Source organism: Aminobacter sp. MET-1 (assembly GCF_026521175.1).
Lineage (GTDB): Bacteria > Pseudomonadota > Alphaproteobacteria > Rhizobiales > Rhizobiaceae > Aminobacter.
The window spans coordinates 1-111,593 of the sequence record NZ_JAMSHL010000016.1; the positions used below are offsets into that span (position 1 = coordinate 1).

The 111,593-nt window shown below is 64.6% G+C and carries 112 protein-coding genes, 1 tRNA gene and 2 pseudogenes (1 of these 115 running past the window's edge); 43 read left to right on the top strand and 72 right to left on the bottom strand.

The genetic code is table 11. The annotated features are described in order from the left end of the window. The 4 genes and pseudogenes from NDO48_RS20455 to NDO48_RS20470 all read right to left on the bottom strand — a co-directional run. A pseudogene (locus tag NDO48_RS20455) lies at window positions 1–625 on the bottom strand (malate synthase G); the annotation flags it as partial. Between the two features lie 150 nt (window positions 626–775). Beyond that, entirely contained in the window at window positions 776–2,800 is a 2,025-nt protein-coding gene (locus NDO48_RS20460; RefSeq protein ID WP_018426177.1) for a hydantoinase/oxoprolinase N-terminal domain-containing protein, read from the bottom strand. Window positions 2,801–2,947: 147 nt separating this feature from the next. Further along, window positions 2,948–3,577 carry a CDGSH iron-sulfur domain-containing protein gene (locus NDO48_RS20465; RefSeq protein ID WP_018426176.1) on the bottom strand — a complete coding sequence of 210 codons (630 nt, stop codon included), beginning with the start codon at window positions 3,575–3,577 and terminating at the stop codon, window positions 2,948–2,950. Between the two features lie 205 nt (window positions 3,578–3,782). After that, window positions 3,783–3,950: a hypothetical protein gene (locus tag NDO48_RS20470; protein WP_018426175.1), complete on the bottom strand. Its 168-nt coding sequence runs from the start codon at window positions 3,948–3,950 to the stop codon at window positions 3,783–3,785. A 145-nt stretch (window positions 3,951–4,095) separates the two neighbouring features. Here NDO48_RS20470 and NDO48_RS20475 point away from each other — a divergent pair, with 145 nt between their 5' ends. Both NDO48_RS20475 and NDO48_RS20480 read left to right on the top strand, forming a co-directional pair. After that, window positions 4,096–4,575, top strand: a complete 480-nt coding sequence (locus NDO48_RS20475) for a hypothetical protein (protein ID WP_267322267.1) — start codon at window positions 4,096–4,098, stop codon at window positions 4,573–4,575. A gap of 182 nt (window positions 4,576–4,757) precedes the next feature. Beyond that, window positions 4,758–5,171, top strand: coding sequence for a hypothetical protein (locus NDO48_RS20480; RefSeq protein ID WP_026226823.1), 414 nt, complete (start codon window positions 4,758–4,760; stop codon window positions 5,169–5,171). Window positions 5,172–5,403: 232 nt separating this feature from the next. On the opposite strand, the gene lepA is transcribed toward NDO48_RS20480, so the two are convergent. From lepA to NDO48_RS20495, 3 genes are all read right to left on the bottom strand, one after another. After that, window positions 5,404–7,212, bottom strand: a complete 1,809-nt coding sequence (lepA, locus tag NDO48_RS20485; protein WP_018426172.1) for a translation elongation factor 4 — start codon at window positions 7,210–7,212, stop codon at window positions 5,404–5,406. 67 nt (window positions 7,213–7,279) lie between these two features. Then, window positions 7,280–7,618 (bottom strand): hypothetical protein, encoded by a 339-nt coding sequence (locus NDO48_RS20490; protein WP_245262112.1) that lies wholly within the window; start codon window positions 7,616–7,618, stop codon window positions 7,280–7,282. Further along, window positions 7,615–7,917, bottom strand: a complete 303-nt coding sequence (locus NDO48_RS20495; RefSeq protein WP_018426170.1) for a hypothetical protein — start codon at window positions 7,915–7,917, stop codon at window positions 7,615–7,617. Before NDO48_RS20495 ends, NDO48_RS20490 begins: the two co-directional genes overlap by 4 nt. 202 nt (window positions 7,918–8,119) lie before the next feature. On the opposite strand from NDO48_RS20495, the gene NDO48_RS20500 reads away from it, so the two are divergent. The 3 genes from NDO48_RS20500 (at window position 8,120) to NDO48_RS20510 (ending at window position 10,141) form a co-directional block, all read left to right on the top strand. Next, window positions 8,120–8,716 (top strand): GNAT family N-acetyltransferase, encoded by a 597-nt coding sequence (locus tag NDO48_RS20500; RefSeq protein WP_157632680.1) that lies wholly within the window; start codon window positions 8,120–8,122, stop codon window positions 8,714–8,716. Window positions 8,717–8,792: 76 nt separating this feature from the next. Beyond that, complete coding sequence (locus NDO48_RS20505; RefSeq protein ID WP_157632679.1) at window positions 8,793–9,524, top strand: hypothetical protein; 732 nt, start codon at window positions 8,793–8,795, stop codon at window positions 9,522–9,524. Between the two features lie 278 nt (window positions 9,525–9,802). Then, window positions 9,803–10,141 carry a hypothetical protein gene (locus NDO48_RS20510; RefSeq protein ID WP_018426167.1) on the top strand — a complete coding sequence of 113 codons (339 nt, stop codon included), beginning with the start codon at window positions 9,803–9,805 and terminating at the stop codon, window positions 10,139–10,141. Between the two features lie 283 nt (window positions 10,142–10,424). Here the strand turns inward: NDO48_RS20510 and NDO48_RS20515 are convergent, their stop codons facing one another. Further along, window positions 10,425–12,410 (bottom strand): PhoX family protein, encoded by a 1,986-nt coding sequence (locus tag NDO48_RS20515; protein ID WP_018426166.1) that lies wholly within the window; start codon window positions 12,408–12,410, stop codon window positions 10,425–10,427. A 304-nt stretch (window positions 12,411–12,714) separates the two neighbouring features. On the opposite strand from NDO48_RS20515, the gene NDO48_RS20520 reads away from it, so the two are divergent. The 3 genes from NDO48_RS20520 to NDO48_RS20530 all read left to right on the top strand — a co-directional run bounded on the left by NDO48_RS20520 (window position 12,715) and on the right by NDO48_RS20530 (window position 15,567). Beyond that, complete coding sequence (locus NDO48_RS20520) at window positions 12,715–13,401, top strand: phosphatase PAP2 family protein (RefSeq protein WP_018426165.1); 687 nt, start codon at window positions 12,715–12,717, stop codon at window positions 13,399–13,401. Between the two features lie 89 nt (window positions 13,402–13,490). After that, window positions 13,491–13,733 (top strand): helix-turn-helix domain-containing protein, encoded by a 243-nt coding sequence (locus tag NDO48_RS20525; RefSeq protein WP_026226821.1) that lies wholly within the window; start codon window positions 13,491–13,493, stop codon window positions 13,731–13,733. A gap of 85 nt (window positions 13,734–13,818) precedes the next feature. Further along, complete coding sequence (locus NDO48_RS20530; protein WP_018426163.1) at window positions 13,819–15,567, top strand: SulP family inorganic anion transporter; 1,749 nt, start codon at window positions 13,819–13,821, stop codon at window positions 15,565–15,567. Window positions 15,568–15,693: 126 nt separating this feature from the next. Here NDO48_RS20530 and NDO48_RS20535 read toward each other — a convergent pair whose 3' ends face one another. Then, entirely contained in the window at window positions 15,694–16,950 is a 1,257-nt protein-coding gene (locus NDO48_RS20535; protein ID WP_026226819.1) for an Hsp70 family protein, read from the bottom strand. Between the two features lie 211 nt (window positions 16,951–17,161). Between NDO48_RS20535 and NDO48_RS20540 the strand changes: the two genes are divergently transcribed. Both NDO48_RS20540 and cysK read left to right on the top strand, forming a co-directional pair. Further along, window positions 17,162–17,779 (top strand): LysE family translocator, encoded by a 618-nt coding sequence (locus tag NDO48_RS20540; RefSeq protein WP_018426161.1) that lies wholly within the window; start codon window positions 17,162–17,164, stop codon window positions 17,777–17,779. Between the two features lie 155 nt (window positions 17,780–17,934). Continuing rightward, window positions 17,935–18,915 (top strand): cysteine synthase A, encoded by a 981-nt coding sequence (gene cysK / locus NDO48_RS20545; protein ID WP_018426160.1) that lies wholly within the window; start codon window positions 17,935–17,937, stop codon window positions 18,913–18,915. Between the two features lie 192 nt (window positions 18,916–19,107). On the opposite strand, the gene NDO48_RS20550 is transcribed toward cysK, so the two are convergent. Then, window positions 19,108–20,352, bottom strand: coding sequence for an RNA polymerase sigma factor (locus NDO48_RS20550; protein WP_267322268.1), 1,245 nt, complete (start codon window positions 20,350–20,352; stop codon window positions 19,108–19,110). A gap of 2 nt (window positions 20,353–20,354) precedes the next feature. Then, window positions 20,355–20,705: a YciI family protein gene (locus NDO48_RS20555; RefSeq protein ID WP_026226818.1), complete on the bottom strand. Its 351-nt coding sequence runs from the start codon at window positions 20,703–20,705 to the stop codon at window positions 20,355–20,357. Window positions 20,706–21,034: 329 nt separating this feature from the next. On the opposite strand from NDO48_RS20555, the gene NDO48_RS20560 reads away from it, so the two are divergent. Next, window positions 21,035–21,655 carry a glutathione S-transferase family protein gene (locus NDO48_RS20560; protein ID WP_018426157.1) on the top strand — a complete coding sequence of 207 codons (621 nt, stop codon included), beginning with the start codon at window positions 21,035–21,037 and terminating at the stop codon, window positions 21,653–21,655. A 296-nt stretch (window positions 21,656–21,951) separates the two neighbouring features. Here the strand turns inward: NDO48_RS20560 and NDO48_RS20565 are convergent, their stop codons facing one another. Continuing rightward, the gene (locus NDO48_RS20565; protein ID WP_085941109.1) at window positions 21,952–22,104 is read right to left on the bottom strand and encodes a hypothetical protein; all 153 of its coding nucleotides are present in this window, start codon (window positions 22,102–22,104) and stop codon (window positions 21,952–21,954) included. Between the two features lie 286 nt (window positions 22,105–22,390). Beyond that, the gene (locus NDO48_RS20570) at window positions 22,391–23,071 is read right to left on the bottom strand and encodes an ArsR/SmtB family transcription factor (RefSeq protein ID WP_018426154.1); all 681 of its coding nucleotides are present in this window, start codon (window positions 23,069–23,071) and stop codon (window positions 22,391–22,393) included. 85 nt (window positions 23,072–23,156) lie between these two features. Here NDO48_RS20570 and NDO48_RS20575 point away from each other — a divergent pair, with 85 nt between their 5' ends. From NDO48_RS20575 to NDO48_RS20585, 3 genes and pseudogenes are all read left to right on the top strand, one after another. Next, window positions 23,157–23,360 carry a DUF1127 domain-containing protein gene (locus tag NDO48_RS20575; RefSeq protein WP_018426153.1) on the top strand — a complete coding sequence of 68 codons (204 nt, stop codon included), beginning with the start codon at window positions 23,157–23,159 and terminating at the stop codon, window positions 23,358–23,360. A 64-nt stretch (window positions 23,361–23,424) separates the two neighbouring features. Then, window positions 23,425–23,745, top strand: a pseudogene (locus NDO48_RS20580) (NIPSNAP family protein); the annotation flags it as partial. Window positions 23,746–23,810: 65 nt separating this feature from the next. Further along, window positions 23,811–24,155 (top strand): antibiotic biosynthesis monooxygenase family protein, encoded by a 345-nt coding sequence (locus tag NDO48_RS20585; RefSeq protein ID WP_018426151.1) that lies wholly within the window; start codon window positions 23,811–23,813, stop codon window positions 24,153–24,155. A 196-nt stretch (window positions 24,156–24,351) separates the two neighbouring features. Here the strand turns inward: NDO48_RS20585 and mbfA are convergent, their stop codons facing one another. Further along, window positions 24,352–25,335 carry an iron exporter MbfA gene (gene mbfA / locus NDO48_RS20590; RefSeq protein ID WP_018426150.1) on the bottom strand — a complete coding sequence of 328 codons (984 nt, stop codon included), beginning with the start codon at window positions 25,333–25,335 and terminating at the stop codon, window positions 24,352–24,354. Between the two features lie 171 nt (window positions 25,336–25,506). Here mbfA and NDO48_RS20595 point away from each other — a divergent pair, with 171 nt between their 5' ends. Continuing rightward, entirely contained in the window at window positions 25,507–25,830 is a 324-nt protein-coding gene (locus NDO48_RS20595; protein WP_267322269.1) for a hypothetical protein, read from the top strand. A gap of 229 nt (window positions 25,831–26,059) precedes the next feature. On the opposite strand, the gene NDO48_RS20600 is transcribed toward NDO48_RS20595, so the two are convergent. From NDO48_RS20600 to NDO48_RS20620, 5 genes are all read right to left on the bottom strand, one after another. Beyond that, on the bottom strand, window positions 26,060–26,881 hold the full coding sequence (locus NDO48_RS20600; RefSeq protein WP_040455947.1) for a DUF2066 domain-containing protein: 822 nt from the start codon (window positions 26,879–26,881) through the stop codon (window positions 26,060–26,062). A 156-nt stretch (window positions 26,882–27,037) separates the two neighbouring features. Continuing rightward, window positions 27,038–28,186 (bottom strand): ABC transporter permease, encoded by a 1,149-nt coding sequence (locus tag NDO48_RS20605; protein ID WP_018426147.1) that lies wholly within the window; start codon window positions 28,184–28,186, stop codon window positions 27,038–27,040. Further along, the gene (locus NDO48_RS20610; RefSeq protein ID WP_018426146.1) at window positions 28,183–29,100 is read right to left on the bottom strand and encodes an ABC transporter ATP-binding protein; all 918 of its coding nucleotides are present in this window, start codon (window positions 29,098–29,100) and stop codon (window positions 28,183–28,185) included. Before NDO48_RS20610 ends, NDO48_RS20605 begins: the two co-directional genes overlap by 4 nt. A gap of 110 nt (window positions 29,101–29,210) precedes the next feature. Further along, a complete protein-coding gene (locus NDO48_RS20615) occupies window positions 29,211–30,161 on the bottom strand; it encodes an HlyD family secretion protein (protein WP_018426145.1) in 951 nt (316 codons plus the stop codon). Beyond that, on the bottom strand, window positions 30,158–30,847 hold the full coding sequence (locus NDO48_RS20620) for a CerR family C-terminal domain-containing protein (protein WP_018426144.1): 690 nt from the start codon (window positions 30,845–30,847) through the stop codon (window positions 30,158–30,160). Before NDO48_RS20620 ends, NDO48_RS20615 begins: the two co-directional genes overlap by 4 nt. A gap of 80 nt (window positions 30,848–30,927) precedes the next feature. On the opposite strand from NDO48_RS20620, the gene NDO48_RS20625 reads away from it, so the two are divergent. From NDO48_RS20625 to NDO48_RS20635, 3 genes are all read left to right on the top strand, one after another. Next, window positions 30,928–31,401, top strand: a complete 474-nt coding sequence (locus NDO48_RS20625; protein WP_018426143.1) for a CYTH domain-containing protein — start codon at window positions 30,928–30,930, stop codon at window positions 31,399–31,401. Continuing rightward, window positions 31,398–32,348 carry a CHAD domain-containing protein gene (locus tag NDO48_RS20630; protein ID WP_267322270.1) on the top strand — a complete coding sequence of 317 codons (951 nt, stop codon included), beginning with the start codon at window positions 31,398–31,400 and terminating at the stop codon, window positions 32,346–32,348. The genes NDO48_RS20625 and NDO48_RS20630 overlap by 4 nt, the downstream gene beginning before the upstream one ends. A gap of 66 nt (window positions 32,349–32,414) precedes the next feature. Continuing rightward, the gene (locus tag NDO48_RS20635; RefSeq protein ID WP_018426141.1) at window positions 32,415–33,230 is read left to right on the top strand and encodes a YiiX/YebB-like N1pC/P60 family cysteine hydrolase; all 816 of its coding nucleotides are present in this window, start codon (window positions 32,415–32,417) and stop codon (window positions 33,228–33,230) included. A 3-nt stretch (window positions 33,231–33,233) separates the two neighbouring features. Here NDO48_RS20635 and NDO48_RS20640 read toward each other — a convergent pair whose 3' ends face one another. Then, entirely contained in the window at window positions 33,234–33,425 is a 192-nt protein-coding gene (locus NDO48_RS20640) for a hypothetical protein (RefSeq protein ID WP_018426140.1), read from the bottom strand. A gap of 98 nt (window positions 33,426–33,523) precedes the next feature. Beyond that, window positions 33,524–34,594 carry a heat-inducible transcriptional repressor HrcA gene (gene hrcA, locus NDO48_RS20645; RefSeq protein WP_018426139.1) on the bottom strand — a complete coding sequence of 357 codons (1,071 nt, stop codon included), beginning with the start codon at window positions 34,592–34,594 and terminating at the stop codon, window positions 33,524–33,526. Window positions 34,595–34,742: 148 nt separating this feature from the next. Here hrcA and rph point away from each other — a divergent pair, with 148 nt between their 5' ends. The 5 genes from rph (at window position 34,743) to NDO48_RS20670 (ending at window position 38,270) form a co-directional block, all read left to right on the top strand. Beyond that, window positions 34,743–35,459, top strand: a complete 717-nt coding sequence (rph, locus tag NDO48_RS20650; protein ID WP_018426138.1) for a ribonuclease PH — start codon at window positions 34,743–34,745, stop codon at window positions 35,457–35,459. 56 nt (window positions 35,460–35,515) lie between these two features. Beyond that, a complete protein-coding gene (locus NDO48_RS20655; protein WP_018426137.1) occupies window positions 35,516–35,926 on the top strand; it encodes a VOC family protein in 411 nt (136 codons plus the stop codon). Further along, window positions 35,926–36,573 (top strand): RdgB/HAM1 family non-canonical purine NTP pyrophosphatase, encoded by a 648-nt coding sequence (gene rdgB / locus NDO48_RS20660; RefSeq protein WP_018426136.1) that lies wholly within the window; start codon window positions 35,926–35,928, stop codon window positions 36,571–36,573. Before NDO48_RS20655 ends, rdgB begins: the two co-directional genes overlap by 1 nt. 206 nt (window positions 36,574–36,779) lie before the next feature. Further along, window positions 36,780–37,937 carry a radical SAM family heme chaperone HemW gene (gene hemW / locus NDO48_RS20665; RefSeq protein WP_018426135.1) on the top strand — a complete coding sequence of 386 codons (1,158 nt, stop codon included), beginning with the start codon at window positions 36,780–36,782 and terminating at the stop codon, window positions 37,935–37,937. A gap of 12 nt (window positions 37,938–37,949) precedes the next feature. After that, window positions 37,950–38,270, top strand: a complete 321-nt coding sequence (locus NDO48_RS20670; RefSeq protein ID WP_018426134.1) for a low molecular weight protein tyrosine phosphatase family protein — start codon at window positions 37,950–37,952, stop codon at window positions 38,268–38,270. Here NDO48_RS20670 and NDO48_RS20675 read toward each other — a convergent pair whose 3' ends face one another. Continuing rightward, a complete protein-coding gene (locus NDO48_RS20675) occupies window positions 38,271–38,753 on the bottom strand; it encodes a GNAT family N-acetyltransferase (protein ID WP_018426133.1) in 483 nt (160 codons plus the stop codon). It abuts the gene before it with no gap. A gap of 99 nt (window positions 38,754–38,852) precedes the next feature. Between NDO48_RS20675 and NDO48_RS20680 the strand changes: the two genes are divergently transcribed. The 4 genes from NDO48_RS20680 to NDO48_RS20695 all read left to right on the top strand — a co-directional run bounded on the left by NDO48_RS20680 (window position 38,853) and on the right by NDO48_RS20695 (window position 41,108). Next, window positions 38,853–39,290: an EamA family transporter gene (locus tag NDO48_RS20680; RefSeq protein WP_018426132.1), complete on the top strand. Its 438-nt coding sequence runs from the start codon at window positions 38,853–38,855 to the stop codon at window positions 39,288–39,290. Between the two features lie 214 nt (window positions 39,291–39,504). Then, window positions 39,505–40,404 carry a 16S rRNA (cytidine(1402)-2'-O)-methyltransferase gene (gene rsmI, locus NDO48_RS20685; RefSeq protein ID WP_018426131.1) on the top strand — a complete coding sequence of 300 codons (900 nt, stop codon included), beginning with the start codon at window positions 39,505–39,507 and terminating at the stop codon, window positions 40,402–40,404. Further along, window positions 40,397–40,768 (top strand): YraN family protein, encoded by a 372-nt coding sequence (locus tag NDO48_RS20690; protein ID WP_018426130.1) that lies wholly within the window; start codon window positions 40,397–40,399, stop codon window positions 40,766–40,768. Before rsmI ends, NDO48_RS20690 begins: the two co-directional genes overlap by 8 nt. 109 nt (window positions 40,769–40,877) lie before the next feature. After that, complete coding sequence (locus NDO48_RS20695) at window positions 40,878–41,108, top strand: DUF3297 family protein (protein ID WP_018426129.1); 231 nt, start codon at window positions 40,878–40,880, stop codon at window positions 41,106–41,108. A 17-nt stretch (window positions 41,109–41,125) separates the two neighbouring features. On the opposite strand, the gene NDO48_RS20700 is transcribed toward NDO48_RS20695, so the two are convergent. From NDO48_RS20700 to NDO48_RS20710, 3 genes are all read right to left on the bottom strand, one after another. Continuing rightward, entirely contained in the window at window positions 41,126–41,413 is a 288-nt protein-coding gene (locus NDO48_RS20700) for an acylphosphatase (RefSeq protein ID WP_018426128.1), read from the bottom strand. 88 nt (window positions 41,414–41,501) lie between these two features. Further along, window positions 41,502–42,872: a cytochrome P450 gene (locus tag NDO48_RS20705; protein WP_018426127.1), complete on the bottom strand. Its 1,371-nt coding sequence runs from the start codon at window positions 42,870–42,872 to the stop codon at window positions 41,502–41,504. Between the two features lie 67 nt (window positions 42,873–42,939). Then, window positions 42,940–43,344, bottom strand: a complete 405-nt coding sequence (locus tag NDO48_RS20710; RefSeq protein ID WP_018426126.1) for an ester cyclase — start codon at window positions 43,342–43,344, stop codon at window positions 42,940–42,942. Between the two features lie 140 nt (window positions 43,345–43,484). On the opposite strand from NDO48_RS20710, the gene NDO48_RS20715 reads away from it, so the two are divergent. The 5 genes from NDO48_RS20715 (at window position 43,485) to NDO48_RS20735 (ending at window position 49,124) form a co-directional block, all read left to right on the top strand. Beyond that, window positions 43,485–44,390 (top strand): LysR family transcriptional regulator, encoded by a 906-nt coding sequence (locus NDO48_RS20715; RefSeq protein WP_018426125.1) that lies wholly within the window; start codon window positions 43,485–43,487, stop codon window positions 44,388–44,390. A gap of 106 nt (window positions 44,391–44,496) precedes the next feature. Beyond that, window positions 44,497–45,066, top strand: coding sequence for an NADPH-dependent FMN reductase (locus NDO48_RS20720; protein WP_018426124.1), 570 nt, complete (start codon window positions 44,497–44,499; stop codon window positions 45,064–45,066). Window positions 45,067–45,339: 273 nt separating this feature from the next. Then, window positions 45,340–47,787 (top strand): DNA topoisomerase (ATP-hydrolyzing) subunit B, encoded by a 2,448-nt coding sequence (gyrB, locus tag NDO48_RS20725; protein ID WP_018426123.1) that lies wholly within the window; start codon window positions 45,340–45,342, stop codon window positions 47,785–47,787. Between the two features lie 210 nt (window positions 47,788–47,997). Further along, a complete protein-coding gene (locus tag NDO48_RS20730) occupies window positions 47,998–48,159 on the top strand; it encodes a hypothetical protein (RefSeq protein ID WP_267322271.1) in 162 nt (53 codons plus the stop codon). Window positions 48,160–48,485: 326 nt separating this feature from the next. Further along, window positions 48,486–49,124, top strand: a complete 639-nt coding sequence (locus NDO48_RS20735; RefSeq protein WP_018426121.1) for a Pr6Pr family membrane protein — start codon at window positions 48,486–48,488, stop codon at window positions 49,122–49,124. Between the two features lie 54 nt (window positions 49,125–49,178). Here NDO48_RS20735 and NDO48_RS20740 read toward each other — a convergent pair whose 3' ends face one another. From NDO48_RS20740 to ubiE, 10 genes are all read right to left on the bottom strand, one after another. Then, the gene (locus NDO48_RS20740; RefSeq protein ID WP_267322272.1) at window positions 49,179–49,871 is read right to left on the bottom strand and encodes a response regulator transcription factor; all 693 of its coding nucleotides are present in this window, start codon (window positions 49,869–49,871) and stop codon (window positions 49,179–49,181) included. After that, window positions 49,868–52,576, bottom strand: coding sequence for a sensor histidine kinase (locus tag NDO48_RS20745; RefSeq protein WP_267322273.1), 2,709 nt, complete (start codon window positions 52,574–52,576; stop codon window positions 49,868–49,870). The genes NDO48_RS20740 and NDO48_RS20745 overlap by 4 nt, the downstream gene beginning before the upstream one ends. A gap of 63 nt (window positions 52,577–52,639) precedes the next feature. Beyond that, window positions 52,640–53,209 (bottom strand): potassium-transporting ATPase subunit KdpC, encoded by a 570-nt coding sequence (gene kdpC, locus NDO48_RS20750; RefSeq protein ID WP_026226817.1) that lies wholly within the window; start codon window positions 53,207–53,209, stop codon window positions 52,640–52,642. 11 nt (window positions 53,210–53,220) lie between these two features. Further along, the gene (gene kdpB / locus NDO48_RS20755; RefSeq protein ID WP_267322274.1) at window positions 53,221–55,293 is read right to left on the bottom strand and encodes a potassium-transporting ATPase subunit KdpB; all 2,073 of its coding nucleotides are present in this window, start codon (window positions 55,291–55,293) and stop codon (window positions 53,221–53,223) included. Between the two features lie 33 nt (window positions 55,294–55,326). After that, a complete protein-coding gene (gene kdpA, locus NDO48_RS20760) occupies window positions 55,327–57,030 on the bottom strand; it encodes a potassium-transporting ATPase subunit KdpA (RefSeq protein WP_018426116.1) in 1,704 nt (567 codons plus the stop codon). A 34-nt stretch (window positions 57,031–57,064) separates the two neighbouring features. Beyond that, window positions 57,065–57,154 (bottom strand): K(+)-transporting ATPase subunit F, encoded by a 90-nt coding sequence (locus NDO48_RS20765; RefSeq protein ID WP_040456474.1) that lies wholly within the window; start codon window positions 57,152–57,154, stop codon window positions 57,065–57,067. Between the two features lie 420 nt (window positions 57,155–57,574). Then, window positions 57,575–58,180, bottom strand: coding sequence for a glutathione transferase GstA (gene gstA / locus NDO48_RS20770; protein ID WP_018426114.1), 606 nt, complete (start codon window positions 58,178–58,180; stop codon window positions 57,575–57,577). Between the two features lie 117 nt (window positions 58,181–58,297). After that, window positions 58,298–59,515 (bottom strand): bifunctional phosphopantothenoylcysteine decarboxylase/phosphopantothenate--cysteine ligase CoaBC, encoded by a 1,218-nt coding sequence (coaBC, locus tag NDO48_RS20775; protein WP_018426113.1) that lies wholly within the window; start codon window positions 59,513–59,515, stop codon window positions 58,298–58,300. A gap of 250 nt (window positions 59,516–59,765) precedes the next feature. Next, window positions 59,766–61,340: a 2-polyprenylphenol 6-hydroxylase gene (gene ubiB, locus NDO48_RS20785; protein WP_018426112.1), complete on the bottom strand. Its 1,575-nt coding sequence runs from the start codon at window positions 61,338–61,340 to the stop codon at window positions 59,766–59,768. A gap of 13 nt (window positions 61,341–61,353) precedes the next feature. After that, window positions 61,354–62,130 carry a bifunctional demethylmenaquinone methyltransferase/2-methoxy-6-polyprenyl-1,4-benzoquinol methylase UbiE gene (gene ubiE, locus NDO48_RS20790; protein ID WP_267322275.1) on the bottom strand — a complete coding sequence of 259 codons (777 nt, stop codon included), beginning with the start codon at window positions 62,128–62,130 and terminating at the stop codon, window positions 61,354–61,356. Window positions 62,131–62,240: 110 nt separating this feature from the next. Between ubiE and NDO48_RS20795 the strand changes: the two genes are divergently transcribed. From NDO48_RS20795 to NDO48_RS20805, 3 genes are all read left to right on the top strand, one after another. Then, window positions 62,241–63,215: an adenosine deaminase gene (locus NDO48_RS20795; protein ID WP_267322276.1), complete on the top strand. Its 975-nt coding sequence runs from the start codon at window positions 62,241–62,243 to the stop codon at window positions 63,213–63,215. 102 nt (window positions 63,216–63,317) lie between these two features. After that, the gene (upp, locus tag NDO48_RS20800) at window positions 63,318–63,944 is read left to right on the top strand and encodes a uracil phosphoribosyltransferase (RefSeq protein ID WP_018426109.1); all 627 of its coding nucleotides are present in this window, start codon (window positions 63,318–63,320) and stop codon (window positions 63,942–63,944) included. A gap of 102 nt (window positions 63,945–64,046) precedes the next feature. Then, window positions 64,047–64,589: a TIGR02281 family clan AA aspartic protease gene (locus tag NDO48_RS20805; protein WP_018426108.1), complete on the top strand. Its 543-nt coding sequence runs from the start codon at window positions 64,047–64,049 to the stop codon at window positions 64,587–64,589. A gap of 3 nt (window positions 64,590–64,592) precedes the next feature. Here NDO48_RS20805 and NDO48_RS20810 read toward each other — a convergent pair whose 3' ends face one another. After that, the gene (locus NDO48_RS20810; protein ID WP_018426107.1) at window positions 64,593–65,549 is read right to left on the bottom strand and encodes an AraC family transcriptional regulator; all 957 of its coding nucleotides are present in this window, start codon (window positions 65,547–65,549) and stop codon (window positions 64,593–64,595) included. A gap of 72 nt (window positions 65,550–65,621) precedes the next feature. Between NDO48_RS20810 and NDO48_RS20815 the strand changes: the two genes are divergently transcribed. Continuing rightward, entirely contained in the window at window positions 65,622–66,836 is a 1,215-nt protein-coding gene (locus tag NDO48_RS20815; protein ID WP_267322277.1) for an MFS transporter, read from the top strand. A gap of 31 nt (window positions 66,837–66,867) precedes the next feature. Here NDO48_RS20815 and deoA read toward each other — a convergent pair whose 3' ends face one another. The 6 genes from deoA to NDO48_RS20845 all read right to left on the bottom strand — a co-directional run bounded on the left by deoA (window position 66,868) and on the right by NDO48_RS20845 (window position 73,114). Further along, window positions 66,868–68,187, bottom strand: a complete 1,320-nt coding sequence (gene deoA, locus NDO48_RS20820) for a thymidine phosphorylase (RefSeq protein WP_267322278.1) — start codon at window positions 68,185–68,187, stop codon at window positions 66,868–66,870. A gap of 84 nt (window positions 68,188–68,271) precedes the next feature. Continuing rightward, window positions 68,272–69,078: a purine-nucleoside phosphorylase gene (locus tag NDO48_RS20825; RefSeq protein ID WP_267322279.1), complete on the bottom strand. Its 807-nt coding sequence runs from the start codon at window positions 69,076–69,078 to the stop codon at window positions 68,272–68,274. Beyond that, window positions 69,075–69,467 carry a cytidine deaminase gene (cdd, locus tag NDO48_RS20830; protein ID WP_018426103.1) on the bottom strand — a complete coding sequence of 131 codons (393 nt, stop codon included), beginning with the start codon at window positions 69,465–69,467 and terminating at the stop codon, window positions 69,075–69,077. Before cdd ends, NDO48_RS20825 begins: the two co-directional genes overlap by 4 nt. Window positions 69,468–69,469: 2 nt before the next feature. Then, window positions 69,470–70,441: an ABC transporter permease gene (locus tag NDO48_RS20835; protein ID WP_267322280.1), complete on the bottom strand. Its 972-nt coding sequence runs from the start codon at window positions 70,439–70,441 to the stop codon at window positions 69,470–69,472. A gap of 1 nt (window position 70,442) precedes the next feature. Beyond that, on the bottom strand, window positions 70,443–71,585 hold the full coding sequence (locus NDO48_RS20840; RefSeq protein ID WP_267322281.1) for an ABC transporter permease: 1,143 nt from the start codon (window positions 71,583–71,585) through the stop codon (window positions 70,443–70,445). Next, complete coding sequence (locus tag NDO48_RS20845) at window positions 71,582–73,114, bottom strand: ABC transporter ATP-binding protein (RefSeq protein WP_267322282.1); 1,533 nt, start codon at window positions 73,112–73,114, stop codon at window positions 71,582–71,584. The genes NDO48_RS20840 and NDO48_RS20845 overlap by 4 nt, the downstream gene beginning before the upstream one ends. Window positions 73,115–73,279: 165 nt before the next feature. On the opposite strand from NDO48_RS20845, the gene NDO48_RS20850 reads away from it, so the two are divergent. Next, the gene (locus NDO48_RS20850) at window positions 73,280–73,489 is read left to right on the top strand and encodes a SlyX family protein (RefSeq protein ID WP_026226816.1); all 210 of its coding nucleotides are present in this window, start codon (window positions 73,280–73,282) and stop codon (window positions 73,487–73,489) included. A 16-nt stretch (window positions 73,490–73,505) separates the two neighbouring features. On the opposite strand, the gene NDO48_RS20855 is transcribed toward NDO48_RS20850, so the two are convergent. From NDO48_RS20855 to NDO48_RS20875, 5 genes are all read right to left on the bottom strand, one after another. After that, a complete protein-coding gene (locus NDO48_RS20855) occupies window positions 73,506–73,877 on the bottom strand; it encodes a VOC family protein (RefSeq protein ID WP_267322283.1) in 372 nt (123 codons plus the stop codon). An 87-nt stretch (window positions 73,878–73,964) separates the two neighbouring features. Further along, window positions 73,965–74,954: a BMP family lipoprotein gene (locus NDO48_RS20860; RefSeq protein ID WP_026226815.1), complete on the bottom strand. Its 990-nt coding sequence runs from the start codon at window positions 74,952–74,954 to the stop codon at window positions 73,965–73,967. Between the two features lie 194 nt (window positions 74,955–75,148). After that, window positions 75,149–75,814 (bottom strand): peptide-methionine (S)-S-oxide reductase MsrA, encoded by a 666-nt coding sequence (gene msrA / locus NDO48_RS20865; protein WP_026226814.1) that lies wholly within the window; start codon window positions 75,812–75,814, stop codon window positions 75,149–75,151. Window positions 75,815–75,855: 41 nt separating this feature from the next. Next, window positions 75,856–76,176 carry a hypothetical protein gene (locus NDO48_RS20870; RefSeq protein ID WP_018426095.1) on the bottom strand — a complete coding sequence of 107 codons (321 nt, stop codon included), beginning with the start codon at window positions 76,174–76,176 and terminating at the stop codon, window positions 75,856–75,858. A gap of 91 nt (window positions 76,177–76,267) precedes the next feature. Then, window positions 76,268–77,023: a hypothetical protein gene (locus tag NDO48_RS20875; protein WP_018426094.1), complete on the bottom strand. Its 756-nt coding sequence runs from the start codon at window positions 77,021–77,023 to the stop codon at window positions 76,268–76,270. Window positions 77,024–77,466: 443 nt separating this feature from the next. On the opposite strand from NDO48_RS20875, the gene NDO48_RS20880 reads away from it, so the two are divergent. Beyond that, a tRNA-Ser gene (locus NDO48_RS20880) sits at window positions 77,467–77,556 on the top strand. 743 nt (window positions 77,557–78,299) lie between these two features. Here the strand turns inward: NDO48_RS20880 and NDO48_RS20885 are convergent. The 10 genes from NDO48_RS20885 to murA form a co-directional block, all read right to left on the bottom strand. Further along, window positions 78,300–78,713 carry a GNAT family N-acetyltransferase gene (locus NDO48_RS20885; RefSeq protein ID WP_018426093.1) on the bottom strand — a complete coding sequence of 138 codons (414 nt, stop codon included), beginning with the start codon at window positions 78,711–78,713 and terminating at the stop codon, window positions 78,300–78,302. An 86-nt stretch (window positions 78,714–78,799) separates the two neighbouring features. Beyond that, a complete protein-coding gene (locus NDO48_RS20890) occupies window positions 78,800–79,918 on the bottom strand; it encodes an anhydro-N-acetylmuramic acid kinase (protein WP_018426092.1) in 1,119 nt (372 codons plus the stop codon). Between the two features lie 2 nt (window positions 79,919–79,920). Next, window positions 79,921–80,934 (bottom strand): serine hydrolase domain-containing protein, encoded by a 1,014-nt coding sequence (locus NDO48_RS20895; protein ID WP_018426091.1) that lies wholly within the window; start codon window positions 80,932–80,934, stop codon window positions 79,921–79,923. An 11-nt stretch (window positions 80,935–80,945) separates the two neighbouring features. Further along, entirely contained in the window at window positions 80,946–82,706 is a 1,761-nt protein-coding gene (locus NDO48_RS20900) for an ABC transporter ATP-binding protein (protein ID WP_018426090.1), read from the bottom strand. A gap of 1 nt (window position 82,707) precedes the next feature. After that, window positions 82,708–83,541 carry an ABC transporter permease gene (locus tag NDO48_RS20905; RefSeq protein ID WP_018426089.1) on the bottom strand — a complete coding sequence of 278 codons (834 nt, stop codon included), beginning with the start codon at window positions 83,539–83,541 and terminating at the stop codon, window positions 82,708–82,710. After that, window positions 83,541–84,500, bottom strand: coding sequence for an ABC transporter permease (locus NDO48_RS20910; protein WP_018426088.1), 960 nt, complete (start codon window positions 84,498–84,500; stop codon window positions 83,541–83,543). Before NDO48_RS20910 ends, NDO48_RS20905 begins: the two co-directional genes overlap by 1 nt. 151 nt (window positions 84,501–84,651) lie before the next feature. Continuing rightward, entirely contained in the window at window positions 84,652–86,169 is a 1,518-nt protein-coding gene (locus NDO48_RS20915) for an ABC transporter substrate-binding protein (RefSeq protein WP_018426087.1), read from the bottom strand. Between the two features lie 51 nt (window positions 86,170–86,220). Then, on the bottom strand, window positions 86,221–87,153 hold the full coding sequence (gene murQ, locus NDO48_RS20920; protein WP_026226813.1) for an N-acetylmuramic acid 6-phosphate etherase: 933 nt from the start codon (window positions 87,151–87,153) through the stop codon (window positions 86,221–86,223). A 123-nt stretch (window positions 87,154–87,276) separates the two neighbouring features. Beyond that, window positions 87,277–88,167, bottom strand: a complete 891-nt coding sequence (locus NDO48_RS20925) for an N-acetylglucosamine kinase (protein WP_018426085.1) — start codon at window positions 88,165–88,167, stop codon at window positions 87,277–87,279. Next, on the bottom strand, window positions 88,164–89,420 hold the full coding sequence (murA, locus tag NDO48_RS20930) for a UDP-N-acetylglucosamine 1-carboxyvinyltransferase (RefSeq protein ID WP_018426084.1): 1,257 nt from the start codon (window positions 89,418–89,420) through the stop codon (window positions 88,164–88,166). The genes NDO48_RS20925 and murA overlap by 4 nt, the downstream gene beginning before the upstream one ends. A 138-nt stretch (window positions 89,421–89,558) precedes the next feature. Here murA and NDO48_RS20935 point away from each other — a divergent pair, with 138 nt between their 5' ends. Continuing rightward, window positions 89,559–90,410, top strand: coding sequence for a MurR/RpiR family transcriptional regulator (locus NDO48_RS20935; protein ID WP_018426083.1), 852 nt, complete (start codon window positions 89,559–89,561; stop codon window positions 90,408–90,410). A 67-nt stretch (window positions 90,411–90,477) separates the two neighbouring features. Here NDO48_RS20935 and NDO48_RS20940 read toward each other — a convergent pair whose 3' ends face one another. From NDO48_RS20940 to NDO48_RS20955, 4 genes are read right to left on the bottom strand one after another with little or no spacing between them, the layout of a single operon-like run. Next, window positions 90,478–91,758: an amidohydrolase family protein gene (locus tag NDO48_RS20940; protein ID WP_018426082.1), complete on the bottom strand. Its 1,281-nt coding sequence runs from the start codon at window positions 91,756–91,758 to the stop codon at window positions 90,478–90,480. After that, complete coding sequence (locus NDO48_RS20945; protein ID WP_018426081.1) at window positions 91,755–93,005, bottom strand: NAD(P)/FAD-dependent oxidoreductase; 1,251 nt, start codon at window positions 93,003–93,005, stop codon at window positions 91,755–91,757. The genes NDO48_RS20940 and NDO48_RS20945 overlap by 4 nt, the downstream gene beginning before the upstream one ends. Beyond that, entirely contained in the window at window positions 93,002–94,423 is a 1,422-nt protein-coding gene (locus NDO48_RS20950; protein ID WP_018426080.1) for an FAD-binding oxidoreductase, read from the bottom strand. Before NDO48_RS20950 ends, NDO48_RS20945 begins: the two co-directional genes overlap by 4 nt. Window positions 94,424–94,441: 18 nt before the next feature. After that, window positions 94,442–95,254 carry a creatininase family protein gene (locus tag NDO48_RS20955; protein ID WP_018426079.1) on the bottom strand — a complete coding sequence of 271 codons (813 nt, stop codon included), beginning with the start codon at window positions 95,252–95,254 and terminating at the stop codon, window positions 94,442–94,444. Between the two features lie 314 nt (window positions 95,255–95,568). On the opposite strand from NDO48_RS20955, the gene NDO48_RS20960 reads away from it, so the two are divergent. Beyond that, a complete protein-coding gene (locus tag NDO48_RS20960; RefSeq protein ID WP_026226811.1) occupies window positions 95,569–95,958 on the top strand; it encodes a RidA family protein in 390 nt (129 codons plus the stop codon). Window positions 95,959–95,980: 22 nt separating this feature from the next. Here NDO48_RS20960 and NDO48_RS20965 read toward each other — a convergent pair whose 3' ends face one another. From NDO48_RS20965 to NDO48_RS20995, 7 genes are all read right to left on the bottom strand, one after another. Then, window positions 95,981–97,111: a mandelate racemase/muconate lactonizing enzyme family protein gene (locus NDO48_RS20965; RefSeq protein ID WP_018426077.1), complete on the bottom strand. Its 1,131-nt coding sequence runs from the start codon at window positions 97,109–97,111 to the stop codon at window positions 95,981–95,983. A gap of 15 nt (window positions 97,112–97,126) precedes the next feature. Further along, the gene (locus tag NDO48_RS20970; protein WP_051091887.1) at window positions 97,127–98,023 is read right to left on the bottom strand and encodes a carbohydrate ABC transporter permease; all 897 of its coding nucleotides are present in this window, start codon (window positions 98,021–98,023) and stop codon (window positions 97,127–97,129) included. 1 nt (window position 98,024) lies between these two features. Then, a complete protein-coding gene (locus tag NDO48_RS20975) occupies window positions 98,025–98,969 on the bottom strand; it encodes a carbohydrate ABC transporter permease (RefSeq protein ID WP_018426075.1) in 945 nt (314 codons plus the stop codon). A gap of 1 nt (window position 98,970) precedes the next feature. After that, window positions 98,971–100,200 carry an ABC transporter substrate-binding protein gene (locus NDO48_RS20980; RefSeq protein ID WP_018426074.1) on the bottom strand — a complete coding sequence of 410 codons (1,230 nt, stop codon included), beginning with the start codon at window positions 100,198–100,200 and terminating at the stop codon, window positions 98,971–98,973. Window positions 100,201–100,265: 65 nt separating this feature from the next. Continuing rightward, a complete protein-coding gene (locus NDO48_RS20985) occupies window positions 100,266–102,221 on the bottom strand; it encodes a TIM-barrel domain-containing protein (RefSeq protein WP_267322284.1) in 1,956 nt (651 codons plus the stop codon). Then, window positions 102,214–103,332, bottom strand: coding sequence for a hypothetical protein (locus NDO48_RS20990; RefSeq protein ID WP_157632676.1), 1,119 nt, complete (start codon window positions 103,330–103,332; stop codon window positions 102,214–102,216). Before NDO48_RS20990 ends, NDO48_RS20985 begins: the two co-directional genes overlap by 8 nt. Before the next feature lie 234 nt (window positions 103,333–103,566). Beyond that, a complete protein-coding gene (locus NDO48_RS20995; RefSeq protein WP_018426071.1) occupies window positions 103,567–104,634 on the bottom strand; it encodes an ROK family protein in 1,068 nt (355 codons plus the stop codon). A 201-nt stretch (window positions 104,635–104,835) separates the two neighbouring features. Between NDO48_RS20995 and NDO48_RS21000 the strand changes: the two genes are divergently transcribed. From NDO48_RS21000 to NDO48_RS21010, 3 genes are read left to right on the top strand one after another with little or no spacing between them, the layout of a single operon-like run. Beyond that, window positions 104,836–105,927 (top strand): ABC transporter ATP-binding protein, encoded by a 1,092-nt coding sequence (locus tag NDO48_RS21000; RefSeq protein WP_026226808.1) that lies wholly within the window; start codon window positions 104,836–104,838, stop codon window positions 105,925–105,927. Further along, complete coding sequence (locus NDO48_RS21005; RefSeq protein ID WP_018426069.1) at window positions 105,920–106,858, top strand: PfkB family carbohydrate kinase; 939 nt, start codon at window positions 105,920–105,922, stop codon at window positions 106,856–106,858. The genes NDO48_RS21000 and NDO48_RS21005 overlap by 8 nt, the downstream gene beginning before the upstream one ends. Next, window positions 106,851–107,909 (top strand): hypothetical protein, encoded by a 1,059-nt coding sequence (locus NDO48_RS21010; protein ID WP_018426068.1) that lies wholly within the window; start codon window positions 106,851–106,853, stop codon window positions 107,907–107,909. The genes NDO48_RS21005 and NDO48_RS21010 overlap by 8 nt, the downstream gene beginning before the upstream one ends. Window positions 107,910–108,120: 211 nt before the next feature. On the opposite strand, the gene NDO48_RS21015 is transcribed toward NDO48_RS21010, so the two are convergent. The 4 genes from NDO48_RS21015 to NDO48_RS21030 all read right to left on the bottom strand — a co-directional run. Next, window positions 108,121–109,176 (bottom strand): sugar phosphate isomerase/epimerase family protein, encoded by a 1,056-nt coding sequence (locus NDO48_RS21015; RefSeq protein WP_018426067.1) that lies wholly within the window; start codon window positions 109,174–109,176, stop codon window positions 108,121–108,123. 76 nt (window positions 109,177–109,252) lie between these two features. Beyond that, complete coding sequence (locus NDO48_RS21020) at window positions 109,253–110,155, bottom strand: carbohydrate ABC transporter permease (RefSeq protein ID WP_018426066.1); 903 nt, start codon at window positions 110,153–110,155, stop codon at window positions 109,253–109,255. Further along, window positions 110,155–111,063, bottom strand: a complete 909-nt coding sequence (locus NDO48_RS21025; protein WP_018426065.1) for a carbohydrate ABC transporter permease — start codon at window positions 111,061–111,063, stop codon at window positions 110,155–110,157. Before NDO48_RS21025 ends, NDO48_RS21020 begins: the two co-directional genes overlap by 1 nt. 98 nt (window positions 111,064–111,161) lie before the next feature. Further along, window positions 111,162–111,593: the 3' portion of an ABC transporter substrate-binding protein gene (locus NDO48_RS21030; RefSeq protein WP_157632675.1), read on the bottom strand. The gene runs 1,002 nt beyond the window's last position; the window shows 432 of its 1,434 coding nt (coding positions 1,003–1,434); its start codon lies off the right edge, out of view; the stop codon is at window positions 111,162–111,164.

Below are 111,593 nucleotides of genomic sequence, written 5' to 3' on the forward strand. Positions count from 1 at the left end.
CAACCGCGCCTGAAGCGCTCGCAAGCTTCAGCTGCCCGCCCTCGACCGCAAGCCCTGTCACGTCCGACCAGCTGCCCTGTGTCAGCGGCGCGGACGCGTCCAGAAACGCCTTGGCCCAGGCGATGACCTTCTGACCGCGCCTGGGATTGTAGCCCCTGGTCTTCTCGGCACCATCGCTGTCGGGGATCGCATCGGTGCCGTAGAGCGCATCATAGAGCGAACCCCAGCGGGCGTTCGCAGCGTTCAGCGCGTAACGCGCATTCATCACAGGCACCACCAGCTGCGGGCCGGCAACCGTGGCGATCTCGGGGTCGACATTCTCGGTGGTCACCGCAAAGGCCGGACCTTCCGGGATCAGATAGCCGATGTCGGACAAAAACGCCTTGTAGGCGGCCATGTCGTGCGGGGCGCCGTGCTTGCGGTACCAGGCGTCGAGCTTCAGCTGGAAGTCGTCGCGCTTCTCAAGCAAAGCCCGGTTCTTCGGCCCGAGATCATGCACGATGTCGGCAAAACCCGACCAGAACGCATCCGCATCCACACCCGTCCCAGGCAGAGCCTCGGCAACGACAAAGTCGTGCAATTCCCGAGAAATCGAAAGGCCGTGAAGGTCGACGGTGTCGGTCATGACATGCGCTCCAGAATGTCCGGCGCCGCAGGGGCGTTCAAAACAAGGTTTTCGGGCGTTTGGCACGCAAAGCGTGCAGGGTCAATTCGTCCATTGTTGCAGGCGGCATTTCGCGTGCCGCCCATCGCCCGCAACGAAACGATTCAGCCGTCAAACGGCGATGCGGGGCCGGCCGCTGGCGGTCGCAACCACATGCGCCTCAATGAACATACGCTGGCTCTCGACCGTCGACGCCTTGATGTCGACAGCGACATCAATCTCGGCGGCATCGGTACCGGCGTCGCGCGCCTTGGTCGCCACGATCGCGCGCGCTTCAGCCTCGGCCAACGCCATTGCCGCAGCCTCGTCGGTGAAGTCGCGCAGGAGTTCGCCGACCGCGACGCGGAACAGGCCTTCCTTAGGCTGGCTGACGCGCGCCTCGGCCGTGACCCTGACCTGGCCGACCACCGCGCCTAGCGCATTGGCGACATCGGTATCCTCTGGAACCACGCATTCGTTGCCGACGAGCGGCGGCAGGCCGGCATAATGCAGCGGCGCCGAAGCACCCAGCCCGATCACCGGCCGGTCCAGCGCAACCGTGAAGCGGGCGATGCCGGGATGCGCGTCGACCGCGCGCTGCACCAGCGCGTGCGCGACGGTAGCGGCACCGTCGAGCCCGTCCTCGGCAAAGGCTGTTTCGAGGATTACTTCGGCCGAAAGGCGGGTGAGCGCCACAAGCACGCGCTCGGCCAAGATTTCCGGCGTCGCAGCGATCGGCTGGCCACGGCCGTCGCGCTTGCGGGCGAACAGCTCCGCACCCAGCCGTGCTGATATCTCGTCCCAATTGGCCTGGCGGCCCATAACATGCGCCGCATCCGACGGAGTGAAGCCTGCGACATGGACCAGCCCGCGCGACACCAGACGGTTGAGCGTGGCGTTCTGGGCGTTCGAGGTGAGCAGGCGGTCGATGGGCAGCGGGGTGGCGCCGATCTGGTCGTAGAGCTTGGCTTCTGGCGCGGTCAGCCCTGCCGCGAGCTGTTCCGGCACGCCGGTGCGCACGGCGAAGCGGCCGTCCATGCGACCGGGATTGGGGGCGCGCAGCTGCCGCTCCAGTTCGCCCGTAACTGCCTCGCCATGGATCATGCCGGCAAGCGCCAGCGGCACGACGCGGCGCGGCCCGAGCTTGATACGGGGTGTCAGCCCGCCTTCTTCCAGCGAAACCTCGGAGTCGCCGCCAAGACCGAAAGTGCGCATGGCGACAGCCTCGACCATGGTGCGGAAGCCGCCTACGGTAGCGCCCTCGGGGTCAAGTCGCGGACGACCATGATCGAGCACGGCGACGTCTGTCGTGGTCCCGCCGATGTCGGAGACAACGGCGTTGTCGAGGCCGGTCATGTAGCGCGCGCCGACGAGGCTGGCGGCGGGGCCGGAGAGAATGGTCTCGATCGGACGCTGGCGAGCGAACCCGGCCGACACCAGCGCGCCGTCGCCACGCACCACCATCAGCGGCGCATTGATTTTCCGAGCCTCCAGAAAGCCTTCGGTCGCAGCGACCAGGCGGTCGATCATTGAGATCAGGCGCGCGTTGAGCAACGTCGTCAGCGCCCGGCGCGGGCCGCCGAGCTTGGCCGAGAGTTCGTGACTGGTGGTGACGGGCAGGCCCGTGCGCTCGCGGATAAGGTCCCGCGCAGCGATCTCGTGGGCGGGGTTGCGGGTGGCGAAATAGGCGCAGACGGCAAAGCCCGAGACTGATTTTTCCAGCTCCGGCAGCGCGGCTTCGAGCGGTGCCAGGTCGAGGGGGCGAGCATTGCCGTGGACGTCGTGGCCGCCTTCGCACAGCACCAGCGGGTCGGTCCCGAGTGCTGTCTTGAGGCCGTCGCGGCCAAGGTCGGCCTCGGAGAACCCGATCATGACCAGCGCCACGCGCCCTCCCTGGCCTTCGACCAGCGCGTTGGTGGCGAGCGTGGTGGACATTGACACCAGCTTGATGGCGGCGGGGTCGACACGGGCCTTCTCCAGCACCGCATCGACCGCGCCCGAGATGCCCTCGGCCAGGTCGTGGCGGGTGGTGAGCGACTTGGCCTTGGCTATGACGGTACCCGAACCCCTGGGTTCCTCACTCCAGAGCACCGCATCGGTATAGGTGCCGCCGGTGTCTATGCCGAGGAAAAGCGGGGCGTGGTGGCTGGCGTGCATGCGCGGAAGTTCCAGAGTTCAAAAGCTCCGTTCCGCTTAGCCGATATCCCCGGGAAAGGAAAATTGGCCAGACAGACCATTCGACCGGCTCAGAAGCGACGGCCTGTCGTGCGGCTCCTTTTCCGAGGTCGGTGCCGCGTCTGCCCGTCATGCGACGAAGCCGATCTTCTTGTGCGAACCGTCGCAATACGGCTTGGTGGCCGAGTTGCCGCAGCGGCAGAGCCAGACTTTTGTCGCGCGGTCGACCGTGTGGCCTGTGCCGGTGACGATCTCGACATTGCCTTCCAGCTTGAGGTTGCCATTGGGCTGCGGCGTCAGCACCAGCGGGCCGTCACGAGCGGCGAGCGGCTGGCTCTCCTTCAGCGCCGGCTCGCCGGTCGCGGCAAAGCCGATCTTGCTGTGGCTGCCATCGCAGAACGGCTTGTTCTGGGATGCTCCGCAGCGGCACAAGGTTGCGCGGTGGAAGGTCTCGCCATTGAAGACGATCTCGGCATGCACGGCGAGCGGGCCGTTCTCGCGGATGCGCACGGTGTTGACGACGGGCGGCGCCTCCTGCGGGCCGCCATCCTTGCGACGATAGGTGATGGCGCCCGACGGACAGCTTTCGGCGATGGCGACGATCTGCTCGGCCAAAGCCGCATCGGGGTGGATCCACTCGCCCGGCGCATTCGGCTCGAACACGTGCGGATTGCCAAGCACACAATTGCGCGAATGGATGCAGCGGCGGCCGGAAAAGCCGACATCGATCTTCTCGCCTTCGACCACGCCCTTGGACATCTTTTCGTCGCGGCCTCCATGATCCCCTGACACAGCTTATTCCTCGGGTTGGCGCTGGCAAGAGGCCGCCTCCCGCGCTGCGCATTGGGCCAGGATACGGTCGCGCTCGGCGGCGGCCGGTGGAATGGCAAGGCCAACCGCTGGGGTCGCGATCCTTCGCGGCCCAACAAAGAAAATCCGGAACGTGGGAAGAAAACAGTCCCCGTCAGTGCTGGGAAATCTGCTCGTCCTGCTCGACGGTGAGCGGCTTGACCCCTGATGGCAGCGGCTCGACCACGGGCTGGGGCGCTGTGACGGGTGCTGGCGGCACCGGGACGCGGGCAGCGCAGGCGGAGAGGGTTGCCAGGGCAAGGAGGACGGCCAGGGATTTCATGGAACGGGCGTTAGGAGGAAGGTGTGGCGGTATCGCGGCGGCAGATGAACCCGCCGAAGAAGCGAGGTCAAGCCACCCTGACAGCTCCTGACAGAAGGTTGTCAGGAGGCATCGACTATTCTTCCTAGAACCGGAGGAGGATGACATGAGTGGCTTTGATGATTTCGACTTTGTGATCGGCGACTGGACGGTGACCAACGAGCGCCTGCGCGAGCGGCTGGTGGGCTCAAGCGAGTGGGAAACCTTTTCCGCCTTTTCGCATGTCGAAAAGGTGATGCAGGCGCCTGACGGGACTTTTGGCGGCCACATCGACCAGATGGCGGTGCCCGAGCGCGGCTTCACCGGCATGACGCTCAGGCTCTACAACCCCGAGACCGCCCTGTGGTCGATCTACTGGAGCGACACCCGCAGCCACCGGCTGTTCCCCGCGATGGTCGGCAAATTCGAAAACGGCCGCGGCGCTTTTTTTGGCGACGATGTCGAGGGTGGTGTGCCGGTGCTGGTTCGGTTTCTCTGGCTGCCCGGCACAAGCCCGCGCTGGGAGCAGGCGATGTCGGCCGATGGCGGCGAAACCTGGGAGGTGAATTGGCTGATGCGGTTTGAGAAAGCCCCTTCAAACGTCTAAGGTCGCGTTCCACGTCATGACGGACAGGGCGCTTCCTGATTTCTTAACACCGACTTTGTGACGCTTGCTACAGCTCTCCCCGCCCTCATGGACAAACCCCGGCCCGTCCGTTCTACCAAGCCGCTGCTGGCGCGTACTGCATGAGTCGGGCGCGGGCGGCGTTTCAATCCTTGGGGAAGAACATGCGCATTCGGTCGATGATGATGGGCGCCGCCGCACTGGTCGCAGTTGGAGCGTTTGCGCAGCATGCGCAGGCCGACGGGTTCGAAAACATCGTGCTGTCGGCAAGCGAGGACGCCGAAGAAACACAAGCGGCATTTGCGCCTGACACGGCCAAGATTTTCCTCTCCGCCGACCTGACCGACGCCGTGGCCTCAGGGTCGAAGGTGACCGTGAGTTGGGTCTCGGTGAATTCGGGCGGCGTCGCGCCCGCGAACTACAAGATCGATGAAGCCAGCTTTGAAATCGGTATGATCGACAACCATGTCGATGCCTCGATCACCAAGCCCGACGCCGGCTGGCCTATCGGCACCTATCAGGCGCAGATCGCCGTCGATGGAACAGTGAAGGAAACGGTGGATTTTGCCGTGAAGTGATAGGGTAGGGTGGCGCCAGGAGTCCCCGTCACCCGGCCGCTGCGCGGCCACCCTCTCCCCGTGGGGGAGAGGAGGATTGAGGCGTTTGCGCCGCCCTCATCCGGCCCGTTGGGCCACCGCCCTCCGCTATGGCTCCTGGCGTTCGTCGCTCCAGTCGACAAATCGTTGTCGACTGGTCGGCCTTGGCCGAACGCTCCTCACCCCCGCAGGCAGGGAGAAGGAAGAGAAGGCGTCAGTTGTCGCCCATCTTGAGCGCCTGGATGAAGGCTTCCTGAGGGATGTCGACCTTGCCGAACTGGCGCATGCGCTTCTTGCCCTCTTTCTGCTTCTCGAGCAGCTTGCGCTTGCGGGTGACGTCGCCGCCGTAGCACTTGGCGGTGACGTCCTTGCGCAGCGCCGAGATGGTCTCGCGGGCAATGACCTTGCCGCCGATGGCGGCCTGGACCGGGATCTTGAACATGTGCTGCGGGATCAGCTCCTTCAGCTTCTCGACCATGACGCGGCCGCGCTTTTCGGCCGCCGTGCGGTGGACGAGCATCGAGAGCGCGTCGACCGGCTCCTCGTTGACCAGGATCGACATCTTGACGAGGTCGCCCTCGCGGTAGTCGGTGAGGTGGTAGTCGAAGGAGGCGTAGCCCTTGGAGATCGACTTCAGGCGGTCGTAGAAGTCGAACACGACCTCGTTGAGCGGCAGGTCGTAGACCAGCATGGCGCGCTTGCCGACATAGGAGAGGTCGGCCTGGATGCCACGGCGCTCCTGGCAGAGCTTGAGGATCGAGCCGAGATAGTCGTCGGGCGTGAGGATGGTGGCGCGGATCCAAGGCTCCTCGATCGAGGCGATCTTGACCACGTCGGGCATGTCGGCGGGGTTGTGCAGTTCCTTGGTCGAACCGTCGTTGAGGTTCATGCGGTAGACGACCGAGGGCGCGGTGGCGATGAGGTCGAGATTGAACTCGCGCTCCAGACGCTCCTGGATGATCTCTAGGTGAAGCAGGCCGAGGAAGCCGCAGCGGAAGCCGAAGCCGAGTGCGGCCGAGGTTTCCATTTCGAACGAGAAGGACGCGTCGTTGAGGCGCAGCTTGCCCATTGCGGCGCGCAGGTCCTCGAAGTCGGCGGCGTCGACGGGGAACAGGCCGCAGAACACCACCGGCTGAGCCGGCTTGAAGCCCGGCAGTGCCTGGGCGGTGGGGCGCTTGTCCTCGGTGATGGTGTCGCCCACGCGAGTGTCAGCCACTTCCTTGATCGAGCCGGTGAAGAAGCCGAACTCGCCAGGCCCAAGCTCGTCGACCTGGACCATCTTGGGCGTGAAGACGCCGGTGCGCTCGACCAGATATTTGGCGTTGGTCTCCATCATGCGGATGGTCTGGCCCTTCTTGAGCTTGCCATCGATGACACGGACCAGGACGATGACGCCGAGATAGGTGTCGTACCAGCTGTCGACCAGCATAGCCTTGAGCGGGGCGTCGATGTCACCCTCGCGCGGCGGCGGCAGCTGGGTAACGATCGCCTCGAGCACGTCGGGGATGCCGAGGCCGGTCTTGGCCGAGATGTAGACAGCCTGTGAGGCGTCGATACCTATGACTTCCTCGACCTGCTCCTTGATGCGCTCGGGCTCGGCGGCGGGCAGGTCGATCTTGTTGAGGACGACGACGATCTCATGGTTGTTGTCGATGGCCTGGTAGACATTGGCGAGCGTCTGGGCCTCGACGCCCTGCGAAGCGTCGACGACGAGCAGCGAACCCTCGCAGGCCGACAGCGAACGCGACACTTCATAGGCGAAGTCGACGTGGCCGGGCGTGTCGATCAGGTTGAGGACATAGTCCTCGCCGTTCTTGGCCTTGTAGTTGAGGCGGACGGTCTGGGCCTTGATGGTGATGCCGCGCTCACGCTCGATGTCCATGTTGTCGAGGACCTGTTCGGTCATCTCGCGCGCCTCCAGTCCGCCGGTGGACTGGATCAGGCGGTCGGCAAGTGTCGACTTGCCGTGATCGATATGGGCAACGATGGAGAAATTGCGGATGTGGTCGAGCGGTGTGGTCATGCGCCGCGCTTTAGCAGGGGCGGCAAGGGTTAACAAGCAGGGCGGTGCGGGTTTGCAAGGGCAAGGCTCACGCCCGGCCGGCGACCTGCATGGTGCCGAGGTCGCGCGCGCGGCGGCGGGCGGCCGCGCCGAAGAGGGCCGAGCACAGCAGGTCGACATCGGCGCCATCCTGCGGGCACCAGCCGCAACCGCAGGCATAGGGGCCGGAATGGGCGTCGGCCGCCTCGCGGTAGACGGCCCCTACGGCGCGCGCGGCAAGGCGCAGCACCACCATCGGCGGCAGGCCGGACTTGCGCATGGCATCCGAAAAGCCGTTCATGACGGCGGTGCGCAGGATGGCCTCGGCCTCGTCGGCGCGGCGATCGTGGTCGTCGAGATGGGCCATTGGTGTCTCCTGGCGGGTCATGGGTTGGTGGCCTCGTGGGCGGCGGTTCGCAGGGCGGCACGGGCGGCGTCGAGCTGGCGCATCGCCTCGAACAGCGCCTCTCGGTCGCTGCGGTGGAGGTCGAGCAGGGCCATGAAGGCCGAGCCGTCGCCGATCTCGGGCCGGGGTGCGGTGTTGAGCCGCTCCAGGCTGTCGGACGCGGCGGCGCGGGCCGAATTCACGCGCGCCTGCAAGGTTTCAACCCGGGCGAACAGCTTGATGTAGCCGGAGAGGCCAACCTCAGTCGGCGCCGCCGCGCGGGCGGGAGGGAAATGCATCATCTCTGCCTCCTTGTGTTGTTCGAGCGGCAGGTGCTGTCGCGCCCCGCCGTTTCATCGCTGCAGCACGACTACAAAACATGACTATAAATATCAAGTTTAAAATCGAGACTGCGGAGCGCGATGGCGGGCAAGGTTGACGCAGGCGGCATCGCGCGCTCCAATGCAGCTTGCGGTCGTTGCGACCGCTGCGAGGGAGGATGCCATGGCCGAGGAAGCCCTGCCCAGCGACGAGGGGCTGACAGCCCATGCGCGCCCCGCCACCAAGGACGACGCGGCGGTGCTGGCGCGACTGGTCAACATGGCCGGCGACGGGCTGCCGCTCTACCTGTGGACCAAGATGGCCGAAGGCGGCGACCCCTGGGAGGTCGGCCGGCAGCGGGCGTTGCGCGAGACCGGCAGTTTTTCCTACCGCAACTCGGTCGTGCTGGAGCACGGCAAGGTGCTGGCCTGCCTGATCGGCTATCCGATCGTGGCGTCCGTGCCCGATCCCGACACACCCGCCATGTTCGTGCCGATGAACGAGCTCGAGGCGATGGCGGTGGGCAGCTGGTACGTCAATGTCGTCGCCACGATGCCGGAAGCGCGCAAGCAGGGTTTTGGGTCGCGGCTGCTCGCCATGGCCGATGAGATCGCCGAGGCGACCGGCTGCCAGGGCACCAGCCTGATCGTCTCCGACGCCAACACCCGGGCGCGGCGGCTCTATGACAACGGCGGCTATCGCGAGATCGCAAGGCGGCCAATGGTGAAGGACGGCTGGGACAATCCGGGCCAGGAATGGGTTTTGATGGTCAAGCCGTAGCCGGTTCGGCCGACGCCTCAGGACGAAATTGCCGCATGCCCGCTGCCCCATGACATCATTCTGCGACGACACCGACATGGTCTATGACGCGTCGCGCCGGGGCTTTATTCCCGGCGAGGCGCTGACGTTCGACGATGCCTATCGCCTTGCCCATCTGCCGCTGGTAGCCCCCGGCCACGCCGAGATCATCGTAGGCAAAGACGAGACGGACTACCGCAACGGGCGCTACGAGGCGCCGAGATATTCGCTGGTCGTGCCCGTAGATGCGAGTGGGCTCTCCGCATCCGAGGCGTTTCGAGCATTCGAGGCGGAGCTTCGCTCGTTTTCGTTCAGCGACAAGATTGCGTGGGAGCTTGGCCGCAAGCGGACATCGAAGCTGCATGCGACCATCGTCGGCGGCCTGAGCAAAGCGGACGTCGAGCGTTGTGCGCAGGCCGCTGCCGGGGCGCTTGCCTCGCTGGGCCCTCTGTCAATCCGGCTCGCCGGGCCGTTTCTCGGCCGCATCAATACCGGCCGCATCTACCTGCCGGTCTACCCTTGTCGTCACAACGGCGAGGATGTGCTCGGGCTTGTGCAAAGCGCGTGCGGCGCGCGGCAGACGCGCTTCTACGTGGTCGGCATCTACCATTTCACCGCTGCATTGACAGTTGCCGAGACGGCCGACCTAGCCGCGCTGGCGGAGGGGTGGCGCCGGCAGACGCTGGCGGAATTGCCGGTGACGTCGCTGGCGGTGCTGGCGACCAACGACGACCTCGCTCTGTCGGCGCGGGTCGTTGCGACGATCCCGGCGGGCGGGCAGCTGATTTGATTTCGCAGGCGTTGTCGCGGGCCGCCCAGCGCGATCAGGCGGGCGACAAGGAGCTGGCGCATGGAGCGCCAGCTCCGGGGCCGTCGTGCCATTCATCGATGCCGTAACATTGCAGAAGGGCAAGACGGTCCAGATCTGGAATGAGCCGCAGCAACCCAGCGGTCAGAAGCCCAAAATGGCCGCCATGCCGCGATAGCGTTGGAGCGGGTCGCTGGCGTGCTTGACGCCGGGGCGGCATTCGGAGCAAATCGCGGGCACTCGTGGGAGCTTGCCTGAAAATGTCCGTTGTCGGCCTTTCGCTGCTTGGTTTTTCGACCGTCATATTCCTGATTGCCGCGATGGTGGCCAAGACCTGGGGCATCGAGCCAACCATCGGCAAGCTGGTGGTGACGCTGATCCTCTATTCGCTGGGCAATCTGATCATGCTGCGACTGGTGCGCGAGTTCGGCATGTCGGTGTCGTTCTCGCTGTCGGCGGTGATCCAGCTGATTGCCGTCAACCTCGTCGCCATCCTCTATTTCGGCGAGAGGCTGACCGGCATCCAGGGCGTGGGCGTGGGCTTTGCGGTGATCGCGGTGGCGCTGATCACGCTCGGGCCGGCACTGGCCGGGAAATAGGGCGTAGCTGGCAATTACCGCTCTTCCCGAGCTTGTAAGATCGGACACAGGTGCAAATCCTGCACCGATCCTGGTCCGTCGCCGTCTCAGCATGGATTCCCGACACTCTCCGCTCGTTTCACTGGCTCACGGGCCGGGAATGACGGTGGAAGGGGCACGCCACAGTCAACCTTCAAGGTTGCATCGCGTGCAGCATCAGCGCTTGAATCCGCGGCCAACGCGGCAACGCGCAAAAAAATGGGGGCCAACGGCCCCCATTGTCGTCACATAGGTTCTGTCCGGATCAGACGGCGATCTTGCCGCCGCCCTGCCTGGTAATGGCGACGACGGCAGGACGGACCGGCATGTCGGGCTTGAAGTCGGGCCAACGGGTCGAAAGGTCCTCGTAGTAGGACGGACGGCCGAAGCCTTCCCAATCCTCGCCGCCGTCGCCCGGATGCTGGACGGCGACGAAGGCCGTCTGGTCGTCAGGCGTGAACAGCGGGCCGCACATTTCGGCGCCGACAGGCACGCGGAAGAACAGCTTGGAGGTAGCGCGGGCATCACCCTCGGTGTCGACAGCCCAGAGACCGTCGGTGCGGCCGGTGGCCTTGGGCGAGTTGCCGTCGGTGGCGACCCAAAGGCGGCCGGCGGAGTCGACGGCGCAGTTGTCGGGCATGCCGAACCAGCCATTCTCAGTGGTCGAGGTCGAGAACGAGGCGCCTACCTCGGCGACCGAGGGGTCGCCGCATTTGAGCAGGATTTCCCACTTGCCCTTGGTAGCCGTGAAATCGCCTGCGTCTTCGACCAGCTCGATGATGTGGCCGAAGGCGTTTTCGGCGCGCGGATTGGCGGCGTCGACCTGGTCGGTCTTGCGCTTCGAGTTGTTGGTCAGCATCACATAGACCTTGCCGTTGACGCCGTTGGGCTGGATGTCTTCGGGACGGTCCATCTTGGTGGCCTCGAGCAGGTCGCCGGCGCGGCGGGCCTCGATGACCACGTCTGCCTGGCTGGCAAAGCCGTTTGCAGCCGTCAGCGGGCCCTCGCCCTGGACCAGTGGCAGCCAGACGAACGAGCCGTCTTCGGCAAACTTGGCGACATAAAGCGTGCCTTCATCGAGCAGGTCGAGATTGGCGGCGCGGTCGTTGGCGTTGAACTTGCCCTTGGTCACGAACTTGTAGACGTAGTCGAAGCGCTCGTCGTCGCCGAGGTAGAAGACGACGCGGCCGTCGCCAGCCACGATCGATTCAGCACCTTCGTGGCGGAAGCGACCGAGGGCAGTGCGCTTCTTCGGCACGGAGTTCGGGTCGTTGACGTCGACCTCGACGATCCAGCCGAAGCGGTTCGGCTCGTTCGGCTCCTTGGCAACGTCGAAGCGGTCATAGAATTTGTGCCATTCATAGGTGCCCTCGGGCACACCGACGCGCTTGTAATTGGCGGCCTCGGGGTGACCGGCGGGCAGTTCGCCGCCGAAATAGCCGTGGAAATTCTCCTCGGCCATGATGTAGGTGCCCCAGGGCGTGACGCCGCCGGCGCAGTTGTTGACGGTGCCGAAAACCTTGGTGCCGGTCGCGTCGGCATTGGTCTTCAAGCGGTCGCTGCCAGCGGCCGGGCCGGTAATCTGCATTTCGGTGGACGAGGTGATGCGTCGGTTGAGCTTGCCATCGCGGACGGGCTGCCACTTGCCGTCCTGTTTGCGGATCTCGACGATCGAACCGCCATGGGCTGCCATCTCGATGTCGACGCGCTTCTGGTCGGCAGGCGCAACCTCGACCTTGCCATCGACGAGCTTGACGATACCCGGGAACATCAGGTGCTCGTTGGTGTATTCGTGGTTGACCACGAGCAGGCCGTGGTCGGACGAGCCTTCGAGCGCGATGTAGCCGACATAGTCGTTGTTGTAGCCGAACTGTTTGGCTTGCGCCTCCGCCGACTGGTTGGTCGGATCGAACTCGGGAGCATCGGCAAAGATCGGATCGCCCCAGCGCAGAAGCACGTCGGCATCATAGCCTGATGCGACATGATGCTTGTCGTCGATGCCCGCCTCGACCTCGTCGAAGTTGAAAGCCGAGCCCGAAGCGGCGCGGGCGTCGTCGGCCAGGATGATGGCGATGGGGCTGACGGTGGCGGCAATGGCCGAGACGGCGAGCGAGCCCTTGAGGAAGCCGCGGCGCGAGAAGCGGGCCGCGATGATGTCGCCCATGGTCCGGTTGTCGGTCGGGTTGTGGCCGGGACCGTCATTGTCCTCGAGCATCGAGGTGCGGAACTTCTGATCGTAGGGTTGGTTCATGATGTCGACCTCTGGCTAGCATACGGCTTGGGGTTCGCCGGCACCGCTAAGGGGAGGAGATAACAACAGCATGACAATTTCGCCGAAAATCGGCCGCTCCACAAAGCGTGATCGGCGAGGCCGCGCGCAGCAGACTTTGGAGTGCCGCCTCGCACTCTTCGCAAACCGATTGTGGTTCTCGGGTTGATGCGCTGCGACCTTTTGCATGGGCGCCTTTTCTTTGGGAAAGGCTTCCCCACTTGTTGCGTAACAGCCGATTAGGGGCCATCCCGAAGACGAACGGCGAAACGGAAACGACAGGACGATGCACGACAGATTGTGGAACAGGATCGAGTTTTCGCTTTTGGCGGCCGGCATCATCATCGCCGGCGGCCTGTGGGGCTTCGTCGAGCTCTCCGAGATCGCGCGCGACGCCGCCCCGCATGCCTTCGACACCGACATCCTGCTGTTCTTCCGCGAGGCGGGCAACCCGGCCGACCCGATCGGCCCGCTGTGGATGGAAGAGGCCATGCGCGACATCACAGCACTCGGCAGCGCCTCCGTGCTGATCTACATCACCGCCATCACTATCATCTTTCTCGGCATGACCAGGCGCTGGGGGCCGGCGCTGTTCGTGTTCGTCTCGGTGGCGGGCGGTCAGGTGCTGTCGAGCCTGCTCAAGCTCGGCATCGACCGTCCTCGCCCCGAGCTCGTACCGCATCTGGCGCAGGTCTACACGATGAGCTTTCCGAGCGGGCACGCGATGCTGTCGGCAGTGACCTACCTGACGCTGGGTGCGCTGCTGGCGCGCTTCCTGCCGGGCCGGGCGACGACGGTCTTTGTCTTTTCCATCGCCATCCTGACCACACTCATGGTCGGCATCAGCCGGGTATATCTCGGCGTGCACTGGCCTTCAGACGTGCTTGCGGGCTGGTGCGCCGGTTTTGCCTGGGCGACTTTGTGCTGGCTGGTCAGCCGCTATCTGATGCGGCCAGCAGAGGGCGACGCGTAACATGGGGCATAGGCATCAATAATGATGCTTGAAACATCACTATGAATGTATGATACATTTATAGTGCGGATCGAGACGGGAACATCTCAGTGATCACAGCCGCACAGATGCGCGCCGCACGAGCGCTGGCAGGCATCGACCAGAAGACGCTCGCGGACCTCGCAGGCGTGTCGGTGCCAACCATACAGCGCATGGAAGCGAGCGAGGGCGTGGTGCGCGGCGTGGTCGACACGCTGACCAAGGTCGTCGAGGCGCTGAACGCTGCCGGCGTGGAGCTGATCGGCGAGAGCGACACCGGCGGCCGGGGCGTGCGGCTGAGGAAAAAAACCTGAGTTCCCTGACGATCCGCGCGATGTAGTCGCGACGCGACCGCCGACAGTTCTGCCGACGATCCCGCCGCGTTTGCCACGTGGTGGGATGATGGACGCAGGCAGCAATCCAGGACAGCACGGACCGCAGCACAGGCAGCCGAGCTTCGCGGAGCTGTTCACGCCGAAGCTGGTGACGGTTTTGCGCGAGGGCTATGGCACCAGGCAATTCAAGGCCGATGCTATTGCCGGGCTGACAGTGGCGATCGTGGCGCTGCCTCTGTCGATGGCGATTGCCATTGCTTCCGGCGTATCGCCGGACCGGGGGCTGTTCACGGCCATTGTCGGCGGCTTCATCATCTCGGCGCTGGGCGGCAGCCGGTTCCAGATCGGCGGACCGGCGGGCGCCTTCATCGTGCTGGTGGCGGCGACCGTGGCGCGCGAGGGCGTCGATGGCCTGCTGCTGGCAACAATGATGGCAGGCGTCATGCTTGTCGTCATCGGCTATCTCAGGCTCGGCACCTACATCAAGTTCATCCCCTACCCGGTGACAGTGGGCTTCACGGCTGGCATCGCCGTCATCATCTTCGCCAGCCAGCTGAGCGAGATGTTCGGACTGACCTTGCCGGGCAAGGAGCCGGGGCCGCTGCTGCCGAAGATCGAGGCGCTGGCGCAGGCAGCAGGCACGGTGAATACGTCGGCGGTGGCGGTGGCCGCGCTGACCATCGGCACGATCCTTGTGCTCAAGCGGCTCAGACCGCATTGGCCGGGCATGCTGATCGCGGTGGGCGTGGCGTCTCTGGCGGCAGCCTTGCTTGCCCTGCCAGTGGAGACAATCGGCACGCGTTTCGGCGGCATTCCGCGCAGCCTGCCCTGGCCCTCCTTGCCGACCTTCACGATGGACAAGGCAATATCAGTGCTGCCGGATGCGATGGCCTTTGCCCTGCTTGGCGCCATCGAGTCGCTTCTGTCGGCTGTCGTGGCGGATGGTATGACCGGCCGTCGGCACCGGTCCAATTGCGAGCTGGTGGCGCAGGGTTTCGCCAACGTCGCCTCGGCTCTGTTCGGAGGCATTTGCGTCACGGGCACCATCGCGCGCACCGCAACCAATGTGCGCGCCGGCGCGCACGGGCCGGTGGCGGGCATGCTGCATGCGCTGTTCCTCCTCGCCTTCATGCTGGTGGCGGCACCGCTTGCGTCATACATCCCCCTGTCGGCGCTAGCCGGCGTGCTGGCGGTGGTGGCCTGGAACATGATCGAAAAGCAGGCCTTCGCGACGCTGATCCGCTCGTCGCGCGGCGATGCGCTGGTGCTCCTGGTGACGTTCCTGCTGGTGGTCTTCCGTGACCTGACCGAGGGCATTGTCATAGGCTTCGCGCTGGGCTCGGTGCTGTTCATCGACCGCATGGCCAAGAGCGTGGCCGTCGAAACCGAGCTGCCGCTGGCGCAGGAGGACGTGGCCGATGACGTGAATGGTGACCGCCACGCTTATGAGTCACGTGATGCGGGAGACGCCGCGACGGTGATCTACCGGATCTCGGGAGCGTTCTTCTTCGGCGCCGCCTCGACGGTGGGTGCGGTGCTCGACCGCATCGCCGACCAGCGCCGCAACTTCATCCTCGACTGCAGCCGCGTGCCGCTGATTGACTCGACGGGGGCCAATGTGCTGGAGGGTGCGGCGCGCAAGGCCGCAAAAGCCGGCGTGCGCTTCTACATCGCAGGGGCCTCGCCGCAGACGCGGCGCATGCTGATGACGCATGGGCTCAGGCAGCCCGAGGTGACGTATGTCGCGTCCGTGGAGGAAGCGCAGGAACTGGTGCGGGCGGAGAAGGTGGAGGGACCCGCACTGGCAGGGTGAATTGCTCGTTTTGAACTGGTTTCCCTGCGCATGCCCCCTGCGACGAGCCGTTTCCGGCACCGTCATGGCGCGACAGTGCCACCGCCTCGACGGCGGCACTGCCACAAACTCATCAGCGAACTTCCGTCAGCCGAACTTGCGCTGGGCGTCGAGGGCGAGGCCCATGCCGACGGAGCCGAAGGCGTCGCCCTGGACGACCTTAGCGCCGGGAATCAGTTCGAGAATGCTCTGGCGGGCGAGCGGGATGGCAGTCGAGCCGCCGGTCAGGAAGACGGCGGTGATGTCTTCGGCGCGGACGCTGGCCTCGGCCAGCGTGTCGGCGACGGTCGCCGTCACCCGGCCAACCTCGGTGCGGATCGTGTTTTCGAGCTGCTGGCGTGTGAAGGACGCGGTGAATTGCGCGGCCGGCAGGTTGACCTCGACGGTGGCGCTGTCGGCGTCGGTGAGGTCGATCTTGGCCTTCTCCACCCGGGTGGCGAGCGCATGGCCGAAGCGCTGGTCGACCACCTCGATCATGCGATCGACGAGGTCGGGCCGGGCCGCCTCGAAGCGGATCGCGCGCATGTCGAGCTTGGCCTTGGGGGTGTAGAGCAGGTTGATGCGCTGCCAGGTCGCGAGATCGATGAAGTAGCCGGCGGGCAGGTTACGCTTGCCGTCCTTGGTCGCGCTGAGATAGCCGAGCTCGGGCATGACGTGGGCGATCGAGAGCAGGCGGTCGAAATCGGTGCCGCCGATGTGGACGCCACGGTTGGCCAGGATGTCAGCCTTACGATCGGCCGCCGCCGCACGCTCGGGCGAAACGCGGACGATGGAGAAGTCGGAGGTGCCGCCGCCCATGTCGACGATCAGCGCCAGCTCCTCGCGGCTGACCGTGCGCTCGTAGTCAAGCGCGGCCGCGATCGGCTCGAACTGGAAGTCGATGTGCTGGAACCCTTGCGCGCGGGCGGCTTTTTCGAGCTCACCCTGCGCGTCGGCGTCGGCCTTGGCGTCCTCGTCGACGAACTGCACGGGGCGGCCGAGCACGACGTTTTCGACCGGCTCGCCGACATGGTTTTCGAGCTTGTCCTTGAGGTGACCGACGAACATGCCGATAATGTCGGTGAAGGCGATCTGCTTGGCCTTGATGCGCGTCTTTTCATGGACAAGGGACGAGCCGAGCACGCTCTTCAGGGCGCGCATCAGGCGGCCCTCGGCGCCGTCGGTGTATTCGCCGATGGCACGGCGGCCCATGGCGGTGTTGTCGTCCTCGAAATTGAAGAAGATGGCCGACGGCAGGGTGACGCTCTCGCCTTCGAGCGCGACGAGGCGCGGGCGGCCATCCTCGATCACGCCGACGGTGGAGTTGGAAGTGCCGAAGTCTATGCCGCCGTATGCCGGTCGCATCATGTAGATCCTGAATTTTGCTGCGTGGGTCGGCGGCGCTCGACAGATCGGGCCGCGGCGGGGACCGTGCGGGTACACGAGCAGGCGGCGAATGTCGATGTCCGGGCACATTATTTCTGGAAATGTGATCGCTGGCCCAACGTCGCGACGTTCACAGGAAACCGCTTTCGTGGCATAGGTCGGCCGACCAACCGACAATCAGGCTGTTCCGATGACGCTTACAGGATTTCTCGCCTATAGCGGCGCACTCGCCATTGCCGCGGCCATTCCCGGCCCGGGCGTGACGGCACTTGTGGCACGCGCGCTCGGCTCCGGCTTCCGCTCGTCGCTGGCGATGTCGCTGGGACTGGTGGTGGGCGACCTCACCTATCTCACCGCGGTCGTGCTGGGGCTTGCCATGGTGGCGCAGACCTTCGGCATGGTGTTTCTCGCCATCAAGTGGCTCGGCGTCGCCTATCTCGCCTATCTGGCCTGGTGCTTCTGGAACAGCGGCATCACACCTGAGACGATCGAGGCGAAGAAGGGCAAGAGCGGGCTGTTTTCCAGCTTCCTCGCGGGACTTACGGTGACACTCGGCAATCCGAAGACGATGATATTCTACCTGGCGATCACGCCGACGGTCGTCGACCTCAGGACGGTGACATTGGCCGACTACGGCATCCTGGTGGCTATCACCATCGCGGTGTTGCTGGTGGTGCTGATCCCTTATCTGGCGCTGGCCTCGCAGGCGCGCTGGCTTTTGAAGACCCCGCGTGCGCTGAAGACACTGAACCGCACGGCAGCTGCCTTCATGGTGGGTGCGGCGGCAGCGATCGCCGCCCGCCAATAGGCCTCCGGACGGATTCTTTTTCCACTAATTTGGCCATTGCGGAAATACGTTTCTGTCAATGGTCGCCAATCAGCATGACGCCCACTCGGAATTTGCCCGGCGACACCCTATCTTCAGGGCCGAAAAAAGCATTATCCGGCAGGGAGCGAAACCGCATGAACAAGCCCGTCACCTCCACCCGCATTCCCGGCCGCGGACGCATCTACGGCTCGATCACCGAGACCATTGGCGACACGCCGCTGGTACGGCTCGACAAGTTCGCCAAGGACAAGGGCGTTGTGGCGAACATCCTCGCCAAGCTCGAATTCTTCAACCCGATCGCCTCGGTCAAGGACCGCATCGGCGTTGCGATGCTTGAGGCACTGGAAGCGTCGGGCAAGATCGAGCCGGGCAAGAGTACGCTGATCGAGCCGACTTCGGGCAACACCGGCATTGCCCTTGCCTTTGCCGCCGCCGCCAAGGGCTACAAGCTTATCCTGACCATGCCCGAAACGATGTCGATCGAGCGCCGCAAGATGCTGGCGCTGCTCGGTGCCGAGTTGGTGCTGACCGAAGGCGCCAAGGGCATGAAGGGTGCCATCGCCAAGGCCGAGGAGCTGGTGCAGACCATTCCGAACGCCATCATCCCGCAGCAGTTCGAAAACCCGGCCAATCCGGAAATCCACCGCCAGACAACGGCCGAGGAAATCTGGAACGACACGCAAGGCTCGATCGACATCCTGGTTGCCGGCATCGGCACGGGCGGCACGATCACTGGCGTCGGCCAGGTGATCAAGGCCCGCAAGCCGTCGCTGCATGTCGTGGCGGTCGAGCCCGAGGGCTCGCCCGTGCTTTCGGGCGGCCAGCCGGGCCCGCACAAGATCCAGGGTATCGGCGCCGGCTTCGCGCCGAAGGTTCTGGACACGACCATCTATGACGAGATCATCAAGGTCTCCAACGACGACGCCATCGCCAATGCCCGGCTGGTGGCGCGGCTGGAAGGCGTGCCGGTCGGCATCTCCTCGGGCGCAGCGCTGCAGGCGGCCGTCGTCGTCGGTTCGCGGCCGGAGAATGCCGGCAAGAACATCGTCGTTATCATCCCGTCCTTTGCCGAGCGGTACCTGTCGACGGTGCTGTTCGAGGGATTGGGCGGATAAGCCTTCCTTCTCCCCTTGCGGCAGAAGGTGCCCCGAAAGGGCGGATGAGGGGTGCGGACGGACCGGCTTTGCCGAGTTCGCTGGGATGGCGCCTGTTCTGCGCCCGCTCATCGCTTCCAACAGCCCTCATCCGTCTTGGCGCTGCGCGCCAATCCACCTTCTCCCACTAGGGGAGAAGGCACGGGCCAACGCTCACCCGGCCGCCACCCCTGCCCGCTTGCGCTCCAGAAATGCCCGCACGGCGGGATCGGTTTCGAGCCCGATGGCGAGCCCGTAGGCCTGGTTCGCCTCCTCCGCGTGGCCGACGAGCGACAGAAGTTCGGCGCGTGCCGCCCAATAGGGCTGGTACTGGTCGAGCCTGGGGTCGCCTATGGCATCGAGCAGGGCCAGGCCGTTGGCCGGGTTGCCGGCATAGGCGACGGCGACCGCGCGGTTAACAGCGGCGACCGGCGAGGCGGTGATGGTGGTGAGCGCCTCATAGAAGATGGCGAGCGCCGGCCAGTCGGTGCGGCCGGTCATCCGGCGGGCTGCGTGGACGGACTGGATCGCCGCCTCGATGTGGTAGCGGCCCATGGTTTCGAAGAAGCCGGCGCGGACCAGAAGCGCATCGGCCTCGGCGATAAGGCCGGCATCCCAGAGACGGACGTCCTGCTCGGCGAGCGGCACGAATTTGCCCTCCGTGTCGCGCCGGGCCGGGCGGCGCGCCTCGGCGTGGAGCATCAGGGATAGAAGACACAGTGCCTCGGGCTCGTCGGGCATCAGCCGGGCAACGAGTTGGCCGAGCCAGATGGCTTCGGAGGCGAGGTTGCGGCGACGGGATTCTGTGCCCCCGGCATCGGCCCAGCCTTCGGAAAAGGCGGCGTAGATCGCTTCCAGTACGGCCGAAAGCCGCTCAGCCATTTCAGGCCTTTCGGGCACGCGGAAAGGAATGCCCGCCTGGCGGATGCGTGTCTTGGCCCGCACCAGGCGCTGGCTCATGGTGGCGGGCGAGACCAAGAAGGCGGAGGCGATGGTTGCCGCGTCGAAGCCAAGCACGGTCTGCAGGATCAGCGGCGCGCGCACGCTCGCATCGATGGCCGGATGGGCACAGGCGAAAAGCAGGCCGAGGCGCTCGTCGGGCAATTTTTCGCGCACGGCCTCCTCCTCCAGTTCCTCGCCGATCAGCCTGAGATGCGGCAGCGCCGCCTCACGGACTGCGTGGCGGCGATGCCGGTCGGTGGTGCGGCGACGCGCGACCGTGAGCAGCCAGGCTTCGGGATGGGTGGGCACGCCCGTCTGCGGCCAGCGGACAAGCGCCTCGGCGAAGGCGTCAGCCAACGCATCCTCGGCGCCCGCGACATCGCGTGAGCGGGCGGCGAGGAAGGCAATGAGCTTGCCGTAGCTTTGACGGGCGGCGGCTTCGGCTGCCGCCCGGGCGCTGTCGCCGATGTCAGGCACCGTCAGCGTGTCTTCCAGATCGGCCTGACCTCGATGGTGCCGGTGCTGGCGCCAGGGCAGCGCGCCGCCCAGTTGATCGCGGCGTCCAGATCGGGAGCCTCGATGATGTAGTAGCCGCCGAGCTGTTCCTTGGTGTCGGCGAAGGGGCCGTCGAGGACCTCGGTCTTGTCGCCACGGACGCGGATGACCGTGCCGGTGGACGACGGGGTCAGCCTTTCGCCGCCGACCATGGCGCCGGCTTTGATCAACGCTTCGTTATAGGCCATGTAGGGTGCGGCCATTTCATAGGCCTTGTCAGCGGGCGTTGCGGCCATCGCGGCCTCGTCGACGTGGATGAGAAGCATGTACTGCATGGTCGTCTCCTGCGTTTGCCAGCACCGCATCATCGCGGGCTGAACTGATGTCGCGCTGGCCGAGGCGATTTCGACAGCCGTTCGAAACTTTTTGCAAGAGAGCGGCAATGGATCGGCTGGCCCGGTGAAAATAGCCGGCTGGCGAGTGCATGCCACGCTTGAGCAGCCTGCGTCGGGCGTGCCAACTAGAGCGCAGTGCGTCCGAACGGACGCACCAGGGACGCTCGAAATGTTTGGATCTGTGGCATCGTGCTTTCCGAAAATCGATTCCGATCTTCGGGCCGATGCGCCAGGATCGCCGGCTAAGATGCCGGAAAGGGGGAATGAGAATGTACCAGCTCTACACGCGCGCCGGCAGCGGCGGTTTTGCGGTCGAAGCCGCGCTGGAACTGGCGGGGGCACCGTTCGAACGCACCAATGTCGTCAAGGGCGTCGATCCCGACACGCGGTTCCGCGAGATCAGTCCGCTCGGCCAGGTGCCGGCGCTGGTGCTGCCGGAAGGCGGAGCGATGACCGAGTCGGCAGCGATGTGCCAACTGATCGCCGAGCGTTACCCGGCATCGGGACTGGCGCCAGCAGCCGATGCACCCGACCGGCCTGACTTCCTGCGCTGGATGACGTTCATGACTTCGGTGATGTATCCAGCGCTGCTGCGCATCTATTACGCGCCGCGCTACACGGCCGATCCCGACGGCATCGAGGCGGTGAAGGCGGCGGCGCTGGCCGAGGTCGATCGCGGCTTCGGCATCGTCGACCAGGCGCTGGAAGGCAAGCTGTGGCTGGCAGGCGAGCGCATGTCGATCGCCGACATCTATCTGCTGATGCTGGTGTGCTGGCATCCCGAGCCGCGCAAGGCGGAGGGGGCATGGCCCGAAATCGCCCGCGTCTCGGCCATGCTGCGCGATGTGCCGGTGATCAAGGACCTGAACGTCCAGCACGAGATGTGGTGAGACAGCGATCCGAAGGCCCGTCGGGCTTTCGGACTGACGCGCCAAGGCGCTGCCGCTGGCCGGAATTGGAGTTCCGGCAGGCGGCGGTGCAGCGATGTGGGGGCGTGGACGCCGGACTTTCGCCGCGGCAGGGTTCAAGGTGTGCAGCGTCTTTGCGCGTCCGATTGGACGCGCGGTGCCGCAAGACCTTTAAAGGCGGGTGGACAAAGCGCGGCGTTCGCCGCGCAGCGTGGTGCTACGGTGGTCGGTTGTCGGCCGCGATTTGCGGCTTTCGTGGCGCGAGGTGACGGTCATAATCAGTGGATCGTCACGCGGGTATGAAGCTGGTGCTCGCGACGGGCACAAGCCGGGCCCGGGCCGCGCATGTAGTGGCGCTCGGGGCGATAGGTCGGGGCGATGAATTCGCGAAACGCCACAGCGGCGTGAGTGAGTTGGTTCCAGATAGCCATTGTTCTTATCCCTGTCCGCCCGGGGCTCGTCCCGAACGTGAAAGCGATCATAGCCGGCGGTTGTGAATCTTCGGTGAACGCGATGTTAATCTTCGTGTGAAAATGCGGCCGATCGCGGCTGAATAGTGTTTTTTTCTAGGCATTTAGGCCGGATCAGGCGGCATTGGTTAAGATGTGCCTTTTGGACCACACAAGTAACGGTGCATTGTCGCCGAACTGTCCACAGGTTTCGGCGCACGGTTACATCGACAGAGGTGGTTGACAGGCTACGGCGGCAGATCCGGCTTCAGGCGAGGAAGAGTTTCTCGAAGGCCTTGCGTCCGGGCGGGGTGAATTCGACGACGCGGCTGCCGGCAGGGCGGCGCGCCCATTTCTCTGCAAGAATCTTGTCGAGGATGGCGGTGCCGAGCGAGCCTGCCAGGTGCGAACGCCTGACGCTCCAGTCGAGGCAGGCGCGGCACATCGGCCGGCGCGATCGGCCGAGGCCTGAGGTATCGATGCCGATGGCGGCGAAGAAGCCCGGGCCGGCCGGCCCGAGCCGGGTTTCCTCGCCATTGCGGACGATGATCTCGTCGACCAGGAAACGGTCGAACATCGCCACCGCATGGTCGCCGGCAAGGTGGTCGTAGCAGACGCGGGCCTCGCGCATCGACTTGTCGCGCGGGCCAGGACGCGCACGCTTCGGTCCGGAATGGGCGGCGACGCCGCTGATCGCCTCGATCATGTTGGCGACCTCGGTGCCTGACAGCGCGTAGTAGCGATGCCGGCCCTGGCTTGCCACCGTCAGCAGCTTGCCGTCCATCAGCTTGGCGAGATGCGAACTGGCCGTGGGCAGCGAAACGCCGGCTTCGAGCGCCAGTTCGCTCGCCGTCAGCGCACCGCCATCCATCAGAGCGGTCAGCATGTTGGCGCGCGCCGGATCGCCGACCAGGCTGGCGATGCGGGCGATGTCGGGACCTTCCTTCATAGCACGGCTACCTCCATGGTTCGATGCTAGTCGAAGCATTCTCGTCAGGCAAGGCGTAGTCTCCGGCCAGACAAAGGAGTTCGCCATGCCGACGAAAACCGAATTCGCCACCGCACCGAAGCGTCTGCCGCTCGGCGTCTTCGGCCGGGTGCTTACGTTTCTCTGCCGCGGCTACGACCGGCATCTGCAACGGCTCGACCTTTCCGAGTTGACCGACGACCAGCTCGACGACATCGGCCTTTGCCGCCGCGACGTGACGCATGAAGTCGCAAAACCATTCTGGCGCTAGCACGTCTTTTCGACCCGACGCTTCGATACCGATCGAAGCGTTGCCAACATTTCCGGAGACCAAGATGACCATCACCTGCTTCATCCGCTATCAGATCGAACCGTTCGGCAAGGCGGCGTTCGAAGAGTATGCCCGCAACTGGGGCCAGGCGATCCCGCGCTGCGGCGCCGACCTGATCGGCTATTTCGCGCCGCATGAGGGCTCGGCGACAACGGCCTATGGTGTGTACAACATCGACAGCTTGGCGGCCTATGAGGCCTACCGGGCAAGGCTGGCGGCGGACCCGTTGGGTCGCGAGAATTACGAGTTCGCGCGGCGGGAGAAATTCATCCTCAGGGAGGATCGCGTGTTCCTGAAGCTGGCCTCGGGACCGCATGCGGCCTTGCATGACCCCGAAAAGCTGCAGACTTTTCGGACGGGGATCATGCAGCAACAGGAAAGCGTGAAGCCATGATCGCCGTGATCTTCGAAGTGGAACCGGCGGAAGGACAGCGTGATGCCTATCTCGGCATCGCCGCAGACCTCCGGCCGCTGCTCGATGGCATCGACGGCTTTCTTTCCATCGAGCGCTTCCAGAGCCTCGCCTACCCCGGCCACCTGCTGTCGTTGTCGTTCTGGCGCGACGAGGAGGCGGTTAAGGCATGGCGCACGACCGAAGAGCATCGCCAGGCGCAGAGCGCCGGGCGCGGCGGGGTGTTTGCGAGTTACCGGCTGCGAATTGCGCATGTGGTGCGGGATTATGGGCTCACCGAGCGGGCGGAGGCGCCTGCAGACAGCAGGGTTGCGCATGGATAGGTCGCGTTCCTTTGCGCCCCTCTCTGCCCTGCCGGGCATCTCTCCCTCAACGGCGAGATCATGCCGCCATTGACTTCGCGACAATCACCAACGTGGCAAAGCCCATGACCTTGCAGGTCAAATGCCACCGGCGATGAACCCCATCTCCCCCTCGAGGGGGAGATGGCCGGCAGCCCAGACGGCGATGCCGTGCCCGCTAAGCGTTGCCGATCAGCACGCCAGCGGCAAAGACCAATGCGCCGCCGAGCACGACCTGGAAGGCGGCGCGGAGGAAGGGGGTTTCCATGAACCGGTTCTGGATGAAGGCGATGGCCCAGAGTTCGAAGAACACGACGATTGCCGCCACCGTGGTGGCGGTCCAGAAATGCGGGATGAGATAGGGCAACGCGTGGCCGAGACCGCCGACTGCGGTCATGATGCCCGACGCCAGGCCGCGCTTGAGCGGAGAGCCGCGTCCCGACAGCTTGCCGTCGTCATGGGCGGCTTCGGTGAAGCCCATCGAGATGCCGGCGCCGACAGAGGCGGACAAGCCGATGAGGAAGGTCTGCCAAGTGTCCTGGGTGGCGAAGGCGGCGGCGAAGATCGGCGCCAGCGTCGACACCGAGCCGTCCATCAGGCCGGCGAGGCCCGGCTGGACATAGGTCAGGATGAACTGGCGGCGCTCGCCCGCCCTCTCCTCGTCCTTGACGTTCTCGGGCACGAGCTTGTCCCCCAGCCGCTGGGCGAGCGACTCGTGGCCCTGCTCGGCGGCAGCAAGGTCACCGAGCAGCTTGCGGGTCGAGGCATCGCTCGTGCGCTTCATCGCCTCGACATAGAAGCGATAGGCCTGACGCTCCATCTCCTCGGCCTGGTCGCGGACCTTGTCGATGCCGAGCGGACGCACGAGCCAGTCGGGCTTGCGCTCGTAATAGCCGCGGACATGCTCGCGCCGGATCAGCGGGATGCGCTCGCCGAAGCGGGCGCGGTGCAGTTCGATGAGGGCGGCGCGGTGGCCGTCCTCCTCCTCGGCCATGGCGTCGAACACCTTGGCCGATTGCGCAAACTCGTCGCGCAGGCCATCGGCATAGGCGCGGTAGATGCGGGCATCGTCTTCTTCCGAGGAAATGGCGAGCGCGAGGATCTCCTGTTCGGACAGGGACTCGAAGGCGCGGCGGCCGAAGCCGAAGACACGGGAGAGCATGCTGATTCCTCAGTTTAGAATAATTCTAAACTAGAAGCTGAGGATGGCGCGGTCAACAAGCAGGAACGCCTTCCGCATTTTTTTGCCGCAGGCGCAGATATCGAGGATCGCCTTCCTTGTTATAGGGCAATGTTCGCCTATATTGCCTAACTTCACAGGATAGAGGCGATCATGACGGCAAAGCAGAAGACCCCGCAATTCGATACCAAGCCCGTGCTCGAGCTGATCGCCAGCATCGAAGCCGATCTGCAGCGCCTTAAGGACATGCTGCGGCAACCAACCGAGATGTTCGACCCGGCTAACCCACACAACAAGGGTGGCGACGGAAAACTGACTGAACAGGGCGTCGAATGCTGCTACCGCATGTTTGACGAGGGCAAGTCGCGCTACTCGGTGGCGCGGGCGATGAAGATCTCGTTCGCCGCGGCCACGCACCGCTTCAACGCCTGGCGCAAGGCCGGCGGCGAGAAGCGGATACGATCGCTGCTGGGGTGATCTCCGGGCGTGTTGTCTTCCCCTTTGCAGGAGCGTCATGCATCGTCTTCAGACGTGGCGCGTGCAGACGCCCGCCCCTGCACCCTTCCTGCAAAGCGCAAGGAGACGCGCGCAGCACCCCGTCTCCACGATCCCAGTAGCTTCGGATTCATCGGTCGAAACCCAACCAAGATCCGCTTTCCCCTCGCGGGGAGGATCAGGGTGTCTGACAGGCACCACGCAGGCAGCTCTATTTCCGTGCCTCGTTCCCCGACAACACCTGGGCCGCGCCGCCGAGGCCGTTGCGGAAGGCATCGTCGAAGCCGACGCCTGATGTGCTCCAATCCGTGGGCTGGCCGGCGATGTGCCATTCGGCGACCCAGCCGAGCGCCTTGTCGTTCCAGACGAGCGTGCCGACCAATGTCATGTCGCCACCGGCCGCACGAGCAAGGCTGGACATCGTCACGGGATCGGCTTTGGGCAGCTTGCCGATATCAGCATGGGCCGCGACCAGCGCCGCCTGGCTGGGGAGCACGAGTTCGAGCCCCTGCCTTTCGGCGGCGGCGGCAAGGGACGTGCGCATGTCCTGGTCCCGTGGAGCGACGGCATCGGCGGCGAGCAGGCTCTCGGCGCCCTTCATGTCGCGGATGCCGACCATAGCGACCAGGCGCGGGCGTTCGAGCCATGGCTTGCGTCCCAGCGTCGCCAGGAAGGCGTCGAGCTTTGCCTGGTCGAAGACACAGGTGAGGTCGTGCGGGCGGTCGTAGCTGCCCTGCTCGTCATGCATGGGCACGCCGGAAAGCCGGTCGCGGAAGGCGAAGGTTGAAATCAGCTCCCCTGCCCTGCCAGCCTCGATCGCCACCGCAGGTTCGGCCAGCACGCGCTGGTCGCCCGACACCTTGACCAGTATGTCGCGGAAGCAATTGCCGAAGCCCAAGGCGCGGCGCTCGGGTGCGGTGCCGCTGGTGACCGTGACGGTGGTGTAGAGATCGGAACTGGACGCCGCTGCGCCGCCAAATGAGACGGCGGCGACAAATGCTGCAGCAACCAGTGCCATTACCCTGCGCGACATCCTGCCAGCTCCCCTGGTATGCGTGAAGCCAAAGGGGCGGCATCCTGACGAATGCAACTCAACCGCTTCAGCTGCCATTTTTCAGCCGCATCCTGCGACGTCATGTTTCAGCCTGGCTGCCGAAGGTTCCAGCAGACCGGTCGCGGGTGCAAGAGCTCAGTCGAGCGTGCGGCGGAAGCGGAACAGGGCAAGGGCGGCAAAGACCACGACGAAGACACCGAGGATGGCGATCTCGCCGGCGACGGCGGGCAGTTCGGCGCCCTTGAGCATGACGGCGCGGATGATGCGCAGGAAATGCGTCAACGGCAGGATTTCGCCCAGCGCCTGGGCCCAGTCGGGCATGCCGCGATAGGGGAACATGAAACCCGAAAGCAGGATCGACGGCAGGAAGAAGAAGAAGGTGAGCTGCATCGCCTGCATCTGGGTGCGGGCGACCGTAGAGATGCTGTAGCCAAGCAGCACCAGCGCCATGACGAACACCAGGATGGCCGACAGGAGCAGTGCCAGCGAGCCGACGAAGGGGATGGCGAACATCAGCTTGGAGGCGACCAGCACGACCGTCACCTGGACCGCGCCGACCACGAGGTAGGGCAGCACCTTGCCGAGCATGATCTCAGCCGGGCTCGCCGGCATCGCCAAGAGGTTTTCCATCGTGCCACGCTCGGTCTCGCGCGTCAGCGCCATCGCCGTCATCATCACCATGGTCATCTGCAGGATGACGCCGAGCAGGCCGGGCACGATGTTGTATTGCGAGATGCCCTCGGGATTGTAGCGGCGATGGACGACGACCTGGAGCTGGCTCTTGGCCTGCTCGGCAGCGGCCGCCTGCATACCCTGGGCCCTGAGCAGCGCCTGGCTGGCGACCGTGCCGAGCGTCGACACCGCGCCTGAGGACGCGGAGGGATCGGTGGCATCGGCCTCGATGAGGATCTGCGGCTGGTTGCCGGAAACCACCCGCCGGCCGAAATCGGCGGGGATGGTGACGACGAAGGCGACCGCGCCGCTGGCCATCAGTTCCTCGGCCTCGGCGGCAGTCTTTGCCACATAGTCGAAACGGTAATAGTCGGTGTTCTGCAGCGAGGCGACGATGGCGCGGGTGTACTGGTCGTTGCTCATCGTCAACAGCGCGGCGGGCAGACTCTTGGGGTCGCTGTTGATGGCGAAGCCAAACAGCACCAGCTGCACCAGTGGCACGCCGAGCATCATGGCGAAGGTGATGCGGTCGCGCCGCATCTGGATGAACTCCTTGGCCAGGAGCGCACCGAGGCGGGCAAAGGAGAACAGGCCATTGGCGATGCTCTTCATGACATGTTGTCCTTCGAGCCGGCCATGAACTGGATGAAGACATCCTCCAGGCTGGTCTCGCCCGGCTCGACTTTGATGTCTTCGCGGCCCGCGAGATCGGCGAGCGAAGCTTCCAGCGCGGCCCTGTCAGAGCCGACGACATGGAGCGTGTTGCCGAAGGGCGCGACCTGATCGACGCCCGGCCGGCCCTCGAGTTCTGCAGCTACCTGGTCAAGCCTTGCACCGGAGACGACGAAGGTGGTGAGGCCGGCATTGCGCACGACCTCGTCGACCGTGCCGGTTGCCAGGAGCTTGCCATAGGAGATGTAGCTGATGCGGTGGCAGCGCTCGGCCTCGTCCATATAGTGGGTGGAGACCAGCACGGTGAGACCGCCACGCGCCAGCTTGTGGATCTCGTCCCAGAACTCGCGTCGCGCCTTGGGATCGACGCCGGCGGTGGGCTCGTCGAGCAGCAGCAGCTTCGGCTCGTGCATGATGCAGGCGGCGAGCGCCAAACGCTGCTTCCAGCCGCCCGACAGCGTGCCGGCGAGCTGGTTACGGCGCGAGGTCAGCCCAAGCTCCTCCAGCGTGCGGGCGACATAGGTCTCGACCGGGCGGAGCTTGTAGAGCCGGGCGACGAATTCGAGATTTTCGCCGATCGTCAGGTCCTCATAGAACGAGAACTTCTGTGTCATGTAGCCGACTTCGCGCTTGATCTTCAGCCCTTCGTTGCGCAGGTCGTAGCCAAGCACCTGCCCCTCGCCCTCGTCGGGAGTGAGCAGGCCGCACATCATACGGATGGTGGTGGTCTTGCCCGAGCCGTTGGGGCCGAGGAAGCCGACGATCTCGCCTTCGGCGACCGACATCGTGACATGGTCGACGACGGCGCGGCCGCCATAGCGCTTGACGAGATTCTTGACGTCGATGGCGTTCATTGGATGCTGCCTCTGGCAGCGGGCGAATAGGGAATAGCGAATAGTGAGTAGAGAATGATTGCCATGACCTGTTCCGACCTAGACCCGCCCTATTCGCTACTCACTATTCGCTATTCGCTCTTTTCCAACGCCACATCCACGATCTGCCCCGGCTGCAGCACCGACACGGGATCCACCGGCCGTGCCTCGACGAGGTAGACGAGCTTCTGGCGGTTCTCGAGCGAATAGATGACGGGCGGGGTGAATTCGGGATCGGGCGAGACATAGCTGACGCGTGCCTTGAGATCTGGAGCGCAGCCGTCACAATTGACGCTGAGCAGCGAGCCGATCCTGACCGACGAGAAATCGGCCTCGGGCACATAGACCGTCAGCTTGACCGCACCGTCGGGCAACATCGACAGTACAGGGGCCGACGGGCCGGCGAGATCGCCGGGGTTGCGGATGACGTCGGTGATGCGGCCAGGCGCCGGCGCGGCGATGGTGCGCTGCGAGCGGCGCCACTGGGCCTGGCCAAGCTGATGTTCGGCGACCTTGACGGCATTCTCGGCCGCTTTGATGGCTTCGGGGCGCGCCGGCAGCTTGCCGACGGCAAGATTGGCCGATGCCTGGCCGATGGCTGCCTGGGCGAGCTCGAGCTGGGTGGTGGCATCGTCGAGCTGGGCCTGAGTGGCGACGCCTCTCTTGGTGAGGTCCTGGGTGCGGGTCAGCGTGCGCTGAGCCTCGTCGGCCTGGGCCTGGGCCGAGCGCAGCGTCGCCTCGAGCACGGCGATTTCTTCCGGGCGCTTGCCGATCCCGAGGTCGGCGAGCTGGGCCTGCGCCTGGGCCAGGGCGGCTTCCGCCTGGGCAACGGCGATGTCGGTGTCGGCGGCTTCCATCATCGCCACCGGCTTGCCGGCCTCGACGCGGTCACCGCGGCGGACGGCGATGGAGTTGACCTGCGCCACCTCGATGGGAGCGAGCAGTACATAATCGCCCTCGACATAACCAACGGCGAGCGGCGCGGGCCCCGCGCACGCGGAAAACAGCGAGGCGGCGAACGGGATGGAACAGAGGATGCTCATGGCTTTCCTGCCTTCCGCGCGGCGATGATGGCCGCGACGTTTTCCTTGGCGATGGCGATGACTTTGGCCGCTTCGGCCGGGCCGATGTCGGGCCATCCCATGCGCCTGACGACGGCGGCGCGGGCGATGCGGAAATAAACGACCTGGCCGATCATCATGAAGACGGTGATGCGGGTGTGCTCGCTTTCGGCCGTCTCGCCAGTCGAGGCGGCCCACAGCCGGCACAGGCGCCTGTGCACCGGCTCGAACACGCCGGAATAAATGCGGTCGAGCGCATCGGTCGGCGTCGACAGTTCACGCAGCACGAACTGGACGATCTCGCCAGCCTCGGGACGGGCGATCATGAAACCGGCCATGCGCTCGACAGCGGCCTCTATCTGCGCCTCAGCCTCGGCGGGGCTGGCGGGATCGGGCTGACTGAGCGTGGTGCTGCCCAGAGCCTGGGCGGCGACTGCCTGAATGGTGTCGACGATGTAGTCGACGGCTGCCAGCCTGAGGCCTTCCTTGCTGCCGAAATGATAGGCGATGGAGCCGATGTTGGCATTAGCCGCGGCCGCGATCTGGCGCGTCGAGGTGCCGTCGAAGCCCTGGCGTCCGAACAGGCTGAGCGCCGCCATGACCAGGGACGTGCGGGTGGCGTCGGCGGCGGAGACCGCCTGCTGGGCGACGTTGCGCGGCTTGTTCATGCCATTATTTTTAATCAATCGATTGATTAATGTCAAGATCAGTGTTGCGTCGCGCCCCGCCACACGCTTTACTGCCGCCCATGGCCAAGGAGATCGAACGCAAGTTTCTGGTAAATGGACCGGAGTGGCGCACCCTTGTGTCGGACAAGCTCGAAATCCGGCAGTTCTATCTGGCGTCGCACAGCGGCCGCAGCGTGCGCGTGCGCGTCACCGACGGAGTCAAGGCCAAGCTGACGCTGAAATTCGGCGAGCAAGGCCGCGAGCGCGACGAGTTCGAATATCCGATCCCGCTGTCGGACGCGGCAACGATGGAAGAATTCGCCATCGGCAATGTCATCGAGAAGACACGCCATCATGTTAGCCACCGGGGCCATCTCTACGAGGTCGATGTTTTCCATGGCGCGTTGTCGGGGCTGATCATCGTCGAGCTGGAGACGCCGGAACAGGTTCCGGCCGCCATGCTGCCCGGCTGGCTCGGCCGCGAGGTCACCGGCGAGGCGGAATACTACAACTCGTCGCTGGCGCTTGGCGACGTCCCGGAGGCGGTTGCATGAGCTTTCGCATCGATCCGCGCGCACCTCTCACAGTCGAGGTTCGGCGTATCGCGCATGAAGAGCTCGACAAGATCGCCGCCTATCTCGACGCCGCCCGCGACGACCCCGACAAGGCTTTGCACAAGGCGCGACGCCGGCTGAAGAACCTCAGGGCGCTGCTGCATCTGGTGCGCCCAGGGGCGGAGGCTTTCTGCCGAGGCGAGAACGACCGTTATCGCGACATCGCGCGCTCGATTGCCGGTCCGCGCCAGGCCAGCGCGCTGATCGAGACCGTCGACAGGCTGGCCGACGATTTTCCGGAGGAGGCGAAAGCAGCCGGGCTTGGCGCGATCAGGCTTTCGCTGGTGCGTCACCGGGCAGAAACGACCTATGGCGAGGCAGGGCTTGCCGCCACCCTCGACGCCGCCCTTTCGGAATGCACGGTGGGCCGGATCGCGCTTGAGACGCTCACCTTGCCCGACAGCCCCGAAGCTGCCGCCGACGTGCTGGCCGAGGGCGCGCTCGGCACGCTGCGCCGCGCCCGCAGAGGGCTTGAGCAGGCGCGCGAACGCGGCGAGGCCGAGGACTTCCATGAGCTGCGCAAGGCGGTGAAGACCCATGGCGCGCATCTGTCGTTGCTGCGCAAGCTGTGGCCATCGCCGGTCAAGCCGCGGCGTGAGCGCATCGACATGCTCGGCGAGAGCCTTGGCGAGTTGCACGACATCTTCGTGATGCGAGCACTGATCGAGGCGCATGAGGCACCGTTTGACGAAGCACCCGAGCAGAAGTCGCTGATGAAGGTCCTGAAGCGCTCGGAAAAGGTGCTGCGCAAGCTTTGCCTTACCAGTGCGGAAGACCTGTTCGAGGAGAAGCCGAGGCGCGTGGCGCGGCGGCTTGCCCACAAGGCCCGCGACGGATTGGCGGAGGCTGCAGCCGACGGCAAGGCGGAGCCCTCGACGGGAAAATAGCCGGCTCAAGAAGAGCCGTCGACGCTGCTGGCCTCGCCGGCCTGCCCCGTGCTACGTCCTTCGCTCATGACGCAGAAGACGGACACATTGCTCGACCGGCTCGGGCGCCGGGTGGCGGCGCTGCTGCAGGCCGAATCCTCCGGCTACCAGCCCTACACGCCATCCGATCCCGAGACGCTGCGGCGGACACTGCAGCCTGGCGACATCCTGTTGGTCGAAGGCAACCAGCACATCTCAGCGGTCATCAAGTACCTGACCCAGTCGACATGGTCTCATTCAGCGCTTTATGTCGGCGATGCGCTGCCCGAGCCCGCCGACGGCTCTGAGCGGCCGCGACTGATCGAAGTCAATCTCGGAGAAGGCTGCGTTGCGGTGCCGCTGTCCAAGTACCGCACCTACAACACCCGCATCTGCCGGGCCAACGGCCTGTCGCCGGAAGACCGCCAGAAGGTGGTCGACTTCATGCTGGCCCGGCTCGGGCTGAAATACGACATGAAGAACATCTTCGACATGCTGCGCTATTTCATGCCCGCGCCACCGGTGCCGGTGCGCTGGCGGCGCCGGATGCTGGCCTTCGGCTCGGGCGACCCGACACGCGCCATCTGCTCGACGATGATCGCCGAAGCCTATGGCGAGATCCGCTATCCGATCCTGCCCGAGATCACGCGTGCGCCCGGCCGGGCGTCGGCCCAGTCGAACTACATGCGGCGCGAGATCATGCACATCCGCCACCATTCGCTCTACACGCCGCGCGACTTCGACCTGTCGCCCTATTTCAGGATCGTCAAGCCGACGCTGGAATATGGCTTCGACTACCGCCAGATCACCTGGGGCGAGGAGGCAAAGAGCGGCGGCGACGGGGAAAAGACCGGAAGCGCCTGAACCTCAGGCCTGCGAAAAATCCTCATCGAGGCGCTTTTCGAGATCGACTAAGTCCTTGGGCAGCGGCAGGCCTTGCGCGCGCAGTTCGGCGAGCTTTTCGCGGATCTGTTCCTGAAGCTCGTGGGCGTCCTCGGGCTGGTTGACCATCTCCTGAAACAGGACCGCGATCTGGGCCTTGATCTGTTCGAGCGCCATCTGGGCCTCCCTTGGAACGCCGTTTGCCCAACCCTGTCGAGAGTGCGCAGAGCACTTTCCGAAACCTGCGGCGGTCTGGCTCGGCGCGGACTGGGCAGTCAGCGCAGCATGCGCGAAATCAGCTGCGCCGTATAGTCGACCATCGGCACGATGCGGGCATAGTTGAGCCGGGTCGGGCCGATGACGCCGAGCGCGCCGACGACGCGGGCATCCTTGTCGCGATAGGGCGCGACGACAAGCGATGAGCCCGACAGCGAAAACAGCCGGTTCTCCGAGCCGATGAAGATGCGCACGCCCGAGCCTTCCTCGGCGAGGTCGAGCAACTGGATCAGCCCGTCCTGGGTTTCCATGTCCTCGAACAGGTGCTTGAGAAGTTCGATGTCGGCCTGGGCAGTGACGTTTTCGAGCAGGTTGGCGCGGCCACGCACGATTAGGCGCGCCGGCAGACCGCTCTCGGCGCCGGCCCAGACGGCGAGGCCCTTTTCGACCAGCTGCTGCGACAGCGTGTCGAGCGCCGCCTTGGTCTCGTCCTTGATGCGGGCAATCTCGAGCCGCGCCTCGGCGAGGGTGCGGCCGCGGATATGGGCATTGAGAAAGTTAGACGCCTCATGCAACTGGGAGACGGTGACGCCGAGCGGCAGCTCGACGACGCGGTTTTCGACATCGCCATTCTGCGAGACGAGCACGGCAAGCGCCTTGGTGGGTTCGAGCTGGATAAACTCGATGTGCTTGAGGGCGACCTCGTTCTTGGTGGCGAGCACGAGGCCGGCGCCGCGCGACATGCCCGACAGCATCTGGCTGGCTTCGGTCAGCATATGTTCGAGCGTGGCGCCCTCGCCCGAGGCCTTGACCTGGGCATCGATGGTGCGGCGCTCCTCGTCGGAGAGATCGCCAAGCTCCATGAAGGCGTCGACGAAGAACCGGAGCCCCTTCTGCGTCGGCAGGCGCCCGGCGGAGATGTGCGGCGCGTAGACGAGACCGAGATGTTCGAGGTCGCTCATGACGTTGCGCACGGTGGCCGGCGACAGCGACGAGGGCAGCATGCGCGACAGGTTGCGAGAGCCGACGGGTTCGCCGTCGCGCAGATAGGAATCGACGATGCGCCGGAAGATGTCGCGCGAGCGCATGTCGAGGGATTGCAGGCTGGGGTCGGTAACCGCTTTGGTCATGTCTGTTCGTGGTCTCCGCCTCAAATGATATAGACAGCGCCGGGCCGAACACAACCGCCTGGGCGCTGCGACCCGTTTTCCTTTGCGCTGCACCCGGCATGGGGCTACAAGCCGGCAACGTTTACGATTTTCCCTGGAAAGAACCCGAATGCGCCCCTCAAAACGCCAGTTCGACGAAATGCGCGCCGTTTCCTTCGAGCGCAACATCTCCAAGCACGCCGAAGGCTCGTGCCTCGTCAAGTTCGGCGACACCCATGTGCTGTGCACGGCAAGCCTTGAAGAGAAGGTGCCGGGCTGGATGCGCAACACCGGCAAGGGCTGGGTGACGGCCGAATACGGCATGCTGCCGCGCTCGACCGGCGACCGCATGCGCCGCGAGGCCTCCTCTGGCAAGCAGGGCGGCCGCACGCTGGAGATCCAGCGCCTGATCGGACGCTCCTTGCGCGCCGTCGTCGACATGCAGGCGCTGGGCGAACAGCAGATCACCGTCGACTGCGACGTGCTGCAGGCCGACGGCGGCACCCGCACTGCCTCGATCACCGGCGCTTGGATCGCCCTGCACGACTGCCTGCGCTGGATGGAAGCGCGCCAGATGGTGAAGGTCGACAAGGTGCTGAAGGACCATGTCGCCGCCATTTCCTGCGGTATCCATGACGGCCAGCCGGTCATCGATCTCGACTATCTCGAGGATTCGTCTGCCGGCACCGACGCCAATTTCGTCATGACCGGCAAGGGCGGCATCGTCGAGATCCAGGGCACCGCCGAAGGCACGCCGTTCTCCGAGGAAGAATTCCTGCAGCTGATGGGCCTCGCCCGCAAGGGCATTGCACGGCTGGTCGACCTGCAGCAGATGGCGGTGGCGTAAGCCGCCGCAAGGTTGGTCATGCTCGCGCTGTGGTAGCTGTTCCGGAGGCGTTCTAGATGCAACCCTCGGCCATCCTCGAATCCGCCCTCTACGTTTGCGACCTCGATGCTGCGGAGAGATTCTATGGCGAGGTGATGGGGCTGGAGCGGATCGCCAAAGTGGAGGAGCGGCATGTGTTCTTCCGCTGCGGCCAGGGCGTGCTGTTGCTGTTTTACGCCGAGGCGACGCGGCAAGCGCCGAAGCCGGGCGCAAGGCTGCCGGTGCCGCCGCATGGCGGGTCGGGTCAGGGGCATCTGTGTTTTGCCGGCACTGCAGCCGAGATCGATGACTGGAAAGTCCGGCTCGAAGGCCAAGGCATTGTCATCGAAGCCGATTTTGAGTGGCCGAACGGCGGCCGCTCCATCTATTTCCGCGATCCCTCGGGCAATTCGCTTGAAATCGCCGAGCCGAGGATATGGGGTATCTGATGCGTGAACTCGCCGACAAGAAGATCGTGATCGCCAGCCACAATGCCGGCAAGCTGCGCGAATTCGCCGACCTGATGGCGCCGTTCGGTTTCGAGGCTAAGTCGGCCAAGGAATACGGCCTGCCCGAGCCCGACGAGACCGGCACGACCTTCGAGCAGAACGCCTACATCAAGGCACTGGCTGCAGCACAGGCGACCGACCTGCCGGCACTGTCGGATGATTCCGGCCTCGTGGTCGACGCGCTCGACGGCGCACCCGGCGTCTACACCGCCAACTGGGCCGAGAAGGAAGACGGGACGCGCGACTTCGCCATGGCGATGCAGCGCACCGAGGACGCCATGCAGGAACGCGGCGCAAGCTCGCCGGACCAGCGCAGCGGCCGCTTCGTCGCCGTCATCTGCCTGGCCTGGCCCGACGGGCACGCCGAATATTTCCGCGGCGAGGCCGAAGGCAAGCTGGTGTGGCCGCCGCGCGGTGAAAAGGGTTTTGGGTACGACCCGGTGTTCATGCCCGAAGGCTTCGACAAGACCTTCGGCGAGATGAGCGCCGACGAAAAGCACGGCTGGAAGCCGGGCCAGGCCGATGCCCTGTCGCACCGGGCGCGCGCCTTCCAGAAGTTTGCGCGCGCCAAGCTTGGTTCGGCCTGAGGAATGTCGTTGGAACGCAAGCGCCGCCCCGCATCCCTCTGCCGGGATCTTCTCCCCGTAAACGGGGCGAAGGAGGCTGGCCGCGACGCCGTAGCTTCGTCCTTCTCCCCGATCGCCGGGCCCCAAAGGACGAGGCGAGACCCGAGAGCCGCCCCCGTGTGGCGGCGGCCGAATGAGGGGCAGCGCCAGTCTTCGAGGGCAGCCCTGTGACCTTCGACCGCTCCCCCGGCTTCGGCGTCTATGTGCATTGGCCGTTCTGCGCGGCCAAATGCCCTTATTGCGATTTCAATAGCCATGTCCGTCACCAGCCTGTCGACCAGGAGCGCTTTGCCCGCGCCTTTGCGACCGAGCTTGCGACGATGCGCGCCCGCACCGGACCGCGCGAGGTGACGAGCGTGTTCCTCGGCGGCGGCACGCCGTCGCTGATGAAGCCGGAGACCGTCGGCGCGGTGCTGGAGGCGATTGCCGCCAACTGGACAATTGCAAACAACGCCGAGATCACGCTGGAGGCGAACCCCTCGTCGGTGGAGGCCGAGCGCTTCCGCGGCTATCGTTCGGCCGGCGTCAACCGAGTGTCGCTTGGCGTGCAGGCACTGAACGACGCCGACCTGCGTTTCCTCGGACGGCTGCACAATGTCGAAGAGGCGCTGCACGCCATCGGCCTTGCGCGTGAAATCTTCCCACGCCTGTCGTTCGACCTGATCTATGCCCGGCCGGGCCAGATACCCGATGCCTGGGCGGCGGAGCTGAAGCAGGCGATCGGCTATGCCGTCGACCACCTGTCGCTCTACCAGCTGACCATCGAGGAAGGCACGCGCTTCTTCCAGCTCTACAATGCCGGCAAGTTCCAGATACCCGACGGCGAGCACGCGGCTGAACTCTATGCGATCACGCAGGAGGTGACGGCGGCCAACGGCCTGCCGGCCTATGAGATTTCCAACCACGCCAGGCCGGGCGCCGAGAGCCGGCACAATTTGACCTACTGGCGCTACGGCGAATATGTCGGCGTCGGTCCCGGCGCGCATGGCCGCTTCGTCGAAGGTGGCAGGCGCATCGTCACCATTGCCGAGAAGATGCCGGAACGCTGGGCCGATCTGGTCGAAGAACGCGGCCACGGCGTCACCGGCGGCGAGACGCTGAACCGCTCGGAAGAGGCCGACGAGTTCCTGCTGATGGGGCTCAGGCTGGTCGAGGGCATCGACCTCGCCCGCTACGAGCAGCTTTCGGGCAAGTCGCTGTCATCGGCGCGACTGGCCATCCTGCAGGGCGAAGGACTGGTGGCGCCGATCGGCAATTCACGCCTGCGCGCCACGGCGGAAGGCATGATCGTGCTGGACGCGGTCGTAGCGGATCTGGCGCGGTAGGCGCAGGCTGCAGTGAAGAACGTTCTCTTCGTCTGCAGCCAGAACAAGTTGCGCAGCCCGACGGCCGAGCAGATATTTTCCGGTCGCCGCGACATCGAGGTCGAGTCAGCCGGCACCAACCACGACGCAGAGAACCCGCTGACTGCGGAGCTGGTTGCCTGGGCCGATATCATCTTTGTCATGGAAAAGGCCCACCGCGCCAAGCTGCAGCAAAAGTTCCGCAAGGCGCTTAAGGCGCGTGTCGTCTGCCTGGACATCCCCGACGACTACGCCTTCATGGCACCGGCGCTGGTCGGTCTGCTGGAAGAGCGGGTTTCAAAGCACCTGCACTGATCAGACCACCTGCTGCTTCATCGCAAAGACGTTGAGACCTTCGACGTCGTCTTCGATGCGTCGCCAGCCCATGGCTTCGTAGTAGCCTGAAAGATGAGGCTTGGCACAGAGGTAGACGGTGTCGTGGCCGGCGGTGAAGGCGGCTTGCGCCGTGGCAAGCGCAAGCGCGGTGCCCACTCCCATCTTGCGCGCTACCTCGTCCACCCAAAGAGCGGCAACCCAGGGTGAATACTGCGGCCGGGATTCGAGGTCGTTTTCGATCAGGTGGGCGGTGCCGAAGAATGTACTGCCGTCATGGGCGACGAGCGCCATGGGCAGGTCCGTGGAGGCAAAATTCTCGTTCACGAGACCCTGGATGAAGTCGAGTTCGTGGCCATCCGCGCGCCACCACGCATTCCAGATGCGGTCGGCGACGGGTTCGGCGAATTCGGGCCTGTCGCGAAGGTCGGAGATGGAATAATTCTTGTCCTTGATGTTCGCCATCGCGCCTGCTGCCGTGCTGGAATTTCAGAAATCTGGCGACCGATAAGGGGCGGGCAAGCAACTATCCAGCAGCCAATAGCTCAAATCCACGGAGCCAACATGAACACCGCATTCGAATCCTGGCAGTTCTGGGCGGTGCTTTCAGCCGTCTTTGCGGCGCTGACGGCGATCTTCGCCAAGGTGGGCATCGAGAACATCAACTCGGATTTCGCCACGCTGATCCGCACCGTGGTGATCTTGCTGGTGCTGGCCGGCATCGTGACCGCCACCGGCCAGGCACAGGCGCTCGGCACGATCTCGACCAAGACCTACACCTTCCTGATCCTGTCGGGACTGGCGACCGGTGCGTCGTGGCTGTGCTATTTCCGCGCGCTGAAAATCGGCAATGCGGCGCAGGTGGCGCCGATCGACAAGCTAAGCGTCGTTCTTGTCGCGGTGTTTGGCGCCATCTTTCTGGGCGAGCGACTTGGCCCGGCGAACTGGCTCGGCGTCGCGCTGATCGCGGCGGGAGCGGTGCTGGTCGCCTACAAGGCGTGATGGCGGAGCTGCCTTGGTGGCGGCGTCGAGACGGGAGATGAAGGCGTCGAAGCGATGAGGCATGGCCCGTACTTTGCCGTTGATCGCGAATCTCAGGGGTTCTGATCCGCGCCGCGATTTCTGTCCCGCACTGTGGCAAAGCCAAGGCAATGGCGATCACATGTTTTGCAACCAGGCACCGGTCGTGCCAAACAGGCGCTGAAAGTGAGGCGGCGTGCAGAACAACGACAACAGGCGGGTTTATGTGATCGGGCAGACCGAGGTTACGGCGCGGCCGCTCGATCCGGCGCTTTATCTGGTGGCGACGCCGATCGGCAATCTCGGCGACATCACGCTGCGCGCGCTGGAAACGCTTGCCGGCGCCGACATGGTGGCCTGCGAAGATACGCGCGTGACACGCGTCCTGCTCGACCGCTACGGCATCCGCCAGCGGCCGACCGCCTATCACGAACACAACGCCGCTGAGGCCGGGCCGCGACTGATCGAGGCGCTGGAGAACGGCCGCAGCGTCGCGCTGGTGTCGGACGCGGGCACGCCGCTGGTTTCCGATCCCGGCTTCAGGCTGGTGGAGCAGGCGCAGGCGCATGGCATCCGCGTGGTGCCGATCCCCGGTGCTTCCGCCGTGCTCGCTGCACTTACCGCCTCGGGCCTGCCGTCGGATGCGTTTTTCTTTGCAGGCTTTTTGCCCGTGAAGGACGGGCAGAAGCGGACGCGCCTTGGCGAACTGAAGGCCGTGCCCGGCACGCTGATCTTTTTCGAATCGCCACGCCGGCTGGCCGATACGCTCGAGGCCATGGCCGACGTGTTTGGCGCGCGCCAGGCGGCGATCGGGCGCGAACTGACCAAGGCCTTCGAGGAAATCCGCACCGGCACGCTGGCCGAGCTCGCAGCACATTATGCCGAGGCGGACACGCCGAAAGGCGAGGTCGTGATCTGCGTAGCACCGCCGGAACAGCGGCCCGAAACGGCTGACGATGTCGACAAGCTGCTGATTTCGCTCGCTAGCGAGATGCCGGCATCGAAGGCCGCTGCGGAAGCCGCGCGCATGACCGGCCAGCAGAAGCCCGCACTCTACCGCAGGCTGCTGGAGCTCAAGGAAGGATCAGGTGACTGACCGGCTCGCCCGGCAGAAGGCACAAAGCCGCGGCCACCGCGGCGAATGGCTGGCCGCGCTCGCGCTGATGCTCAAGGGTTTTCGGATCGTTGCCCGGCGCTACAAGACCAGGCTCGGCGAGATCGACCTGATCGCGCGGCGCGGCAATCTGGTGCTCATCGTCGAAGTGAAGGCGCGGAAAACGCTTGTGGAGGCGATGGACGCGGTAGCCTACGGTTCGGAACGGCGCATCGAGGGCGCGGCCGATCTGTGGCTGTCACGTCAGCCTGACTATGGCAAGCTTTCGGTGCGCTTCGACATGGTTGCGGTGTTGCCGAGGCGCTGGCCGGTGCATGTCGAGAACGCGTTCCAGGGGCGGAATTGAGGCTGGCCCTTTACGCTGGGCGCCAATGCCCTTAACAGGCCTCGCAAAGCCCGCGATGCGGGCAACGCTGACTGCGCCCTGCAGGGCGCCTGAATTCCCGGAGTGAGCAATGACCCTTCCCGACCGACTGAGCATCGACCCGCGCAGCCCCTTCTTCGACGGCGAAGCGCTGCAGGCAGGTGTCGGCATCATGTTCAACGGCAAAGAGCGCGAGGATGTCAGCGAGTATTGCGTCAGCGAAGGCTGGATCCGCGTGCCGGCAGGCAAGTCCAAGGATCGTTACGGCGACCCGGTCACCATCAAGCTCAAGGGCACTGTCGAGCCGTTCGTGAAGCCTTAAGGCGCCTCCGACCTGCCTCAGCCTGTGATGTCGAAGCCTGAAGGCGCGTCTGTCGGATCGGCCGTTTCCGGCACGACGCTGCGGACATTGGCGCCGCGCGGCCCCTGCCATAATGCATCGAGCATCGAGGCCACGGCGTCGTCGGCCCCCGAAATCAGGGCGCTGACGGAGCCGTCGCGCTCGTTGCGGACCCAACCGTTGAGGCCGAGCCTTTCAGCTTGACGCTTGGTCCAGATGCGGAAGCTGACGCCCTGGACGCGGCCGGTGATGCGGACGAGGACGGCTTTCTGGTCTGGCATCGACATCTCCAAGTCCGTTAGAGGCGGCGCTGCCCCTCCCTTCGGGGGCGGGCCAACGGTCTCCCCCAGTCCTCGCTTGGGGGAGGACGCAGCGTCAGCGCCGTGTCACTCGCATCGGCAAGCCGCCTTGCGGCTGGGTGGTGAGTTTCTGCACTGGCCATGGCCTTGTCTCAGCGACGGTGTCGAAGCGGAAGCGGGAGAGCAGGACGGCGAGCGCGATGATTGCCTCCTGCATGGCAAAGCTCATGCCGATGCAGACACGCGGGCCGGCGCCGAAGGGCAGATACTGGTAGCGGTCGATCCTGTCGCGGTTTTCGGGATGGAAGCGCTCGGGCAAAAAGGCTTCGGGCTTGTCCCACAGCTTGCGGTGGCGATGCACCGTCCAGGGCATGACCAGCACCTGGGCCTTGCGGGGAATTTTCAGCCCCTTGTACTCGTCATCGGCGATGGGTTCGCGGTTGATCGACGGCGCCGGCGGATAGAGCCTGAGCGCCTCCTCGAAGACAGCGCGGGTATAGGGCATGGCGTCGAGCCATTTGACAGGATCGGGTTCGCGCCTCAGCACCGCGTCGATCTCGCGCTCGACGCGGTCGCGCTCCCAGGTGGCCTCCGCCAGGCAATAGATGGTCCAGCCGAGCGCTCGTGCCGTGGTTTCGTGGCCGGCGCCGATGAAGGTGATGATGTTGTCCTCGATCTCCTGGCGTGACAAGCCATCGGGGCCTTCGGCGCGCAGCAGCAGCGTCAGGAAGTCCTCCGGCGCACCGTCGGGATCGCGGGCCAGCTTTTCGCTGCGCATCGCCACGGTGTCGGTGACGATCTTGCGGAAATAGGCCATGGTCTTGCGACCACGGAGGCGGGTGATGCGCGGCAGCCATTCGGGCGCGCGCAAGAGGTCGAGCGGATCGACGCGTCCCATGGTCTCGAACAGCCGGTCGATCTCGTGGGCGAAGCTGCCGGCCTCGCCGGCGATCTCACCCGAAAACAGTGTCTCGGCCAGGATCTCGTAGGTCAGCATGGTCATGTCGTGGGCGACGTCGACAGCGCCTGCGGCATCGTCGTAGCGCTTGACGAAATCGAGCGTGCGGGAAAGCATCGGCCGGGCGAAGCCGAAGATGTGGCGCGGCGTGAAGACCGGCGCCATGGCCTTGCGCGAGCGCTTCCAGACATCGCCCTCGGCGGTCAAAAGCCCGTCGCGCAAGATCGGCCTGAGGATCATCTGGCGGACGGTCGCCATTTTGTAGTTCTTGGCGTTGTCGACCAGCACGTGGCGGATAAGGCCAGGATCGTTGGCGATGACCAGCGGGCCGCCGATGCCGTTCACCGAAATCCACGGCTCGTTGTAGGACGGTTCGCCCCACAATTCGAGCGGGTTGCGGTAAACGATCCGCATCATCTCCAGCGTCGACGGCGGCGAGGTGCGCGGCGTCGGCGCCGGCGGTATGAAGGGTTCGGGCCTGCTGTCCATCAATTCTGCCTCCCTGTGCAATGTAGGTGCGGGGGAAGCAGCCGTCCATGCGACGGATGGATTAACCTCAGGCGCTCCAGCCGAGCTGGCGGGCCTGGACGCTACTGTCGCGCACGCCCCAGCGCTCGACGATGCGGCCATCGACGACAGTGAACCATTCGATGGCTGTCACCTCGAAGCTCTTGCCGGTGGCCGGCATGCCGCGGAACGGCGCGATCGACTTGCCGGTCTCGCGGAAGCGGACGACGACGCTTTCGCCCTCCTCGGCCATGTCGGTGATCTCGAGGCGCATGGCCAGGCACTCGTGCAGCTCGCGCCAGATGGGCAGGGCGACCTCGAGCGAACCATGGCCAAGCACCCCATGGATGACGGCCTCGGGCGCGAACAACGAGGTCAAGGACGCGAAATCGCCTGAGTTCATCGCCTCGACATAAGCGCGCACGACAGCCTTGGCGGGTGTGGGGTTCAGCATGTGACGGTCTCCAGGGCAAGCATGGCGTGACGGCATGGCGGTTGAGTTTCTCTGCGGTTCGGCGCCGGTTTACCGCGACGGCCGATGGTCAGGTAACTGCGCCCCTTGCCGAACGGTTCTGCATAAGTGCAGAATAGGCGATGTTCGACTGGAACGACCTGCGCTACCTGATCGCCACTGCCCGCCACGGCTCGACGCTGAAGGCTGCCGGCGCGCTCGGCGTCAACCAGACCACGGTCGCCAGGCGCATCAAGGCGCTTGAGGACGCGCTCGGCATCGGGCTATTCCATCGCAGGCAGTCGGGCTACAGCGTGACCGGCGAAGGGCGCGCCGTGCTCGACCTCGCCCGCGCCACGGAGGAGGCCGCGGCAAGGCTGGAAGAGAGGGTAGAAGCACGCAAGCGCACGCTGTCGGGCAAGGTCAGGATCACCGGTACGGAGCTGACCGCGCGCCTGTTGCTGGCGCCGGCGATTTCGCGGCTGCGCGCGACCTATCCTGAAATCGCTACCGAGATCATCGCCACCGACAAAAGGCTCGACCTCGGCAAGGGCGAAGCCGACATCGCGCTTCGCGCCGGCGGCGCCGACGAGCGCGACGACATCGTCAGGCGCAGGCTGCCGGACTCCGTGTGGGCGATCTACATGGCGAGATCGCTGGCCGAGACCTCAGGGATGCCAGAGAACGAGGCCGACATCGCCCGCTTTCCCGTCGTTGCCGGCGAAGGCGCCATCGCTGTCGCGGGACCTGTAGCGCTGCTGGAAAGGCAAGCCGACCCGGTACGGATCGCGCTGCGGTCCAACTCGCTGCCCGGGCTTTTGGCCGCTGCCGAGGCCGGTCTCGGGCTCGCCGCGCTGCCGGCGGTGGCGGTGCATGGTTCGACCCTTCTCGTGCGCTGCGAAGCGCTCGGCAGCTTTCCGAGCCCGTTCTGGATGTGCTGGCACGAAAGCCGGCGCAACGACCCGCTGATCCGGTCGGTGGCGGATTTGCTGGTGGCCGAGATCACCGCCAAGCAGGCGCTGATCAGCAGGGCGATTACCAAGATGTGATGCGGTTACCTCCAGGTGCCTCCTTGCCACTGGAGGGTTTGGGCGACTATGTCCCACCAGTCACCTTTTGATACCTGCTCCCCCGAACTGCCCAAGGACTGAAATCTTGAAACACCAGCTCAACATCGTCGTGGCCAGCACCCGCCCCGGCCGCGTCGGACCCGTTTTCGCCCGTTGGCTCGAAGCCTATGCATGTGAACACGGCAAATTCGAACCCGTCATCACCGACATCGAGGCATTCGGCCTGCCGATCTTCGACGAACCCAAGCATCCGCGTCTCGGCCAGTACGAGAACGAACACACCAAGAAGTGGTCCGAGGCGATCAAGGCCGGCGACGCCTTCGTGTTCGTGACGCCGGAGTACAATTTCTTCGCGGCGCCCGCACTGGTGAACGCCGTCAACTACCTGGCGCGCGAGTGGAACTACAAGCCGGCCGGCTTCCTGAGCTATGGCGGCGTCTCGGCCGGCCTGCGTGCCGTGCAGTCGGAAAAGATGCTTTTGACGACGCTGAAGATCATGCCGATCCCCGAGGCGATCGCGATCCCGGCCTTTGCCCAGCACCTCGACGAGGGCGGCGAATTCAAGGCCAACGACCTGGTCAAGGACAGCGCCAGGACGATGCTGGACGAGCTGCACCGCTGGAGCGAAGCGCTGAAGCCGCTGCGCGCCGCCTGATACGCCCTTGCCGCGCCGGTGCATCATCGGGGCGGCAACCGGCCACCCGGAAGACCTTGCCTGCCGTGTCGGTGACGGCATCGTTTTCACGGCCCGCAATCATCGCTCGCACGGTGATCGCGACTGGCCCGCAGGGAGCCCATTATCCCCGCCCAAAAGCCCGGTAAAACTTGGAAAAACCACACTTAACCCCTATATCTTGGGGACCAACGGGCGTGCGATTCGGGGCCGATTTTGCCGCGTCCTCCTGCGGCAGTCAGACGAAAGATTTTCATGAGCGACCAGTCCGAGAACCTTCCCGGCGCCGAGGCCGAATACGGCGCAGATTCCATCAAGGTTTTGAAGGGCTTGGATGCCGTCCGCAAGCGTCCGGGCATGTATATCGGCGACACCGACGACGGCTCGGGCCTGCACCACATGGTCTATGAGGTCGTCGACAACGCCATCGACGAGGCGCTGGCCGGCCACGCCACGCTGGTGACGGTGTCGCTCAATCCGGATGGCTCGGTGACCGTGACCGACAACGGCCGCGGCATTCCGACCGACATCCACCCCTCGGAAGGCGTTTCCGCCGCCGAGGTGATCATGACGCAGCTGCATGCCGGCGGTAAGTTCGACCAGAACTCCTACAAGGTTTCGGGCGGTCTGCACGGCGTCGGCGTGTCCGTCGTCAACGCGCTGTCGGTGTGGCTGAAGCTCAGGATTCGCCGCAAGGGCGAGATCCACGAGATGACCTTCAACCACGGCAATGCGGTCGCGCCGCTGAAGGTGGTCGGCGAGGCCGGCGACGAGACCGGCACGGAAGTGACCTTCCTGCCGTCGTCCGAGACCTTCACCATGGTGGATTTCGACTACGGCACGCTGGAACACCGCCTGCGCGAGCTGGCCTTCCTGAACTCGGGCGTGCGCATCGTTTTGTCCGACAAGCGCCATGCCGACGTGAAGGTGCAGGAGCTGCTTTATGACGGCGGCCTGATCGAATTCGTGAAATATCTCGACCGCGCCAAGAAGCCGCTGATCGACAAGCCAATTGCCATCAAGGCCGAGCGCGACGGCATCACGGTCGAAGTGGCGATGTGGTGGAACGAAAGCTACCACGAGAACGTGCTGGCCTTCACCAACAACATCCCCCAGCGCGACGGCGGTACCCATCTCGCCGGCTTCCGCGGCGCGCTGACGCGCCAGGTGACGGGCTATGCCGAAACCTCCGGCACCTCCAAGAAGGAGAAGGTTTCGATCATCGCCGACGACACCCGCGAGGGCCTGACGGCGGTGCTCTCGGTCAAGGTTCCCGATCCGAAATTCTCGTCGCAGACCAAGGACAAGCTGGTGTCCTCGGAAGTCCGCCCGGTGGTGGAGAGCCTGGTCAACGAGGCGCTCGGCACCTGGCTCGAAGAACATCCGGCGGAAGCCAAGACGCTGATCGCCAAGGTAGTGGAAGCCGCAGCCGCGCGCGAGGCGGCACGCAAGGCACGCGAACTCACCCGCCGCAAGGGTGTGCTCGACATCACCTCCCTGCCCGGCAAGCTTGCCGACTGCCAGGAACGCGACCCGGCCAAGTCCGAAATCTTCATCGTCGAGGGTGACTCCGCCGGCGGCTCGGCCAAGAGCGGGCGCTCGCGCCAGAACCAGGCGATCCTGCCCTTGCGCGGCAAGATCCTGAACGTCGAGCGCGCCCGCTTCGACCGCATGCTGTCGTCCGACATGATCGGCACGCTGATCACGGCGCTAGGCACGTCGATCGGCAAGGACGAGTTCAACGCCGACAAGCTGCGCTATCACAAGATCATCATCATGACCGACGCCGACGTCGACGGCGCCCACATCCGTACCCTGCTGTTGACGTTCTTCTTCCGCCAGATGCCGGAGCTGATCGAGCGCGGGCACCTCTATATCGCCCAGCCGCCGCTCTACAAAGTGACGCGCGGAAAGAGCTCGCAATACCTCAAGGACGAGACCGCGTTCGAGGACTATCTGGTCGATGTCGGCCTAGACGAAGCCACGCTGACGCTTGCCTCCGGCGAAGTGCGCAGCGGCCAGGATCTTCGGGCGGCGGTGACCGACGCGCTCGGCGTGCGCACGCTGATCGACGGTCTGCACACGCGCTATTCGCGCCCGGTGGTCGAGCAGGCGGCAATCGCCGGCGCGCTCAACCCCGACATCTTCAGCGACCTCGGCCGCGCCAAGGCGATGGCCGAAACGATCGCCCAGCGCCTCGACCTGATCTCCGAGGACATCGAGCGCGGCTGGACCGGCCATATCTCGACCGACAATGACGGTTCCGGCGGCTATGTGTTCGAACGCACGCTGCGCAGCGTCAAGGAAAGCGTCCATCTCGACATGGCGCTGATCAACTCGGCCGACGCACGCGCGCTCGACCGGTTTGCCGGCCGTCTCACCGAACTCTACGCCCAGCCGCCCTTGCTGCGCCGCAAGGAAAATTCGGAGACCCTGGCAGGGCCGCTGGCGCTCTTGAACGCAGTGTTTGCTTCAGGCCGCAAGGGCCTGACCATGCAGCGCTACAAGGGTCTGGGCGAGATGAACGCCGAGCAGTTGTGGGAAACCACGCTCGACCCGAACGTGCGCTCGCTGCTGAAGGTACAGGTGACCGACGCGACTGACGCCGACTCGCTGTTTGCCCGCCTGATGGGCGACGAGGTCGAGCCGCGACGCGACTTCATCCAGGAAAATGCGCTGAGCGTGGCGAACCTGGACGTCTGATCGCAGCAGGCTGAACATCTGATCTTTCGCCCCTTTCGCTCAGCGGAGGGGGCGATTGTGTTTCTGAGGTCTGGTGAGACACGGGGCGCGAGATCGTGTGCGCTCGAAATCAACGGCTCGCGCTTGGGTTCTCTCAGGTTGCAATCCGACCAGTTGCCCTAACAATATCCAAGCAAATGCTTATGCCTCTAGAATGGCAAGCATAGCTTCTTGCTCATCACCGTCGACGGTCCCGTCAATTATGTCTCCAATCTGGTCAAATCGCCCGATGATTTGCACGATCAATTCTTCGTCGACCGCATCGTAGTCGATGTCAATTGGGTACGCCGCAGCGCTGGTATTCCCCGATACGTAACCACGCCGAACAAATGAAGCCCATCGCTGGACATCATCGGCACCAAAACGACCACTCCGCCAGTTATTCAATACCCTTATCAAGGCGGATCGCGAGATAATTAACGGAGGCAGCGTTGCTGCAGCACCCAATAAATCCGGGTGGCTGGCTGCCCGGAGCGTAGAGAGCCCGCCTAGTCACCTACCACAACGGCTGTGATCGCCGCTGCTAACGTCTTCATTTAGGCTCTCCATGCACCCAGTTTCATTCCATTAAGCCATTGGGATGTAAAACTGTTTGGTCCTGGCTTCTGATAGTACATTATCGCTGTAGCTTAGCACCGTAGACAGCAGGAACAGTTCGATTGACCCTCCGGCGCGGCATCGCCATCATCACCGCAATCGCTGCCTGGGCGTCGCTCGGGCTGCAGTTCGTGCTGCTTGTCGCCCAGATGACGAGCAACGGAACATCGCTCATCGAGGCGGTCTGGCGGTTCTTCGGCTTTTTCACCATCATCATGAACCTGATGGCCGCGGTGGTGGCCAGCGCCATGGTGACGAACCCAACCAGCCACCTTGCCGGACCGCGGTCGCGGCTGGTGACGGCGGCGGCGATTGTGTTCGGTGGCCTTGTCTATTCGGTGGCGCTGCGGGCGATCTGGCAACCGACCGGCTGGCAGGCCGTCGCCGACCATGGGCTGCACGACGTGACGCCGGTGCTGTTTTTCCTGACCTGGCTCGTGTGGGACCACGGCAGGCTGCGCTGGCGCGACGCGCTGTGGGCAGCAGTGCCGCCGCTGGCCTATTGCGCCTATGCCTTTGTCAGGGGTGCGGCCGACGGCTGGTACGCCTACTGGTTCCTCAATCCCGAGACGCTGAGCAGCCAGCAACTCGTCACCAGCATCACGCTGCTCGCCCTTGCCTTTATCGTCGTGGCGATCATGCTTGTCGGCATCGACCGGCTGCTGGCAAGCTGGCGCGGTGTTGCGCGGACCACGGCCTAGATCGCTCTTCCGAAATCCAGACGGAAAGCGCTTCACACCTTTATTGGAACTGCCCTAGTCGGGCTCGCGCAGCCTGTAGCCGACGCCGGTCTCGGTGGTGATGTATTGCGGCTCGTCGGGTGTCTTTTCGATCTTCTGCCTGAGCTGGCGAACATAGACGCGGAGATATTGCACATCGGCGCCTCCGCCCCAGACCTGTTCGAGCAGGAAACGATGGGTGAGCACTTTGCCGGCATGCTGCACCAGAGCGCGCAGAATGTCGTATTCCTTGGGTGAAAGCTTCACCTCCTGGCCGGCCAGCCGGACGATGCGTTTGACCAGGTCGACCGACAAATCGCCGGTCTGGAATACCGGCTTCTCGCCCTGCTGCTGCAGCCGGTGGCGCAAGGCCGTGCGGATGCGGGCGATGAGTTCGTTCATGCCGAAGGGTTTTGTGACATAGTCGTCGGCACCGAGTTCCAGCGCCTTGACGATGCCGGCCTCGTCGGTGCGGCTCGACAGGATGATGACGGGCACCGAAAGCCCTTCCGCCCGCCATGCAGCAAGCAGATCATGGCCGGCCATGTCGGGCAAACCAAGGTCGAGCAGGATGAGATCGGGCTTCTCGGCCTTGGCGATGACCAGCGCCGGCTTGGCCGCCGGCGCCTCGACGACGGTGTAGTCCTGCGTGCCGAGCCCGACGCGCAGCAGCTTGCGGATGGGGGGCTCGTCATCGACGACGAGGATCTTCACTCCGGCGTTGCTCATGCCAATCCTTCGAGCCTCGATGCCTCCGGCGGCACCGGCATGGTGATGGTGAACACCGCGCCCGGCCGGTCCGTCCTGTTGGAGGCGACGATGGCGCCGCCCATGACCTCGACGAAACCACGGCAGATCGACAAGCCGAGACCGGTGCCTGCACGGACATGGTCGCCCTTGCGGACTCTGTAGAACGTATCGAAGACCCGCTCCAGATCGGCCTGAGGAATACCGGGGCCCTCGTCCATGACCTGGAGGGCAACCGAGCCATGGTCGGCCCAACCGCGAATGCGGATCAGCGAACCCTCGGGCGCATATTTGGCGGCGTTGTCGAGCAGGTTGAACAGCACCTGCTCGAACAACACAGGGTCGACCTTGAGCATCGGCAGGTCGGTTGGCATGTCGACCTCGGTCTTGTGCTCTGCCGTAATCTTGGCGGCGCGGCGCAGCGCCGAGCCGACGATGTCGCCGGCATAGTGAAGCGCGTAGTTGGGCTCCATCGCACCCGACTCGAGCTTGGTCATGTCGAGCAGGTTGGCGATGAAGCGGTTGAGCCGCTCGGACTCGTCGACGACGGTCGTTACCAGCTCCTCCCTGCCCTCCTCCGGCAGCGCGCCGCCGAATTCACGCAACGTGCCCGCCGCCCCCATGATGCCGGCGAGCGGCGTCTTGAGATCATGCGAGATCGAAGTGAGCAGCGCCGAACGCAGCCGGTCGGCCTCGACGGCGAGCTTGGCACGGTCGACATCGGCGACGAGTTGGATGCGCTCGATTGCAACGGCGGCCTGATCGGCCAGCGCGTCGAACAGGCGCTGCTGCTCGGGCGTCAGGATCGGACCCTGGCGGTCATTGTCGAGGCCGACGACGCCGACGGCCATGCGGCCGGTGCGCAGTGGCAGATAGAGCCGCTTGGCGCCTGGCAAAGTGTCGGCGCCGCGGCCGGCGGCGCGGTTGTGCTCCCAGGCCCATTTGGCGGCGGCAATGTCGGCATCGACAAGCGTATCATCAGGTGGATAGCCGGCCTTGACGGCGATGGTGCCATCTTCCGGCAGGAGCAGCACGACGCGGACTTTCAGCATCGAGGCGATCTGGAAGGCGGTGGCCCACAACACGTCGTCGAGCGTGCCGGTGCCGGCGAGCTTCTTGGCGAAGAGATAGAGGTCCTCGGTCATGCGCGCCCGCTCGCGCGCGGCGGCGGCCTGGCGCTGGACGCGGCCGGTGAGGTTGGAAGCAATCACCGCGACGATGAGGAAAAAAAGCAGCGCCACCACGCTTTCGGGATCGGCGATGGTGAGCGTGTAGAGCGGCGGCAAGAAGAAGAAGTTGTAAGCCAGGGCGCTGAGCACCGAGGCATAGAGTGCCGGCCACAGCCCGAGCGTGACCGCCGAGGTCAGCACCGCCATGAGGAAGACGAGCGCGATGGAGCGCACATCGAGGAACTTGTCGAGCGCAAAGCCAACGGCCAGCGCACCCGTCAGATGAAGAGTGGCAAGGACATAGGGCCAAGGGTCGAGGCGGCGTCCCTGGGCTGCGGTCTTGATGTTGCGGGCGGCAAGGGCGGCATCCTGCTCGGCGCCCGAGGTGACGTGGACCGAGATGTTGCCGGCCTGGCGGATCAAGTCATGAGTGACCGAGCCGTCGAACAGCTCGCGCCAGCGTGATTTCGAGGGCCTGCCGACGACGATGTGGGTGAAGTTGTGGGTGCTGGCATGACGGACGATGTCTTCGGCGACCGACTGGCCGGGAATGGTGACGGCCTCGCCGCCGAGCTGTTCAGCAAGCCGCATGGTGGCAGCCAGCCTGTCCTTGTCGGCGTCGCCGAGATTGGCCGAGCGCGAGGTCTCGACATGGAGGGCCGCCCATGGGCAACGCAACCGGTCGGCCTGGCGGCGGGCGAAGCGCACCAGCGAAGCACTTCGGGGATGCTCGTCGACAGCGACCAGCAGACGGTCGCCAGCAGCCCACGGCCCCTCGATGGCATGGGCCTGCATGTGGGTGAGCAGCTGCTCGTCGACGCGCTGGGCAGTACGCCGCAAGGCCAGTTCGCGCAGCGCCGTCAGGTTGCCGGGCGAGAAATAGTTCTCGATGGCGCGTCGCGCCGTGGTCGGGACATAGACCTTGCCCTCGTGCAGGCGCTTGATCAGGTCGTCGGGCGTCAGGTCGATGATCTCGACGTCGTCGGCACGGTCGATGATGAGGTCGGGCACGGTCTCGCGCACGGTGACGCGCGTGATCTGGGCGACGATGTCGTTGAGGCTCTCGACATGCTGGATGTTGAGAGTGGTGTAGACGTCGATGCCCTGCCCCAACAGCTCCTGGACATCGAGGTAACGCTTAGGATGGCGGCTGCCCGGCGCATTGGTGTGGGCGAGCTCATCGACCAGCACCAGCTTCGGCCGACGCGCGATGATAGCGTCGAGGTCCATTTCCTCGAGCGCGCGGCCCTTGTAGTCGACCGCCTTGCGTGGGACGATCTCGAAGCCCTCGACCAGCGCCTGGGTTTCGCGCCGACCGTGGGTCTCGACCACGCCGATGACGACATCGGTGCCATCGGCAAGCCGGGCGCGGCCCGACATCAGCATCTCATAGGTCTTGCCGACGCCCGGTGCTGCACCGAGGAAGATCTTGAGACGACCACGGCCTTCTCGCTGGGCTGTTTCGAGCAGCGCATCCGGCGAAGGCCTGGCCTCCTTGTCTCTGCTATCGTCTGGCATCTATGCCTGCATCAGTGGGTGCGCCGGAGTTCGCAGCATTGTTAGAACCCCAGCGCTTACTTGTCAGCGTGCAATCGCGGCGTCGAGCGCAAGGTTGAGCTTGAGCACATTGACCACAGGTTCGCCCATGAAGCCGAGCTCGCGGCCCTCTACATGCTGGTCGACGAGGTTGCGGACGAAGGCCGGATCGGCGTTGCGCGCCTTGGCCACGCGGGCGACCTGGAAATAGGCCGCCTCGGGCGAGATGTGCGGGTCGAGGCCGCTGCCCGAGGTGGTGACCATCTCGATCGGCACGGGCGTGCCGGGATCGGTCTGCTTCAGCTTTTCAGCATCGGCTTTGATACGGTCGATGAGCTTGGCGCTGGTCGGGCCGAGGTTCGAGCCCGACGAAGCGGCGGCATTGTAGCCGTCGCCGGCGGCCGACGGACGGCCGTGGAAGTACCGGTCGCCTGTGAAGGCCTGGCCGATCAGCTCGGAGCCGATGACCTTGCCGTCCTTTTCTATCAGGCTGCCATTGGCCTGCCTGGGGAACAGCACCTGGGCGATGCCGGTCATGCCGAGCGGATAGGCAAGGCCGGTGATGGCGGTGAGCGCTACGATCATGACGAGCGCGGGTCTCAATTGCTTCAACATGGAAGACGTCCTTATGCGAGGCCGATGGCGGTGATCGCCATGTCGATGGCCTTGATACCGATGAAGGGCACGACGATGCCGCCGAGGCCGTAGATCAGCATGTTGCGGCGGAGCAGCGAGGCAGCACCGACAGCGCGGTATTTCACGCCGCGCAGCGACAGCGGGATGAGCGCCACGATGATCAGCGCGTTGAAGATGATGGCCGACAGGATGGCGCTTTGCGGGGTGGTGAGCCCCATGATGTTGAGCGCGCCGAGCTGCGGGTAGAAGGCCAGGAACATCGCCGGGATGATGGCGAAATACTTGGCGATGTCGTTGGCGATTGAGAAGGTGGTGAGCGCGCCGCGGGTCATCAGCAACTGCTTGCCGATCTCGACGATCTCGATGAGCTTGGTGGGATCCGAGTCGAGGTCGACCATGTTGCCGGCCTCGCGGGCGGCGACCGTGCCGGTGTTCATCGCGACGCCGACGTCGGCCTGGGCGAGAGCAGGAGCGTCGTTGGTGCCGTCGCCGCACATCGCAACCAGCTTGCCCTTGGCCTGCTCCTCTCGGATCAGCGCCAGCTTGTTTTCGGGCGTCGCCTGGGCGAGGAAATCGTCGACGCCGGCTTCGGCTGCGATGGCTGCCGCCGTCATCGGGTTGTCGCCCGTGATCATGACGGTGCGGATGCCCATGCGGCGAAGCTCGGTGAAGCGCTCCTTGATGCCGCCCTTGACGATGTCCTTGAGGTAGATGACGCCGAGCAGGCGGGCATCACGCACGACAGCCAGCGGCGTGCCACCGAGCTTGGCGATCTCGTCGGAGATCTGCTGGACGTTGCGAACGGCCTCGCTGTCAGCCGGCGTGCCCGAGGCAGAAGCCGCGATCGACTTCACATGGGCAAGCACCGAATCCACTGCACCCTTGCGGATCGATGAGCCGTCGAAATCGACGCCGCTCATCCGGCTCAGGGCAGTGAAGGGCACAAAATGGGCGTGCAGCGAGCCCATGTCGCGGGCGCGGATGCCGTACCGCTCCTTGGCGAGCACGACGATGGAGCGTCCCTCCGGCGTTTCGTCGGCGAGCGAGGCGAGCTGGGCGGCGTCGGCCAGTTCCTGCTCGCTGACGCCCTTGACCGGACGGAACTCGGTGGCCTGCCGGTTGCCAAGCGTGATGGTGCCGGTCTTGTCGAGCAAAAGCGTGTCGACGTCGCCGGCGGCCTCAACGGCGCGGCCGGACATGGCGAGCACGTTGAAGCGGACGAGACGGTCCATGCCGGCGATGCCGATGGCCGACAGCAGCGCACCGATGGTGGTGGGGATCAACGTCACGAACAGCGCGACCAGCACGATGACCGGGATGTAGCCGCCGGCATAGGTGGCGAAGCTCGGGATCGTGGCGACGGCAAAGACGAAGATCAGCGTCATGCCGGCGAGCAGGATGTTGAGCGCGATCTCGTTGGGCGTTTTCTGGCGCTCGGCGCCCTCGACCAAGGAGATCATGCGGTCGAGGAAGGTCGAGCCCGCAGCGGCAGTGATGCGCACGCGGATCCAGTCCGACAGCACCTGGGTGCCGCCGGTGACGGCCGAACGGTCGCCGCCGGATTCGCGGATGACCGGTGCGGATTCGCCCGTGATGGCGGCCTCGTTGACGGAGGCCACGCCCTCGATGACTTCGCCATCGGAGGGGATGATGTCGCCGGCCTCGACGAGAACGACCTGGCCGACCTTGAGGCTGGTGCCCGGAACCATCTTCCAGGCGGTACGGCTGTCGCCGTCAAGCAGCTTGGCCTGGGTTTCGGTACGTGCCTTGCGCAGCGAATCGGCCTGGGCCTTGCCGCGGCCTTCGGCGACGGCTTCGGCGAAGTTGGCGAACAGCACGGTGAACCAGAGCCAGATGATGATCTGGAGCGAGAAGCCGAGGCCGCCGGCGCCGGTGGCGAGGTCCCTGACGAACAGGACCGTGGTCAGAGCCGAGACGACCGCGACGACGAACATGACCGGGTTCTTGGCCAGGCTGCGCGGGTCGAGCTTCCTGAAGGCATCGCCGATCGCCGGAAGGAGGATGCGGGTGTCGAGAAGGCCCGCTGGTTTATGGGTGCTCATGTTGAGACTCCGTATTTTTCTCTAGCGACCGCTTCAGAAAACCTGGCCGACGATCATGGCGAGGTGTTCGACGATCGGGCCGACGGCGAGCGCCGGGAAGAAGGTGAGGCCACCGACGATGAGGATGACACCGGCGAGCAGGCCGACGAACAGCGTGCTGTCGGTCGGGAAGGTGCCGGCGGAAGCGGGAACCGTCTTCTTGGTGACCAGCGAACCGGCAATGGCAAGTGCCGGGATGATGACCAGAAAGCGGCCCATCAGCATGGCGAGGCCAATGGTGATGTTGTACCAGGGCGTGTTGCCGGTGAGGCCGCCGAAGGCCGAGCCGTTGTTGGCTGCACCCGAGGTGTAGGCATAGAGGATCTCGGAGAAGCCGTGCGGGCCGGGTGTGCCGACGGACGCCACGGCGCTGGGGATCAGCACTGCAATCGCGGTGAAGCCGAGCATGGCAAGCGGCAGGCACAGGATAGCAAGCACGGCCATCTTGACCTCCTTGGCCTCGATCTTCTTGCCGAGATATTCGGGCGTGCGGCCAACCATCAGGCCAGCGACGAAGATGGCGATGATGACGAACATCAGGATGCCGTAGAAGCCGGCGCCGACGCCGCCGACGATAACTTCGCCGAGCTCCATGTTGATGAGCGGGATCATGCCGCCGAGCGCGGTGAACGAGCCGTGCATGGCGTTGACCGCGCCACAGGAGGCAGCCGTGGTGACGACTGCGAAGAGCGACGACAAGGCGATGCCGAAGCGCACTTCCTTGCCTTCCATGTTGCCGCCGTCGATGCCGAGCGCATGGACGAGCGGATTGCCGGCAGCCTCGGCCCAGTAGGTGACGACGACGCCGGCCAGAAACAGGATGCCCATGGTGGCAAAGATCGCCCAACCTTGGCGCTGATTTCCGACCATGCGGCCGAAGACATTGGTCAGCGCTGCACCAAGCGCGAAGATCGAAACCATCTGGAGGAAGTTGGAAATGGCGTCGGGGTTTTCGAACGGGTGCGCCGAGTTGGCGTTAAAGAACCCACCGCCATTGGTGCCGAGCATCTTGATGGCGAGCTGCGAGGCGACCGGTCCGAGCGCGATGGTCTGCTGGGCACCTTCGACAGTGGTTGCGGTGACATAGGCGCCGGTGGTCTGCGGCACGCCGAGCCAGACATAGGCGAGCGTGAGTGCGATACAGAGCGGCAGGAGCACGTAAAGCGTGGCTCTTACGAGATCGACCCAGAAATTGCCGATCGACTTGCCCGAGGCACGGGCGAAGCCGCGGATCAGCGCCATGCCGATGGCGATGCCGGTAGCGGCGGAGACGAAGTTCTGTACGGTCAGGCCGGCCATCTGCACCAGGTAGGACATGGTGCTTTCGCCGCCGTAGTTCTGCCAATTGGTGTTGGTGACGAAACTGACGGCGGTGTTGAAGGACAACTCAGGCGGGACAGCGGTCATGCCGGCTGGATTGAACGGCAGGTCGCCCTGGATGCGCTGCAACATGTAGAGCAGCAGGAAACCGGCGACATTGAAGGCCAGCATAGCCGCGGCGTAGCCGGTCCAATGCTGGTCCTCGCGCTCGCTGGTGCCGGCGAGGCCATAGAGCAGACGCTCGACAGGGCCGAGGATGGGGGAGAGGAACGTGCGCTCGCCACTGAAGACGCGGTACATGTAACCGCCGAGCGGCTTCACGAGCAAAATGATGATCCCACAGAAGACGAGGATCTGTATCCAGCCATTGATTGTCATGACAAATGCTTTCCGAACATGCGCGGGACGGTCTTCAGAACCGTTCAGGGCGGATGAGCGCGTAGGTCAGGTAGGCGAGCAGGAACACGGTCACTGCACCACCGAGAATGTAATCGAACAACATCGGACGCTCTCGCTTGTTGAATTTGCGCATCGTGCTTTCCGAAAATCGTTTGCGATTTTCGGGCCGATGCTCAGAGGATGTCGCAGGCTTTGACGTAGGCGAAGCACATGGCGAAGAAGACGACGCCTATGGCGAGTACGAAGATGTCCATCTCCGGGGTCCTTTCCTGAAATCGTCCCGGCAGGCCGGGCGTTAAGTCGATGCACGACACAACGACGCCAGCGGTGCGGGCGTCGTCGGCAGAACTGTCGATGTCAGGGAGAATCTGGGGCAGAACCGCATTAAGGTTCGAGAGCGCGGCGGAACCAAAGAAATAGGAATTGCATAAAGAAAACGGCCCTCTGGCGGGTGCCGGAGGGCCGTCTGGTCATCAGGTATGAGGTTGCCGCCTCAGGCGAGACGGCAACAGTCAGGCCGGGTTCAGGCCAGGCCTTCGGCGCGCAGCGCCTTCTGCACTGCCGGGCGGGCCGCCACGGTGCCAATGTAGCGCTGGATGTTGGCGAAGGACGAGAGGTCGATGCCGACATGCTTGGCCCAGCCGAGGATCGTCCAGAGATAGGCATCAGCCGCGGTGAAGGCATCGCCCATCAGGTAGGCGCGGCCGTCGAGCTTGCCGTCGACATAAGCGAGGCGCCTGGCCAGCAGCTCGCGGTTGATTTCCTTGGTGGCGTCGGGCGTGTTGGGCTTGAAGAAGGCGCCGAAGACCTTGTGCAGCTCGGTGGCGACGAAGGCCAGCCACTGCTGGACGCGGTAGCGCGCCATGTCGCCGGCCTTGGGCATCAGGCCGCTCTCTGGCTTCTGGTCGGCGAGGTACTGCACCAGCACGGAGGATTCGGTCATCAGCTCGCCGTCGCCGAGAACCAGCGCCGGCACGTAGCCATTGGGGTTGGTGACGAGGAAATCCTGCTGGGTTTCGGTGGTCTTGGTCTTACCGTCGACCTTGACGAGCTCGAGGTCGATGCCGACTTCGTTGGCAACGATGTGCGGAGCCAGCGAACAGGCGCCGGGCATATAGAAAAGCTTCATGTCGTAGAAAACTCCAGATGGTGGTCGGCCCTCCCCTCGCACGCGCGGGCAAGGCGGCCAAGCCACCATCCGGTGAACACTATGTTCGCCGCCGCGATGGGGCAGCGCAACGTTTGGTCAGACGGTGACGGTGCGGAGCCTGTCGGCGATCAGTTGTGCAAGACGCTCGGCGACCTCTTCCTTGGGCAAATCGGGCCATTCGTCGACGCCTGATTTGCTCACGATCTTCACCCGGTTGCGGTCGCCGCCCATGACGCCGCCCTCGTGGCTGACATCGTTGGCGACGATGAAATCGGCGCCCTTCCTGGCGAGCTTGGCCTGCGCGTTCCTGAGCACGTCCTGGGTCTCGGCGGCGAAGCCGACGACAAGGTACGGCCGCCTGGCGTGATGGCCGATGCCGGCAAGGATGTCGGGGTTCTCGACCATCTGCAGCGCCGGCGGCCCCTCGCCTGCCACCTTCTTGATCTTTTCGTCAGCGGAGGCTGCGGTGCGCCAATCGGCGACGGCGGCAACGAAGATGGCGGCATCGGCCGGCAACAGTTGCTCGACGGCGTCGCGCATCTCGCGCGCGCTCTCGACATGGACTGTCTTGACCCCGGCGGGATCGAGAATGGTGACCGGGCCGGAGACGAGGCGGACATCGGCGCCGAGCCTGGCGAGCGAGGCGGCAAGCGCGTGTCCCTGCTTGCCTGACGAGCGGTTGGCTATGTAGCGCACGGGGTCGATGGGCTCGTGCGTCGGACCCGAAGTGATGATGATCTTGCGGCCCGACAAGGGCTTCGGCCTGATGTCAAGCAGTTCCTCAATGGCGCCGACGATCTGCAGCGGTTCGGCCATGCGGCCCTCGCCTGCTTCGTTGTTCTCGGCCATCTCGCCCTTCATCGGGCCGATGAAATGGATACCGTCCTTTTCCAGCGTGGCACGGTTGCGGCGCGTCGCCGGGTTCGACCACATACGCGGGTTCATGGCCGGCGCAAACAGCACCTTCTTGTCTGTGGCGAGCAGCACGGCGGAGGCGAGGTCGGAGGCATGGCCGTTGGCGAGTTTGGCCATCAAGTCGGCGGTAGCGGGGGCAACGACGATCAGGTCCGCGTCGCGCGCCAGCCTGATGTGGCCGACATCCTGCTCGTCCTGGCGGTCGAAGAGATCGGTGAAGACGTGGTCGGCGGTGAGTGCGCCAACCGACAGAGGCGTGATGAACTCCTGGGCGGCAGAGGTCATGACCGCCCGGACCGATGCGCCGCGCTCGCGCAGCCTGCGGATCAGGTCGAGCGACTTGTAGGCCGCGATGCCGCCGCCGATGATAAGCAGGATGCGCTTGCCGGAAAGGAACATGCTTGGCCCTCAGACCGGCTTCAGCGCCGGCTCGATGTCGGTATGGATGAAATCGTCGCTCTTGAAAAGCAGCCGCAGGATCCGGGTTTTTGCCAGCGCATAGGCGAAACAGTCGTTGAGATTAGCCCCGAACCGCGTCCGAAGCGGCGATGCGTGGCTCCTAGCTTACCCTAGAGATATCGCCGACGGACAATCCATTCAATGACAGCGCATTCAATGACAGCATTGCTGGCAATGCTGTCATGCCCAATCAGAGCAGTTGCCAGGCGATGTAGACCAGCGTCAGCGCCATGACCCACAGAGCGATGCGGCCGGAGCGGGTGTGGCGGGCTTCGGCCTTGCCGATGGCACGCGCCGTCGCCTCATCGAAGCGCAGGCCATTTTCGGCCATGGCGTCAATCTCGCGCGACAGGCGCTCGGCGCGGGCGGAGAGATCAGGGGCCTGACGAGCGAGCGACAGCAAGGCGCCGACGCCGTCGCGTGCGTCGATCAGCAGACCGCGCGGGCCGAGATTGCCTGCGATCCAGTTGCCGACCACCGGCTCGGCCGTCTTCCACATATTGAAGGCCGGGTCGAGCGTGCGGGCAACGCCTTCGACCACGACCATGGTCTTCTGCAGCAGCACCAGTTCGGGCCGCGTCTGCATGTCGAACAACTCGGTGACCTCGAACAGCAGGGTCAAAAGCTTGGCCATCGAGATGGTTTCGGCCGGCTGGCCATGGATCGGCTCGCCAATGGCACGGATGGCCTGGGCGAAGGCCGCGACATTGTGGTGGCGCGGCACGTAGCCGGCCTCGAAATGCACCTCGGCGACGCGCATGTAGTTGCGGGTGATGAAGCCGTAGAGGATCTCGGCGAGAAAACGCTGCTCCTTCTTGCCGAGACGGCCGGAGATGCCGAGATCGACGGCGACGATGTCGCCATTGGCATCGACGAACATGTTGCCCGGGTGCATGTCGGCATGGAAGAAGCCGTCGCGCAGCGTATGCCTGAGGAACGACTGGACCAGCGTTGCGGCAATCGCCTTGAGATCGTAGCCCCCGGCGCGCAGCCCTTCGATATCGTTGAGCTTGACGCCGTCGATCCACTCCATGGTGAGCACATCGCGGCCGGTGCGCTCCCAGTCGACCTCCGGCACGCGGAAGCCCGGATCGTCCTTGGTGTTTTCGCCGAGTTCGGAATAGGCGGCCGCCTCGAGACGGAAATCCATCTCGATCTTGGTGGTCTGGGCCATCGTCTCGGTGATCTCGACCGGACGCAGCCGGCGGCTCGACGGGACGAAACGTTCCTGCAGCCGCGCGGCGAGGAAGTAACTCTCTAGATCCTGGAAGAAGCGGCGGCGCACACCGGGGCGGATGACCTTGACGGCGACCTTGCGGGGACCGTTCGGAGTGGCGACCTCGGCGGGGTGAACCTGGGCGATCGAAGCGGCTGCCACCGGGGCGTCGATGCTGGTGTAGAGATCGGCGACCTTGCGGCCGAGCGAGCCTTCGATGGCCTCGACCGCTTCCGCCATCGGGAAGGTCGCCATGCTGTCCTGCAGCAGCGCCAGGTCAAGCGCGATCTGGTCGCCGACGACGTCGGGACGGGTCGCCAGGAACTGGCCGAGCTTGACATAGGACGGCCCCAGCCGGGCAACGGCATTGGCCAAGCGGTCGCTGCGGACGCTTTTGCGGGCCCGGCGACGTGTGAGCAGCCTGGCCACGCGCCAGCCGAATTTCGGCAGTCCCGACAGCTGGTCGCCCGGCAGAGCCGCGACCACGCCCTCACGCACCAGAACCCAGCCCGCCCGCGCGAGCCGGAAAGACGCCCCGATACTGCTCATCGCGCGCCGTCCGTCAAAGCTTCCAGCCCGAGTGGAGGGCCGCGATGCCGCCGGAATAGTTGCGGAAGGTGACGCGGTCGAAACCGGCATTGGTCATCATTGCCGCGAAGTTCTGCTGGTTGGGGAACTTGCGGATCGATTCGACGAGATAGGCATAAGGCTCGCCGTCGCCCGTCACGGCCTGGCCGATGCGCGGAATGGCGTTGAACGACCAGGCCTCGTAGACCTTGTCGAGCAGCGGCATGTCGACCTCGGAGAATTCGAGGACCATGATGCGGCCGCCGGGCTTGAGCACGCGATAGGCTTCCGAAAGCGCGACGTCGATGCGCGGCACGTTGCGGATACCGAAGGCGACCGTGTAGGCGTCGAAGGTCTCGTCGGCGAAGGGCAGTTCCTCGGCATTGGCCTCGACGAAATCGGTCTTTTGCGCCAGGCCGCGCTTTTCAGCGCGCTCGCGCCCGACAGCCAGCATCGACCCGTTGATGTCGAGCACGGTCGCATGGGCGTTGTCATGCGAGGCCTCGACGATGCGGAAGGCAATGTCGCCGGTGCCGCCGGCCACGTCGAGCACCTTCCAGCCTGCACGGCGCGGCGGATTGAGCCAGGCGACCATCCCGTCCTTCCAGACGCGGTGCATGCCGGCGGACATCAGGTCGTTCATCACGTCATAGCGGTTGGCGACCTTGTGGAAGACCTCGTTGACCAGGCCTTGCTTCTCACTCTCGCCGACATTGCGGAAACCATACGAAGTTTCCATGCCGCCGGCGGCGGTCGTCCGTTGTTCTGACATTTTCTTGTCCAATCAAATCCGGCGGGACCATAGCCGATCACACCAGCCGGCGCTATTGTCTGAGGCGCGGTTTTCAGCCGCGCCCGCGCCGACATGACGAGGAAGACCATATGCCTTTGAAAGCCGAGCTGCACTGTCACATAGAAGGTGCGGCGGCGCCTGAACTGGTGATCCGCCAGGCGCAGAAATACGACAAGGACCCCACGCCGTTCATCCAGAACGGGTCTTTCGTCTGGAACGACTTCACCTCGTTCCTGGCAGCCTATGACTTTGCCGCCGACCTTTTCCGCACTGAAGAGGACTATGCGCGGCTGTCGGAACATTATCTCACCAGCCTTGCCCGCGACGGGGCGATCTACTCCGAGGTATTCACCTCTCCCGACCACGCCATCAAGGCGGGCCTGTCGCCCAAGGCCTATACCGACGCGCTCGGCGAAGGCATGGAGCGGGCCAGGGCCAAGACCGGCATCGAAGGCCGCATGATCGTCACGGGCGTGCGCCATGTCGGTGTCGAATCGATCGAGGCGGCGGCGCGTTTCGCGGCCAAGTGCAACCATCCGCTGGTGACCGGCTTCGGTGTTGCCGGCGACGAGCGCATGGGCGACTTCGAGGATTATGTGCGTGCCTTCGAGATCGCCCGCGAGGCGGGCCTCGGCATCACCATCCATGCCGGCGAGCTGCTGGGCTGGGAAAGTGTTGCGGCCGCACTCGACCACATCAGGCCGTCGCGCATCGGCCATGGCGTGCGCGCCATCGAGAACCCCGACCTGGTCAAGCGCATCGCCGACGAAGGCATCGTGCTGGAGATTTGCCCCGGGTCGAACATCGCGCTGAAGGTGTTCGATAGTTTTGGCGAGCACCCCTTCCGCAAGCTGCGCGACGCTGGCTGCAAGGTGACGCTGAACTCCGACGATCCGCCCTATTTCTGGACCAGCCTGAAGCGCGAATATGACATCGCGACAGAGCATTTCGGCATGGACGAGAAGGCGCTGATGGCAACGACGCGGACGGCCATCGAGGCGGCCTTTGTCGACCGGAAGACGAAATCGGCGCTGCTGGCCCGGCTGGACGGCTACAAACGCTGATTTCAGCCGACAAAACTGTGGTTCAACGCTGGCGCGTCATTGGTCGACGGCGCGCCAGTCGATAGAATGGCGCCAATTTTCCGAGTTCCAGGAGCGTAAGCCATGACCGTAACCGTCGTCGACCATCCGCTTGTCCAGCACAAGCTGACCATCATGCGCGACAAGGAAACCTCGACGGCCGGCTTCCGCCGCCTGCTGCGCGAGATCTCGCTGTTGCTGGGCTACGAGGTGACGCGCGACCTCGAGCTGACCACCAAGTCGATCGAGACGCCGATCGAGACCATGGAAGCGCCGACGCTTGAGGGCAAGAAGCTGGTGTTCGCCTCGGTGCTGCGCGCCGGCAATGGCCTGCTTGAAGGCCTGCTCGACCTGGTGCCGGCGGCGCGCGTCGCCCATGTCGGCCTCTATCGCGACCACGAGACGCTGGAAGCGGTCGAGTATTTCTTCAAGGCGCCGAGCGACCTCGCCGACCGCCTTGTCATCGTCGTCGACCCGATGCTGGCGACCGCCAATTCGGCGATCGCGGCCATCGACAAGCTCAAGGGCCGTGGCGCCACCAACCTACGCTTCCTGTGCCTGCTCGCCTCTCCCGAGGGCATCGAGCGCTTCACCAAGGCGCATCCCGACGTACCTGTGTTTACCGCCTCGATCGACCGTGCGCTGAACGAGAAGGGCTACATCGTGCCCGGTCTCGGCGACGCCGGCGACCGCATGTACGGCACCAAATAGGCGGTTAACCCCGGGTTTACCGCAATCGGCATTCGGCCCCGGCCGTTAAAGCCGCGAACACCATGAGCTGGCTAGCGTGACGCCTGGAACAAGAGGCGTCACATGCTGCGTAAAGTCATCATCTTCGGCGTATTTGCTACGGCTTCGGCGTCGCTGCCATCGCTTTACGAAAAGCACGGCGGCACGGTGCAGACGCTGCTCGGGACGAGTGCAAGCAGCACTGCGCCCGACGCCAGGCCGATCGAGGTGAGTGCAGCCACCGCCCCTGCAGCCGGTCGCCGGGTGGTGATCGACCAGGACATGCGCGGCCACTTCACCGCGACCTTCAAGCTGAACGGCCGCTCCGTCGACGCCATGGTCGACACCGGGGCGACGCTGGTCGCCATGAACCTTTCGACCGCGCGCCGGGCCGGCGTGAATGTCGCGCCAGGCGACTTCACCCAGGAGGTCAACACCGCCAACGGTGCGGCCAAGGCAGCAGTGGCGCGGATCGGGCGGATGGAGATCGGCCGGATCACCGTCGAGGACGTGCCGGTTGTCGTGCTCGAAGACAAGGCGCTGTCAGGCACGCTGATCGGCATGAGCTTCCTGTCGCGACTGAAGAAGTACCAGGTCGAGAACGGCGCGCTGCTTCTGGTGCAGTGAGTCTCAGTTGCCCTGGGCCTGATCCCAGGCCCTGAAATGCCCCGGCGGCTGGCCGATGACGCGCTTGAAGGCACGGCTGAAGGCCGCCTCGGAATCATAACCCAGCCGCGAGGCGACGACCGAAATCCTCAGGCGGTCGCGGACGAGCCACTGCCTCGCCTGATGCATCCTGACCTGGGTGACGTAGCGCGCCGGCGTTTCGCCGACGATTGACGCAAAGCGATCGGCAAAGCCCGAGCGCGACGCGCCCATCATGCGGGCCAGCGCCTCGACCGTCCAGTCGCGGCTCGGCTCAAGATGGATGGCAGCCAGCACCCTGCCTATCTTGGGATCCCGGATGGCAGCGATCCAGCCGCTCGCATCGCCGCAGCCGCGCTCGACCCAGCCGCGGATGATGACGGCGGCAATCACGTCGGCCAGACGCGCGACGATGCCGCCGGAGCCGACACGCTCGAGCCTGACCTCGCGCGCCATGGTTTCGAGCAGATGGGTGATGCCGGGATCGTGGGCCTCGAGCTCGGTGGTGCGCATGACGTCGGGCATCATGCCGAGCAGCGGATGGAGGCCGTCGAGATTGAAATACATGCTGCCGCAGAAAAGCAGCGTGCCCGGCTGGCAACCCTCACTCGACAGACAGAAGACCTTTTCGCAGATCTGCTTGATCTCGTAGCCGTTGATCGGCGACGACTTGGCGCCCGGCTCGCTGGCCAGCGCGTGGGCAACGCCGCGCGGCAAAAGCACCGCGTCGCCGCAGCGAAGCTCCACCCACTCGCCTGATGGCTGGCGCAGCCAGCACGCCTTCTGGCCGACGAAGTAGAATCGCGCCGTGGCCTGGGCCGGAAACTCGATGTTCCACGGCTCCTTCAGCTCCCAACGGCCATACTCGACCCCTTCGAGGCGCAGGCCCCTGAGGATGTCGGTCAGCGGGTCGCCGACAAGTTTGGACGAATGGTCATTCATGCTGGCGTTTCTAGCATGGAAACGCCAATTCGCCAGCCCCATGTTGCACCGCACCGCAATCGGAGAGCCATCATGAACGATATCGCGACCGCAACATTGGACGGTATCCCGCTCCAGCAATCAAAACCCGAGGAGCGCGACGAACCCCTTTGGGGCGCCGTCGTATCGCTGTCGCTTGGCGTGTTCGGCCTGGTAACGGCCGAGTTTCTTCCGGCAAGCCTTTTGACGCCGCTGGCACAGGACCTCGGCATCAGCGAAGGCACCGCGGGCCAGGCAGTGACGGCGACCGCAGTCGTCGCGGCAATCGCAGCACCAACCATGGCGATAGCGACGCGGAAGATCGACCGGCGGCATGTGATGGTCGGACTGTCGCTGCTGCTTGTCGTGTCGAGCCTGCTCGCGGCCGTGGCCTGGTCCCTGCCGTCGCTTTTGTTTGCCCGTCTGCTGCTCGGCATCGCGCTCGGCGGCTTCTGGTCGATGTCAGCGGCGATCGCCATGCGGCTCGTGCCCAGCCATGTCTTGCCGCGCGCGATGTCGATCATCCTGACCGGCGTGTCCGTGGCCACCGTCTGCGCCGCCCCCGTGGGGGCCTATGTCGGTGACGTCTGGGGCTGGCGCAGCGCCTTCATCCTTGCGGCGGGCGTCGGCGTGGTCACGTTGATCGTGCAGTTCGCCACGCTGCCCAAGCTGCCGCCGGTTGGCATCGCCAGCTTCGGCGCCCTGTTCGATGTCTCGAAGAACCCGATGATCCGGGTCGGCCTGCTGCTGGTGATCCTGACCGCGTCGGGCCATTTCGCCGGCTTCACCTACTTCCGCGCCTTCCTCGAGCAGGTGCCTGCGCTCGGCATCGAAACCATCTCCCTGGTGCTGTTGGCGTTCGGCATCGGCGGCTTCTTCGGCAACCTCGCCGGCGGCTTCCTCGCCGAGCGCAGCCTGAGGTCGGCCGTAACCTTGGCTCCCCTTTTGATGGCCGTCTCGGCGTTGGCGCTCCTGCTGGCCGGGTCGTCCGCCGGAGTGGCAACCGTCGCCATCGCCGCATGGGGCTTCGCCTTCGGCGCGGTGCCTGTCGGCGTGCAGACCTGGATGGTGCGGGCAGCACCCGAGCAGGCGGAAAGCGCCGGCGGCCTGATGGTCGCTACCTTCCAGGTGGCGATCGCGCTGGGTGCGGTGTTCGGCGGCGTGCTGGTGGACAATGCCGGCGTCAACAGCGCCTTCATCTACAGCGGTGCGGCGACGCTGCTGGCGGCAATCGCGGTGGCCTGCTTCGGCCGCAAGCACGCTCACTGATTGAAGCGAACCGTCGCGCCGCGTCGGCTGATCAGCCGCGCGGCGCAATACGTTTGGCGATGACCTTGGCGGCTGCCGGCTTTGCCTCGGCCATCGTGTAGGCCGACAGTACAGAAGCGGCGGCAACCCCGGCTGCAAGCGGGCTGCGTGCATGGACGACAGCCAGGGCATCGCCCGTCCGCACCTCGGTTCCGACCGGCAGCAGGCCTGTGATGCCGACGACATGATCGACCTTGTCCTCGGGCCGGGTGCGTCCGCCACCGAGCGCGACGACGGCGAGGCCGATGTCGCGGGTGGCGATGGCGCTGACATAGCCGGACTGTTTTGCCTTCACCGCAACCTCGACATCAGCTTTCGGCAGATACTTTTCCGGGTCGGCGACGAAGTCGGCGGGACCGCCCAGGATGGCAACCATGCGGCCAAAGATGTCGGCAGCCGTGCCGTCCTCAAGTGCGATGCGCGCACGCTGAAGCCCCTCGCGCTGCGTACCGGCACGGCCAGCGGACAACAGCATCTCGGCGGCGAGCGCCAGCGTAACCTTCTCCAGGCGCGGATCGCGGAAGCGGCCGGTGAGGAAATCGACCGCGTTGCGGACCTCGACGGCATTGCCGGCGGCGGAAGCCAGCGGCTGGTTCATATCCGTGATCAGCGCCGTCGTCTTCAGGCCGGCGCCATTGGCGACCTCGACCAGACTGGTGGCAAGGGCCGTGGCATCGCGCGCGCTTTCCATGAAGGCACCGTTGCCGATCTTGACGTCGAGCACCAGCGAGCCGAGGCCGGCGGCGAGCTTCTTGGACAGGATCGAGGCGGTGATGAGCGGCACCGATTCCACGGTCGCGGTGACGTCGCGAACGCCATAGAAGCGCTTGTCAGCAGGCGCGAGGTCCGAGGTCTGGCCAATGATGGCGCAGCCAGCCTCGCGCACGGTGCGGCGGAACAGGGCAAGGTCGGGCTGGCTGACATAACCCGGGATCGAATCCATCTTGTCGAGCGTGCCGCCGGTGTGGCCGAGGCCACGGCCGGAGATCATCGGCACATAGGCGCCACAGGCAGCGACGATAGGCGCCAGCATCAACGAGACATTGTCGCCGACGCCGCCGGTGGAATGCTTGTCTGTCGCAGGGCCCGGCAGGTCGGACCAATCGAGCACGTCGCCGGAATCGCGCATGGAGGTGGTCAGGGCAACAGCTTCGTCGCGGCCCATACCGTTGAAGAAGACGGCCATGCCGAAGGCAGCGATCTGTCCTTCGGAGACGGCGCCGGAGGTGATGCCTTGAACGAAGGCCGCGATCTCGTGGGCGGACAGCGCCTTGCCGTCACGCTTGCCGCGGATGATTTCCTGCGGGAGCATCAGAAGTCGCCTGCTGTGCTTGAGGGCTGGCGCTCGACGGAGGAGCGAAGGAGCGCAGTGTTTCCCGTTTGCGCCACCCACTGCTCACGCATCGAACGAGCCCTGTTCAAACGCTTTGCGAAGAACCGAGGCCAGGCGCGCACCGCCGATGGGGGCCATGTCCTTGGTCTCGCGATGCGACAGTTCAGCGCCGGTCATGCCGGCGGCAAGGTTGGTGATGACCGAGCAGGCCAGCACCTTGAGGCCGAGGAAGCGGGCGATGATGGCCTCGGGCACGGTCGACATGCCCACAGCATTGGCGCCGAACATGCGGGCCATGCGGATTTCGGCCGGCGTCTCGAAGGACGGGCCGGAGAACCACATATAGATGCCCTTGTGCAGCTCGATGCCGGCGTCGGCGGCGGCAGCCTCGAAGGCGCGGCGCAGGCCGGCGTCATAGGCCTCGGTCATGCCGACAAAACGGCGGTCCGTCGGCTCGCCGAACAGCGGGTTGGTGCCGGCGAAGTTGATGTGGTCCTCGATCAGCATGATCGAGCCGGGCAGCATTTCCAGATCGACCGAGCCTGCGGCGTTGGTGAGCAGCAGCTTGCTGACGCCGATGCCGGCGAGCGTCTCGATTGCCGGGCGCATGACCGATGCGTCGCCATGTTCGTAGAAATGGGCGCGGCCGGCCATCATGATGATGGGGCGGCCGCCGAACAGGCCGGCGACGATCTCGCCGGCGTGGCCCGTCACACCGCTGCGCGGAAAGCCGGGCAGGTCGCCATAAGGAATGCGAACAGCGTTCTCGACCTCGTCGACGAGCGTGCCAAGACCGGAGCCGAGCACGAGCGCGGTCGACGGTGCGAGCCCGCCGAGGCTCTCGACGAGACGATCGACGGCTTCCTTCATTTCAACACCTCGGCCTCGAAACCCAGCGGGAAGATGTCCTTCAGCAGGACGGTCTCGACGACGCCGTTGTTGTCGCAAAGATGCAGCGGCGTGTCGGGGCCGGCAAATTCTGCGAGGCGCTGGCGGCAGCCGCCGCAGGGCGTGCACTTGGCCTTCTTCTCGGCGATGACGGCGATCTCGGTGATCTTGCCGCCACCGGCCATGACGTAGTGACCAAGTGCCGTGGTCTCGGCGCACCAGCCCTCCGGATAGGAAATGACCTCGATGTTGGCGCCGGTGAAGACACGGCCATCGTCGCAGCGGATCGCGGCCCCCACGGGGAATTTCGAATAGGGCGCGTAGGCCTTGGCCATGGCGCTCTGGGCGGCTTCGAACAGATCGTGGGACATACTCACCGCTCCTTCACGTAAGGCACGCCGCCGGCGCGCGGCGGGATGGCCTTGCCGATAAAGCCGGCAAGCAGGATGACGGTGAGAACGTACGGCAACGCCTGCATGAACTGCACGGGCACCTTGCCGATGACCGGCAGCGGCGTGCCCTGCAGGCGGATCGACAGCGCGTCGAGGAAGCCGAACAGAAGGCAGGCAAACATCGCCGGCACCGGCTTCCACTTGGCGAAGATGAGAGCGGCGAGCGCAATGTAGCCGCGGCCGGCGGTCATGTCCTTGACGAAACCGGCATTCTGGGCGAGCGCCATGTAGGAGCCGGCGAGACCGGTGAGGATGCCGGTGCAGATGACGGCGCGGTAGCGCAGCCAGGCGACCGAGATGCCGGCCGTGTCGACCGCAGCCGGGTTTTCGCCGACGGCGCGCAGGCGCAGGCCGAAGCGCGTGCGGAACAGCACCCACCAGGTGAAGGGCACGGCGAGGAAGGCGACGTAGGTGAGCAGCGAGTGCCCCGAGAGCAGGCCCGAATAGAGCTGGCCGATGACGGGCACGTCCCGCAGGGCATCGGCGCCCGGCAGGTTGATGGCGCCGAAGCGTGCCTCCGGCTCGAGCGAGGGCGTGCGGCCGCCCTGCTGGAACCAGGCCTGGCCGAGGATGATGGTGGAGCCGGCGGCGATGAAGTTGATCGCCACGCCCGACACGATCTGGTTGCCGCGATGGGTGATCGAGGCGAAGCCATGGACCAGCGACATGCCGATGGAGACGAGAACCGCGACCGTCAGGCCGATCCAGGCGGAATCGTAGACGGCGGCGGCCGCCGCGCCGGCGAAGGCGCCGGCGAGCATCTTGCCCTCGAGGCCGATGTCGAAGACGCCGGCGCGTTCGGAATAGAGGCCGGCAAGGCAGGCAAGCAGCAACGGAACCGACAGACGGACCGTCGAGTTCAGTACATTGATGAGCGTGTCAATGAATTCCATGTCAGGCACGCTCCCCTTTCGCGGCGGCAATGCCGACGGATCTCGGACTGAAGCTGGCGAAGATGCCCTGGACGGCCGGGCGGAACATGTGTTCGAGCGCGCCGGCAAAGAGGATGACCAGGCCCTGAATGATGACGATCATGTCGCGGCTGATATTGGGCATCTCGAAGGAGAGTTCAGCGCCGCCCTGGTAGAGCATGCCGAACAGGATGGCGGCGGGCACGATGCCGGCGGGATGCGATCGGCCCATCAGCGCCACCGCGATGCCGACGAAGCCTGCGCCGCTGACGAAGTCGAGCGGCACGTTGTGCTGGTCGCCGAGGATGGGGTTGAGCGCCATCATGCCGGCGAGCGCGCCCGAGATCAGCATGGTGATGATGGTGATGCGGGAGGCCGAGATGCCGGCATAACGCGCCGCCTTCGGGCTGAAGCCCATGGTGCGGATCTCGTAGCCGAGCTTGGTGCGCCAGATCAGCACCCAGACCAGGAAGGCCATGACCAGCGCCAGCAGGAACGAGATGTTGAGCGGCGCCGACGGGCGGACCTTGAGGCCGAACTCGGCCAGCAGCCAGCCGAGCTTGGGCAGTTGCGCGCCTTCGAGGAACTGGCGGGTCTGTGGCGCCATGGCGCCGACCGGCTTCAGCACGTTGACCAGCATGTAGACCATCACGCTAGCCGCGATGAAGTTGAACATGATGGTGGTGATGACGATGTGGGAGCCGCGCTTGGCTTGCAGATAGGCCGGGATCAGCGCCCAGAGCGCGCCGACAAGGGCCGAGGCGACGATCGCCAGCGGGAAGGTCAGCCACCACGGCAGCACGCTGTCGAAGGAAAGGGCGACGATGGCGATGCCGAGGCCGGCGATATAGGCCTGGCCCTCGCCGCCGATGTTGAACAGGCCGCAATGGAAGGCGACTGCAACGGCAAGGCCGGTGAAGATGAAGTTGGTGGCGTAATACAGCGTGTAGGCGAGCCCCTGGCCGCTGCCGAAGGCGCCATCGACGAGGATGACGGCGGCGCGGAAGGGATTTTCACCGACGAGCAGCACCACGAGGCCGGCAACGATGAAGGCGACCAGCAGGTTGATCAGCGGGATGAGCCCGTAGTCGGCCCAGGCCGGAAGTTTTGCGTAAGGCGTGCTCATTCGGCGGCCTCCTTGTGTTCGACGCCTGCCATGAGAAGCCCGAGTTCGCCTTCGCTCGCGTCCGGCCCGCGCTCGCCGACGACGCGGCCGGCAAACATCACCAGGATGCGGTCGGAGAGCGACCGAATCTCGTCGAGCTCGACCGAAACAAGAAGCACGGCCTTGCCCTGGTCGCGCATGGCGATCAGGCGCTTGTGAATGAATTCGATGGCGCCGACATCGACGCCGCGCGTCGGCTGGCCGACGACGAGCACGCCGGGATCCTGCTCTATCTCGCGCGCGAGCACGATCTTCTGCTGGTTGCCGCCGGAAAAATTGGCCGTCTTGAGGCGCGTGTTGGCGGGGCGGATGTCGTATTTCTCGATCTTTTCCTGCGCGTCCTTCTGGATGGCGTCGAGGTTGAGGAACGGCCCCTTCAGATATTGCGGCTTGTCGTGATAGCCGAGGATCGAGTTCTCGCTTTCCTCGAACGCGAGAACCAGGCCGACATGGTGGCGGTCCTCGGGCACATGGGCGAGACCTCGGTCGCGCAGCTCGGCGGGGTCGGCATTGCCGGTCACGTCGATCGGCCTGTTGTCGAGAAGCACGGTGCCCGACACCGCCTTGCGGATGCCCGAGATCGCCTCCATCAGCTCCGACTGGCCGTTGCCGGCGACGCCCGCGATGCCGACGATCTCGCCGGCGCGGACGTCGAAGGAGACGTCGTCGACCATGGTGACGCCGCGCGAATCCTTGACGGTCAGGTTCTTGACCAGGAGCTTGACGTCGCCGGGATTGGCCTCGCCCTTCTCGACGCGCAAGAGCACACGACGGCCGACCATCAGCTCGGCCAGTTCTTCTACTGTCGTCTCGCTGGTCTTGCGGGTGGCAACCATGGTGCCCTGGCGCATGACCGAGACGTTGTCGGTGATGGCCATGATCTCGCGCAGCTTGTGCGTGATCAGCACCACCGTCTTGCCCTGGTCCTTGAGCTGCCTGAGGATGCGGAACAGGTGGTCGGCTTCTGCAGGGGTGAGCACGCCGGTCGGCTCGTCGAGGATCAGGATTTCGGCGCCGCGATAGAGCGCCTTGAGGATTTCGACGCGCTGCTGCAGGCCGACGGGCAGTTCCTCGATGATCGCGTCCGGGTTGACCTCGAGGCCGTATTCCTGCTCCAGCCGGCGCAGCTCGGAGCGCGCCTTTGAGATCGACTTGTTGAGCAGGGCCTCGCCTTCGGCGCCGAGGATGACGTTTTCCAGCACCGAGAAATTCTCGACCAGCATGAAGTGCTGGTGAACCATGCCGATGCCGGCGGCGATGGCGTCGTTCGGGGTCTTGATCGAGGCCGTCTTGCCGTTGACGCGGATCTCGCCGCTGTCGGCCTGGTAGAAACCGTAGAGGATCGACATCAGCGTCGACTTGCCGGCACCGTTTTCGCCGATGATGCCATGGATGGTGCCGCGCGGAACCTCCAGGGCGATGTCACGGTTGGCGCGCACCGCGCCGAAACTCTTGTTGATGCCGATCAGCTCGATAGCAGCTTCCGCCATACGACCGTCCCACTCACGTTCTTATGTTCTTGTTATAGCTTGTCGGAAGAGCTAGCACGCCCATCCTGCCCTGCCAATCGGCTCGCTTTTGCGCCCTCGACAAACGAACGACGGGTGCTCAATTTCGAGCAGTTGCCGTTTGCTGCGGACCGAAAAGGAAAGACCATGACCACACCCGAGGACCGGCTGACGACGCTCGAAATCCGCAATGCGGAGCAGGAGCACCTGATCGAGGAGCTTTCCGGCCAGATCGCCCAGCAATGGACCGTGATCGACCGGATGCAGAAGAAGCTCGACGCGCTGGCCGAACGCTTCCTCGCGCTCGAGGAAAGCTCCGCGCCCGACACACCGGTGACCAAGCCTCCCCACTGGTAGAACCCACCACCAACGCTCACGCCAGCCCGGCATGGTCAGACGGCTGCCACAGTTCGATCGGGTTGCCCTCGGGATCGTGGATGCGGCAGAAGCGCCCGACCTCAGAATCCCATTCGGCCCGCGTCTCGACTGAGATCCCCGCTGCCTTGAGTTCGGCCATCATGCCGTCGAGGTCGTCGACGCGCAGATTGACCAACCATTGCTGCTCAGCACGCCCGAAATAGTCAGTGTCCTGCTCGAACGGCGCGAAGATGGTCGGACCGGCCTCCTGCTTCCAGACTTCCCTTGCGATGTCGAGGATGCCGAGATGCTTCTCGTACCAGGCGGCGAGCGCCTGAGGATCCCTTGCTCGAAAGAAGAAACCGCCTATGCCGGTGACCTTAGCCATCGCGTTGTCCTACCTGCTTGCAGACCCCCTGAATGAAACGAACCACCAGGCACGGGCCTGGTGGTTCGCATTGAGGTCTTCAGCCGATCAATAGGGGCACTTGTCGTCCGAGGTGTAGTCGTGGACCTGGACGGTGCCGGCGATGATGTCGGCCTTGGCCTTCTCGACAGCGGCCTTCATCTCGTCGGTGATGAGTGCCTTGTTGTTGTCGTCGAGCGCGTAGTCGACGCCGCCTTCCTTGAGGCCGAGATTGTTCACGCCGCCGGCGAACTTGTCGTTCTTGACGTCCATGAAGGCGTTGTAGACGGCGGTGTCGACGCGCTTGAGCATCGAGGTCAGGACCTTGCCCGGGTGCAGGCCGTTCTGGTTGGAATCGACGCCGATGCCGAGCTTGCCGCCGTCGGCGGCAGCCTGGAGCACGCCAACGCCAGTGCCGCCGGCCGCGGCGTAGATCACGTCAGCGCCCTGCGAGATCTGGGTCTTGGCGATTTCGCCGCCCTTGGTCGGGTCGTTCCAGGCAGCAGGCGTGTCGCCGGTCATGTTCTGGATCACTTCGGTCGCGCCCGCAGCCTTGGCGCCGCCGACATAACCGCAGCCGAACTTGCGGATCAGCGGAATGTCCATGCCGCCGATGAAGCCGACCTTCTTGGACTGCGAAGCGTGCGCAGCCAGGACGCCGACGAGGTAGGAGCCTTCATTTTCCTTGAACACGACCGAACGGATGTTCGGCTTGTCCACGACCATGTCGATGATGGCGAACTTCAGGTCCGGATAATCGGCTGCGACCTTCTCAAGCGCTTCCGACCAGGCGAAGCCGGCCATGACGATCGGGTTGCGGCCGTCTTCGGCGAAGCGGCGAAGCGCCTGCTCGCGCTGCGAGGCGTTGGACACCTCGAACTCGACATAGGAGATGCCGGTCTCGGCCTTGAACTTTTCTGCGCCGTTGAAGGACGCTTCGTTGAACGACTTGTCGAACTTGCCGCCGAGATCATAGAGCAGCGCCGGCTGGATATCGGCCGCAAGCGCCGGAAGGCACATGGCGGTGGCCGCCAGAAGGCCAAGAACGATACGTTTCATGTGATCCACACCCTGTCGGTTGTCTTTTTTTCCGATCACCGCACGCACCGTTCCTCGGGCAGCGCGCGGCAACATGGCGAGGACCATCCCCCCGCGCATGGCCATATCTTGCATGGGCCAAGACAAAATTCACGCAGAATCTTGACCTTTTGGAAAAATGCTGTGGCCTCGTAAAGCCCCCGTAAAACGGGCGTTCAGGCCGGTGCGTCCTGCGGGATGGCGCAGGCGACGCCGGTGCCCTTCAGGCCGCAATAGCCATGGGGATTCTTGGCCAGGTACTGCTGGTGATCCTCCTCGGCGAAGTAGAAACTGGGCGCCGGCTCGATCTCGGTGGTGATCCTTTCCCGGCCTGCCTGCCGGAGGGCTGCATCATAGGCATCGCGCGACGCGCGCGCAGCCTCCTGCTGGGCGGCGCCGAAGGTGTAGATGACAGAGCGATAGGTGGTGCCGATATCGTTGCCCTGACGCATGCCCTGGGTCGGATCGTGGGCTTCCCAGAAGATCTTGAGCAGGCCGGCATAGGCAACCTGCGTGGGATCGAACACCACAAGCACGACCTCGGCATGGCCGGTGAGGCCGGTACAGGTCTCCTGATAGGTCGGATTGGGGGTGATGCCGCCGGCATAACCCACCGCCGTCACCCAGACGCCTGGGGTCTGCCAGAACAGCCGCTCGGCACCCCAGAAGCAGCCGAGACCAAACATCGCCTGTTCGATCCCCTCGGGATAAGGGCCTTTGAGCGGGCGCTTGGACACATGGTGCCTGGAGGCGGTCGGTATCGGCCGGTCACGGCCGCGCAGCGCCTCGGAGGGTGCCGGCATCTTGAGCTTCTTGTTCAGCATGTCGCTGAGGAAAAACATGTCCATTCTCCCTTCGCCGGCTGCCGGTAGCGGTGGGGCCGTCAGACTTCCGCGGTGAAGCGCCCCGGGCGCCGCCTGTGGCCTATGGCATACAACAGGAAGGCGAGCACGGCGAAGACCGCGAAGCCTGGCAGATTGAGAACGGGCATGATCACGGTGTCCCAGAGTGCAGCGCTCGCCTTGTCGCGAACGAAGGCTTCGGTGGCGGCCAGCGTGCTGGGCGACGCGGTCGACCAGCTGGTGTCGAGCGGCGTCATCACCAGCCTGGAGACGGCAACCGTGCGGGTGGCGTCGAGCACCGCCATGATGACAGCCACCGAAAGTGCGATCGCGGCGGCGAGACGGAACACGAAGCGGATCATGAAAGGCCCTGATTATCGGTTTCGGGACAAGAAATAGGGCTTGGCGCCGGCGCAGGCAATCGCCGGCACCCTGAATTGACAGGCAAATGACCTATGCCGGCTGCCTCGAGCGACGGCCCAGAACACGCCACAGCGCAAAGATGCCGCCCGATATGGCGCCGACGACAATGCCGGCGAGGCCCATGAAGACAACGAAATAGCCGCAGCCGCCCTCGAAGCAGCTTATGTCTGTTGCCGAGGCATAGAGCTGCCCGCCGCCCAGCCCCGTCGCAAGACCAAGGGCGCCGCCGAGCACAACACCGAGCAGGACAAGACCGATGGAGGCCACCACCGACAAGGCGGGTTTCGGATGGGCCGGCTGCGGTTGCGTCGCACCACCCTGCCCCGGCTGCGGCGCGGCCGATGCCGCGAGGCCGGCGGTGCGAGGCAGCAGCTCGCGCCTGACAAGCACGATCATTGCCGCGCCGATGACGATCTCGCCCAGGGTCCAGGCAAGCGCTGTCAGGCTGAAGCCGAACTCGGGTGCGACCACCACATAAAGCTGCTTCAGCACCAGCGCTGCGATGACCGCTCCCTGCCAAAGCTTGAACCGGCGGGCGAAGTCTGGCGAGCGCTGATAGACGAGCCAGAGCAGATAGAGACCCCAGGCAATGGTTACGGCACCGATCGCCATCGAGCCGTAGATGAAGACACGCACCGAGCCTGGGAACGAATAGCTCCAGACGCTGGCAAGACTGCCGTCGATGCCGCGCGCGGCAAGCGCCATGACAAGGCAGAGCCACACAACAGGCAGCCAGCCCAACATGCTCCTGTCGCCTGCACGACCGTCGCCGCCTTCATCAGACATTCTTGTCCCCGCAATCTCGCCGTTCCGCTGTCAGTCTGCGCAGGTCAGCGGCCGCTGGCAAGATGGGCAGCGAACCGGACAACGCTCGTGACGCCGATCCATGGGCGAACCGGGCGGAGCGGCACAGCCGGAGGCTCAGAGAGCGCGAATGCAGGCATGCGGACGCCGAAATCCCTGGCGCAGGAGCGACTATCCCGGCCTATTTTGCCGGCAAGGCCAATTCGCCGGCAAGTTTTGCAACGCAACCGCTTGGCAAGCGTCGCGGGATCGACTAGATGAGCCCCGCGGCGGAGTGCAAGCGATTGTATTCGGCCGCAGGCGGAAGGTGCAGGCAGGTTGACTGCATCCCGATTGCCGGCCCCAGCGGCCGCAAGCCACGCCCCAGGAGATGCACGCACTCCCAACCTGCCCGGCGAAACCGGCCGGCGCAAAGCGAGCGATGCGGAGAGGTGGCCGAGTGGTTGAAGGCGCACGCCTGGAAAGTGTGTATACGGGGAACCGTATCGCGGGTTCGAATCCCGCTCTCTCCGCCAGCTAATTTCTGACTCAACAAAGCCAGCAATACTAGATACTTAGCAGGACCTGCGGCTTGGCCCGGTCCCAGCCTTGTGTCCCAAAATCAACTGTGAGTGCACCCATCGGTCACAAGAAAGAGCCTTGGCCCGAAGCTTGAAGCCGCTCGTGCCGGAGGACCTCGGTGACCTCGTATTGGGTTCGTAGACGCGTCCCGCGCCGAGACTGTTTTGCCTTGAGACGCACTAGGAGGCTGTCACCTTTGCCGAACCTCTCGCTGCCCGCCTTCACTCGCTCCAGAAAGGTTGGGGCCAGCACCGAGGCCGTAAAGGGCCTACGTCCGTCACTGAAAGTCCACTTGGCTTCGCCTTCTAGGCTTCGTGGCGGTCAGCCAGATTTCACTTTCATTTTCGAGAAGCGCTTTGTCTGTCGCGACGGAGACCATGGTGGAGGCTTCCTCTCGACTCACGGTCGCTACCGGATCGGAATTCACCTGAACGGCAAACCCACTTGCCAAGCCTTGAGTTACCGGCTTCGCAACGCGCTCGATGCTGCCGCCAACGTCGCCGTTGACGACAAGGTTTGTTGTGACTGTTGTTTAGTATGCCGAGAGATGTGATTGGCTCTGAACTGCTGGGACTGAAATCCTTGGCGGCATTAAGCTTGGCGGCCTGCGTCCAGTATCCATTCGCCCGGAATCGATGTGGGCATCGACCTCACCTCACTGCGAAGAAACTGGCTACATCGGTAGGCCCGTGACGGGTTACAGCGCCTTCGACAAGAAAGTTCGTGTGCGCCCCTTGGGGAAGTCTTCCAGCACCCCAAACGGTCTGTAGCCCTGGCGTCGGTAGACCTTAAGCGCAATGGGACTGAAGGTGTCGATGTAGGCGCCGTGGCAGGCCCGCTTGACTGCTTCGGCTTCAGCCGCGTCCAGCATGCGTCCGGCAACGTTTTGTCTGCGCAGGCTTTCGTCTACCCACAGCCACTGCACATAGAGCCAGCCCCAGGCGGTGTAGCCGGAGATGCCGGCAATGACGGTGCCGCTCTCGTCACGTACCAGTACAGCCAATGCTTGCTTCTCGGCCGGCCCGACGTCGCTCGCATTGAAGGCAGTCAGGTGATTGCCGATGACTTTGATATCTTCGGACGATGGGGTGTCAGTGACTTCGATCTTCACGGCTGCCTCGACCTGCCCAGTGCTTTGACCTTTGCCAACATCTCAAGCCGGTGTCCGGGCGGTGTCTTCAACCCCGGCCCCACCGCTCAGCCGGCGACGCGCCCGCCCTGCATCGGCTCGGGAACGCCCGTCGTGCTTGGGAAGCTGATCGGCAGCCCGCGCAGAACACGTACTGCCAGGAATGCGAAGCACTCGGCCTCCACCGCGTCGCCGCGCCAGCCGATGGTGTCGGCTGAAACCGCTTCGACGCCCGCCCGCTCACGCAACATCGCCATGAAGGTCGGGTTGTGGCGACCGCCGCCGGAGACGAAGAGTTTTTTCGGACGCTGCGGCAAAAGGTCGAGCGCCTTGCCGACGCAGGACGCACTGAAAGCAGTAAGCGTCGCAGCACCGTCCTCATTGCTCAGCCCGTCGGCCATCGCTGCGGTGAAATCGAAGCGGTCGAGCGATTTGGGATAGGCAGCCGTGAGATAGGGATGTTCGAGCAGGCGCGCCAGCCTCGCCTCGTCGACGGTGCCGGTGGCTGCGAGCGCCCCACCCCGGTCCATCTCGCCCAGGCCCCTCACTTTTACGAAGTCGTTGATCGGCGCGTTGGCCGGGCCGGTGTCGAAGGCGACGAGGTCGGACTTGCCGTCCCACCAGGTGACGTTGCCGACGCCGCCGAGATTGAGGATGGCGCTGTCGCCACTTGCGCCGGCAGTGCCGAGCAGTGCTGCATGATAGGCGGCCGCCAACGGCGCGCCCTGCCCGCCGGCGCGAATGTCGGCAGTGCGGAAGTCATAGACGACCTTGGCGCCGAGGATCGACTGCATCAGCTGGCCATCGCCGAGCTGGCGGGTCTCGCCGCGCAAGCCGCCCTTGTGCGGGCCGCGATGCAGCACGGTCTGGCCGTGGAAGCCGATGACGCCGATGTCGGCCATCGTCATGCCGGCGCCCTCGACGACCTGCCTGACGGCAGCCGACTGGGCGCGGGTCAACATCTCTTCTGCCTCGGCGAAGATCGCCGGCTCGGGTCCCTCGAAGTTCCACACACGGGCTTCGGCCTGGGCCTGTTCCAGCATTGGCCGGACGGAGGCTTCGTAAGGCACGAGCGCGTAGGGACCGAAGGCCTCAATGCGCTCGCCGTCGGTCTTGAGCAGCGCGACGTCGATGTTGCCGTCGAGCACGGTTCCGGTCATCAGCCCGACCGACCAGATAGAGTTCATGTTCAAGCTCCGTTGATGGTGTCGCCGACCAGGCGGCGCAGATCCGTTATCCCGCTGTCGAAATGGCGGGTCGGGTGGATGCGATTGGTGAGCAGGGTCCAGGCGCGGCCGGCATCGAAATCGATCCAGAGGCCCGTACCGGTGAAGCCGGTGTGGCCGATGGTGCCGGCGGTGCAGTGATCGCCGCCGGACCAGCCGGCATACGGATGCTCCCAACCATGGGTGCGCTTGTCCGACAGGGGCGTGCGCATCAATTTGATGGTACGCTCGGACGCGCCACTACCGTCGAGCAGTCCTCTGGCAAGGTCCAGCACCGAGCCGACGGTGCCAAACAGGCCGGCATGCCCTGCCCCCTGAAGCGCCGAGCAATTGTCGTCATGGACCTCGCCCGACAGCACACGGTGTCGCCAGGTGCAGTCTTCCGTCGCCGCCGATTGGTCAGGATCAGCCGAAAAGGCAAAGCCCGGGCCGGCATCCATCTCGCGCATCGACTTGCCGGACAGGCGCTCCAAGGCAAAACCGAGCAGGATGAAGTTGATGTCTGAGTAGACCGGCGCGGCGAGCTTTCGCCATTCGCGCTGCAGGACGAAGGCCCGCAGCAGGTCGGGGTCGCGGCCATAGGTATAGATCGGCTCGACCGCCGGGAACGGCGTCTGGTGGCCGAGGCACTGGCGGAAGGTAACCTGCCGCTCCCAGGCATTGGGATCATACTGGCGCAGGTCGGGTAAGACGGTCGTCAGCGGCGCGTCGAGATCGATGGTGCCTGCCTCGGCCAGCGCCAGGATGCGCGGTGTGGTGAAGATGACCTTGGTCAGCGACGCCAGGTCGAACCAAGTGTTCTCGTGCATCGCGCGCTCGGGGGGAACGCGCTGCGCGTGGCCGATGGCGCGGGTGAACCGTTGGCCGCCCTTGTCAACGACACCAAGCACGCCGCCCGGGATCCGGCCAGCGGCGACAGCCTGTTCGAGCGGGACGAAGGCACGCTCGAAACGCTGGGCGATGTCGTCGCTGACCATGTTCGCTTCCCTCAGGCCTCGGCCCGGACCTTGTGATCGGCGCCGTATTGCATCCATGTCGCCGCTGGCGGCTCGTAGCCGACCGGGCGCACAAGCGACGGCACCTGGCGGGTGTCGAGCTCGAAATGCTGCTTGCGGCGGTCGATCGTCGGCACGGCCTCGATGAGTTTCCTGGTGTAGGGGTGCTGCGGGTTGGACAGCACCGATTTCGCATCGCCGATCTCGACGATCTGGCCGGCATACATCACCGCGACACGATGCGCGATGCGTTCGACCACCGCCATGTCGTGCGAGATGAACAGATAGGCGAGACCATATTCGCGCTGCAGGTCGACCAGAAGCTCCAGCACACGCGCCTGGACGGACACGTCGAGTGCCGAGACCGCCTCGTCAAGCACCACGACCGACGGGTTGAGCATCAGCGAGCGGGCTATGCACAGGCGTTGGCGCTGGCCGCCGGAGAACTGGTGCGGATAACGCGCCAGGCTATCCTCGGGCAGGCCGACGCGCTTGAGCAGCGTGACCATGCGCTCGCGCACCGTCGTATCGATCGGCGCACCGGTCGCTATCACCGGCTCCGCCAGGATCTGCTCGACGGTCAGTCGCGGGTTGAGCGATGCATAGGGGTTCTGGAACACCATCTGCACCGGCAGCCTGCTCTGGCCGGGCCTTGCAGCCTGAGCTTCGACCGAGAAGACACCACGTGTCGGTGAGACAAGTCCGAGCACGGCGCGTGCCGTGGTCGACTTGCCAGAGCCGCTTTCGCCGACGATGGCCAGCGTCTCGCCCGCAAGCAGGTCGAAGCCGACACCGTCGACGGCATGCACCGCACCGACCGGCTTGCTGAACCAGCCACCCTTCAGCGGAAAACGTACAACGAGATCGTCGACCTCGAGCGTCGGCTTGGGTAGCGGTACGACCTCGCGTGCGCCGTCGGCGCGAGCGGCGGCACCACTGGAGAAGTGCGGCACCGCGTGCAGAAGATGCTGCGTGTAGGGGTGCTGCGGCTTGTCGAGGATCTGGCTCAGCTCGCCCTGTTCGACGATCCGGCCGTCCTGCATCACCATCACGCGGTCAGCGATGCCGGCGACGAGGCCGATATCGTGGCTGATGAAGATCATCGACATGCCTGTCTCGCGCCTGAGCTCGGCCAGCAGCGCCATGATCTGCGCCTGCACGGTGACGTCGAGCGCAGTCGTCGGCTCGTCGGCGATCAGCAGGCGCGGATTGCAGGCCAGCGCCATGGCGATCATTACGCGCTGGAGCATGCCACCGGAAAGTTCGTTCGGCGTCGCCTTCAGCCGGCGCTCGGCATCCGGAATGCGCACCCGCTCCAGCGCTTCACGCGCCGCGGCGCGTGCCTGCGCGCCGGTCAGGCCGCGATGCAGGCGGAACGATTCCTCGATCTGGGCGCCGATTGATAGCACCGGGTTGAGCGAGGTCATCGGCTCCTGGAAGATCACGCCGATCTCGGCGCCGCGAATGCCGACGAGTTCCTGCTTGCCGGCCGCGGTGACGTCCATCACCGAGCCGTTGGCGCGCAGCAGCTCGATCTTGCCGCTGGTGATGCGCCCGTCGGCATAGTCGGTCAGGCGATTGGTGGAGAGCGCGGTGACGGATTTGCCCGAGCCGCTCTCGCCTACGATCGCCAGCACCTCGCCAAGGCCGAGGTCGAAGCTGACGCCATGCACGACCTCCTTGGTCGCGGTACCCTGGCCGAAGCTGACATGCAGGTCGTGGACCGAAAGGATCGGCTTGACGTCATTGGCCATGTCACGCCCTCCTCGTCTTGGGGTCGAGGATGTCGCGAAGCGCATCGCCGAGAAGGTTGAAGCCGAGGATGGAAAGCATGATGGCGACGGCCGGGAAGGCCAGCAACCACGGCGCCTGCTCCATCAGGTTACGGGCATCGCTCAGCATCAGGCCGAGCGACGAGGCAGGCGGCTGGGTGCCGAGGCCAAGGAAGCTCAGGCCCGCTTCGGTCAAGAGCGCCCAGGCGAGCGCCAGCGTCACCTGTACGGTCAGCGGCGCCACCAGGTTGAGCAGCAAGTGCCGGGTCAAGATGTAGCTGCGGCTCGAGCCGAAAGTGCGGGCGGCATCGACGAAGTCGCGCGCCTTGAGCGACAGCGCCGGTCCGCGCACCACACGGGTGAAGATCGGCGTGTAGACGATGCTGATGGCTGCGACGCTGGTCCAGGTGCCCGGGCCGATGATGGTGACGATCAGCAGCGCCAGGAGGATCGCCGGGAAGGCCAGCAGCACGTCCATGAGGCGCATAAGGAGCGTGTCCCAGCGCCCGCCATACCAGGCGGCGGTGAGGCCGAGCACAGTCCCGGCAAGGGTTGCCAGCGCGACGGAGAAGAAGGCAACGGTGAAGGACTGGCCGACGCCCTTCATCAGGCGGCTCATGACGTCACGGCCGAACAGGTCGGTGCCCATCCAGTAGGAAGACGTCGGCGCGTGCAGGCGGTCGATCCGATACTGCATCAGTGGGTCGTGCGGGGTCAGGCCGACGGTCCCCAGCAAAGCGACCAGCAGGTAGACCAGCACGATGGCGCCGCCGATGCGGCCGCTCGGATGGGAGAAAATGGACTTCAGGATGCGCATCAACGGCCCTCCAGGCGAATGCGGGGGTCGAGCGCGGCATAGGCGAGGTCGACGAGCAGATTGACGATCATGAAGTTGAGGGCGATGAACAGAACGGCGCCCTGCACCAGCGCATAGTCGCGCTGCAGGATGGCTTCCAGCACCATGCGGCCGAGGCCCGGCAAGGCGTAGATCTGTTCGACGATGACGGCGCCGCCGAGCAGGTAGCCGAACTCGATGCCGCTCAGCGTGACGACAGGCACCAGCGCATTGGGCAGGGCGTGGCGCCAGATGACCTGGCGCTCCGGCGTGCCCTTGCTGCGGGCGGTGCGGACGTAATCGTCGCTGAGAACGTCGAGCATGGCAGAGCGGGTGACGCGGGTGACCGAAGAGGCGAAGGCGCAGCCAAGCGTGATCGCCGGCAGGATCATCTGGCCGAGATTCTGCAATGGATTCTGCCAGATCGGGGTGAACGCGCCCATGGTGGGCAGAACGCCGAAGCCGGCCGACAGGATGTAGATGATGACGAGGCCGACAACGAAGCTCGGCGTCGACTGGCCGATCATGGCGACGATGCGCACGCCGAGATCGGCAGGACGTTCGTTGCGCGTGGCGGCAAAGACGCCGGCGGGCACGCCGATCGACAGCGCGATCAGCATGGCAAGCAGCGCGAGTTCCAGCGTCAGCGGGAAGCGTTCGAGGATGACCGTCAGCACCGGTTTGCCATAGGTCACCGATACGCCGAGGTCGCCGCTGAACAGGCCGGTGAACCAGCGCCAGTACTGGACCGGCCAAGGTTGGTCGATGCCGAAATAGACGGCAAGCGAATCCCGCTGCTGCGGGGTCAAAAGGCCGGCCTCGGTGCCCAGCATGGCCGTGATGGAATCGCCCGGCACGAGCCGGATGGCGATGAAGACGATGATAGAGACGCCGATGAGAACCAGGGGAAAGGCCCGTAGGCGACGTATCACGTAACTCATGGCGTGCGAACCATCTGGGGTTGAAGGAGCGTTTCGGCTCCCCGGCTGGATCGGTCTGGGAGCCGATCGCGGATTGCAGGGCGGTCGCCATCTTGTCGAAGGCGACCGCCTTCAGGCGACGACAGGGAGAGCGCGCCGCCTGAAGCTCTGGTTACTGCTGGACGGTGGCTTTGCCGAGGCTGACCAGCGAACCTGTCGGCATCGGCACGAAGCCCTGCACGTTCTTCTGCTGGGCAGTGTAGCCGTAGCCGGTGTAGAGCCAGATCCACGGCGCCTTCTCGGCGAGTTGCTTGTCCAACTCGGCGAAGATCACCTTGCGCTTCTCCGGATCGGTCTCGGCGCGGCCGTCCTGCAGCAGCTTGTCGAGCGTGTCGTCAGCGAAGTTGGACACCTTCTGCAGGTTACCGTTCTTGGTCCAGTAGCGGTTGTACATGGTGTAGGGGTCGGGACGGCCGCCATTCAGCGCCACGGCCATGTCGAAGTCGCCCTTCAGCCAGGTGTCGACATAGACGTTGAGCTCCATCATCTTGATGTCGAGCTTGACGCCGATCTCGGCCAGCTGCGACTGCAGCACCTGCGCTTCGGCGGCAGCCGTCGGCGGCTCACCGGTGGCAGCGATTACGGTAGCGCTGAAGCCATCGGCAAAACCGGCATCGGCCATCAGCTTCTTGGCCTTCTCGACGTCCTGCTTGTAGCAGAACAGCGAGTTCGGGTCGGACGCAAAGAACGGTGCGGTAATCGGCCCGGTCACCTTGCCTTCGCCCAGGGATGCCGTATCGAGCACAGCCTGGCGGTCAACGGCGCAGGAAATGGCCTGGCGCACGGCCAGTTCGTTCATCGGCTTGCGGGCCGGATTGAGCTGAAGCACGTGGTAGGCGAGCAGCGGTGCGCGGTTGAGCTGGAGCTTGGGCTCCTTGGGCACCAGCGTCGCAATCAGCGGATCGTTGAGCAGCGCGAAATCGACCTGTCCGGTGCGCATGGCAGCCAGGATCGCGGTCTCGTCGGGCAGAACACTGATCTCGATGCCGTCGACGCCGGTGGCGCCACCGGCCCAGTCCTTGTTGGCGACAAGCGCCGCCTTGGAATTGGGATCCCACTTCTCGAGCTTGAATGGACCCGAGCCGATCGCCTGGGTGCCGATGGTGCCAGCAGCGATCTCGCTTGCCGGAACGATCGACGAGTTGGTGTCGGTCATGGCGGTGAGGATCGGCGCGTCGGGCTGCTTGAGCTTGAAGACGACGGTGCCGGCATCGGGCGTCTCGATGGCCTCGATCGACAGGTAGTTGGCGCGGTTGGCGGCACCCGTCTTCTCGTCGAGGATGCGCTCGAACGATGCCTTGACGTCGGCCGAGGTCAGCGCGGCACCGTTCTGGAACTTGGCCTTGGGGTCGAGCTTGAAGGTGAGCTGCTTGCCGTCGGCGGAAAACTCCCACGACGTGGCGATGCCCGGAACGATCTTGAGGTCGGCATCGAGGCGCACGAGCGGTTCGTAGATCAGCTCAAGCAGGCGCAGCGACGAAAACGCGGTCTGCTTATGCGGGTCGAGTCCAGTGGCGTCCTGCGCCCAGGCCATCCGCAGCGTCGCTGCATCGGCATGGCCTGCGACACCCGACAGGCCGATCATCACGGCCGTGGTTGCCCCAAGGAAATATTTGAACTTGCTGGTCATTTCATCCTCCCTGTTACTCATTCTCTGGCGCGGCCGGAATGGCCGACCGGATCACATGGATGCCTGCTTCGCATCCCGGATTGCTTGCCGCAAGAAGCCTTTCGAACCCTCCAGCGCTGATCGCGCCGCGGCGAGGTCCATCCCCGTCATGACGATGAGGATTGCCAGCTTCACGTCGTTGTCTGTCTGGGCCAGCGCTGCCTGCGCCACTTCCAGCGTACATTCGGTCGCCTGCATGACGATGCGGGCGGCGCGTGCCACGAGTTTCTTGTTCGACGCCTTGAGGTCGACCATGAGGTTCTCATAGGTCTTGCCGATGCCGATCATGCTGGCCGTGGTCAGCATGTTGAGAACGAGCTTCTCTGCCGTGCCCGACTTCATGCGCGTCGAGCCGGTCAGCGCCTCAGGGCCGACGACGGGTGAAATGGCGATGTCGGCGATTTCAGCGATGGCGGACTGCGGGTTGCACGACAATGCAACTGCCGTCGCGCCGATCTTCTTGGCGTAGTCGAGGCCGCCGATGACATAGGGCGTGCGGCCGCTCGCCGCGATGCCGACGACGACGTCCTTGGCTGTCAGGCCGATTTCGGCCAGCGCCTCGGCGCCCTTGGACTGGCTGTCTTCCGCCCCTTCCGTCGCCTTCAGCAGCGCGCTGTAACCGCCGGCGATGAGCCCCACCACCATGGTGGACGGCACGCTGAATGTCGGCGGGCATTCGGAGGCGTCAAGCACGCCGATGCGGCCACTGGTGCCAGCACCCATGTAGATGAGGCGCCCGCCCTGCCGGAAGGCAGCGATGGTCCGGTCGACGGCAGCGGCGATCTCGGGGATAACCTGCTCGACCGCGTGTGCGACAAGCTTGTCTTCGTCGTTGATCTTCCTGAGGACCTCGACGGTCGGCAACAGGTCTATGTCCATGGTGCGCGGGTTCCGTTCCTCGGAAACCAAACGCCCCAGTTCCGAAATCAAGGCTTGTTCTGACACTTGTCGCTACCTGCCCGGTTCTCAAAATGCACAGCCTCGTGGAGCCGGTTCCCCTAGGCCTTCATTAACTTTCTAGAATGCACTATTCCTATTGTCAATAAATTTTGGAATGGATTATTCCTGTCAGTTAGGTAGCGGCTTGAGCCGCCTGGCGAGGATGATCGCCCCGGACACGGCGTCACCATCGGCCGGCTTGAGACGGCGCCGAACATCGGGGGCGAGCCACGGCTCGAGCGGACTGGCCAGGCCGCCGAGAAGCGTCACGCGCGGCGCACCCTTGCTGAACAGGGTGCGCACAATCGTATCGATCTGCTCAGCTGCGGATTGCACGATGCGGCGTCCGGCGGCGTCGCCCTGGTCGGCGTGGCGCATGACGGTCGGCGCCAGTGCGGCGTAGTCTGTCGCCGTTGCCCGGTCCATCCACGCCACCGCTTCCATAGGGTCGTTGTGGAAGCGCTGCATGATTTCGGTCAGCAGTGCGGACCGGTCGTGGCGGCCGTCATGGGCACGCAGCGCAAGCTGCACCACCTTCAAGCCGAGATCGGCGCCACTGCCTTCATCCGAGATGGGAAATCCGTAGCCACCGACCCTGAGATCCCGGCCCTCGACAAAGCCCAGGCCGATCGAGCCGGTGCCGGCAATGACGATGGCGCCATCCTTGCCCGAATGGGCGCCGAGGCAAGCCCCCATGCCGTCGCTGACAAAGTCGACGGCGGCGAAGGGGTGTTCGATCTGCCGCAGCGCCTCCAGCGCACCCTTGCGGCCGATGCCCGCAAGGCCGATGCCGGCGAAGGTTCGCGCCAGTTCCGCAGCGCCAAATCCGGCTTCTTCGGCAGCCTCGCCGAAGGCACGCGCCATCGATATCCAGGCGTTATCGATGCCGAGCCGTGTCGTCGCCGGGCCAGAAAGCCCCTGCCCCAGCACATTGCCTGCCATATCGACGATTCGCGCGCGGCAGCCAGTGCCGCCGCCGTCGACGCCGAGAAAAAAGGGAGGATTGGAGGCGCTGGTCATCCGGGCAGCCGCTCGATGGTGGCGCCACACATGCGCAGCTTGCGGTCGAGGCTCTCATAGCCCCGGTCGAGATGGTAAACGCGATTGACGATGCTCTCGCCCTCGGCGACGAGCGCTGCCAGCACCAGCGACACCGAGGCGCGCAGGTCTGTGGCCATCACTTGCGCCCCACGCAGCGGCACGCCGCCGCGCACCAGCGCCGTCGTGCCTTGCAGCGTGATGTTGGCGCCAAGCCGGACCAACTCCGGCACATGCATGAAGCGGTTCTCGAACACAGTCTCGCGCAACAGCGACGCCCCCGGCGCACAGCACATCAGTGCCATGAACTGCGCCTGCAGGTCGGTCGGAAAGCCGGGATAAGGTTCGGTGGTGATGTCCACCGGCGTCAGCGGCCCGTCGCGCGACACGATCAGACCGCGATCGCCGGGCCAGACGCTGACCCCGGCCGCCTCCAGCACCTGCACGACCGATGCCATGTGTTCCAACCGTGCATTGGTCAGCTCGAGCTGACCGCCTGATATGGCGGCCGCGATGGCGTAGGTTCCTGCCTCGATGCGGTCGGGGATCGTATGATGAGAGGCCGCGCGCCACGAGGTGCCGCCCTGCACCATGATACGATGCGTGCCCGCGCCTTCAATGTTGGCGCCCATGGCCGCGAGACAGGAGGCGAGGTCCATCACCTCGGGCTCGCGCGCGGCATTGACGATCTCCGTCTCGCCGTTTGCAATGGTTGCCGCCATCATCGCCGTTTCCGTCGCGCCCACCGAAGGCGAACCGAGCACGATGCGCGCCCCTGTCAGCCCCTGGGGTGCGGAGGCGACGATCGAACCGCCGCGGACGCCGATGTCGGCGCCGAGTTGCCCAAGAGCCTTGATATGCATGTCGACTGGCCGCGCGCCGATGGCGCAGCCGCCGGGCAGCGACACCTCGGCCTTGCCGAAGCGAGCGAGCAGCGGCCCAAGCACCAGCACGGTGGCGCGCATCTTGCGCACCGTGTCGTAGCTGGTCTCGCGCGAAGACGCCTTGCTCGCATCGATACGGACGCAGCCGCCTTGGCGGCCGATCTCGGCGCCATGCTGGGCAATCACCCCGAGCATGTTCTCGACATCGCTCACTGCAGGCAGGTTGGTCAGTTCGAGAGGTTCCGGGCTCAGCAGCGACGCCGCGATCTGCGGCAATGCCGCATTCTTGGCGCCCGATATGGCGACCGCGCCCTGCAGCCTCTGCCCGCCGACGATGCGCAACTTGTCCATGTCAGAGAATCCGTTCATCAGCCGGACGGGACCTGCCGGACCGACAAGAGAGTTGATCGCATTATTCTTTGCTGTCAACCTCGACTGGAATATTCTATTCCTTGACGTCAGCTGGACGAGAGAGCCCCGAGGAGCTTCATGTCGGTTCTCACCAAAATCACTGCGACGCTCGACACCATGTCGCCGGCAGACCGGCAGATCGGCCAGTTCATCGTCGACAATCCAGACGAGATGCTGCGCCTCTCGTCTGTGGCGTTGGGCGAGCAGACCGGCCGCAGCCAGTCCAGCGTGGTCAAGTTCGCGCAGAAGCTGGGCTATCCCAGCTACCAGCAGCTGAAGCTTGCGGTCTCCGAGGCCAAGGCCCAGCAATGGCAGGCCCCGCCCGGCATGGTGCACGGTAGCATCGACCGAACAGACGGTTACGTCGCCGTCCAGCAGAAGCTGGTGGCGGGCAAGCTCGCGGCCATGCAGCAGACCATGTCGGTCAACAGCGAACAAACGGTAACGCGGGTGCTCGACATGATAGACCGGGCGGAGCGTATCCACCTCTCCGGCGTCGGCGCCTCATCGCTGGTGGCGCGCGACTTCGCCATCAAGCTGATGAAGCTCGGCCGCAACGTGCTGCATGACAGCGACAGCCACGTGCAACTGGCGAGCGCCACGTCACTGGGCCCCAGGGACATGCTGTTTGCGATCTCCCATTCAGGCGTGAGCATCGAAACGCTGCGCGTAGCCGAGATCGCACGGGGGCAACAAGCAACCGTGGTGGTGATGTCGTCGATGCGCGACAATCCGCTGAGTGCCATCGCCGACATCACGCTTCATTCGGTCAGCGACGAGGATAATGTTCGCTCTTCATCGATCACCGCGCGCGATGCGCAACTGGCGCTAACCGACCTCCTGTTCATCCTGCTGGTGCAGCGGCAGCAAGATGCGAACGAACACATCCATCGCAGCGAAGCAGCCGTATCGGCTCTCAAACTGCGCTAGGCCGTGACCAGGGCTTGTGGAGGCCAGCCTCTCGTGGCTGGTCACAGTCACTTCGGTGCCCCATCGGTTAATCGAACGAAAAATCGCGCGCCAGTGCTTCTCTCACGCGGACAGACTTCGTGCGGCTCGCCGCGCTTACGATATCGGTCACCTGTCCGGTGTTCCACAGGAGCAGATCTTCAACCGCTGCATGGTCGATGTCCGGCATCGCGGCCCCCAGTGCGCTGGAGGCTTGTCCCATTACGCAAGGCAGCCATTTGCCGAAGGGCGGTTCGAGCTGAGCGGCGAGTACCGCCATCTCAAGCGCCGATGCGGGGCTGTGAGTGCCGACAGGACAGAAGGCGTCTTGGACGTTATCTGTGCCAAAGACCATGTTGACGCCGCCACCGATCAGCTCTCGTATTGCCGTCACCCCCCGCCTCAGCGGCATACTTGCGCCACGGTCCTGCAGATAGAGATTGCTACTCGGCAAAGCCGCGACGGAGAGCTTCGCCGTGGCGGCCAGTTCGATGCGACGCGCGCGCGTTGCGGCATCGACCGTCCCCAGATTGCATACGTGACCGCAAAGCACCGGCCCCTCGTGGCGGGCGACGATGAGTTCGGTCGCAATGACCTCGAGGCCGTCGAGCGCCGGATCCATGCCCTCGTCGACGTGGAAATCGAGCGCAATTCCGTGCCTTGCCGCGGCGCGGATCATATTGCGAATGCCCGCACGCCTCTGTGGCTGGCTGGCGACGAATGCGCCCAGAACGCCGTTCGTCCGCGCGATCGCGCGCGCGACGCGATCGCAATAGTCTTCGCTAGCCAGCACATCGATGGGAAGCAGCCCCGCGCGCTGCAGCACGATGCTGTCCCGCCACGTTTCGGCAAGCTCCGCCAGGGTGGTCCACGCCAGCGGCAGGCGTTCCGGATCGGCCGGATCCACCTCCCAGTCCACATGGGTACGAACGAGCCGGGTGCCGGATATCGCCAATTCCTGAAGGCCGCGCGTCGCCCGGGCCGCGATGTCCTCGCGGCTCCAACTACGCTTGTCACTTGCCTGCGCAGCGATCGCCTGTTCCAGCGTACCGCCGACATAGTCCATCCGTTCGGCCGTGAAGCATTTGTCCAGGTGGCAATGAGCCTCGACAAAGGGTTGCGTAATCAGACGTCCCCGCAAATCCATGTCCATCGGAGCGTCAATGGACATGCCCACGGCATACCCGCCACGGATGACCAGATTTCCGGCGATGCAGTCCCGATCCGGCCGGCCGCCAAAGGCATCGGGGCTGCCGAGCAGTGAACGCGGAATCCGCACGTTTCCTAGGATCGCGTCCATCCGGTACGTGTTTTCAGGCGCTGTCGTCATGCTAAATGTCGCTCGCCGTCGGAGGTGGTCTGGCTCGACCACGCCTTGAACGCATCGTTCACGCGACCGGCGAGAATGTCTGCTTCCTCCGGCTGGTAGTTCGCAGCGATCATCTTGCGGCCAAGCATATGGTCGCCGGGCCGGTTGATCGTATCTACGCCTACGAGCCGGGCGTGTTTGAAATGATATACGGCAAAGGCCCCGCCCGTGGGATCGCCAGTGACAATTTGACGATCCGCATTTGCAGACAGACCGGCCATCTGCAGCTTCATGTTGCCAATATCCGACCAGAACCAGGGAACGGTGACATAGGGATTGGGCTTGCCCATGAGGACGCCGGCGACATGCCGCGCCTGGTCGGTGGCGTTCTGTACGGATTCCAGGCGCACTGGCTGGCCGAGCTGCCAATGCGGAAACCGGGCGCAATCCCCGATGGCGTAGACACCCTGCGCCGAACTGCGCAGCATGTCATCGACGACAATGCCGCCATCGACCTCTAACCCGGCCTCGACAGCCAGATCGACATCCGGATCGGCGCCGATTCCGACGATCACCATATCGGCCGCGGTGGTTTCGTCCTCACCGGTGAACACGCCCCGCACGGCATCGTCGCCGAAAAAGGCGCGAACCTGCGTTCCAAAGCGGACGTCGACACCGCAATCAGAGAGACGCGAGAGGACGTGGGTCGCGACGACGGGCGACACCGCCCGCGCCAAAAGCCGCTCGCCGATCTCCAGCACGGTGACCCGCTTGCCGAAGGCCGCCATGGTCGCGGCAGTTTCCAGCCCGATGAAGCCGCCACCCACGATGACAACGCTTTCAACATCCTTCATGTGCTGCCTGATGCGGCGCGCGTCTGAAGCGGTGCGCAGCGCGAAAATCCCGTCCAGACTGATCCCCTCGACTGCAGGCATCCTCGAGGCGGCACCTGTCGCGATGATAAGTTCGTCAAACGCTATGTCGCCGCCGTCCAGGACGCAGCGTCGTGTGCTGAGATCGATGCGATGCACCCGTCTTGCACGGTGATAGTCGATGCCACTCGCCTCGTAGACAGCTTCGCCGCGCAACGGCTGCAGCTTATCGTCGTCCTGCTTGAGGAATGCCTTCGAGAGAGGGGGACGGTGATAAGGGTATCCGGGCTCGGCGCCGATCAATGCGATGGCGCCCGCATAGCCTTCCTGGCGCAGCGAGACCGCGGCCTGCGAACCGCTGTGGCCAGCGCCGATTATGACGACGCCGGGCTTCACGATGCATTCCGTACGGCTTGATGGCTGGGCAGCTGCTCGATTTCCTCGGCTGGAAGGTGCTTTACCGCGTCCCAGAGCCGCGATTTCGCCGAATTGAGCAGCCCGTGCGGATCGAGCCGCTTCTTCCAGGCCAAGTGGCGGAAATCCGGCTTCATGGACCCGCCCTCGACATATGGCACATGCGGATTGGAGGTGGGAAAGCCATGGTCATCGTATATTTTCGCCAACTCGAACAGCCGTTCGTCGGTGGTGTAGCGCACCACGGGCAAGTCAAAGGCGACGAGCTGGTCGTTTAGCAGCGCGAACTCGTGGTGCATCAGCACCTCGTCGCCAACCACTGCCCGCAACTCGTCGATCCTGGATCCATCCAGCGGTGGCCGGACGGTCGCCTGCAGGTTGGTGACCGTGCGGTCCTGCTTCAGCACTTGCAGTGTCGTGTGATTGTAGGAAAACTCGGTTAGCGTCGGCAGGCCGGATGCCTTCATCGCCGCATTGTCGAGTTCCAGCTCCTTGACGCCGCCATGTCTTTCCAGAATGCGCATCCCCTCGCCCGCATACTCCTCGGCGATCATGACCAGCAGCAGGTGGCGGCGGCGTTCCGCGATCACACCGAGCTGCTTGATCGAGGCGGCGATCCGCCGGTCGATGGTCGTCAACAGCTTCAGATTGAGATGCCGCGCCGAGCCCAGCTCGACGCCGGCCTCGAAGGCCTGCCTGTAGGCGTCGAATGACGCGATAATGTTGCCCCACCGCGCCGAGGGCACAGTGCCGAGCTTGAGATCCGTAATCACCCCATTGAGGCCCCAGGCGTGATGGATCGCCGATATCTCCTTGCCTGAGAATTCATGCCGCTTCGGCTCGCACTCCACCGATAGCACCGCGATGCTCTCGATGTTTTTGCCGTCGCGCAGCATGCCGTGGCGGATCGAGCCGATGCCACCAGAACCTCCGGCGATAAACCCGCCGATCGTCGCTATTGCTTCGGTCGAGGGAAACAACGGAAGCTCCCGGCCCCTCTCGGCCAGCGCCTCGTTGATCGCACCGATCTTGGCGCCGGCCTGGACGTGCAGCGTCGTCTCCCCGATTTCGATGATCCGGTTCAGGCCGGTCATGTCGATGATCAGCCCACCCTGCATCGGCACCGCTTGGCCATAATTTCCGGTTCCGCCACCGCGAACGACGACTGGCACGTTCCAGGCAACTGCGGTGGCGAGGCATACCGACAACTCTTCCGCCGACTTCGGCACCGCGACCAAGTCGCCGAAGCACGATGCCAGGTCGCGATTGAGAATGGGACTGTACCAAAAGAAGTCGCGGGACCGCTTCTTCACGATCGACGGCGTGTCAATGGTCTCGACCTCGCCGAGCGCCGCCGCGAACGCCTTCCAGTCGATGTCGTTCTTTCCCGAGATGGACATATTTTCCTCCGGCGCGGCTCAGCGGGCGCGGTCTTGTTGGTCTTGCAGGTCGCAGAAGCGGTCGTACTCGCTCAGGAAACGAGCGAAGTTGCGGGCAGCTGTTGCGAGGAGCTCTTCACCGATCTCGCGCGCGGCGGCAGCTGCATTGCCGCAGGCGCCCGTTGCGCTGATGTCCTCGATGGTCCAGGCCGGCCGTGCGCGACCGGCAGACAGTCCGATATGAACGAAATCCCGCTGCCATGCCTCCGCCTGGCTGGAAAAATCGCCTGCCCGGTCCATTGCGACGAGATCGGGCTTCAGCGCCAGCATGGCGCTCGTCTCGATCAGCCCGGCATGGATGCCGAAAGCGTTCTCGCGCGGGTCGCCATGGCGCTCGGCCTCGTTGAAATTGTACCAGTTGCAAGTTGCGATCCTCAGACCGTGAGCGATCTTCAGGTCGCGGGCGGCGATCTCGAGAACCGGCGCGTTGCCGCCATGGGCATTGAGAAAGACCAGTCTGCGGAAACCGGTTGCCGCGAGGCTTGCGGCGAGGTCGCCAAGGAGAGCCAGCAGCGTCTGGGCTGAAAGCGAGAGTGTTCCGGGGATCGCAGCGTGCTCGTTGCTTTTGCCGTAGGCGAACCCCGGCATCGCCAGTACGGGCAGGTCGTCCGCGACATGAGCAAGCGCCCGCTCCAGAACTGCCTCCGCGAGATCGCGGTCGACGGACACCGGCAGATGTGGGCCGTGCTGTTCGATGGCGCCTATCGGCAGGACAAGCACTGTGCGTGCCCGGTCCAGGTTCGCGAAATCCGGGCGCGTCAGGTCGGCCCAGCGGAAAGCACTGCGTGTCATGCGAAAGGCCCCCTGGCGGTTGACTCGCAGGTGCGGCGACTGGATGCGTCGCCCGTGGTCAGATGATCGATGGAAAATGGGCTGGCATAGGCCTGGCTTAACATCCCGCTTCTCCGCTGATCGCTGCGCGACCGGTCGAATTGCGGCTCGTTTCCGGGAAGCCCTGTGCCATGGGGTGGAAGCAGTCTTGTCGATGGGGTCCCATCTGTCAAGGCGAGCAGCCCCGTGGTCCTGCCGGCGAAAGCTGACTGTACTAACCCCACGTAAAGGCGCTCGATATACGTGTTCATGCCAGTCTGCTGGGAGGTTCCGACATGAGTAAATCCGTTCTCGCGACCGACATCGCGCCACCTTTCTCCAACTACAGCCACGGCATGCTCGTGCCTGCCGGGGCAGACATCCTGTTCTGCTCCGGCCAGCTGGGTGTGGCAGCCGACGGGTCGGTTCCCGAGGGCTGCGCCGCACAGGCCGAACTGTGTTTCGCCAATATCGAAGCGGTATTGCGCGCTGCCGGCATGGACCTCGGCGATATCGTACGCATCAATGCCTATGTGACTGCGCGCGAACATATGGCTCCCTACATGGATGTCCGGAACCGCCTCATGGCAGCGCCGTATCCTGCATCCACCCTGATGATCGTCTCCGGCTTTTCGAGACCGGAGTTCGTCGTCGAGGTGGAGGCAGTGGCGGCTCGTCGGCCTTGAGCCAACGAGCCGCCAGCTTGGCTCATTGATAGGACGCGCCGGGGATGAATGGATATTTCCCGATCAGCCCCTCATCGATCTCCACGCCGAGGCCAGGACCTTCGGGCGCCACGATCGTCCCGTCGGTGACCTCGAGCGGTGTCCCCAGTTCGTCCCTGAAAGCATTGATCGCCGACACGTCGGCCTCGTAGATGAACGCGTTTGGCGCGACGGAGAGGACGTGCGTCGACGCGGCGGTGCTCAAGACCGACGCACTGGTGTGCGGGGCGAATTGCAGGTGCCATGCTCCGGCCAGCGCAGCGATCTTGAGGATCTCCGTGATTCCGCCGGTCTTGCAGCAATCGGCCTGCACGAACTGGATCACCTGCTCGCTGATCAGCGCCCGCAGTTCATGGCGGGTGAAGTGGTTCTCGCCGGCGGCGAGCGGCGTAGAGGTGACGTCGCGCAGTCGACGGTAGCCAGGCAGATTGTCGGGCGTGAACGGCTCCTCCAGCCAAGCCAGCTTGCCGGCTTCGCAGATCTCGGCGATGCGGTGCATATCAGCGGTGCGGTATCGGGTGCCGGCGTCTGCCGCGAGAACGATGTCGTCGCCAAAGGCCGCGCGCACACCCGAGACGCGCTCAAGGTCTTTTTCCAACGTGTCGCCGACACGCAGCTTCATAAAATTGTAGCCCTTGGCGATGTAGCGCTCTATTTCGGCCTTGAGCTGGTCGACGGGCTGGAAGCCGAGGCTGATGCCGCCAGCATAGGCCGCAATGGGGCGCCGCTTGCCACCCAGAAGCCTGTAGACAGGCTGGCTTAGATCCTTGCCCTTGATATCCCACAAAGCAAGGTCGACGCCCGACAGCCCGATCACGGCAGCGGCGCCCGGGCCGTGGGTGGCAATGAAGCGTCGATAGCTCGCGTCCCAGATCGCTTCGGTCTCGTGAGCGCACATACCCAGTATGGACGGCCCGAGCGCATCGTTGATGAAGGCTGCGATCGTGCTCGGCGTCTGGGCGTGGTGCGCCTCGCCATATCCGACGATGCCGTCCTGGGTCTCTATTCGCACCAGCACCATGTCGCGCTTGGCGGAGCGGCCGACCGCGAAGGTCGCGCCGCCGGGTGTCGGACAGGACAGGGCGTAGGCCCGAACGCTCTTGATCTTGGTCATTGAAAAGCCTTCCAGTCAGCCCTTCACCGCACCGCCGCCGACGCCGGCGACCAGATGCTTCTGAAGGAAGAAGAAGATGAGCAATATGGGTGCCGCCGTGATCACGCCGCCAGCCATCAGCATGCCCCAGTCGGTCGTGTACTGGCCGATCAGCCCGGAGAGCCCGAGGGGAAGCGTCCTGTTCTTGTCCGACAAGATGAAGGTCGAGGCATAGAGGAACTCGTTCCAGGTGTGGATCATCACCCAGGTCGCCACGGCGACGATGCCCGGACGCGCCATGGGCAGGATCACGCGCCAGAAAGCCTGCCAGCGCGTGCAGCCGTCCAGGCGCGCAGCGTCCTCGAGCGAGTGCGGCACCTGGGCGAAGAAGCCCCGCATGAGCCAGACGCATAGCGGCAGCATGTAGCTGAGATAGACCGGGATCAGTCCGTACAGGCTGTCCAGCCAGCCCAGGTAGCGCAGCTGGATGTAGAAAGGGATCAACAGCAGCACCGGCGGGAACATCTGCCCGTAGAGCATGAACAGCGGCAGCAGCACCGAACCCTTGAACCGGTGGCGCGCCATCGCATAGCCGGCGGTGACCGACAGAACGACGCTGATCGCTGTGACGCTGGCAGTCAGGATCAGGCTATTCAGGGCAAAGCGCCAGAACTCCGCTCCGACCAGCAGATCCACGTAGTTCTGGAAGGTAACCGAGTGCGGTACGATCGAGGGCGGTCGCGCGAAGATCTCGTCCTTGGCGCGCAGCGAAGTGGCGATCATCCAGTAGAAGGGAAAGACGCACCAGATGAATGCGGTCCAGAGACCGGCATAGAGCAGGCCGGTGCGCACCGCCTTCGGCATGCGTGTTCGCTTGAGCGGCGCGCTGGCGCGTGCCTCGGCCGATTTGGCCTCCATGGGGACGAGGCGCATCTCAGTCGGCTTCCTTTGCCTGGATCAGTTTGAGATAGATCGTCGTAGCGATGACCAGCCCGACGAAAAGCATCGTCGCGACTGCCGAAGCCATGCCGAGATCGAAACGCTGAAAGCCGTATTTGTAGGCCAGCGTGAACAGGATCTCCGACGAGTTGAGCGGACCGCCTTCAGTCATCAGCCAGATCGCGTTGAAGTTGTTCACAGTGAGGATGAAGGTCAGTACGGCCGAGATGGCAAAGGAGACGCGGATCTGTGGCAGGATCACATACCACAGCTTGCGCCAGCCCGAGGCGCCGTCCATGGATGCCGCCTCCAGGATGGATTTCGGCACCAGCTGCAGTGCGGCGAGCAGAAGCAGCATTACGAACGGCGTACCCTTCCAGATGCTTTCGACTGTCACGGCGTAGAGCGCGGTCGCCGTATCGCCCAGCCAGGGATGATAGGCGTCGATGATACCCAGGCGCACCAGTATCTCGTTCACGATGCCGACACTGGGATCGTACATCCACCGCCAGGTGAGGACTGCAACGACGCTGGGCACCACCCAGGGCACCAGGATACCGGAGCGGAAGAAGCCGATGCCCGGCACAATGCGATGCAGCAGCAACGCCAGCGCCAGCCCGAGGACGAGCTGCGCCACGACGTTGAGCACCACCCAGATCAGGGTGTTGAGCGAGGCGAGCACAAAGTTGGGATCGGCGAAGACCCTCTCGAAGTTGCGCATGCCGACAAACGGCATGTCGCCGCTGTTGAGGGTGCGCAGCGTCACGTCGTGAAAGGCGGAGGTGATGCCAGACACCACCGGGTAGACCACAACCCCGATGGCGATCACGATCGCTGGCATGACCATCAGGTAGGGGTAGAGACGCGCACCCGTGCCGTTCTCGAAAATCGAGGACCAGTGCGGCTTCAGTCTCGTCGTATCACGGGTGCTCGTGGTCATCTTACTTGGCCAGCAACTGCTCAATTTGCGTGTTGGCCTTGGCCATTGCCTCGGCTGCCGGCTCGCCGCGGATCACGGCATCCCACATGTTCCCGAATACGTCACCATGCATCTGGCTCCACGACGCGACAACCGGACGGGGATGACCGACACCAGCCTGCGCCATGAACGGCTGCATTTCCTCTGGCAGTTTGGCGATTGCTTCCGGCGTGGTGGCCGCTGTCGTCGCCGACAGGCGATTGTACTTGGACATCAGTTCGATGCTGCGTTCGCCGGTGAGCCACTCGACCAGTTTGAAGGCCGCGTCGGGCGATGCCGTGCCCTCGCGGATGGCGAGGTTGTAGCCACCGATGACGGTCGCTGCTTCCTTGCCCTTGGGTAGCGGGTGGATCGAAAAGTCGAGGTTCGGCGCGTTCTTCTTGATGGCGGCAATTGCCCAGTCGCCGCTGACCACCATTCCTGCACGTTCCTGGACAAAGGGCGCATGGACCTCATCCCAGTTGCCTGCGGTCAGAACCGATTCCGGCATCGCTTTGTCTTCGGTGTAGAGCTTGGCCAGGAAGTCGACCGCCGCGATCGCTTCCGGATCGCCCACATGCGACTTACCGTTCTCGTCGATGATGTCGCCTCCTGCCTGCCAGATGAACGGATAGAGCTGGAACGCACCCATCCGGTTCGAGCCGAAGCTCAAGCCGTAGGTTCCCTTGCTCGCGTCGGTCATCGCGACCGCGGCCTTACGCAGCTCTTCCCAATTGGTGGGAGCCTTGTCGATGCCTGCAGCGGCCAGCATCTTGTCATTGACGATCAGGGCGACGTTGTTGGTGTAGAGCGGCAGCGCGTATTGCTTGCCCTTGTAGCGGCCGGCCGCCAGAGGTCCGGACTGGTATAGTGCGGCGAGCGGCTCCGACTGCGCGCTGATGTCTTTCAAAAGTCCCGCATCGGCAAGGCCTGCAACCCAGGCGATGTCGAGAGCCATGACGTCAGGCCCGGCACCGCCGGACAGCGCGACGAAAAGGTTGCGCTCCATCTCCATGTGCGGAACGGCCTGGACGGACACCGTGTGTCCCGTCTCCGCCTCGAACGCCTTGAGTTCGGCGTAGAGCGGCGCATCAGCACCTGAGGCAAGCGGGGCGTTCACCCACAGCACCAGATTGTCCGACCAGGCCGGAGCCGTTCCCATGCCGGCGGCGATCGCAGCGGCCATGGCGCTGCTTTTCAGCAAGTTCTTCATATACTTCCTCCCACAATTGCGCCTGAGGCGCGATCAATTGGCCCGGACAAGCTGGCCGAGCCGTATCATTCGACCACTTTCATCCATTCGATTGCGGTCCCAAACCAGCGCGAGAACGCAGCCAGCTCCTCCGGTTCCCCCGTGGTCGCCTTGATGCCACCCTTGACGATGCCAACCACCTCGACACGCCATCCCTCCTGGCCGCGCGTGCGCGACATGCCATCGCCATCACCGAACACGATCTCAACGGCACGGCGCGAAGCCGTATCCAGCGCCAGCACCAGACGCGCGCCTTTGCGTACGAAAATCGGCATCTTCTCCAGCTGCACGTCGTGTATGCGCCAAGTCGGTCCGGCGACGAAGTCGCCCGAAAGCACGTCCAGCCATTCGCCCTCGGGCAGATAGACCGCGCGTGTGTTGCCGTAGAATGCCACCGGCGCGACCAGCACATCGTCGCCAAGCATGTATTGCTGGTCCCAGTCGTTGATGCCGGACCACTCGACCTCCGGAAACGCCAAGGGCATCATGCGCATGAGCGGCAAACCACCGTCGGCGGCGTCCGTGCCATAGCGGTGGAAGACCGGCATCAGAGCAAGATGCAGCCGGGCGTAGTCCTGGTAGACAGCGACCGATGTCGCATCCATGTCCCACGGCTCGCGACAGCCAAGCCCATGAAGCATCATCAGCGGTGTGAAGCAGGAGAACTGCGACCACCGCGCAAAGACCTGCGTGGTCGGGGTGCCAAAATATCCCCCGAGATCGCTGCCGACGAACGACCAGCCACCGAATGCAGCGCTCTGCACGGCACGGACCGCCGACGGCAAACCGGTCTTGGGACAGAAATCGGATGTCTGGTCGCCGCTCCAGATGGGCGCGCGCACGCGCGGCGAACCAGATCTGCTGATGATCGCCGGCACCTCACCGTCGAAAGATGCGATCGTCGCGTCCAGGTAGTGGCGCACGAAGGCATTGTGCGCACGCCCGCCCGTTTCGCCCGAATGCAATACGGCATGTTCCGGAAGCTGCTCGCCGAAATCCGCCTTGAAGCCTTTGATGCCTCGCTGCAGTAAGCTCCGCAGATTCTGCGACCACCACGCGCTGGCGTCGGGGTTGGAGAAATCGATCAGCGCGGCGACGATGTTGGGGTTGGCGCCCGGCCGCCGGGTAATGAGCGCTCCGTTCGCATCCTTGATCGTGTAGCCCTTAGCGCTCGCATAGGCGAAGGATTTGGTACCGACGACCACCCACGGGCACAGCCACAGATAGATGTCGGTTCCGTCCGCCGCCATGCGCGCGACCATGTCCCATGCGTCGGGATACTTGGCGATATCGAATTCGAACGAATGGACCTCGCCTGCCCAGTAGGCGTCGATCAGCTTGACCGCCATCGGCAGGGAGAGGTTGCGGTAGCCGTCGATGTCTGCCCCGACGGTCTTTGCGTTTTCGATGCGCCAGTCACCGGCTTTCCACAGGCCGAAGAAGGAGTCTTCCGGCATGATCGGAGGGCCGATGCGCTGGATGAGCGTCGCGTAGAGCTGCTCGAGCGTGCCGACATGGATCTCGACCTCGAGCCGGTTCCCTTCGACCTGGATCTTCAGCACATTCGGGTCGAGCGGGGCGGCTATGTGGAACATGGCAGCCGCTTCTTCAGGCAGGTAGACCCCATAACCTAGCGATGTGGCGATCCACGGCGACGGCAGATAAGTGCCGTTGCCCAGGCCGAAGTTCTCCAGATAGTACCGCACCGACTGACCACGAAGGTCGAGCGTCTCGAAGCGCTCGCCTCCGCCGAATGCCTGGAATGCCTTCGGCACCGCAAAGGCGATCTCGATAGCTTCGGCATGTGGATGCGAAGCAACGATGCGCCAGTTCTTGCCTTGGCGGGTGACCTCGACCGCAATCTCGCCGTCCCCCGGGAATGCGGCGCTGGACCACGATCCTCCTGCCACGCGCCAGCCGATGCTGACGGGGCGATGGACTGCGTCGGCCGGGATGGTCGCCGGGTTCAACGCCTCAGGCATGATCGACCTGCACGCCGAGTTGACGGCCGAGATGCAATACGGCATCCGCCCAGCGCCCATAGACGGCAGTCACGTGGTGCTCGTAACCTTCGTCGATGAAGTGGCGCACCAGGGTTTCTGCGTCCGCCATATCAGGCCGGAAGAAACCCGCCGCCCGATTTGCCTTCGATTTTTCCGATAGCATCTCGCCTTCACTGACGAAGATGCGCAGCTCCCCGTCTGCGCGAAGCGAGAGGCGCAACAACGTCATCGGCCCGGCTTTCAACGGAAAGGTTTCCTGCTTCAGCGCGGGATCCAGCGAGCGCGGCCCGTCGGCCAGGCGTGGGCTCACGCCATAATGCCAGAGCACAAGTCTGTTCCTGGCGCGATCGATTCCGGAGATGTCGGTCAGGAAGGGGAGCGATGTTGGGTCGAAGGCGCGGGCGACCAGCGCCGTCACGGCACCCATCACATCACCTTCCGGAGCCAGCGGCACACTGCGATCCGACAGCTCGCCCAGCGCTCCCCAGGTGCCCTTGAAATCTTCGGCGTAGAGAATTTCCGGCCAGTCGCGGATGGCGATCGCGTCCGCCTTGATCTTGTCCAGGCCGGCCCCAAGGCGGGCATATGTGCGCCCCAGAGCCTTGCGGCCGACTTCGTCGTCGCCTCCATCGAAGCTGGCCTTGGCCCAGAGCCGCGCGGCGTCGGCCTCCTGGTCGGGACTGGCCTTGCAGCCGTCGAGGAACTTGACGAGCGTCATCTGTTCGATCGTCACGTCCAGGTGTTGGCGGATCGTCCAGGGATCGACCGCGAGATTGGTGAACCAGTCGGCGTGCGCGCCGATGAGCGCGATGCGCGAGCCGCGGATCCGCCTGTGGGCGCGGGATGCCGCGGCGAAGGCGGCGAGCTGAGCCGCCAACCTTTCGTCGTCGGGATTGCCAAGCAGCAAGGTGAAGCGATGGCCGAAGCGGATAAGCGTCGACGCCCAGAGCTGAGCACCACACAGCGAGTTGGTGACAATCTGGTCGGTCTCCTCCAGCGCCCAAAGCGCGATCGGCAGGCGACGATCGCCGAGGTGCGACAGCACTTCATGTAGGAGCTCTGCCGTCGCAAAGGTCGACAGCTGGATCACCAGCCCATCGAGGCCATCCAGGTCCAGCTGCGCGAATGCCTCTGCGCAGCTCGCACGATCGCGCGCAAGTTTCGATCCGAAGACGAAGCTGCCGGCCAGCGCACCCGTACCGACGAGCGCCGACGTGCGCGTGACGAGTTCGCTGGCAGCGGCCTCGGAAAAAAGCGGCGAGGCTATGAACACTACGCCTGTGTGACCGGCGGTGTTGGCCTTCGGCGGATTTCTGGTCGGCATTCAGCTAATCTCCTCCTGCGCGGCAGCTAAACCGGATCTTTCGTCCAGGCCGCCACTGCGAACAAAACAATAGGCCGCGTAGTGCAGCGCGGCCTTGGGGTCGTTCCCGATGGCCGGCTCGATGAACGACAATTCCAGGCGCTCCGGCGCATATCCGCCGAGCAAGCTCTGGTTCAGTCCCTCTCCTATCGCCGCACGATCGTCTTCAGGCATCAGCGACGGCCAGCCGCTTACAACCACCTTTGGCACTGGATGAAGATTGAGCGCGTTGCCGAGCGCCAATCCGAGCAGGAACTGACGTTCGCGCAGCGTCTCGCGGGCCGCCGGATCGACGCCGAGGGCTTCCATGAAATGGTCGCCCTTGGTCAGGATGTCTGCGTCGCTCATACCGATGATCTGCGACACCGCGCGCAATGAGGTATACGCCTCGACACAGCCCTTGTGCCCGCAGCGACAGGGCAGGCCGTCGCGTTCGATAACCATGTGGCCGATTTCAAAGGCCTGGAAAGCATCGACCGGCGCGGTGTCGTTGACGATGACGCCCGCCACGCCGTGCCCGACGAAAAGGAAGAGATGTTCCCCAGAGATGCTGTAGCCGCCGGCGCGCGCGTAGCGATGGAATGCAGCCTGGGCAATCACGGAGTTGGTGAGGGTCAGCGGAACGTCCGGTAACGCCTCGCCCAGCAATGCCTGAAGCCGGCCCATGCTCCAGGGATAGATCGAGTTACCGGCCGCACGACCGAAGCCGGGGATCGACATGGCACCCTGGCGCAGGGCGAGGCCGCGCGCCGTCGCCCATGCGCTGACGGCGGTCGCACTGTCGGCAAACAGCTTCTCGAACTCCCGCTGGGGCAGCTGCGTCGAGGCCGGCACGCGCTCCACGTAGTCCAGCGTTCCCTTGAGGTCCCCCACCCCGAACGACAGGCGGCTGTTGGACAGTTCGATACCAAGAACCGCGATATCTTTGCTTAGTGTAACCAGTGCCGTCGGAGCACCCGCACCACTGGTCTGCTGGCGCGTTTCCTCGACGGTATTTTCCTTGCGCAACTCATTGAGGATGCGCGACACGCTCGCTTCGGAGAGGTTGCACTCCCTTGCGATATCCGTGCGAAATCCGCCCCTTGAGCGCAAAAGGCTTTCAAGGACGCTGGCTCGCGTCTCCCTTCTGCTGCGCGGAACAAATCGACCGGACATCTCTCGCCTACATATTTACACTGTGTAATTATTCTGCTTTACAAACGTCCGTTGTCAACAGGGAGCGAGAAGAAAATGGCTGAGTTGACACTGCGGGGGGTGCAGAAGCGCTTCGGGAATGTCGATGCGGTGAAGGCAGTCGACCTCGACGTCGGCGACGGCGAATTCGTCGTACTCGTCGGGCCTTCCGGCTGTGGAAAGAGCACGCTCCTGCGGATGATCGCGGGGCTGGAGGACATCAGTGGCGGCGAGATCAAGCTCGACAGCCGCAGTCTGAACGCGGTGGCGCCGCGTGACCGGGACATGGCCATGGTCTTTCAGGATTATGCCCTGTATCCGCACATGACCGTTGCCGAGAACCTGGGCTTCGCGCTCAAGATGCGCGACCTTGCCGCCAGCCAGATCGATGCCAAGGTGCGCGAAGTCGCACGGATACTCGAACTCGAGCCCTATCTCGCGCGCAAGCCTCGCGCGCTTTCCGGCGGCCAGCGTCAGCGCGTGGCACTGGGACGCGCGTTGATCCGCGATCCCAAGGTCTTCCTGTTCGACGAACCGCTTTCCAATCTCGACGCCAAGCTGCGCGTGGGCATGCGGATGGAAATCCGGAAGCTCCAGGCGACGCTCGGCACCACCAGCATCTACGTCACGCACGATCAGATCGAGGCCATGACCATGGCCGACAGGATCGTAGTGCTGCGCCTCGGCGAGGTGCAGCAGATCGGCACACCTAACGAGATCTATCAGCGTCCCGTCAACAGCTTCGTCGCCACCTTCATCGGCTCGCCGCCCATGAGCCTCGTCCCGGCGGCGATCAGGCACGAAGCGGCTGGCAGCGTGCTCGACTTTGGCGCGGACCAGCAGTTGCTGTTGCCAGCGAGCAGGAACGAGATCGTCAAGCGCGCCGGCGTCGACCGTGTCGAAGTCGGCTTGCGCGCCGAACACGTCGGCCTTGCAGGCGAAGCCGGGTCAGGAACCTTCGTGTCGGACATCATCCTGGTCGAGGACCACGGCGCCGATTCGATTGCCGTGGTCGGGCTGGGGGAACGCGAGGTGATGGCCCGCGTGCGCCCCGGCAGCGCCCATGCCGGCGAGAAGGCGCGGCAGTTCGCGGTCGATCTCGACGCTATCCATCTTTTCCACCCCGAGACGGGGATGCGACTTGTCTAGTCTGCGCCAGCGCTCCGTCTTCTGCGTCGGACTTGCCCTTCAGGACACGATCCTCACGCTCGACCGCATCCCTGATCGTGCGGTGAAGGTCTACGCCAAGGACCGACGCGAGGTCGGCGGCGGCCCCGCCGCAACAGCCGCCGTGACGGTGGCTCGGCTCGGCGGGCAAGCGTCCATCGCGGCACGAACGGGCAACGACAATGTCGGCGCCGCAATCCGCAGCGAATTTGAAGCGGCGGGTGTCAACGCCAGCTGGCTGCGCGCATTCCCCGATGTCCGCTCCTCCGGCGCGTCAGTACTGGTAGATGCAGATGGCGAGAGGCTGGTCGTCGCCTATGCCGACCCCCAGATGCCAGCGGGTGCGGACTGGCTCACGCCGGAAAGCTGGGGCGATGCCGTCCTGTGCGACCTGAGCTGGCCGGACGGCGCCCTTCGCTGCCTGAGCTCGGCGCGCGCCGCAGGCATTCCTTCGGTTCTCGACGCTGACATCTCGCGCCAACCGCCGGCTACTGTGGCGGCAATCGTCGAAGCGGCCGATCACGTCATCTTCTCGCGGCCTGGCCTTGCGCAGTTCGCAGGAACGGACTCGATAGAAAATGGGCTCGCCGCAGCACGGCGCCCCGGCCACGCCCTGGTCGGCGTGACGGACGGCGCGGCAGGGCTTTACTGGCTGGACGGAAACGTGCTCCGCAACGCACCGCCGCCTCGCGTCGACGTGGTCGACACGACAGGTGCTGGGGACGCATTCCACGGTGCCTTCGCACTGGCGCTGGCGCATGAACGTCCCATTGTGGAGGCCATCGCCTTCTCCAATGCCGTGGCAGCGCTCAAATGCAGCCGCCCAGGCGGGCGGGCTGGCCTTCCGGCTCCGGCCGACGTCGCTCGCTTCGCCTCCGAACTCAATCTCGACTGGATGATGACCGATGCATGACCAGGCTACCCCTCGCAGCGCGGCCATGACGCGCGACACCCGCCTCGACGAGAAGCTCGCAGCGATCCGACGCGATCCGTTCGGCAGCAAGGAATTCCTGATCTGCGACGCCAAGGACCCCGACATGGCGCGCGGCATCAATGCGCTCGGTCTGGTGCGCGGCACGGATGAGCGGGATCGACCGCAGGATCGCGGCGGTTTCCTCGAAACCGTTCGCGCCATCGTACGGCAGGACATCGTCGACCTGATGTTGTTGTCGCCCTACAACCTGCACCAGTTGGCGATCGACGAAGAGCTGTTCGCCGGCAGCAGCATGGCGCGCGCCGCGCGCGTCAACGACACCAGCGAAATATGGCTGCCGCGCCACGGGACCTATCGCGCGACAGCCTCAATGCCCTTCCGTACCGCCGACCTGTCACGTGTCATGCATGGCGGCCGACCACCGCTGGCAAACGGCGTGGCCGGAGCCGATCTCGGCCTCTACAGCCTGACATTCACCAATGACGTCGCGGCCGACCTGCGCACATTGGCCGCCTACAACGAGTTCCGGACCGACTGCAATGCTCTCGGCTTCCGCCATTTCCTCGAAGTCTTCAATCCGAATGTCGGTCAGTTGGCAGGAGTCGAGGTTGGCGAATTCGTCAACGACTGCATCGTGCGTTGCCTGGCGGGCGTGGACAGGGAGGCGGCGCCCTTGTTCCTAAAGGTCGCCTATAACGGCCCCCGGGCCATGGAGGAACTGGTCGGCTACGACGACCAGATGATCGTTGGCGTGCTCGGCGGCAACGCCGGCACCACACGTGACACCCTCGAACTGCTGCATCAGGCCAAGCGCTACGGCGCTCGGCTCGCGCTGTTCGGCCGCAAGATCAACCAGGCTGAATCGCCGCTCGATCTGATCGAGGTCCTGCGCCGCGTCGCCGACGGCGACGTGAAACCGGCGGAAGGCGTGGCGCTCTACCATGACCGTGTCGCCAAGGCAGGCTTGACCGCGCGCCGCCATCTCGACGACGACAACAGCGTCAGTCAGCCGGTGCTCAAGGCCGCGTGAACGACCCGCAAGGAGGCTGGCCGGCCGGTCTTCTGCTCGATCGCCATTGATCAGGTCCGTACTGTTGGGCCCGAAACAAGCGATCCGATCTTCATCTTAACGAGGTCGCAACCGCGAGGCTTGCTGCTACGGCAACACATTTACACCCTAGCAGGCAGGGTCTCTGGCGAACGTTCGCCGGGATTCTCCTGTAATCTGCGGCCATGCTTAGCTAGGCAAGCGCTTCGCAAGCTTCCCGGATATGGGCAGCACTTCGCATGATGTCGGCCACAGCCTCGCGGTAGCCGAATGGCCGTGAGCCTTGCAGAATGTCACTTGCCGTTCCCGCCGCGATGCGTGCCTGAAAGGCCATCATCATCGACGTGTAGGCGGCATATTCGGTCAGCGTCAGGTCGGGGTGAGCGGCCAGCCAGCTCTCGTCGTGGATTTCGAGCAGGCGGGCGGCATAGGGCTTCTCGCCCTCTTCCGACGGCTCCTCGTTTTCGATCGTCAGGTTGACATCGGGGTTGGCGGCGAGGATGACGGCCAGCACCGCGCGGAAGTCGACCACGCCCTGGCCGCAGGGCCGGAACTGCATCAGCGCTCCCCCCTGTGCCGGCACCACGGCAGCGTCCTTCAGATGCGTCTGGCGCACGTAAGGGGCGACACGACTGGCCGCCATCACCGGGTGCTCGCATCTCTGCAGGCCGTTGGAGGTGTCGTAGACGACGCCGAGCGCCTCGGTGCCAAAGGTTTCGAGGAGACGCAGGATCTCAAAGCTGGTGATCTCTTCATGGGTCTCGATGTTGATGTGAATGCCGAGGTCACGGGCGATCGGGACGAGCTTGCCGAGGAACTTCTCGATGGCGACCATCTGGTCGTCCCAGCTCACGTCGGTGCGGAAACGGTCCACCGACCATCGGCGCGGATAGATGCCCTTCGAGCTGGCGGTGCCGACCCAGAGCTCCCTGCAATCGATCTCGGCGCAGCTTTCCATCATGCGGCGGAAGCCGAGCAGGATGTCGCCGTCTCCGATGTGCCGCAGTTCGGGCGTCTCGGGCGTAGCATAGGGATTGATCTTGCCGAGGCCGGTTTCAAGATACATGCCAAGCTCGTCCGAACGCTGCCGGATGGCGCGGAGCTCACCACGGTCGAGCGCCGGGCTCATCTCGAGCACGGTGCGGAAGAACGTCCCTTCAAGCCCCAGTTCGGCTGCATGCTCGATGCTGCCTACCGGTCCCCTCTTGCGGGCTTCGGGAATCTTGCGGCCATCAATACCCAGGCGCATGGAAAGCTCCTCTGGAATGCGTCTATCGAAATTGGAAGGTCGTGCCCGGCCGCCAGGCGTGCGGCCGCGGCGAGGGCTAGCGGATGCCTGAGGTCATCAGGCCGCGCACATAGTGGCGCTGCAGGACAATGGCCATGACGATCAGCGGCACCGTCACGAAGGTCAGGCCGGCAAACAGCGGGCCGTCGAGCGAATAGTTCGGCGACCCCTTGAGGCCGGCAAGCATGACCTGGACGATCTGCCTGTTGGGGTCCTGCATGATCACCAGCGGCCACAGATAGGCGTTCCACGACCAGATGAACTGGATCAGCACGAGCGTCGCCAGCGCCGGTTTCACATTGGGCATGGCGATGCGCCAGAAGATGCGCCACGTGCCGGCGCCGTCGACGCGGGCGGCGTCGTCGAGTTCGGTGGGGATCTGCATGAAGCTCTGCCGCATCAGGTAGATGCCGAAGGGCTGGGCGGCAAAGGGCAGGAACAGGGCCGGATAGGTCGAGGTCAGGCCCATGCCCGAAACCACCTGGTAGAGCGGAACCAGGATCACCTCGAGCGGGATGAAGGCGGTCAACAGCGTCAGGGCGAAAAGAACCTCGCGCCCGGGAAAACGCAGGCGGGCGAAGGCATATCCGGCCAGCGTCGAGGTGATGACGACGAGGATGACCTGCCCGCCGCTGGCAATGGCGGTGTTGAAGAGGTAACGGCCGAAATTCAGCTCGGTGAACAGCGCCGAATAGTTCTCCAGCGTCGGCTCGGGCGGGAAGAAGCTCCAGACCGACAGGGGATAGCGTGTGGCGATCACCGAAGCCGTCGACTTGAAAGAGGTCAGGGCCGCCCAGACGACCGGGAAGGCAAAGACGAAGGCAATGAGCAGGAGGCTGAGAGAGCCGATCAGCTTGACCGGATCGCGTGCGGCAGCCGTCGACGCGGCGGCCTGGGGAAGTGCCGTCAGCTGCACCTCGGCGTTGACGTTTTCAGTCATCACGGCCTCCTGCCGTTCGGGTCGCGGATCAGATAGGCCTGCAGGACCGTGATCCCGATCAGCACGATCATCATGAACATCACGCTGGCCGAGGCGGTGCCCGGCGACGAGAACTCGAAGGCCTGCGCATAGGAATAGAATGGAAGGTTGGTTGTCTGGCCGTTCGGTCCGCCCTGGGTCAGGAGGATGATGGGGGTAAACAGCCGCGCCGCTGCCACCGTGACCATGAAGATGGCCAGTATGATGCTGGGCCGCAGCAATGGCAGGGTGATGCGGCGGAATATACGCCACGAGCTGGCGCCGTCGAGCGCGGCGGCTTCCATCACCTGCGGCGAGATCGCCTGCAGGCCGCCGAGGAAGATCAGCATGGGCAGGCCCACATCCTTCCAGGCGGTCATGACGACGATGGAAACGATGGCGTAGGGACCGGAGGTCAGGAACGGCTGCTCGGGCAGGCCGACCGCCTTCAGGATCGCGTCGAAGAGACCGGTGCCGGGCTCATAGAGCTGCCCCCAGATGAGAGCCGCCACGGCTTCGGAAGATGCCAGCGCACCCAGAATGGCGGCACGCGCAAGCATCGTTCCGCGCATGCGCTTGTCGAGCAGAATGGCAAGGCCGAGCGCCATCGGCACCACGACCACGATCATCAGGACGATGTAGACCAGCGTGATCAGCATGGCGTTGACGAACACATGATCGGCGAAGATCTGGGTGAAGTTGTCCCAGCCAGCCCAACCATTGGGGCGCTTGGTGAAGGCGTTGAAGGTGCGGAAACTGTTCAGCACCGCCGAAGCCAGCGGCCAGAACTGAAACAGGCCCAATCCCAGGAGCACCGGAAACACCATGACCGGACCGGCGAACACTTCGCCGCGCCGGGTGGGGTCGGGGGTCCACAATCCTTTGAACATTGGCCAAGCCTTTTTACGAATGAAGTTCTTGCCCTCCCTCGCCACATGACGCAGCGAGGGAGGTGAGCGGCTGTCCCGAGGGAGGCTGGGGGCCGCTGCTAGCGGTACTTGGCGAGCAGGCGGTCGATCTGGGCCGCGGTGGTGTGGAGGCGCTCGCCGACATCGACGCCGAGCGCGATGTCCTTGACCGCCGGGTTGACGGCATTGACGTAATCGAGCCAGCCGACCGACTTGGGCGAGCCATAGGCCCGCTCGCCTACCTTGGCGCAGAGTATGGCGACCGGATCGGTCTGGTAGGCCGGCGCTTCATCGGTCAACGACTTGCGCGAGGGCATCGAGCCGCGCACCTCGTAGAAGGCCCTGCGGTTGGCGTCGTTGAGCAGGAAGGCCAGGAGTGCTGCGGCTTCCGGAACATGCTGGCTGCCCGAATAGATGAAGGGCGCATCGGCGACGCTGGAGGCGAAGGGGATCTTGCCGCGGATCGGCGGGGAAACGCCCCAGTCGAAAGGCGCGCCGTTCTTGCGGAAGGT

Coding starts and splice junctions, on each gene's coding strand:
- NDO48_RS20460 (WP_018426177.1), bottom strand. CDS start 2,800: ATGCACGCCAGCCACCACGCCCCGCTTTTCCTCGGCATAGACACCGGC.
- NDO48_RS20465 (WP_018426176.1), bottom strand. CDS start 3,577: ATGTCCAAGGGCGTGGTCGAAGGCGAGAAGATCGATGTCGGCTTTTCC.
- NDO48_RS20470 (WP_018426175.1), bottom strand. CDS start 3,950: ATGAAATCCCTGGCCGTCCTCCTTGCCCTGGCAACCCTCTCCGCCTGC.
- NDO48_RS20475 (WP_267322267.1), top strand. CDS start 4,096: ATGAGTGGCTTTGATGATTTCGACTTTGTGATCGGCGACTGGACGGTG.
- NDO48_RS20480 (WP_026226823.1), top strand. CDS start 4,758: ATGCGCATTCGGTCGATGATGATGGGCGCCGCCGCACTGGTCGCAGTT.
- lepA (WP_018426172.1), bottom strand. CDS start 7,212: ATGACCACACCGCTCGACCACATCCGCAATTTCTCCATCGTTGCCCAT.
- NDO48_RS20490 (WP_245262112.1), bottom strand. CDS start 7,618: ATGACCCGCCAGGAGACACCAATGGCCCATCTCGACGACCACGATCGC.
- NDO48_RS20495 (WP_018426170.1), bottom strand. CDS start 7,917: ATGATGCATTTCCCTCCCGCCCGCGCGGCGGCGCCGACTGAGGTTGGC.
- NDO48_RS20500 (WP_157632680.1), top strand. CDS start 8,120: ATGGCCGAGGAAGCCCTGCCCAGCGACGAGGGGCTGACAGCCCATGCG.
- NDO48_RS20505 (WP_157632679.1), top strand. CDS start 8,793: ATGGTCTATGACGCGTCGCGCCGGGGCTTTATTCCCGGCGAGGCGCTG.
- NDO48_RS20510 (WP_018426167.1), top strand. CDS start 9,803: ATGTCCGTTGTCGGCCTTTCGCTGCTTGGTTTTTCGACCGTCATATTC.
- NDO48_RS20515 (WP_018426166.1), bottom strand. CDS start 12,410: ATGAACCAACCCTACGATCAGAAGTTCCGCACCTCGATGCTCGAGGAC.
- NDO48_RS20520 (WP_018426165.1), top strand. CDS start 12,715: ATGCACGACAGATTGTGGAACAGGATCGAGTTTTCGCTTTTGGCGGCC.
- NDO48_RS20530 (WP_018426163.1), top strand. CDS start 13,819: ATGATGGACGCAGGCAGCAATCCAGGACAGCACGGACCGCAGCACAGG.
- NDO48_RS20535 (WP_026226819.1), bottom strand. CDS start 16,950: ATGCGACCGGCATACGGCGGCATAGACTTCGGCACTTCCAACTCCACC.
- NDO48_RS20540 (WP_018426161.1), top strand. CDS start 17,162: ATGACGCTTACAGGATTTCTCGCCTATAGCGGCGCACTCGCCATTGCC.
- cysK (WP_018426160.1), top strand. CDS start 17,935: ATGAACAAGCCCGTCACCTCCACCCGCATTCCCGGCCGCGGACGCATC.
- NDO48_RS20555 (WP_026226818.1), bottom strand. CDS start 20,705: ATGCAGTACATGCTTCTCATCCACGTCGACGAGGCCGCGATGGCCGCA.
- NDO48_RS20560 (WP_018426157.1), top strand. CDS start 21,035: ATGTACCAGCTCTACACGCGCGCCGGCAGCGGCGGTTTTGCGGTCGAA.
- NDO48_RS20565 (WP_085941109.1), bottom strand. CDS start 22,104: ATGGCTATCTGGAACCAACTCACTCACGCCGCTGTGGCGTTTCGCGAA.
- NDO48_RS20570 (WP_018426154.1), bottom strand. CDS start 23,071: ATGAAGGAAGGTCCCGACATCGCCCGCATCGCCAGCCTGGTCGGCGAT.
- NDO48_RS20575 (WP_018426153.1), top strand. CDS start 23,157: ATGCCGACGAAAACCGAATTCGCCACCGCACCGAAGCGTCTGCCGCTC.
- NDO48_RS20585 (WP_018426151.1), top strand. CDS start 23,811: ATGATCGCCGTGATCTTCGAAGTGGAACCGGCGGAAGGACAGCGTGAT.
- mbfA (WP_018426150.1), bottom strand. CDS start 25,335: ATGCTCTCCCGTGTCTTCGGCTTCGGCCGCCGCGCCTTCGAGTCCCTG.
- NDO48_RS20595 (WP_267322269.1), top strand. CDS start 25,507: ATGACGGCAAAGCAGAAGACCCCGCAATTCGATACCAAGCCCGTGCTC.
- NDO48_RS20600 (WP_040455947.1), bottom strand. CDS start 26,881: ATGTCGCGCAGGGTAATGGCACTGGTTGCTGCAGCATTTGTCGCCGCC.
- NDO48_RS20605 (WP_018426147.1), bottom strand. CDS start 28,186: ATGAAGAGCATCGCCAATGGCCTGTTCTCCTTTGCCCGCCTCGGTGCG.
- NDO48_RS20610 (WP_018426146.1), bottom strand. CDS start 29,100: ATGAACGCCATCGACGTCAAGAATCTCGTCAAGCGCTATGGCGGCCGC.
- NDO48_RS20615 (WP_018426145.1), bottom strand. CDS start 30,161: ATGAGCATCCTCTGTTCCATCCCGTTCGCCGCCTCGCTGTTTTCCGCG.
- NDO48_RS20620 (WP_018426144.1), bottom strand. CDS start 30,847: ATGAACAAGCCGCGCAACGTCGCCCAGCAGGCGGTCTCCGCCGCCGAC.
- NDO48_RS20625 (WP_018426143.1), top strand. CDS start 30,928: ATGGCCAAGGAGATCGAACGCAAGTTTCTGGTAAATGGACCGGAGTGG.
- NDO48_RS20630 (WP_267322270.1), top strand. CDS start 31,398: ATGAGCTTTCGCATCGATCCGCGCGCACCTCTCACAGTCGAGGTTCGG.
- NDO48_RS20635 (WP_018426141.1), top strand. CDS start 32,415: ATGACGCAGAAGACGGACACATTGCTCGACCGGCTCGGGCGCCGGGTG.
- NDO48_RS20640 (WP_018426140.1), bottom strand. CDS start 33,425: ATGGCGCTCGAACAGATCAAGGCCCAGATCGCGGTCCTGTTTCAGGAG.
- hrcA (WP_018426139.1), bottom strand. CDS start 34,594: ATGACCAAAGCGGTTACCGACCCCAGCCTGCAATCCCTCGACATGCGC.
- rph (WP_018426138.1), top strand. CDS start 34,743: ATGCGCCCCTCAAAACGCCAGTTCGACGAAATGCGCGCCGTTTCCTTC.
- NDO48_RS20655 (WP_018426137.1), top strand. CDS start 35,516: ATGCAACCCTCGGCCATCCTCGAATCCGCCCTCTACGTTTGCGACCTC.
- rdgB (WP_018426136.1), top strand. CDS start 35,926: ATGCGTGAACTCGCCGACAAGAAGATCGTGATCGCCAGCCACAATGCC.
- NDO48_RS20675 (WP_018426133.1), bottom strand. CDS start 38,753: ATGGCGAACATCAAGGACAAGAATTATTCCATCTCCGACCTTCGCGAC.
- NDO48_RS20680 (WP_018426132.1), top strand. CDS start 38,853: ATGAACACCGCATTCGAATCCTGGCAGTTCTGGGCGGTGCTTTCAGCC.
- NDO48_RS20695 (WP_018426129.1), top strand. CDS start 40,878: ATGACCCTTCCCGACCGACTGAGCATCGACCCGCGCAGCCCCTTCTTC.
- NDO48_RS20700 (WP_018426128.1), bottom strand. CDS start 41,413: ATGTCGATGCCAGACCAGAAAGCCGTCCTCGTCCGCATCACCGGCCGC.
- NDO48_RS20705 (WP_018426127.1), bottom strand. CDS start 42,872: ATGGACAGCAGGCCCGAACCCTTCATACCGCCGGCGCCGACGCCGCGC.
- NDO48_RS20710 (WP_018426126.1), bottom strand. CDS start 43,344: ATGCTGAACCCCACACCCGCCAAGGCTGTCGTGCGCGCTTATGTCGAG.
- NDO48_RS20715 (WP_018426125.1), top strand. CDS start 43,485: ATGTTCGACTGGAACGACCTGCGCTACCTGATCGCCACTGCCCGCCAC.
- gyrB (WP_018426123.1), top strand. CDS start 45,340: ATGAGCGACCAGTCCGAGAACCTTCCCGGCGCCGAGGCCGAATACGGC.
- NDO48_RS20740 (WP_267322272.1), bottom strand. CDS start 49,871: ATGAGCAACGCCGGAGTGAAGATCCTCGTCGTCGATGACGAGCCCCCC.
- NDO48_RS20745 (WP_267322273.1), bottom strand. CDS start 52,576: ATGCCAGACGATAGCAGAGACAAGGAGGCCAGGCCTTCGCCGGATGCG.
- kdpC (WP_026226817.1), bottom strand. CDS start 53,209: ATGTTGAAGCAATTGAGACCCGCGCTCGTCATGATCGTAGCGCTCACC.
- kdpB (WP_267322274.1), bottom strand. CDS start 55,293: ATGAGCACCCATAAACCAGCGGGCCTTCTCGACACCCGCATCCTCCTT.
- kdpA (WP_018426116.1), bottom strand. CDS start 57,030: ATGACAATCAATGGCTGGATACAGATCCTCGTCTTCTGTGGGATCATC.
- NDO48_RS20765 (WP_040456474.1), bottom strand. CDS start 57,154: ATGTTGTTCGATTACATTCTCGGTGGTGCAGTGACCGTGTTCCTGCTC.
- gstA (WP_018426114.1), bottom strand. CDS start 58,180: ATGAAGCTTTTCTATATGCCCGGCGCCTGTTCGCTGGCTCCGCACATC.
- coaBC (WP_018426113.1), bottom strand. CDS start 59,515: ATGTTCCTTTCCGGCAAGCGCATCCTGCTTATCATCGGCGGCGGCATC.
- ubiB (WP_018426112.1), bottom strand. CDS start 61,340: ATGAGCAGTATCGGGGCGTCTTTCCGGCTCGCGCGGGCGGGCTGGGTT.
- ubiE (WP_267322275.1), bottom strand. CDS start 62,130: ATGTCAGAACAACGGACGACCGCCGCCGGCGGCATGGAAACTTCGTAT.
- NDO48_RS20795 (WP_267322276.1), top strand. CDS start 62,241: ATGCCTTTGAAAGCCGAGCTGCACTGTCACATAGAAGGTGCGGCGGCG.
- upp (WP_018426109.1), top strand. CDS start 63,318: ATGACCGTAACCGTCGTCGACCATCCGCTTGTCCAGCACAAGCTGACC.
- NDO48_RS20805 (WP_018426108.1), top strand. CDS start 64,047: ATGCTGCGTAAAGTCATCATCTTCGGCGTATTTGCTACGGCTTCGGCG.
- NDO48_RS20810 (WP_018426107.1), bottom strand. CDS start 65,549: ATGAATGACCATTCGTCCAAACTTGTCGGCGACCCGCTGACCGACATC.
- NDO48_RS20815 (WP_267322277.1), top strand. CDS start 65,622: ATGAACGATATCGCGACCGCAACATTGGACGGTATCCCGCTCCAGCAA.
- deoA (WP_267322278.1), bottom strand. CDS start 68,187: ATGCTCCCGCAGGAAATCATCCGCGGCAAGCGTGACGGCAAGGCGCTG.
- NDO48_RS20825 (WP_267322279.1), bottom strand. CDS start 69,078: ATGAAGGAAGCCGTCGATCGTCTCGTCGAGAGCCTCGGCGGGCTCGCA.
- cdd (WP_018426103.1), bottom strand. CDS start 69,467: ATGTCCCACGATCTGTTCGAAGCCGCCCAGAGCGCCATGGCCAAGGCC.
- NDO48_RS20835 (WP_267322280.1), bottom strand. CDS start 70,441: ATGGAATTCATTGACACGCTCATCAATGTACTGAACTCGACGGTCCGT.
- NDO48_RS20840 (WP_267322281.1), bottom strand. CDS start 71,585: ATGAGCACGCCTTACGCAAAACTTCCGGCCTGGGCCGACTACGGGCTC.
- NDO48_RS20845 (WP_267322282.1), bottom strand. CDS start 73,114: ATGGCGGAAGCTGCTATCGAGCTGATCGGCATCAACAAGAGTTTCGGC.
- NDO48_RS20850 (WP_026226816.1), top strand. CDS start 73,280: ATGACCACACCCGAGGACCGGCTGACGACGCTCGAAATCCGCAATGCG.
- NDO48_RS20855 (WP_267322283.1), bottom strand. CDS start 73,877: ATGGCTAAGGTCACCGGCATAGGCGGTTTCTTCTTTCGAGCAAGGGAT.
- NDO48_RS20860 (WP_026226815.1), bottom strand. CDS start 74,954: ATGAAACGTATCGTTCTTGGCCTTCTGGCGGCCACCGCCATGTGCCTT.
- msrA (WP_026226814.1), bottom strand. CDS start 75,814: ATGTTTTTCCTCAGCGACATGCTGAACAAGAAGCTCAAGATGCCGGCA.
- NDO48_RS20870 (WP_018426095.1), bottom strand. CDS start 76,176: ATGATCCGCTTCGTGTTCCGTCTCGCCGCCGCGATCGCACTTTCGGTG.
- NDO48_RS20875 (WP_018426094.1), bottom strand. CDS start 77,023: ATGTCTGATGAAGGCGGCGACGGTCGTGCAGGCGACAGGAGCATGTTG.
- NDO48_RS20890 (WP_018426092.1), bottom strand. CDS start 79,918: ATGAACTCTATCTGGTCGGTCGGGCTGATGACCGGAACCGTGCTCGAC.
- NDO48_RS20895 (WP_018426091.1), bottom strand. CDS start 80,934: ATGGTCAGCGACGACATCGCCCAGCGTTTCGAGCGTGCCTTCGTCCCG.
- NDO48_RS20900 (WP_018426090.1), bottom strand. CDS start 82,706: ATGGCCAATGACGTCAAGCCGATCCTTTCGGTCCACGACCTGCATGTC.
- NDO48_RS20905 (WP_018426089.1), bottom strand. CDS start 83,541: ATGCGCATCCTGAAGTCCATTTTCTCCCATCCGAGCGGCCGCATCGGC.
- NDO48_RS20910 (WP_018426088.1), bottom strand. CDS start 84,500: ATGAGTTACGTGATACGTCGCCTACGGGCCTTTCCCCTGGTTCTCATC.
- NDO48_RS20915 (WP_018426087.1), bottom strand. CDS start 86,169: ATGACCAGCAAGTTCAAATATTTCCTTGGGGCAACCACGGCCGTGATG.
- NDO48_RS20925 (WP_018426085.1), bottom strand. CDS start 88,167: ATGACCAGCGCCTCCAATCCTCCCTTTTTTCTCGGCGTCGACGGCGGC.
- murA (WP_018426084.1), bottom strand. CDS start 89,420: ATGGACAAGTTGCGCATCGTCGGCGGGCAGAGGCTGCAGGGCGCGGTC.
- NDO48_RS20935 (WP_018426083.1), top strand. CDS start 89,559: ATGTCGGTTCTCACCAAAATCACTGCGACGCTCGACACCATGTCGCCG.
- NDO48_RS20940 (WP_018426082.1), bottom strand. CDS start 91,758: ATGACGACAGCGCCTGAAAACACGTACCGGATGGACGCGATCCTAGGA.
- NDO48_RS20950 (WP_018426080.1), bottom strand. CDS start 94,423: ATGTCCATCTCGGGAAAGAACGACATCGACTGGAAGGCGTTCGCGGCG.
- NDO48_RS20955 (WP_018426079.1), bottom strand. CDS start 95,254: ATGACACGCAGTGCTTTCCGCTGGGCCGACCTGACGCGCCCGGATTTC.
- NDO48_RS20960 (WP_026226811.1), top strand. CDS start 95,569: ATGAGTAAATCCGTTCTCGCGACCGACATCGCGCCACCTTTCTCCAAC.
- NDO48_RS20965 (WP_018426077.1), bottom strand. CDS start 97,111: ATGACCAAGATCAAGAGCGTTCGGGCCTACGCCCTGTCCTGTCCGACA.
- NDO48_RS20970 (WP_051091887.1), bottom strand. CDS start 98,023: ATGCGCCTCGTCCCCATGGAGGCCAAATCGGCCGAGGCACGCGCCAGC.
- NDO48_RS20975 (WP_018426075.1), bottom strand. CDS start 98,969: ATGACCACGAGCACCCGTGATACGACGAGACTGAAGCCGCACTGGTCC.
- NDO48_RS20980 (WP_018426074.1), bottom strand. CDS start 100,200: ATGAAGAACTTGCTGAAAAGCAGCGCCATGGCCGCTGCGATCGCCGCC.
- NDO48_RS20985 (WP_267322284.1), bottom strand. CDS start 102,221: ATGCCTGAGGCGTTGAACCCGGCGACCATCCCGGCCGACGCAGTCCAT.
- NDO48_RS21000 (WP_026226808.1), top strand. CDS start 104,836: ATGGCTGAGTTGACACTGCGGGGGGTGCAGAAGCGCTTCGGGAATGTC.
- NDO48_RS21010 (WP_018426068.1), top strand. CDS start 106,851: ATGCATGACCAGGCTACCCCTCGCAGCGCGGCCATGACGCGCGACACC.
- NDO48_RS21015 (WP_018426067.1), bottom strand. CDS start 109,176: ATGCGCCTGGGTATTGATGGCCGCAAGATTCCCGAAGCCCGCAAGAGG.
- NDO48_RS21020 (WP_018426066.1), bottom strand. CDS start 110,155: ATGACTGAAAACGTCAACGCCGAGGTGCAGCTGACGGCACTTCCCCAG.
- NDO48_RS21025 (WP_018426065.1), bottom strand. CDS start 111,063: ATGTTCAAAGGATTGTGGACCCCCGACCCCACCCGGCGCGGCGAAGTG.